This is a genomic window from Pseudomonas sp. SMV7 (genome assembly GCF_052041995.1).
In the GTDB taxonomy this organism is placed as follows: domain Bacteria; phylum Pseudomonadota; class Gammaproteobacteria; order Pseudomonadales; family Pseudomonadaceae; genus Aquipseudomonas.
The window spans coordinates 55,990-167,681 of the sequence record NZ_JBKGGT010000005.1 but is presented as its reverse complement, the minus strand read 5'-3'; the positions used below and the strand labels follow the sequence as shown (position 1 = coordinate 167,681).

General features: G+C 63.9%; 108 protein-coding genes, 4 tRNA genes, 1 pseudogene and 1 riboswitch (2 of these 114 only partly in view). Of the genes and pseudogenes, 30 read left to right on the top strand and 83 right to left on the bottom strand.

Annotation, left to right across the window (positions count from 1 at the left end):
- Positions 1–1,791, bottom strand: the 5' portion of a protein-coding gene (gene nirB, locus ACLEJP_RS08605) for a nitrite reductase large subunit NirB (protein WP_440805538.1). Its footprint begins 762 nt before the window's first position; 1,791 of the gene's 2,553 nt are visible here — the first part of the coding sequence; it begins with the start codon at positions 1,789–1,791; the stop codon falls past the left edge of the window.
- Between the two features lie 303 nt (positions 1,792–2,094).
- Positions 2,095–5,883 (bottom strand): molybdopterin-dependent oxidoreductase, encoded by a 3,789-nt coding sequence (locus tag ACLEJP_RS08600; protein ID WP_440805535.1) that lies wholly within the window; start codon positions 5,881–5,883, stop codon positions 2,095–2,097.
- Positions 5,884–6,287: 404 nt separating this feature from the next.
- Between ACLEJP_RS08600 and ACLEJP_RS08595 the strand changes: the two genes are divergently transcribed.
- A complete protein-coding gene (locus ACLEJP_RS08595; protein WP_440805532.1) occupies positions 6,288–7,268 on the top strand; it encodes an AraC family transcriptional regulator in 981 nt (326 codons plus the stop codon).
- A gap of 82 nt (positions 7,269–7,350) precedes the next feature.
- Here ACLEJP_RS08595 and ACLEJP_RS08590 read toward each other — a convergent pair.
- The 4 genes from ACLEJP_RS08590 to ACLEJP_RS08575 all read right to left on the bottom strand — a co-directional run bounded on the left by ACLEJP_RS08590 (position 7,351) and on the right by ACLEJP_RS08575 (position 7,851).
- A tRNA-Asp gene (locus ACLEJP_RS08590) sits at positions 7,351–7,427 on the bottom strand.
- Positions 7,428–7,440: 13 nt separating this feature from the next.
- A tRNA-Val gene (locus tag ACLEJP_RS08585) sits at positions 7,441–7,516 on the bottom strand.
- 169 nt (positions 7,517–7,685) lie between these two features.
- Positions 7,686–7,762: transfer RNA gene (locus tag ACLEJP_RS08580), tRNA-Asp, on the bottom strand.
- 13 nt (positions 7,763–7,775) lie between these two features.
- Positions 7,776–7,851, bottom strand: a tRNA-Val gene (locus ACLEJP_RS08575).
- Positions 7,852–8,067: 216 nt separating this feature from the next.
- Here ACLEJP_RS08575 and rdgC point away from each other — a divergent pair.
- The 3 genes from rdgC (at position 8,068) to sugE (ending at position 10,512) form a co-directional block, all read left to right on the top strand.
- Positions 8,068–8,988, top strand: a complete 921-nt coding sequence (gene rdgC / locus ACLEJP_RS08570; protein WP_440805530.1) for a recombination-associated protein RdgC — start codon at positions 8,068–8,070, stop codon at positions 8,986–8,988.
- Positions 8,989–9,088: 100 nt separating this feature from the next.
- Positions 9,089–10,054, top strand: a complete 966-nt coding sequence (locus tag ACLEJP_RS08565; protein ID WP_440805528.1) for a bile acid:sodium symporter family protein — start codon at positions 9,089–9,091, stop codon at positions 10,052–10,054.
- A gap of 140 nt (positions 10,055–10,194) precedes the next feature.
- Positions 10,195–10,512 carry a quaternary ammonium compound efflux SMR transporter SugE gene (gene sugE / locus ACLEJP_RS08560; protein WP_085675375.1) on the top strand — a complete coding sequence of 106 codons (318 nt, stop codon included), beginning with the start codon at positions 10,195–10,197 and terminating at the stop codon, positions 10,510–10,512.
- Positions 10,513–10,521: 9 nt separating this feature from the next.
- Here sugE and ACLEJP_RS08555 read toward each other — a convergent pair whose 3' ends face one another.
- Positions 10,522–12,399 (bottom strand): MFS transporter, encoded by a 1,878-nt coding sequence (locus tag ACLEJP_RS08555; RefSeq protein WP_440805527.1) that lies wholly within the window; start codon positions 12,397–12,399, stop codon positions 10,522–10,524.
- Positions 12,400–12,536: 137 nt separating this feature from the next.
- Here ACLEJP_RS08555 and ACLEJP_RS08550 point away from each other — a divergent pair, with 137 nt between their 5' ends.
- Both ACLEJP_RS08550 and ACLEJP_RS08545 read left to right on the top strand, forming a co-directional pair.
- Entirely contained in the window at positions 12,537–13,715 is a 1,179-nt protein-coding gene (locus tag ACLEJP_RS08550; protein ID WP_440805524.1) for an MFS transporter, read from the top strand.
- A gap of 113 nt (positions 13,716–13,828) precedes the next feature.
- A complete protein-coding gene (locus ACLEJP_RS08545) occupies positions 13,829–17,305 on the top strand; it encodes a hybrid sensor histidine kinase/response regulator (RefSeq protein WP_440805523.1) in 3,477 nt (1,158 codons plus the stop codon).
- Here ACLEJP_RS08545 and rmuC read toward each other — a convergent pair.
- A complete protein-coding gene (rmuC, locus tag ACLEJP_RS08540) occupies positions 17,277–18,650 on the bottom strand; it encodes a DNA recombination protein RmuC (protein ID WP_440805720.1) in 1,374 nt (457 codons plus the stop codon). The genes ACLEJP_RS08545 and rmuC overlap by 29 nt on opposite strands.
- A gap of 1,115 nt (positions 18,651–19,765) precedes the next feature.
- On the opposite strand from rmuC, the gene ACLEJP_RS08535 reads away from it, so the two are divergent.
- The 3 genes from ACLEJP_RS08535 to ACLEJP_RS08525 all read left to right on the top strand — a co-directional run bounded on the left by ACLEJP_RS08535 (position 19,766) and on the right by ACLEJP_RS08525 (position 22,150).
- Entirely contained in the window at positions 19,766–19,990 is a 225-nt protein-coding gene (locus ACLEJP_RS08535) for a hypothetical protein (RefSeq protein ID WP_225776701.1), read from the top strand.
- Between the two features lie 249 nt (positions 19,991–20,239).
- Positions 20,240–20,722, top strand: coding sequence for a hypothetical protein (locus ACLEJP_RS08530; RefSeq protein WP_440805520.1), 483 nt, complete (start codon positions 20,240–20,242; stop codon positions 20,720–20,722).
- A 147-nt stretch (positions 20,723–20,869) separates the two neighbouring features.
- A complete protein-coding gene (locus ACLEJP_RS08525; RefSeq protein WP_440805518.1) occupies positions 20,870–22,150 on the top strand; it encodes an OmpP1/FadL family transporter in 1,281 nt (426 codons plus the stop codon).
- Positions 22,151–22,192: 42 nt separating this feature from the next.
- Here ACLEJP_RS08525 and ACLEJP_RS08520 read toward each other — a convergent pair whose 3' ends face one another.
- Positions 22,193–23,122: a LysR family transcriptional regulator gene (locus ACLEJP_RS08520; RefSeq protein ID WP_440805517.1), complete on the bottom strand. Its 930-nt coding sequence runs from the start codon at positions 23,120–23,122 to the stop codon at positions 22,193–22,195.
- A gap of 116 nt (positions 23,123–23,238) precedes the next feature.
- On the opposite strand from ACLEJP_RS08520, the gene ACLEJP_RS08515 reads away from it, so the two are divergent.
- Positions 23,239–23,499: a DUF2798 domain-containing protein gene (locus ACLEJP_RS08515; RefSeq protein WP_296233738.1), complete on the top strand. Its 261-nt coding sequence runs from the start codon at positions 23,239–23,241 to the stop codon at positions 23,497–23,499.
- A 413-nt stretch (positions 23,500–23,912) separates the two neighbouring features.
- On the opposite strand, the gene ACLEJP_RS08510 is transcribed toward ACLEJP_RS08515, so the two are convergent.
- The 21 genes from ACLEJP_RS08510 to ACLEJP_RS08410 form a co-directional block, all read right to left on the bottom strand.
- Positions 23,913–24,464 carry a glutathione peroxidase gene (locus tag ACLEJP_RS08510; protein WP_440805515.1) on the bottom strand — a complete coding sequence of 184 codons (552 nt, stop codon included), beginning with the start codon at positions 24,462–24,464 and terminating at the stop codon, positions 23,913–23,915.
- A 46-nt stretch (positions 24,465–24,510) separates the two neighbouring features.
- Positions 24,511–24,633, bottom strand: coding sequence for a hypothetical protein (locus ACLEJP_RS08505; RefSeq protein WP_440805513.1), 123 nt, complete (start codon positions 24,631–24,633; stop codon positions 24,511–24,513).
- Entirely contained in the window at positions 24,630–25,832 is a 1,203-nt protein-coding gene (locus ACLEJP_RS08500) for an MFS transporter (RefSeq protein ID WP_440805511.1), read from the bottom strand. Before ACLEJP_RS08500 ends, ACLEJP_RS08505 begins: the two co-directional genes overlap by 4 nt.
- Positions 25,833–25,896: 64 nt before the next feature.
- Positions 25,897–26,301, bottom strand: a complete 405-nt coding sequence (locus ACLEJP_RS08495) for a MarR family winged helix-turn-helix transcriptional regulator (RefSeq protein WP_440805509.1) — start codon at positions 26,299–26,301, stop codon at positions 25,897–25,899.
- Between the two features lie 61 nt (positions 26,302–26,362).
- Positions 26,363–27,478 (bottom strand): glycoside hydrolase family 5 protein, encoded by a 1,116-nt coding sequence (locus ACLEJP_RS08490; protein WP_440805718.1) that lies wholly within the window; start codon positions 27,476–27,478, stop codon positions 26,363–26,365.
- A gap of 201 nt (positions 27,479–27,679) precedes the next feature.
- Positions 27,680–28,402, bottom strand: a complete 723-nt coding sequence (locus ACLEJP_RS08485) for an adenosylcobinamide-GDP ribazoletransferase (protein WP_440805507.1) — start codon at positions 28,400–28,402, stop codon at positions 27,680–27,682.
- Between the two features lies 1 nt (position 28,403).
- Complete coding sequence (gene cobC / locus ACLEJP_RS08480; RefSeq protein WP_440805505.1) at positions 28,404–28,970, bottom strand: alpha-ribazole phosphatase family protein; 567 nt, start codon at positions 28,968–28,970, stop codon at positions 28,404–28,406.
- Complete coding sequence (gene cobT, locus ACLEJP_RS08475) at positions 28,967–30,022, bottom strand: nicotinate-nucleotide--dimethylbenzimidazole phosphoribosyltransferase (protein WP_440805504.1); 1,056 nt, start codon at positions 30,020–30,022, stop codon at positions 28,967–28,969. Before cobT ends, cobC begins: the two co-directional genes overlap by 4 nt.
- A complete protein-coding gene (gene cobU / locus ACLEJP_RS08470; RefSeq protein ID WP_440805502.1) occupies positions 30,019–30,540 on the bottom strand; it encodes a bifunctional adenosylcobinamide kinase/adenosylcobinamide-phosphate guanylyltransferase in 522 nt (173 codons plus the stop codon). The genes cobT and cobU overlap by 4 nt, the downstream gene beginning before the upstream one ends.
- A gap of 1 nt (position 30,541) precedes the next feature.
- Entirely contained in the window at positions 30,542–31,996 is a 1,455-nt protein-coding gene (locus ACLEJP_RS08465; protein WP_440805500.1) for a cobyric acid synthase, read from the bottom strand.
- Positions 31,993–32,985 (bottom strand): threonine-phosphate decarboxylase CobD, encoded by a 993-nt coding sequence (cobD, locus tag ACLEJP_RS08460; protein ID WP_440805497.1) that lies wholly within the window; start codon positions 32,983–32,985, stop codon positions 31,993–31,995. The genes ACLEJP_RS08465 and cobD overlap by 4 nt, the downstream gene beginning before the upstream one ends.
- Positions 32,978–33,886 carry an adenosylcobinamide-phosphate synthase CbiB gene (cbiB, locus tag ACLEJP_RS08455; RefSeq protein ID WP_225776688.1) on the bottom strand — a complete coding sequence of 303 codons (909 nt, stop codon included), beginning with the start codon at positions 33,884–33,886 and terminating at the stop codon, positions 32,978–32,980. The genes cobD and cbiB overlap by 8 nt, the downstream gene beginning before the upstream one ends.
- Positions 33,883–34,533, bottom strand: coding sequence for a 5,6-dimethylbenzimidazole synthase (bluB, locus tag ACLEJP_RS08450; protein ID WP_440805494.1), 651 nt, complete (start codon positions 34,531–34,533; stop codon positions 33,883–33,885). Before bluB ends, cbiB begins: the two co-directional genes overlap by 4 nt.
- On the bottom strand, positions 34,530–35,825 hold the full coding sequence (locus ACLEJP_RS08445; protein ID WP_440805491.1) for a cobyrinate a,c-diamide synthase: 1,296 nt from the start codon (positions 35,823–35,825) through the stop codon (positions 34,530–34,532). The genes bluB and ACLEJP_RS08445 overlap by 4 nt, the downstream gene beginning before the upstream one ends.
- The gene (cobO, locus tag ACLEJP_RS08440) at positions 35,822–36,433 is read right to left on the bottom strand and encodes a cob(I)yrinic acid a,c-diamide adenosyltransferase (protein ID WP_186679068.1); all 612 of its coding nucleotides are present in this window, start codon (positions 36,431–36,433) and stop codon (positions 35,822–35,824) included. The genes ACLEJP_RS08445 and cobO overlap by 4 nt, the downstream gene beginning before the upstream one ends.
- A gap of 120 nt (positions 36,434–36,553) precedes the next feature.
- A riboswitch (cobalamin riboswitch) is annotated at positions 36,554–36,773 on the bottom strand.
- Positions 36,774–36,979: 206 nt separating this feature from the next.
- Positions 36,980–39,526 carry a dermonecrotic toxin domain-containing protein gene (locus tag ACLEJP_RS08435; RefSeq protein ID WP_440805488.1) on the bottom strand — a complete coding sequence of 849 codons (2,547 nt, stop codon included), beginning with the start codon at positions 39,524–39,526 and terminating at the stop codon, positions 36,980–36,982.
- Between the two features lie 413 nt (positions 39,527–39,939).
- A complete protein-coding gene (locus ACLEJP_RS08430; protein ID WP_225776684.1) occupies positions 39,940–40,473 on the bottom strand; it encodes a C40 family peptidase in 534 nt (177 codons plus the stop codon).
- A gap of 139 nt (positions 40,474–40,612) precedes the next feature.
- Complete coding sequence (locus ACLEJP_RS08425) at positions 40,613–41,263, bottom strand: C40 family peptidase (protein ID WP_440805485.1); 651 nt, start codon at positions 41,261–41,263, stop codon at positions 40,613–40,615.
- 126 nt (positions 41,264–41,389) lie between these two features.
- Positions 41,390–42,097 (bottom strand): DnaA regulatory inactivator Hda, encoded by a 708-nt coding sequence (gene hda / locus ACLEJP_RS08420; RefSeq protein ID WP_003252443.1) that lies wholly within the window; start codon positions 42,095–42,097, stop codon positions 41,390–41,392.
- Between the two features lie 160 nt (positions 42,098–42,257).
- A complete protein-coding gene (locus tag ACLEJP_RS08415; protein WP_440805483.1) occupies positions 42,258–43,331 on the bottom strand; it encodes an AI-2E family transporter in 1,074 nt (357 codons plus the stop codon).
- A 15-nt stretch (positions 43,332–43,346) separates the two neighbouring features.
- Complete coding sequence (locus ACLEJP_RS08410) at positions 43,347–44,414, bottom strand: DUF2066 domain-containing protein (RefSeq protein WP_440805480.1); 1,068 nt, start codon at positions 44,412–44,414, stop codon at positions 43,347–43,349.
- A 321-nt stretch (positions 44,415–44,735) separates the two neighbouring features.
- Here ACLEJP_RS08410 and purM point away from each other — a divergent pair, with 321 nt between their 5' ends.
- From purM to ACLEJP_RS08390, 4 genes are all read left to right on the top strand, one after another.
- Positions 44,736–45,794 carry a phosphoribosylformylglycinamidine cyclo-ligase gene (gene purM, locus ACLEJP_RS08405; protein ID WP_186689768.1) on the top strand — a complete coding sequence of 353 codons (1,059 nt, stop codon included), beginning with the start codon at positions 44,736–44,738 and terminating at the stop codon, positions 45,792–45,794.
- Positions 45,794–46,447: a phosphoribosylglycinamide formyltransferase gene (gene purN, locus ACLEJP_RS08400; RefSeq protein ID WP_289134499.1), complete on the top strand. Its 654-nt coding sequence runs from the start codon at positions 45,794–45,796 to the stop codon at positions 46,445–46,447. The genes purM and purN overlap by 1 nt, the downstream gene beginning before the upstream one ends.
- Positions 46,448–46,455: 8 nt before the next feature.
- Positions 46,456–47,166 carry a DUF3108 domain-containing protein gene (locus ACLEJP_RS08395; RefSeq protein WP_170028715.1) on the top strand — a complete coding sequence of 237 codons (711 nt, stop codon included), beginning with the start codon at positions 46,456–46,458 and terminating at the stop codon, positions 47,164–47,166.
- Between the two features lie 321 nt (positions 47,167–47,487).
- A complete protein-coding gene (locus ACLEJP_RS08390; RefSeq protein ID WP_144171563.1) occupies positions 47,488–47,670 on the top strand; it encodes a hypothetical protein in 183 nt (60 codons plus the stop codon).
- Positions 47,671–47,715: 45 nt separating this feature from the next.
- On the opposite strand, the gene ACLEJP_RS08385 is transcribed toward ACLEJP_RS08390, so the two are convergent.
- The 7 genes from ACLEJP_RS08385 to ACLEJP_RS08355 form a co-directional block, all read right to left on the bottom strand.
- Positions 47,716–48,255, bottom strand: a complete 540-nt coding sequence (locus tag ACLEJP_RS08385; protein ID WP_225776678.1) for a DUF2058 domain-containing protein — start codon at positions 48,253–48,255, stop codon at positions 47,716–47,718.
- Positions 48,256–48,281: 26 nt separating this feature from the next.
- The gene (mazG, locus tag ACLEJP_RS08380) at positions 48,282–49,115 is read right to left on the bottom strand and encodes a nucleoside triphosphate pyrophosphohydrolase (protein WP_289134503.1); all 834 of its coding nucleotides are present in this window, start codon (positions 49,113–49,115) and stop codon (positions 48,282–48,284) included.
- Positions 49,116–49,181: 66 nt separating this feature from the next.
- Positions 49,182–51,422, bottom strand: coding sequence for a GTP diphosphokinase (gene relA, locus ACLEJP_RS08375; protein WP_225776676.1), 2,241 nt, complete (start codon positions 51,420–51,422; stop codon positions 49,182–49,184).
- Positions 51,423–51,518: 96 nt separating this feature from the next.
- Positions 51,519–52,877 carry a 23S rRNA (uracil(1939)-C(5))-methyltransferase RlmD gene (gene rlmD, locus ACLEJP_RS08370; RefSeq protein ID WP_440805475.1) on the bottom strand — a complete coding sequence of 453 codons (1,359 nt, stop codon included), beginning with the start codon at positions 52,875–52,877 and terminating at the stop codon, positions 51,519–51,521.
- Positions 52,878–53,777: a cysteine synthase CysM gene (cysM, locus tag ACLEJP_RS08365; protein ID WP_225776674.1), complete on the bottom strand. Its 900-nt coding sequence runs from the start codon at positions 53,775–53,777 to the stop codon at positions 52,878–52,880.
- 87 nt (positions 53,778–53,864) lie between these two features.
- Entirely contained in the window at positions 53,865–55,268 is a 1,404-nt protein-coding gene (locus ACLEJP_RS08360) for a histidine kinase sensor domain-containing protein (RefSeq protein ID WP_440805473.1), read from the bottom strand.
- Between the two features lie 3 nt (positions 55,269–55,271).
- Positions 55,272–55,991: a response regulator transcription factor gene (locus ACLEJP_RS08355; protein WP_440805471.1), complete on the bottom strand. Its 720-nt coding sequence runs from the start codon at positions 55,989–55,991 to the stop codon at positions 55,272–55,274.
- 193 nt (positions 55,992–56,184) lie between these two features.
- Here ACLEJP_RS08355 and ACLEJP_RS08350 point away from each other — a divergent pair, with 193 nt between their 5' ends.
- From ACLEJP_RS08350 to ACLEJP_RS08335, 4 genes are all read left to right on the top strand, one after another.
- Positions 56,185–58,941: a response regulator gene (locus tag ACLEJP_RS08350; protein ID WP_440805469.1), complete on the top strand. Its 2,757-nt coding sequence runs from the start codon at positions 56,185–56,187 to the stop codon at positions 58,939–58,941.
- Positions 58,942–59,004: 63 nt separating this feature from the next.
- On the top strand, positions 59,005–59,994 hold the full coding sequence (locus ACLEJP_RS08345; RefSeq protein ID WP_440805468.1) for a 2-hydroxyacid dehydrogenase: 990 nt from the start codon (positions 59,005–59,007) through the stop codon (positions 59,992–59,994).
- 31 nt (positions 59,995–60,025) lie between these two features.
- Entirely contained in the window at positions 60,026–60,463 is a 438-nt protein-coding gene (locus tag ACLEJP_RS08340) for a hypothetical protein (RefSeq protein ID WP_440805465.1), read from the top strand.
- Positions 60,460–60,864 carry an META domain-containing protein gene (locus ACLEJP_RS08335; RefSeq protein WP_440805464.1) on the top strand — a complete coding sequence of 135 codons (405 nt, stop codon included), beginning with the start codon at positions 60,460–60,462 and terminating at the stop codon, positions 60,862–60,864. Before ACLEJP_RS08340 ends, ACLEJP_RS08335 begins: the two co-directional genes overlap by 4 nt.
- A gap of 34 nt (positions 60,865–60,898) precedes the next feature.
- On the opposite strand, the gene ACLEJP_RS08330 is transcribed toward ACLEJP_RS08335, so the two are convergent.
- Positions 60,899–61,363 carry a TlpA disulfide reductase family protein gene (locus tag ACLEJP_RS08330; RefSeq protein ID WP_440805461.1) on the bottom strand — a complete coding sequence of 155 codons (465 nt, stop codon included), beginning with the start codon at positions 61,361–61,363 and terminating at the stop codon, positions 60,899–60,901.
- A gap of 85 nt (positions 61,364–61,448) precedes the next feature.
- Between ACLEJP_RS08330 and arsC the strand changes: the two genes are divergently transcribed.
- From arsC to ACLEJP_RS08315, 3 genes are read left to right on the top strand one after another with little or no spacing between them, the layout of a single operon-like run.
- On the top strand, positions 61,449–61,802 hold the full coding sequence (arsC, locus tag ACLEJP_RS08325; RefSeq protein ID WP_440805459.1) for an arsenate reductase (glutaredoxin): 354 nt from the start codon (positions 61,449–61,451) through the stop codon (positions 61,800–61,802).
- The gene (wrbA, locus tag ACLEJP_RS08320) at positions 61,799–62,404 is read left to right on the top strand and encodes an NAD(P)H:quinone oxidoreductase (RefSeq protein WP_440805458.1); all 606 of its coding nucleotides are present in this window, start codon (positions 61,799–61,801) and stop codon (positions 62,402–62,404) included. The genes arsC and wrbA overlap by 4 nt, the downstream gene beginning before the upstream one ends.
- Positions 62,397–62,810, top strand: a complete 414-nt coding sequence (locus ACLEJP_RS08315) for a DUF2069 domain-containing protein (RefSeq protein WP_440805455.1) — start codon at positions 62,397–62,399, stop codon at positions 62,808–62,810. Before wrbA ends, ACLEJP_RS08315 begins: the two co-directional genes overlap by 8 nt.
- A 29-nt stretch (positions 62,811–62,839) precedes the next feature.
- On the opposite strand, the gene ACLEJP_RS08310 is transcribed toward ACLEJP_RS08315, so the two are convergent.
- Together ACLEJP_RS08310 and ttcA are read right to left on the bottom strand one after the other, a co-directional pair.
- Positions 62,840–63,511: a DNA-3-methyladenine glycosylase I gene (locus ACLEJP_RS08310; protein WP_440805453.1), complete on the bottom strand. Its 672-nt coding sequence runs from the start codon at positions 63,509–63,511 to the stop codon at positions 62,840–62,842.
- 4 nt (positions 63,512–63,515) lie between these two features.
- On the bottom strand, positions 63,516–64,340 hold the full coding sequence (ttcA, locus tag ACLEJP_RS08305; protein ID WP_012270926.1) for a tRNA 2-thiocytidine(32) synthetase TtcA: 825 nt from the start codon (positions 64,338–64,340) through the stop codon (positions 63,516–63,518).
- Positions 64,341–64,601: 261 nt separating this feature from the next.
- Between ttcA and ACLEJP_RS08300 the strand changes: the two genes are divergently transcribed.
- Together ACLEJP_RS08300 and ACLEJP_RS08295 are read left to right on the top strand one after the other, a co-directional pair.
- Entirely contained in the window at positions 64,602–65,201 is a 600-nt protein-coding gene (locus ACLEJP_RS08300) for a Yip1 family protein (protein ID WP_225776662.1), read from the top strand.
- A 126-nt stretch (positions 65,202–65,327) separates the two neighbouring features.
- Positions 65,328–65,822 carry a SprT family zinc-dependent metalloprotease gene (locus ACLEJP_RS08295; protein WP_440805449.1) on the top strand — a complete coding sequence of 165 codons (495 nt, stop codon included), beginning with the start codon at positions 65,328–65,330 and terminating at the stop codon, positions 65,820–65,822.
- 95 nt (positions 65,823–65,917) lie between these two features.
- Here the strand turns inward: ACLEJP_RS08295 and fpr are convergent, their stop codons facing one another.
- A complete protein-coding gene (fpr, locus tag ACLEJP_RS08290; RefSeq protein ID WP_225776659.1) occupies positions 65,918–66,697 on the bottom strand; it encodes a ferredoxin-NADP reductase in 780 nt (259 codons plus the stop codon).
- Positions 66,698–66,818: 121 nt separating this feature from the next.
- Here fpr and finR point away from each other — a divergent pair, with 121 nt between their 5' ends.
- Positions 66,819–67,745: a LysR family transcriptional regulator FinR gene (gene finR / locus ACLEJP_RS08285; RefSeq protein WP_440805447.1), complete on the top strand. Its 927-nt coding sequence runs from the start codon at positions 66,819–66,821 to the stop codon at positions 67,743–67,745.
- Here the strand turns inward: finR and ACLEJP_RS08280 are convergent.
- The 3 genes from ACLEJP_RS08280 to ACLEJP_RS08270 form a co-directional block, all read right to left on the bottom strand.
- Positions 67,742–68,107: a diacylglycerol kinase gene (locus ACLEJP_RS08280; RefSeq protein ID WP_010952700.1), complete on the bottom strand. Its 366-nt coding sequence runs from the start codon at positions 68,105–68,107 to the stop codon at positions 67,742–67,744. The two genes, finR and ACLEJP_RS08280, sit on opposite strands and share 4 nt — an antisense overlap.
- A 73-nt stretch (positions 68,108–68,180) precedes the next feature.
- Positions 68,181–68,831 carry a response regulator transcription factor ErdR gene (gene erdR / locus ACLEJP_RS08275; protein WP_440805444.1) on the bottom strand — a complete coding sequence of 217 codons (651 nt, stop codon included), beginning with the start codon at positions 68,829–68,831 and terminating at the stop codon, positions 68,181–68,183.
- Between the two features lie 77 nt (positions 68,832–68,908).
- Entirely contained in the window at positions 68,909–69,619 is a 711-nt protein-coding gene (locus tag ACLEJP_RS08270; protein WP_289134533.1) for a tRNA-uridine aminocarboxypropyltransferase, read from the bottom strand.
- 219 nt (positions 69,620–69,838) lie between these two features.
- Between ACLEJP_RS08270 and ACLEJP_RS08265 the strand changes: the two genes are divergently transcribed.
- Complete coding sequence (locus ACLEJP_RS08265) at positions 69,839–70,258, top strand: quorum-sensing-regulated virulence factor family protein (RefSeq protein WP_440805440.1); 420 nt, start codon at positions 69,839–69,841, stop codon at positions 70,256–70,258.
- A 16-nt stretch (positions 70,259–70,274) separates the two neighbouring features.
- Here the strand turns inward: ACLEJP_RS08265 and ACLEJP_RS08260 are convergent, their stop codons facing one another.
- Complete coding sequence (locus ACLEJP_RS08260; protein WP_440805437.1) at positions 70,275–70,484, bottom strand: hypothetical protein; 210 nt, start codon at positions 70,482–70,484, stop codon at positions 70,275–70,277.
- A gap of 160 nt (positions 70,485–70,644) precedes the next feature.
- On the opposite strand from ACLEJP_RS08260, the gene ACLEJP_RS08255 reads away from it, so the two are divergent.
- Positions 70,645–71,763, top strand: coding sequence for an LOG family protein (locus tag ACLEJP_RS08255; RefSeq protein WP_440805435.1), 1,119 nt, complete (start codon positions 70,645–70,647; stop codon positions 71,761–71,763).
- Positions 71,764–71,808: 45 nt separating this feature from the next.
- On the opposite strand, the gene recX is transcribed toward ACLEJP_RS08255, so the two are convergent.
- From recX to ACLEJP_RS08145, 22 genes and pseudogenes are all read right to left on the bottom strand, one after another.
- Positions 71,809–72,279, bottom strand: a complete 471-nt coding sequence (gene recX / locus ACLEJP_RS08250) for a recombination regulator RecX (protein ID WP_440805431.1) — start codon at positions 72,277–72,279, stop codon at positions 71,809–71,811.
- An 18-nt stretch (positions 72,280–72,297) separates the two neighbouring features.
- Positions 72,298–73,365: a recombinase RecA gene (gene recA / locus ACLEJP_RS08245; protein ID WP_170028690.1), complete on the bottom strand. Its 1,068-nt coding sequence runs from the start codon at positions 73,363–73,365 to the stop codon at positions 72,298–72,300.
- 103 nt (positions 73,366–73,468) lie between these two features.
- Positions 73,469–73,951, bottom strand: a complete 483-nt coding sequence (locus tag ACLEJP_RS08240) for a CinA family protein (RefSeq protein WP_440805428.1) — start codon at positions 73,949–73,951, stop codon at positions 73,469–73,471.
- Between the two features lie 89 nt (positions 73,952–74,040).
- Positions 74,041–74,484 (bottom strand): lysis protein, encoded by a 444-nt coding sequence (locus ACLEJP_RS08235; protein ID WP_440805716.1) that lies wholly within the window; start codon positions 74,482–74,484, stop codon positions 74,041–74,043.
- 35 nt (positions 74,485–74,519) lie between these two features.
- Entirely contained in the window at positions 74,520–75,068 is a 549-nt protein-coding gene (locus ACLEJP_RS08230) for a glycoside hydrolase family 19 protein (protein ID WP_440805425.1), read from the bottom strand.
- Positions 75,069–75,095: 27 nt separating this feature from the next.
- Complete coding sequence (locus ACLEJP_RS08225; RefSeq protein ID WP_440805423.1) at positions 75,096–76,130, bottom strand: phage late control D family protein; 1,035 nt, start codon at positions 76,128–76,130, stop codon at positions 75,096–75,098.
- Positions 76,131–76,134: 4 nt separating this feature from the next.
- The gene (locus tag ACLEJP_RS08220; protein WP_440805421.1) at positions 76,135–76,341 is read right to left on the bottom strand and encodes a tail protein X; all 207 of its coding nucleotides are present in this window, start codon (positions 76,339–76,341) and stop codon (positions 76,135–76,137) included.
- Complete coding sequence (locus ACLEJP_RS08215; RefSeq protein WP_440805419.1) at positions 76,316–77,161, bottom strand: phage tail protein; 846 nt, start codon at positions 77,159–77,161, stop codon at positions 76,316–76,318. Before ACLEJP_RS08215 ends, ACLEJP_RS08220 begins: the two co-directional genes overlap by 26 nt.
- A gap of 10 nt (positions 77,162–77,171) precedes the next feature.
- Positions 77,172–79,220 (bottom strand): hypothetical protein, encoded by a 2,049-nt coding sequence (locus ACLEJP_RS08210; protein WP_440805417.1) that lies wholly within the window; start codon positions 79,218–79,220, stop codon positions 77,172–77,174.
- 125 nt (positions 79,221–79,345) lie between these two features.
- Positions 79,346–79,648 carry a phage tail assembly protein gene (locus ACLEJP_RS08205; RefSeq protein ID WP_440805414.1) on the bottom strand — a complete coding sequence of 101 codons (303 nt, stop codon included), beginning with the start codon at positions 79,646–79,648 and terminating at the stop codon, positions 79,346–79,348.
- 10 nt (positions 79,649–79,658) lie between these two features.
- The gene (locus tag ACLEJP_RS08200; RefSeq protein ID WP_440805411.1) at positions 79,659–80,168 is read right to left on the bottom strand and encodes a phage major tail tube protein; all 510 of its coding nucleotides are present in this window, start codon (positions 80,166–80,168) and stop codon (positions 79,659–79,661) included.
- 13 nt (positions 80,169–80,181) lie between these two features.
- Complete coding sequence (locus ACLEJP_RS08195) at positions 80,182–81,348, bottom strand: phage tail sheath subtilisin-like domain-containing protein (RefSeq protein ID WP_440805408.1); 1,167 nt, start codon at positions 81,346–81,348, stop codon at positions 80,182–80,184.
- 85 nt (positions 81,349–81,433) lie between these two features.
- Positions 81,434–81,874: a phage tail protein gene (locus tag ACLEJP_RS08190; protein ID WP_440805405.1), complete on the bottom strand. Its 441-nt coding sequence runs from the start codon at positions 81,872–81,874 to the stop codon at positions 81,434–81,436.
- A gap of 8 nt (positions 81,875–81,882) precedes the next feature.
- Positions 81,883–82,242, bottom strand: a complete 360-nt coding sequence (locus tag ACLEJP_RS08185; RefSeq protein WP_440805714.1) for a gp53-like domain-containing protein — start codon at positions 82,240–82,242, stop codon at positions 81,883–81,885.
- 930 nt (positions 82,243–83,172) lie between these two features.
- A pseudogene (locus tag ACLEJP_RS08180) lies at positions 83,173–84,300 on the bottom strand (phage tail protein); the annotation flags it as partial.
- The gene (locus ACLEJP_RS08175; protein ID WP_440805402.1) at positions 84,293–84,901 is read right to left on the bottom strand and encodes a phage tail protein I; all 609 of its coding nucleotides are present in this window, start codon (positions 84,899–84,901) and stop codon (positions 84,293–84,295) included. The pseudogene ACLEJP_RS08180 and the gene ACLEJP_RS08175, both read right to left, overlap by 8 nt.
- Before the next feature lies 1 nt (position 84,902).
- Positions 84,903–85,784, bottom strand: a complete 882-nt coding sequence (locus tag ACLEJP_RS08170; protein WP_440805400.1) for a baseplate assembly protein — start codon at positions 85,782–85,784, stop codon at positions 84,903–84,905.
- A complete protein-coding gene (locus ACLEJP_RS08165) occupies positions 85,781–86,107 on the bottom strand; it encodes a GPW/gp25 family protein (RefSeq protein WP_289134563.1) in 327 nt (108 codons plus the stop codon). The genes ACLEJP_RS08170 and ACLEJP_RS08165 overlap by 4 nt, the downstream gene beginning before the upstream one ends.
- A gap of 72 nt (positions 86,108–86,179) precedes the next feature.
- Positions 86,180–86,740, bottom strand: coding sequence for a phage baseplate assembly protein V (locus ACLEJP_RS08160; protein WP_440805397.1), 561 nt, complete (start codon positions 86,738–86,740; stop codon positions 86,180–86,182).
- Complete coding sequence (locus tag ACLEJP_RS08155) at positions 86,737–87,234, bottom strand: hypothetical protein (RefSeq protein WP_440805394.1); 498 nt, start codon at positions 87,232–87,234, stop codon at positions 86,737–86,739. Before ACLEJP_RS08155 ends, ACLEJP_RS08160 begins: the two co-directional genes overlap by 4 nt.
- 12 nt (positions 87,235–87,246) lie before the next feature.
- A complete protein-coding gene (locus ACLEJP_RS08150) occupies positions 87,247–87,585 on the bottom strand; it encodes a phage holin family protein (RefSeq protein ID WP_170028673.1) in 339 nt (112 codons plus the stop codon).
- 476 nt (positions 87,586–88,061) lie between these two features.
- Positions 88,062–88,799 carry a LexA family transcriptional regulator gene (locus tag ACLEJP_RS08145; protein ID WP_225776635.1) on the bottom strand — a complete coding sequence of 246 codons (738 nt, stop codon included), beginning with the start codon at positions 88,797–88,799 and terminating at the stop codon, positions 88,062–88,064.
- An 18-nt stretch (positions 88,800–88,817) separates the two neighbouring features.
- On the opposite strand from ACLEJP_RS08145, the gene ACLEJP_RS08140 reads away from it, so the two are divergent.
- The 3 genes from ACLEJP_RS08140 (at position 88,818) to fdxA (ending at position 91,985) form a co-directional block, all read left to right on the top strand.
- On the top strand, positions 88,818–88,955 hold the full coding sequence (locus ACLEJP_RS08140) for a hypothetical protein (protein WP_440805391.1): 138 nt from the start codon (positions 88,818–88,820) through the stop codon (positions 88,953–88,955).
- Positions 88,948–91,521 (top strand): DNA mismatch repair protein MutS, encoded by a 2,574-nt coding sequence (gene mutS, locus ACLEJP_RS08135; RefSeq protein ID WP_440805389.1) that lies wholly within the window; start codon positions 88,948–88,950, stop codon positions 91,519–91,521. The genes ACLEJP_RS08140 and mutS overlap by 8 nt, the downstream gene beginning before the upstream one ends.
- A 140-nt stretch (positions 91,522–91,661) precedes the next feature.
- Positions 91,662–91,985, top strand: coding sequence for a ferredoxin FdxA (fdxA, locus tag ACLEJP_RS08130; RefSeq protein ID WP_085626452.1), 324 nt, complete (start codon positions 91,662–91,664; stop codon positions 91,983–91,985).
- 513 nt (positions 91,986–92,498) lie between these two features.
- On the opposite strand, the gene rpoS is transcribed toward fdxA, so the two are convergent.
- From rpoS to ACLEJP_RS08090, 8 genes are all read right to left on the bottom strand, one after another.
- Positions 92,499–93,506 carry an RNA polymerase sigma factor RpoS gene (gene rpoS / locus ACLEJP_RS08125; protein WP_170028669.1) on the bottom strand — a complete coding sequence of 336 codons (1,008 nt, stop codon included), beginning with the start codon at positions 93,504–93,506 and terminating at the stop codon, positions 92,499–92,501.
- 108 nt (positions 93,507–93,614) lie between these two features.
- Complete coding sequence (locus ACLEJP_RS08120) at positions 93,615–94,472, bottom strand: peptidoglycan DD-metalloendopeptidase family protein (protein WP_440805385.1); 858 nt, start codon at positions 94,470–94,472, stop codon at positions 93,615–93,617.
- A gap of 217 nt (positions 94,473–94,689) precedes the next feature.
- Positions 94,690–95,328: a protein-L-isoaspartate(D-aspartate) O-methyltransferase gene (locus ACLEJP_RS08115; protein WP_170034070.1), complete on the bottom strand. Its 639-nt coding sequence runs from the start codon at positions 95,326–95,328 to the stop codon at positions 94,690–94,692.
- Positions 95,329–95,363: 35 nt separating this feature from the next.
- On the bottom strand, positions 95,364–96,113 hold the full coding sequence (gene surE, locus ACLEJP_RS08110) for a 5'/3'-nucleotidase SurE (RefSeq protein WP_225776632.1): 750 nt from the start codon (positions 96,111–96,113) through the stop codon (positions 95,364–95,366).
- Positions 96,101–97,159 carry a tRNA pseudouridine(13) synthase TruD gene (gene truD / locus ACLEJP_RS08105; protein WP_440805382.1) on the bottom strand — a complete coding sequence of 353 codons (1,059 nt, stop codon included), beginning with the start codon at positions 97,157–97,159 and terminating at the stop codon, positions 96,101–96,103. Before truD ends, surE begins: the two co-directional genes overlap by 13 nt.
- Positions 97,156–97,629 (bottom strand): 2-C-methyl-D-erythritol 2,4-cyclodiphosphate synthase, encoded by a 474-nt coding sequence (gene ispF, locus ACLEJP_RS08100; protein WP_186679178.1) that lies wholly within the window; start codon positions 97,627–97,629, stop codon positions 97,156–97,158. Before ispF ends, truD begins: the two co-directional genes overlap by 4 nt.
- 87 nt (positions 97,630–97,716) lie before the next feature.
- On the bottom strand, positions 97,717–98,571 hold the full coding sequence (fghA, locus tag ACLEJP_RS08095) for an S-formylglutathione hydrolase (RefSeq protein WP_225776629.1): 855 nt from the start codon (positions 98,569–98,571) through the stop codon (positions 97,717–97,719).
- Positions 98,572–98,579: 8 nt separating this feature from the next.
- Positions 98,580–99,692, bottom strand: coding sequence for an S-(hydroxymethyl)glutathione dehydrogenase/class III alcohol dehydrogenase (locus ACLEJP_RS08090; protein ID WP_440805377.1), 1,113 nt, complete (start codon positions 99,690–99,692; stop codon positions 98,580–98,582).
- Between the two features lie 107 nt (positions 99,693–99,799).
- On the opposite strand from ACLEJP_RS08090, the gene ACLEJP_RS08085 reads away from it, so the two are divergent.
- A complete protein-coding gene (locus ACLEJP_RS08085; protein ID WP_170028664.1) occupies positions 99,800–100,696 on the top strand; it encodes a LysR substrate-binding domain-containing protein in 897 nt (298 codons plus the stop codon).
- Between the two features lie 131 nt (positions 100,697–100,827).
- Here ACLEJP_RS08085 and ispD read toward each other — a convergent pair whose 3' ends face one another.
- The 8 genes from ispD to dnaE all read right to left on the bottom strand — a co-directional run.
- Positions 100,828–101,535: a 2-C-methyl-D-erythritol 4-phosphate cytidylyltransferase gene (gene ispD, locus ACLEJP_RS08080; protein ID WP_440805375.1), complete on the bottom strand. Its 708-nt coding sequence runs from the start codon at positions 101,533–101,535 to the stop codon at positions 100,828–100,830.
- Complete coding sequence (gene ftsB, locus ACLEJP_RS08075) at positions 101,532–101,813, bottom strand: cell division protein FtsB (protein WP_004375443.1); 282 nt, start codon at positions 101,811–101,813, stop codon at positions 101,532–101,534. Before ftsB ends, ispD begins: the two co-directional genes overlap by 4 nt.
- A 169-nt stretch (positions 101,814–101,982) precedes the next feature.
- Entirely contained in the window at positions 101,983–103,272 is a 1,290-nt protein-coding gene (gene eno / locus ACLEJP_RS08070) for a phosphopyruvate hydratase (RefSeq protein ID WP_170028662.1), read from the bottom strand.
- Positions 103,273–103,424: 152 nt separating this feature from the next.
- Positions 103,425–104,270 carry a 3-deoxy-8-phosphooctulonate synthase gene (gene kdsA / locus ACLEJP_RS08065; RefSeq protein WP_440805372.1) on the bottom strand — a complete coding sequence of 282 codons (846 nt, stop codon included), beginning with the start codon at positions 104,268–104,270 and terminating at the stop codon, positions 103,425–103,427.
- Between the two features lie 3 nt (positions 104,271–104,273).
- Positions 104,274–105,902 carry a CTP synthase gene (locus ACLEJP_RS08060; RefSeq protein WP_225776626.1) on the bottom strand — a complete coding sequence of 543 codons (1,629 nt, stop codon included), beginning with the start codon at positions 105,900–105,902 and terminating at the stop codon, positions 104,274–104,276.
- Between the two features lie 269 nt (positions 105,903–106,171).
- Entirely contained in the window at positions 106,172–107,455 is a 1,284-nt protein-coding gene (gene tilS / locus ACLEJP_RS08055; RefSeq protein WP_440805369.1) for a tRNA lysidine(34) synthetase TilS, read from the bottom strand.
- Positions 107,456–107,596: 141 nt separating this feature from the next.
- The gene (gene accA / locus ACLEJP_RS08050; protein ID WP_289134586.1) at positions 107,597–108,544 is read right to left on the bottom strand and encodes an acetyl-CoA carboxylase carboxyl transferase subunit alpha; all 948 of its coding nucleotides are present in this window, start codon (positions 108,542–108,544) and stop codon (positions 107,597–107,599) included.
- A 107-nt stretch (positions 108,545–108,651) separates the two neighbouring features.
- Positions 108,652–111,692, bottom strand: the 3' portion of a protein-coding gene (dnaE, locus tag ACLEJP_RS08045) for a DNA polymerase III subunit alpha (protein WP_440805368.1). It continues 484 nt past the right edge of the window; only the last 3,041 of its 3,525 coding nucleotides appear in the window; its start codon lies off the right edge, out of view; it ends in the stop codon at positions 108,652–108,654.

Genomic DNA, 111,692 nt, shown 5'->3' with positions numbered 1-111,692 from the left:
GTCGTACTTCTTCGCCACCTGGCCGATCACGATGAGCTTGTCCGGGGTGATTTCCCCACCGGGAATGCGCGGCACCACCGAGTAGGTGCCGTTCTTCTGCATGTTGGCCATGAAAGTGTCGTTGGTGTCCTGCAGCGGCACCAGCGCCGGGTCCATGATCGGCTGGTTCCAGCACGAGGCGAGGATGTTGCCCACTGCGGGCTTGCAGATGTCGCAGCCAAGCTGCCCTTTGCCATGGCGCTGGAGCAGTTCGCTGAACGTACGGATCCCCTCCACCCGCACCAGCCCGTAGAGCTCCTGGCGGGTATAGGCAAAGTGCTCGCACAGGCTTTTGTCCACCGCCACGCCGCGGGCGCCAAGCTCATGCTCGACCACCTGCTTGAGCAGCGCTGCGCAACCACCACAGCCAGTCGCGGCCTTGGTGCAGCCCTTGACCGCGGCCAGGTCGCCACAGCCGCTGTCGATGGCGGCACAGACCGCGCCCTTGCTGACGTTGTGGCAGGAGCAGAGGGTGGCGCTGTCGGGCAGCGCATCGGCGCCCAAGGCTGGTGCTGCCCCCCCTTGCGGCAGGATCAGCATCGCCGGGTCGGCCGGCAGGGCGATGCCGTTCTGGGCGTATTGCAGCAGGGTATCGTAGTAACGGTTGTCGCCAACCAGCACCGCGCCGAGCACGCGCTTGCCGCTGGCGTCCACCACCAGCCGGCGGTAGGCGCTGTTGGCTTCGTCGATGAAGCGGTAGCTGCGCGCGCCTGGGGTGGCGCCGTGGGCATCGCCGATCGAGCCGACATCCACACCCAGCAGCTTGAGCTTGGTCGACATGTCGGCACCAGTGAATTCGCCAGCAGTTTCCCCCACCAGCAACGCGGCCAGGTTGCGTGCCATGCTGTAGCCCGGGGCGACCAGGCCGAATACGCTGCCGTTCCACGAGGCGCATTCGCCGATGGCAAAGATGCGTGGGTCGCTGCTGCGGCAGTGGTTATCGATCACCACCCCGCCACGCGCCGCGATCTCCAGGCCGCAGGCTCGGCCCAAGGCATCCTGCGGGCGGATACCGGCAGAAAACACGATCAGGTCGGTTTCCAGGTGCTCGCCGCCAGCGAAGTTCATGCGGTAGCGGTAATCTTCGCCGGCACTGATCGACTGGGTGGCGCGCGACAGGTGCACGCCTACCCCCAGGGCTTCGATCCGCGCCTTGAGCGCGGCACCGCCCTCACCGTCCAGTTGCACCGGCATCAGCCGTGGGGCAAATTCCACCACGTGGGCTTCCAGGCCCAGCGACTTGAGGGCGTTGGCCGCTTCCAGGCCGAGCAGGCCACCGCCCACCACCACGCCACGGCGGGCACTGGCGGCGGCAGCGCGAATGGCGTCGAGATCATCGAGGGTGCGGTAGACCAGACGAGCATCGCCGCTGGAGCCTTCGATCGGCGGCACGAAGGGGTACGAGCCGGTGGCCAGCACCAGCTGGTCATAGCCGTAGCGGCCCTCGGCGGTGACCACTTCGCTGCGCTCCCGGTCGATTTCCAGCACCGCTTCACCGAGGTGCAGGTGCACGCCGCTGGCGCTGTAGAAGTCCTGCCCGCACAGGGCGAGGGTTTCGGCGCAGCTGCCGCCGAAGTACTCGGACAGGTGCACACGGTCGTAGGCGCGTTGCCGCTCTTCGCCGAACACATGCAGCTCGAAGCGCTGCAGGGCGCCGCGGCTGACCAGTTGTTCGACACAGTGATGGCCGACCATGCCGTTGCCGACGATGATCAGTCGCTCTCGTTGCCCGCTGCTCGCTGTTGCCTTCATAAGCCGATCCTCGATCAAAAAAAAGGCGCCTGGAGCCGAAGCTCCAGGCGCCTTTGCCTGTATCCATCACGGTAGGGGGCCCGGTTGATCGCCGTTGATCAGTGGGCATTGTTGTAATGGGTGTGAAGCAGAGAGTGTGCCAACCGGGCGGCCCTGTACCGGCCTTGTCCCGAGTAAGCCCGCTGCTCAGGGCTTTCCGGCGTTTTCAGGCCTGCGCCCCACCTGTGCGAGCGGGTTTACCCACCAAGAGGCCGCAACAGGCCATGCCCACTCACAGTGCACACCACCCCATCGCGGTGCACTTCAATACACATCCCGCCGATATCGCCTGGCCTTGCCCAGCGCCTCGACATACGCCGCAGCTGCCGTCGCCTCCATGCCTCCATGCTCGGCCACGATCACCTGCAATGCCGCATCCACATCCCTGGCCATGCGCTGCGCATCACCGCACACATAGAAGTAAGCCCCTGCCTGTAACCACTGCCACAGCTCCGCCCCGCGCTCCAGCATGCGCTGCTGCACGTAGATTTTCTGCGCCTGGTCCCGCGAGAAGGCAGTGTCCAGACGCAAGTGGCCTGCGGCCTGCCACGCCTGCAACTGCTCCCGGTAGTAAAAATCGGTGGCCGCGTACTGCTCGCCGAAGAACAGCCAGTTGGCGCCTTTGGCCCCGCGTGCCTCACGCTCCTCGAGAAAGGCGCGGAAGGGTGCAATGCCGGTACCGGGGCCGACCATGATCAGTGGCACGTTGTCGTCCTCGGGCAGCCGGAAGTGCTTCGATACCTGCGGGAAAATCGCCACCTTCAAGGACTGCGCGCGATCGGCGAGGAAGCTTGAGCACACGCCTTTGCGCGCGCCATAGCGCAGCGTGGAAACGGTCAGGTGCACTTGCCCCGGGTGTGCCAGCAGGCTGGAGCTGATCGAGTACAGCCGCGGCTGCAACGGCTTGAGCAGCGCAAGCCAGCTGGCCAGCGACAGTTGCTGGGGGAAGGCGTGCAGCACATCGACCAGTTGCCGGCCCCACAGCCAGTGCTGCAACTCGGCCTTGCATTCGGGCTGCAGCAGGCGCTGCAGGTCCGGGGCATTGGCGGCAAACGCCTGCAGTTGCTGCGGGTTGACCCTGGCGATTTCCAGGTGCGCTTGCAGGGCCTCAACCAGCGGCATGGGCGGCTGGTTTTTCAGCTCGACCCTGGTCTGGCCATCCAGTTGCATCAGCACCAGCAGTTCATCGACCAGCGCCGGGCAGTTGCGCGGCCACACGCCAAGGGCATCACCGGGGGCATAGGTCAAACTGCTACCGCCCAGGTCGAAGACCAGCTGCCGGGTTTCCTTGCCGGCACCCGGCCCGTTCAGCAGGCGGTTCTCCAGCAGGCTGGCAGCCCAGGGTTGATGCTTGCTGCAGACAGCAGCCTCGCGACGCGGCTGCGGCGCAGCGGCACCGCCCAGGGTTGGCAGCAGCGCATCGAGCCAGGCAGTGAAGGCATCGTCGAAATCGGGCTCGCAATCAACCCGCTGCAGCAGGCGTCGCCCACCCAGCTCGGCCAGGCGCTGGTCGAGCTTGCGGCCAAAACCGCAGAACTGGGCGTAGCTGGAATCGCCCAGCGCCAGCACGGCATAGGGCAGTGCGGCACAATGGGCGCCCTCCGCACCTTGCAAGGCACGCCAGAATGCCGCTGCACCATCCGGCGCATCGCCATCGCCGAAGGTACTGGCAATCAGCACCACGCTGGCGGCGCCCTGCAGTTGATGCGGGCTGACCGCGTCCATGCAATCGAGCTGCACAGCGAGGCCAGCATCCCGCAGGCGCTCGGCACAGCGCTCGGCCAGACGCTCGCCGTTACCGGTCTGCGAGGCCCACAGCACCTGGTGCCGTGGGGCGGCGAGCGCCCTGCGGGCTGGTTGCGCAATGGCGCTGGTCAGTTCAAGGGCCTCAATGCGTTCACCGGCGACCCGCTCGATGGCCACGGCACACTGCTTGAACGCCGGTTGCAACGACAGCGGGTCGACCGCATCGCAGGTGACGGCATTGAGCGCCAGTTGCGGGCCGGCCAGGTCGTTCCAGTGGAAAGGCGCAAAGCAGTTGCCCGGCAGCACCCGGTCGCTGATGCGTGCGGGCAGCACGGCCTGCCCCCGGCGCGAGCGGATGGCCACCTGGTCTTTTTCCGCGATACCCAGCCGCGCGGCATCTTCGGGGTGGAGTTCGACGAAGGGGCCTGGCGCCAGCTTGTTCAGTGCCGGCACCTTGCCGGTCTTGGTCAGGGTGTGCCACTGGTGCTGCACACGGCCGGTATTCAGCAGCATGGGGTAATCAGTATCCGGCAGCTCGGCCGCCGGCAGCCAGGGCCGGGCGAAGAAGCGCGCCTTGCCGCTACTGGTGGCGAAGGCCAATGCCGGGCGCTCGCCGCGGGCATCGTGCAGCAGCGCCTGGCTGCTGCCATCGTTGTGGTAACGCAGCGGGCTGCGCGGGTTGTCGCGCCCTGGCGGGCAAGGCCACTGGCGCGGTTGCTGGCGCAGGTCGGCATAACCGATGCCACGCAGGTCGTAGCCGGTGGCGGGGTTGTGAAAGCGGCGAATCTCCTCGTACACCGCTTCGGCATCGGGGTAGTCGAAGGCATCGGCGTAGCCCAGGGCGCAGGCGACCCGGGCAATGATCTGCCAATCCGCCAGGCTCTGCCCGGGCGGCGCGACGGCGCGCGGCATCAGGGTCAGGTTGCGTTCACTGTTGACCATCACGCCCTCGCCTTCGGCCCACAGCGCGGCAGGCAGGAGAATGTCGGCGTAGCGATTGGTTTCAGTGTCGAGAAAGGCATCCTGGGCGATCACCAGCTCGGCCTGGCGCAGGCCATCCAGCACTTGCTGGCGATTGGCGACGCTGGCCACCGGGTTGCTGCAGATGATCCAGCAGGCTTTGACTTGACCCGCTTTCATCTGCTGGAACAGGGCAATGGTGCCCTCGCCTTCTTCTGCCCGCAGGCTGCCAGGCGGCAGGCCCCACTGCCGTTCGACGAAGGCGCGGTCCGCCGCCACCAGCGCCGAGCGCTGGCCCGGCAGACCGGCCCCCATGTAGCCCATCTCGCGGCCACCCATGGCATTGGGCTGGCCAGTCAGCGAGAACGGCCCGCTGCCGGGACGGCAGATGGCACCGGTGGCCAGGTGCAGGTTGCACAGCGCATTACTGTGCCAGGTGCCGTGGATACTCTGGTTCAGGCCCATGGTCCAGCAACTCATCCAGTTGCTGGCGGTGCCGATCCATTCGGCGGCCTTGATCAGGTCGGCCTCGGCCAGGCCGGTGATGGCGGCCACACATTCGGGCGTGTAATCGTCAAGAAAAGCCGGTAGTTCGTCCCAGCCCTCGGTATGACGGTTGATGAAGCCGGCGTTGGTATGACCGTTACGTTGCACCAAATGCAGCAGCCCGTTGAGCAAGGCCATGTCGGTACCAGGGCGCACCTGCAGGAACAGGTCGGCCTTGTCGGCGGTGGCACTGCGCCGCGGGTCGACGACGATCAGCTTGGCCCCCGCCTTGAGCCGGTCGAGCAGGCGCAGGAACAGGATCGGGTGGCAGTCGGCCATGTTGGCGCCGATCAGCAGGAACACATCAGCGTGGTCGAAGTCCTGATAGCTGCCGGGCGGGCCATCGGCACCGAGCGAGAGCTTGTAGCCACTGCTGGCGCTGGCCATGCACAGGCGCGAGTTGGACTCGATGTGACGGGTGCGAATGAAGCCCTTGGCCAGCTTGTTGGCCAGGTACTGGGCTTCCAGCGACATCTGCCCGGACACGTACAGCGCCACGGCGTCGGCGCCGTGCTGGTCGATGATGCAGCGCAGGCGTGCGGCGGCATCGGCAATGGCCTGGTCGATACCGGTGCGCGCCGGCTGCTGGCTGCGCTGCTGGCGTACGTAGGCGTCTGCCATGCGTCCGGGGGCACCCAGCGGCAGGTGCGCGGTGAGGCCTTTGGTGCACAGGCGGCCGAAGTTGCTGGGATGCTGCTTGTCGCCGCTGATCTTGCTGACCTTGCCATCGACGACGCTCATGACGATGCCGCAACCGACGCCGCAATAGGGGCAGACGCTGCGCACTTCGCTGTTGGCCATGGGGCGGGCTCCTGTGGGAACGCAAAAAGGCGCCGGCTGCCCGGCTTGCTTGGCAAGCGGGGCAACACGGCGCCTTTGTCGTGAAAGGATGCGGGCTGTCGACGTTGATAGCCCTCGATGGCGATAAGAGAGCAATTTGTGGGCCAGCTGTACCGGCCCTGCGCGGGCAAGCCGGCTCCCACAACGATTTCACAAGGTCTGAAGGCGGCACTGCACTGCGCGCACGGGCTCGACCGCGAACAAGCCGGCCCAGGTAGCGCACCATGCGATGGCACACGCGGGCATCCTGGCGCCACGCTGGGGCACATTTGCGACTCATGACGGCTGGAGCACTAGCGTTCCCGCAGGTGGAAGAGGTTTACTCAGCGCTCCCCGACGAGCCACTGCCTTGATCCGAGAGCTTGATGACCACCGAACCTACCGCTCAGGCATCACGCGCTGAATACACACGGCGCATGAATCGCGTACTCAACTACATCGATGCTCACCTGGAGCAACCTCTGGATGGCGCAGCATTGGCCGACATCGCCAATTTTTCGCGCTTTCATTTTCATCGGATCTTCGCTGCCTGGATGGGCGAGACCCTGGGCAACTACATCCGGCGCCGACGCCTGGAAAAAGCAGCACTGCGTCTTTCCGTCAGCCGCCACGCGACAGTGCTGGAGACCGCCCTGGCGACCGGCTTCAATTCGGCCGAGGCATTCGCACGGGCCTTCAAGCTCAGGTTTGGCTGTACGCCATCGGACTGGCGGGCCGCTGCTCCGCAGCGAGCGGCAGCACTGGTTGAAGCCATCCACCAGCGCCCCGCTGATGGAGAAAGCAATCCTGATCAGGTCTTGAGCAATGTGGATCAGGCACACGAACGCGCATTCGCTGATGCTGGCGTCTCCTGTCCATCGGCAAAGGATCCCGCCATGAATGTACGTATCACCGACTTGCCCGCAACGCGCGTTGCCTACCAGCGTCTGATCGGCCCCTATGGCCCCGCCATTGGCGAATTCTGGCGCAACAAGATGACGCCATGGATGTACTCGCACGGCTTCAGCGACGGCATTTGCTACGGTATCGGTCATGACGACCCGTCCATCACGCCCGCCGCCAAGTGCCGTTATGACGCTTGTGTCGAGGTGCCTGCCGATTTTGTCACCAGCGCTCAGGCAGACATCCAGACCCTGCCGGGAGGGCGCTATGCGCTGTTTGGCTTCAAAGGCAGGGTGGAGAACATTGCTGAGGCCTGGACGCGGCTGCTTCGCGAGTGGATGCCGTCCAACGGCCTGCAATGTGACGAGCGGCCGTGTTTTGAAAGGTTTCACGCCGCAACGGCCTTCAACCCGCAAACGGGGGAGTTCAGCTGCGACATCTGTATTCCGGTAAAGGCACTGTAGTCGTCGCAGAAACAAAAAAAGCGACCCTAGGGTCGCTTTCTCTGTGACTTCCGGGTGTTCAGTAGGCCCTGGAAGTGAAATATGGCGCAGCGGACGGGACTCGAACCCGCGACCCCCGGCGTGACAGGCCGGTATTCTAACCGACTGAACTACCGCTGCGCTAAACATCGAGTGGTGGGTGATGACGGGATCGAACCGCCGACCCTCTGCTTGTAAGGCAGATGCTCTCCCGGCTGAGCTAATCACCCATGTGTCTCGGTGTGGCGCGCATTCTACGGACGACTTCGCAAGCTGGCAAGCATTTCTCGAAGTTTTTGCAAATTCCGCGAAACACCAAAAAGCAGACACAAAAAAAGCGACCCTAAGGTCGCTTTCTCTGTTGCTTCCGGGTGTTCAGTGGGCCCTGGAAGCTGAATATGGCGCAGCGGACGGGACTCGAACCCGCGACCCCCGGCGTGACAGGCCGGTATTCTAACCGACTGAACTACCGCTGCGCTAAACATCGAGTGGTGGGTGATGACGGGATCGAACCGCCGACCCTCTGCTTGTAAGGCAGATGCTCTCCCGGCTGAGCTAATCACCCTTCGTCTCGGTGTGGCGCGCATTCTACGGACGGCCTGCTGCCCTGGCAAGCGTTTTTTCAACTTTTTCCAAAAAAAATTCCAGATCTTTCAAAGACCTAGCGCTGCCGGGCGTTTTCCTGGCATCCAGATGGCTGCTGGCCCTCTGACAGGGTTGGCCTCGGAGCACTGCTCGGAGAATAATGCCCGCCTTATGCATTAAGGAGAGATTGCCCCTCATGTGGTTCAAGAACCTGCTGACCTACCGCCTGACCCAGGAAGTCCCGTTCGAGCCTGAAGCGCTGGAAGCGGCCCTGGCCAGCAAGCCGGCCCGCCCCTGCGCCAGCCAGGAGCTGACCACCTATGGTTTCGTCGCGCCCTTCGGCAAGGGCGAAGACGCTCCCCTGGTGCACGTCAGCGGCGAGTACCTGCTGATTGCCGCGCGCAAGGAAGAACGCATCCTGCCCAGCAGCGTGGTCAACGACGCGGTCAAGGAAAAGGTCGAAGAGATCGAGACCGAGCAGATGCGCAAGGTCTATAAAAAGGAACGCGACCAGATCAAGGACGAGATCATCCAGGCCTTCCTGCCGCGCGCGTTCATCCGCCGCTCGATGATCTTCGCTGCCATCGCCCCGCGCCTTGGGGTGATCCTGGTCAACTCGGCCAGCGCCAAGCGTGCCGAAGACCTGCTTTCCACCTTGCGCGAAGTGATGGGCTCGCTGCCGGTGCGCCCGGCGACGGTGAAGATCGCGCCAACCGCCACCCTGACCGACTGGGTCAAGTCGCAGCAGGCCGCCGAAGGCTTCTACGTGCTGGACGAATGCGAACTGCGCGACACCGCCGAAGACGGTGGCATCGTGCGCTGCAAGCGCCAGGACCTGACCAGCGAGGAAATCCAGCTGCACCTGAGCACCGGCAAGGTGGTCACCCAGCTGGCCCTGGCCTGGCAGGACAAGCTGTCGTTCGTGCTGGACGACAAGATGGTGATCAAGCGCGTGAAATTCGAGGAGCTGCTGCAAGAGCAGGCCGAACAGGATGGCGGCGATGAAGCTGCGCAACAGTTCGACGCCAGCTTCCAGCTGATGATGATGACCTTTGCCGAGTTCCTGCCGGCGCTGTTCGAGGCGCTGGGTGGCGAGGAGATTCCGCAAGGGGTCTGACAGCCATGGAATGCCGGTGCTGGCATGGGAGATATTCTCGGACAGCGCCGGCGATCGGGCCCTTGATAATGACCCCGCCACAAGAAAAAGGACTTGCCCCATGCCTGCCCTCGCCGCCCTCAGCCGCTTTGTCGGCAACACCTTCGCCCTGTGGGTGCTGCTGTTCGCCGTGTTGGCCTTCCTGCAACCGCAATGGTTCATCGCCCTGAAGGTAGCCATCGTGCCGCTGCTGGGCCTGGTGATGTTCGGCATGGGCCTTACCCTCAAGCTCGACGACTTCGCCGCCCTCGCCCGCCAGCCGTGGCGGGTGATGCTGGGCGTGGTTGCGCACTTCGTGATCATGCCGGGCATGGCCTGGCTGCTCTGCCAGTTGTTCCAGCTGCCAGCGGAAATCGCCGTGGGCGTGATCCTGGTCGGCTGTTGCCCGAGCGGCACGGCATCGAACGTGATGGTCTGGCTGTCGCGCGGCGACCTGGCGCTGGCGGTGGCGATCGCCGCCGTGACCACCTTGCTCGCCCCGCTGCTGACCCCGGCGCTGATCTGGTTCCTCGCCTCGGCCTGGCTGCCGGTGTCCTTCATGGACATGTTCTGGTCGATCCTGCAGCTGGTGATGCTGCCGATCGTGCTTGGCGTATTGGCCCAGCGCCTGCTCGGCAGCAAGGTGCAGGCGGCGGTACAGGTGCTGCCGCTGGTGTCGGTGGTCAGCATCGTGATGATCGTCTGCGCAGTGGTGGCGGCCAGCCAGGCGAAAATCGCCGAGTCAGGGCTGCTGATCATGGCCGTGGTCGTGTTGCACAACAGCTTCGGCTATCTGCTCGGCTACCTGACCGGCAAGTTGTGCAAGCTGCCGCTGGCCCAACGCAAGTCGCTGGCGCTGGAGGTGGGCATGCAGAACTCTGGGCTGGGCGCGGCCCTGGCAGCGGCGCATTTCTCGCCGCTGGCGGCGGTGCCGAGTGCGCTGTTCAGCGTCTGGCACAATATTTCCGGGGCGTTACTGTCAACCTGGTTCCGGCGCTTGGGGGAACCTGTGGCAGAAGCTGCAGACGGGGAGCCGGCCAGCCATTGATGCTGCCCGCCAGGAGGCGGTACAGGCTTGCCCGGAGCGCTGCAAGTGTGCACCATGGGTTCACGGTGAGGACGACCTCACGACGCAGCGCGTGACCATTCCGGGGACGGCCCCATCATTTGCCACGATGGAGACGCACCATGTCCTGGATCATCCTGTTCTTCGCCGGCCTGTTCGAGGTCGGTTGGGCCGTCGGCCTGAAATACACCGACGGCTTCAGCAAGCCGCTGCCCACCGCACTGACCGTCGCCGCCATGGCCATCAGCCTGGGCCTGCTGGGCCTGGCCATGAAAGAGCTGCCGCTGGGCACCGCCTATGCCATCTGGACCGGGGTCGGCGCCGTTGGCACGGTGATCGCCGGCATCATTCTGTTCGGCGAATCCATGGCCCTGGTGCGCCTGGTCAGCGTGGCGCTGATCGTTACCGGCCTGGTCGGCCTGAAGGTCAGCGCCAGCTGACGTTTGCCCCTAGCGCAGGTCGCCGCGCAGGCGGCTGACCTGCTCACGCAGTGCTTCCGGCTGCGCGGCCTCCACCGGGATGGCGGCGCCTGCCACGATGGTTACCCGTGACCACAGGCGCTTGAAAAAGCCCTTGGCCGGGTCACGGCTGAAGAAACTGCCCCACAGCCCCTGCAAGGCCAGCGGAATCACCGGCACCGGGGTTTCCGCGAGGATGCGGTTGACGCCGCCCTTGAACACATCGATTTCACCATCCCCGGTCAGCTTGCCTTCCGGAAAGATGCACACCAGCTCGCCATCGGCCAGGTATTCGGCAATCCGGGTGAAAGCGCGCTCGTAGGTGGCCAGGTCTTCATTGCGCCCGGCAATCGGAATCGCACCCGCCGTGCGGAACACGAAATTGAGCACCGGCAGGTTGTAGATCTTGTAATACATGACAAAGCGGATCGGCCGGCGGATCGCCCCACCGAGCAGCAGCGCGTCGACGAACGACACGTGGTTGCACACCAGCAATGCCGCACCCTGATCGGGAATGCGCTCGAGGTCGCGGTGCTGCACGCGGTACATCGAATGGCTGAGCAGCCAGATCAGGAAGCGCATGGTGAACTCGGGCACGATCCTGAAGATATACACGTTCACCGCGATATTGAGCAGCGACACCACCAGGAACAGCTGCGGGATAGTCAGCTTGGCCAGGCCCAGCAGGACAATGGTGAGCAGCGCCGATACCACCATGAACAAGGCATTGAGAATATTGTTGGCGGCGATCACCCGGGCGCGCTGGTCTTCAGCCGTGCGTGCCTGGATCAGCGCATACAGTGGCACGATATAGAAGCCACCGAACACGCCAAGGCCGACGATCGACAGCAGGATCCACCAGGCCTGGCCCATGCCCAGCAGCGCCAGCCAGTCGTGCGGGGCGGCGGCAGCCGGCACATCGCCGGAGTGCCACCACCACAGCAGGCCGAACAGGCTCAGGCCGAAGGAGCCGAACGGCACCAGGCCGATTTCCACCTTGCGCCCGCTCAGCCGTTCGCACAGCAGCGAGCCCAGGGCGATACCGACCGAGAACAGGGTCAATACCAGGGTCACCACCGTACCGTCACCGTGCAGCCAGTCCTTAGCATAGGCCGGGATCTGCGTGAGGTAGATGGCCCCGACGAACCAGAACCACGAGTTGCCGACGATCGAACGCGACACCGCTGGCGGCTGGCCCAGGCCCATGCGCAGGATCGCCCAGGACTGCCTGAAGATATTCCAGTCCAGTGGCATGTGCGGCGACGCGGCGGCGGCGCGCGGGATCCAGCGACTGGCCAGGTAGCCCAGCAGCGCCGTGCCGACCACGCCGCCAGCGACCACCGTGGCATAGCTGTCGGCCGACATCATCACCCCGGCGCCGATAGTGCCGGCGAGGATGGCCAGGAAGGTGCCGGTTTCCACCAGCCCGTTGCCGCCGACCAGTTCTTCTTCGCGTAGCGCCTGCGGCAGGATGGAGTACTTCACCGGGCCGAACAGCGCCGAATGCGTGCCCATGCCGAACAGTGCCACCAGCATCAGCGCCAGGTGGTTGGTGACGAAGCCGAGCGCGCCGACTGCCATGATCGCGATCTCGGCCAGCTTGATCGCCCGGATCAACGCATCCTTGGCGAACTTCTCGCCAAACTGCCCGCCCAGCGCCGAGAACAGGAAGAACGGCAGGATGAACAGCAAGGCGCACAGGTTGACCCAGATCGAACGGTCACCGTCGCCCAGGCTGAGCTTGAACAGGATCGCCAGGATCAGCGACTGCTTGAACAGGTTGTCGTTGAACGCACCCAGCGACTGGGTGATGAAAAACGGCAGGAAACGCCGCTTGCCGAGCAAGGTGAATTGCGAGGAATGACTCATCGTCCTTGGTCCTGGGGGCTTTTAGCATTGGAGGCGCGCCGGGCGCGACAAGCCACAAATCTGCATGGTAAATGCGCGACCTGGCAAGCGCTGGCTTATGCTGGTGCCTGGCAACTCAAGACAACAAGGACGTGGCAATGCTCGCCGCCATCAAACGCTACCCACACACCGTTCGCCTGCTGCTGCTCACCACCTTCACGCTCACTGTCGCCCGCGCCCTTACCCTGCCCTACCTGGTGGTGTATCTGGCCGACAACTTCCAGCTGCCAATCAGCCAGATCGGCCTGCTGATCGGCGGTGCGCTGATTGTCGCCTCGCTGTTGAGCCTCTATGGCGGCCACCTGGTCGATACCTGGCGCAACCACACGCTGGTCAGCGCTTGCACGCTGCTGTTCGCGCTGGCATTCGTAGGTGCCGTTGCCAGCCGCGCAGCGATGCCGTTCTTCATCTGCCTGGTGCTGATCAACCTGGCCCTGGCAGTGGTCGACATCGCCGCCAAGGCGGGCTTCTGCGCGTTGCTGCCAGTGGAAGAACGGGCCGAGGTGTTCGCCATCAAGTACACCCTCAGCAACGTCGGCTATGCCGCCGGGCCGTTGCTGGGCGTGGCCATGCTGGAGCTGGACGGCCACCTGCCGTTCATCGCCTCTGCCCTGCTTGGGCTGGCCATGAGCCTGGCCTACTGGCGCCTTGGCGACCGCAGCCTGCGCGCCAGCGCGCCGAGCAAGCCCGCTGCCGGCTTTGGCCAGGTGGCGCTGGGGTTGGCCGCTGACCGTCGGCTGGTGTGCTTCACCCTCGGCGGGGTGCTGAGCGCGGTGGTGTTCGGCCAGTTCACCGCCTACCTGTCGCAGTACCTGGTGGTGACCAGCAGCCCGAGCGAGGCAGCGCGCCTGGTCGGCTACCTGGTGACCACCAACGCGGTGACGGTAATTGCCTTGCAGTACCTGATCGGCCGACGTATCAGCCGCCAGCGCCTGATGCCCTGGCTGCTGGCCGGAATGGGCCTGTTCATCGCCGGGCTGCTGGGCTTTGCCCTGGCCGGGTCGACGCTGCTGTGGTGCCTGGCAATGCTGGTATTCACCCTGGGCGAAATCATCGTCATCCCCGCCGAGTACATGTTCATCGACCTGATTGCACCGGAACACTTGCGCGGGGTGTATTACGGTGCGCAGAACCTGTCCAACCTGGGTGCGGCGCTGGGGCCGGTGATGGTGGGGTTTGCCCTGGCGCATCTGTGGCCGGAGGCGATCTTCTACCTGCTGGTGTTGTCGGTGATACTGGCAGGGGTGTTCTATCGGCTGGGTACCCACACAGGTTGAAATGCACCCTGCGACCACCTGCCACTGCGACCATGGTCTGCGCTGACGAAGCGACACCTGCGTGCCAGACTGATTGATCGGGACCGCGTTATCTTTTTTGCTTCGGAGTCTTCATGTCGTTGTCCAGCGGGCTGATCGCCGTGGTCGCCCTGGCCTATATGGCCATCATGTTCGCCATCGCCTTCTACGGCGACCGCCGCAGCACGCCGTTGCCGCCGAAGCTGCGCGCCTGGGTCTACAGCCTGTCGCTGGCGGTGTACTGCACCAGCTGGACCTTCTTCGGCGCGGTCGGCCAGGCCGCCGAACAGCTCTGGGCGTTCCTGCCGATCTACCTGGGCCCGGTGCTGCTGCTGATCTTCGCACCATGGGTGCTGCAGAAGATGGTGCTGATCAGCAAGCAGCAGAACATCACCTCGATCGCCGACTTCATCGCCGCACGCTACGGCAAGTCGCAGACCCTGGCAGTCGTGGTGGCATTGATCTGCCTGGTCGGGGTGCTGCCCTACATCGCCTTGCAACTGAAGGGCATCGTGCTCGGTGTCAACCTGCTGATCGGCGCCAGTGCCGACGCCACCGGCACGCGGGTGCAGGACACCGCGCTGGTGGTGTCGCTGGTGCTGGCACTGTTCGCCATCGTTTTCGGCACCCGCAGCCTGGACGTGACCGAACACCACCGTGGCATGGTCCTGGCAATCGCCTTCGAATCGCTGATCAAGCTGCTGGCCTTCCTGGCCGTGGGCATCTTCGTCGTCTTCAACCTGTATGACGGCTTCGACGACCTGTTCAGCCAGGCGCGCCAGTCGGTCCACTTGCAGGACTACTGGCAAGAGACCATCAACTGGCCGTCGATGGTGGTGCAGACCGCCGTGGCGATGATGGCAATCATCTGCCTGCCACGGCAGTTCCACGTCACCGTGGTGGAGAACATCGAACCCCAGGACATGCGCCTGGCGCGCTGGGTGTTCCCGATGTACCTGGCGCTGGCCGCGCTGTTCGTGGTGCCCATCGCCCTGGCCGGGCAGATGCTGCTGCCGGGCACGGTGATTTCCGACTCGTTCGTCATCAGCCTGCCACTGGCCGAGGCTCACCCGAGCCTGGCCCTGCTGGCGTTCATCGGCGGCGCCTCGGCGGCTACCGGCATGGTCATCGTCGAGGCCGTGGCGCTGTCGACCATGGTTTCCAACGACATGCTGCTGCCCTGGCTGCTGCGCCGGACCAACGCCGAGCGACCGTTCGAGGCGTTCCGCCACTGGATGCTGTCGGTACGCCGGGTGACCATCGTGGTGATCCTGCTGCTGGCCTACGTCAGCTACCGCCTGCTCGGCTCCACCGCCAGCCTGGCGACCATCGGCCAGATCGCCTTCGCCGCCGTGACCCAGCTGACCCCGGCCATGCTCGGCGCACTGTACTGGAAGCAGGCCAACCGCCGCGGCGTGTTCGCCGGCCTGGCGGCGGGCATCTTCCTCTGGTTCTACACCCTGGTGCTGCCGATTGCCGCGCACAGTGTTGGCTGGTCGCTGCAATTGTTTCCGGGGCTGGCGTGGCTGCACGGCAACCCGTTGCACCTGCCGATCAGCCCGCTGACCCAAGGCGTGGTGCTGTCGCTGGCGGGCAACTTCACCCTGTTCGCTTGGGTCTCGGTGCTGTCGCGCACGCGGGTTTCCGAGCATTGGCAGGCCGGCCGCTTCATCGGCCAGCAGACCAGTGCCCGCCCCAGCAGCAAACCGCTGCTGGCGGTGCAGATCGATGACCTGCTGACCCTGGCCTCGCGCTTTGTCGGCGAAGAGCGCGCGCGGCAAAGCTTCATCCGCTTCGCCTACCGCCAGGGCAAGGGCTTCAACCCTAACCAGAACGCCGACGGTGACTGGATCGAACACACCGAACGCCTGCTGGCCGGGGTGCTCGGCACCTCATCAACCCGCGCCGTGGTCAAGGCCGCCATCGAAGGCCGCGACATGCAGCTGGAAGACGTGGTGCGCATCGCCGACGAAGCCAGCGAGGTGCTGCAGTTCAACCGCGCCCTGCTGCAAGGCGCCATCGAGAACATCAACCAGGGCATCAGCGTGGTAGACCAGAACCTGCACCTGGTGGCCTGGAACCGTCGCTACCTGGAGCTGTTCAACTACCCCGACGGCTTGATCAGCGTCGGCCGGCCGATTGCCGATATCATCCGCTACAACGCCGAACGCGGCCTGTGCGGCCCGGGCGAAGCGCAAGTGCACGTGGCGCGCCGGCTGCACTGGATGCGCCAGGGCCGTGCGCATTCCTCGGAGCGTTTGTTCCCCAACGGCCGGGTGATCGAGCTGATCGGCAACCCGATGCCTGGCGGCGGTTTCGTCATGAGCTTCACCGACATCACACCGTTCCGCGAGGCCGAGCAGGCCCTGCGTGACGCCAACGAAAGCCTGGAACAACGGGTTGCCGAACGCACCCACGAACTGTCGCAACTGAACCAGGCATTGTCCGAAGCCAAGAGCCATGCCGAAGCCGTGAGCCAGTCGAAGACCCGCTTCCTGGCCGCGGTCAGCCATGACCTGATGCAACCGCTGAACGCGGCGCGGCTGTTCTCCGCGGCCCTGTCGCAGCAGGCCGAAGGCATGAATGAAGAGGCCCGACAGCTGGTGCAGCATATGGACAGCTCGCTGCGCTCGGCGGAAGAGCTGATCAGCGACCTGCTGGACATCTCGCGCCTGGAAAACGGCAAGATCACCCCGGACCCCAAGCCCTTCGCCCTCAACGAACTGTTCGACACCCTGGGCGCCGAGTTCAAGCTGCTGGCCGCCGAAAAAGGCCTGGAATTCCGCCTGCGCGGCAGTCGCCTGCGGGTGGAGAGCGACATGAAGCTGCTGCGCCGGGTGCTGCAGAATTTCCTGACCAACGCCCTGCGCTATGGCAAGAGCCCGATCCTGCTGGGGGTACGACGCCAGGGCGAGCGGCTGTGGCTGGAAGTGTGGGACCGTGGCCCAGGTATCGCTGACGACAAGTTGCAGGTGATCTTCCAGGAGTTCAAGCGCCTGGACAGCCACCAGACCCGAGCCGAGAAAGGCCTGGGCCTTGGCCTGGCGATCGCCGACGGGCTGTGCCGGGTGCTGGGCCACACGCTGGAAGTACGCTCGTGGCCGGGCCAGGGTACGGTGTTCCGCGTCAGCGTACCGATTGCCCGTCAGGCCGCGCCGGCGGCCAGCGCCCCGGTGGAACAGGCCGGTCAGCCATTGGCAGGGCTGCAGGTGCTGTGCGTGGACAACGAAGACAGCATCCTGATCGGCATGAACAGCCTGCTCAGCCGCTGGGGCTGCCAGGTGTGGACCGCGCGCAACCAGGCCGAATGCGAGGCCCTGCTGGCCAAGGGCATGCGCCCGCACCTGGCGCTGGTGGACTACCACCTGGACGACGGCGAGACCGGCATCGGACTGATGGGCTGGCTACGCGCGCGCCTGGGCGAGCCAGTGCCGGGCGTGGTGATCAGCGCCGACGGCAGCAAGGAAACCCTCGCCATGGTGCATGCTTCGGGCCTGGACTACCTGGCCAAGCCGGTCAAGCCGGCGGCCCTGCGCGCCATGCTCAATCGCCATCTGAGCCTGGTTCAGTAAGCACTTCCTCGGGCATCGCTTCGTCGGACAGCGCCCGCTCCAGCAAGTCGGCCGGCAGGCTCTTGCTGGCGCGGGCACCCAGCAACTTCAGCTGTTCGCTGCGGCTGACCAGGTTGCCGCGCCCTTCGCACAGTTTGTTGCGCGCGGCGGCATAGGCCTTGTCCACCTGCTGCAGGCGGCTACCCAGCTCGTCCAGGTCCTGAATGAACAACACGAACTTGTCGTACAGCCAGCCGGCGCGTTCGGCAATTTCGCGGGCGTTCTGGCCTTGGCGTTCCTGCTTCCACAGGCTGTCGATCACCCGCAGGGTGGCGAGCAAGGTGGTCGGGCTGACGATCACGATATGCCGGTCGAAGGCTTCCTGGAACAGGTTCGGCTCGGCCTGCAAGGCCGCCGAGAAGGCCGCCTCGATCGGCACGAACAGCAACACGAAATCCAGGCTGTGCAGGCCTTCGAGGCGCTTGTAATCCTTGCTCGACAGGCCTTTGACGTGGCTGCGCAGCGACTGCACATGCTGTTTGAGCGCAGCGTCGTCATTGCCGGCCACGTACTGCTGGTAGGCCGTGAGGCTGACCTTGGCATCCACCACCACCTGCTTGTCGCCGGGCAGCATGATCAGCACATCGGGCTGGAAGCGCTCGCCATCGGCGCTCTTCAGGCTGACCTGGGTCTGGTATTCGCGGCCCTTTTCCAGGCCGGCATGCTCCAGCACCCGCTCGAGAATGAGCTCACCCCAGTTGCCCTGGGTCTTCTGGCCCTTCAGCGCCTGGGTCAGGTTGGTGGCTTCATCGGACAGGCGCATGTTCAGCTGCTGCAGGCGCTCCAGCTCCTTGCCCAGCGAGAAGCGTTCGCGGGCTTCCTGCTGGTAGCTTTCCTCCACGCGTTTTTCGAAAGCCTGGATACGCTCCTTGAGTGGGTCGAGCAACTGGCCCAGGTGCTGCTGGCTGGTCTGGGCGAAGCGCTGCTCGCGCTCGTCGAAGATTTTGGTGGCCATGTCGGCGAACTGGGCACGCAAGGTGTCGCGTGCTTCCTGCAAGTCTTCCAGGCGCTGCTGGTGGCTTTCCTGCTGTTCGCGCAATTCGGCGTCCAGGCGCGCCGTCTGGGCCTCCAGACGGCGCAGTTCGGCTTCGCGGCTGGCGCGCTCGAGGCTCCACGCGTGGGCAGCATCGCGGGCGTTGTCGCGGTCGATCTGGAGCAATTCCAGCTCGCGACGCTGAGCGGCCAGCTGGGCCTGCTTGACCGAGTTGGCTTCACTCAGGTCGCTGATCTCGTCGCGGCTGGCTTCCAGCTGCGCCTGCAGGCCAGCCTGGGCCAACCGGGCGGCGCCGAGGCGTTCCTCGAGCAAGGCCTGCTCGGCCTGCCGCGCCGCCTGGCGGCGCTGTAGCTGCATGATCCACCCCAGACAGGGCAACGCCCCCGCCACCAAGCCCAGCAGAATGCTGGCCAGATCCACTGCCATGCTTACCCCGAATGATCCTGGATGATTGTCGCGCAGCTTATCAGCAAACGCTGAAGGCGCGGATTGTGGAGCAGCAGAGGGTCGCAGCGCCCTTTGCTGCGTCCCGGTGGGGCATTTTTTGCCAGACTGCAAAAAGTTTTCAGCGATCTTTTCTTGACGTTTTCAAGTGAATGGATCGAGGGCCCATTGGAGCCTGTCGATTGTCGAACAGTTCATTACGTTGCTGGCACGCCCGTCCTAGAGCAAGCGCTTCGGACAATCCACAGTTCCTGTGGATAACTCGGTGGACAACCCCCTCCCACACCCCGCAAACCCCCGTGAATCGTGGCTTTCGGTCAAACTGACGATTTTTTCACCAGCTGAAAATAGTGTTTTTTTTCATTGACTTAACCGCCCAGTCAAGGCATTGGCGAGTGCGTCGCAGCCTGTTGCCAAGTTGTTACAAGCGCGGCCTCGAGTGTGAACAAGTTCACCCTGGAACCCTCATTTGAGTGCTGTGTTACGGGACATCATGTCGGTTTCGGCTTATCTGTCCCCCTTCCCAGCACGGTAATTAAGCGCCATACTGCGCGGCTACCCTGAAGAAACCTATGGTGCTTGCCAAACGCATGTATTTCCGGTATGGTGCGCCTCGTTAGTACCAAGCTGAAAGTCAATTCTGGCCTCAAGCGTCCTTGCAGACCCACACCGCCCAAGTGTGACCTGCTGAAACCTGGACCGGCCCATTCGATGATTCACTCGCCAGCCCTGCGCTGCCCAAGCACGAATCACGTGACAGATTGATCAGGATCCCACCCCGACGGCCTAGAACCTTGGCCCCGGTGTGCTGCCTGCCCTCTGAAGTACCTACCAGTCAGCCCAAGCGCCCACCTTTTGATTGCGCCCCCTCTGGCTGCCCTGTTCCAGTCAGGTTCGTTCGTCCCTTAATAAAGGCGTCACTGGAACGTTTCTATCATGCACGGATCATAATCCCCGTGTTTAAAGCAGGAACCTCCAACAATATGCAAACTCATCATCAGATTCAGGCTGCCATTGGCACCCTTTCCCAGGCCTTCTCGCCGCTGAAGTGCCTGATCGTTGCCCCACGCAAGGGCAGCTTCAGCTTTACCTTGGTGGACGAACACGGCGTCGCCTGCCACACCGAGCGCCTGTACCCCGAGCAGTACAGCCGCAGTGAACCGCTGCAAGCGGTGATCGACCGCACGCGTCAGTCGCTCACCGCGTGAACGATGAATACGGCGGTATTCAAGCGCTGAATCATCCCATCGCAAGCCTGCCTGAACGATGCCGGCGTAATTGCCATAAGGCATATGGCCCGGTACGTCAGGCAGCAATCGATTTAAAAACAGCCTTTTACACGACCATTATCACACTACACTTCAACTCGAGCGGTGCTTGCCGCTTCCGGCGGGCCTGACCATTCACCAGCTGCCAAGCTCCAGCGCCCGTCCGGCCCTTAACTGCTCGAGGGCATCATGGGTATCGCGGCGAATGAATTGTGTCAGTATGTGATCCGACCCACCCTGGTCTACCTGAATCGTCACAGCGCCAGCGCCGAAGCGTTGTTGCTGGGCATCGCCGCCAGCCAGTCGGCCTTGGGCTCGGCCTTGCATGACCGGCGCGGGCATGGCCTGTATCGCATCGGCGAACATCGTCATCAAGCGCTCTGGGACGAATACCTGGCCCGCGATCCCGACCTGGCCAGCCTGGTCCGCGGCCTCGCCAGCCAGCACGCCTTCCTCGGCGGCCCGCACCTGGAACTTGCGGTCAACCTGCGTTACTCCACCGCCATTGCCTGGATGCTGGTCGAAGAGCAAGCCGCCCCCTTGCCCGCAGCCGATGACCTGCTGGCCCAGGCGCGAATCTGGCGCCAGGTTTTCAACCCGCAAGGCCGCCTGCGCGACTTCGCCCACGCCTGGCATACCTGCATAAACCAGAAATTGCCGCAGGCATCTTAAGACTCCTCCTACAAGACACCCGGAAAAAAAGGGATTTTGGTCGGATTGTCCTACAAAAGCTCCCTATCTCCGTCGATCGCGGCTATGGCGCGACGCGTGATTTGTTGGTAGCGTTTCGCCCCGGAGATCCCAAGGAGTTTTCTAATAATGAAAAAAGTAATGCTCAAAACCTCCCTCGGCATTGCCGTTGCTCTTGCTTCCAGCCAGTTGCTCGCCGCCGGGTTCGCGCTGAACGAACAAAGCATCAGCGGCATGGGAACCGGTTTCGCAGGGCGTTCTTCTTCTGCCGAAGATGCCAGCACGGTGTACGGCAACCCTGCCGGCATGTCGCGCCTGAAGCGCGAACAGGTCACCGTGGGTGGCGCAGCCGTCATTGCCAAGACTGATATTTCGGGCCGTGGGAGCAATTTCGGGGGGGAAACCGATGGCGACATGGTCCCGGTCGTGGGCGTACCCATGGGCTTCTACGTCAAGCCGCTTGATGATCACTGGAGCGTTGGCTTCGGCGTTTATGTGCCATATGGCTTGATCACCGACTACGGCAGCGATGACGCAGCACGTTACTGGGGCAAGAAGAGCAAGGTCGAGGTCGTCACTTTCCAGCCAACCATCAGCTACGCCTTCAACGACAAAGTGTCGATCGGTTTTGGCCCGACCATCAACCGCATCAAGGGTGAGCTCGGCTCGAACCTGAGCAGCAAAGCGCTCCTGGGGCCCGGTGGCCCGGATGGCGAAATCAAGATCAAGGGCGACGACACCGCCATCGGTTACAACGTCGGTGTTCTGGTACAAGCTACAGACCGTACTCGCCTGGGTCTGACCTATCACTCGATGGTCGACTACAAGCTTGAAGGCGATACGCGTGTTTCCTATCCGATCCCTCAGCTTGGCCTGAACGGCAAGTTCGACGCCAGCCTGAAGATCAAGACGCCGGAGTCGGTGGACTTCTCGATCACTCATGAGCTGGATGACCACTGGACACTGTACGCAGGCAGCACCTGGACGCGCTGGAGCCGCCTGGAAAGCATCGTTGTGAAGAACGAAGCACCGGCGGGTTACCCGCTGCAGACCATCACCGAAGAGCAGAACTGGCATGACACCTGGGCCCACGCCATTGGCGCGGCGTACAAGGTCAACAAGGAGTGGACCTTGCGTGCAGGCTTCTCGGTCGACCAGTCGCCCACCAACAACCACGATCGCTCGCCACGCATTCCGACTGGCGATCGTAAAGCGGTCAGCTTTGGTGCCGGTTGGAGCCCGAACGATGACATGACCATCGATGTGGCCTACTCGTACCTGTGGGAAGAGGATACCAAGGTCAACAACGTGTCGGGTTCGCCGTCCCAACAGCTGTTGAAAGGTACCTACCAGGCCAAGTACGAGAACAGCGCCCACGGTATTGGTGCTTCCCTCACCTACCGCTTCTGATTCATACGCGATGCATGAAAAACCGCCCGCGTGGCGGTTTTTTCATGCCTGCGATTGCCAGCTATCACCCAGGCATTCGCGCAGGTAGTCCATGAACACGCGGACTTTCGCGGTCACGGCAAACCGGTCGGCCAGGCACAGGTAGATATCCATCGGCTCGGTCTGGGCATAGGCCTGGCCGCCGTCGCGGTATTCGAACAACGGTACCAGCGCGCCAGAGGCCAGGTGCGGCCGTACGATGAACTCGGCCAAGCGGGTGATGCCACCGTCGTGCAGTGCCATCTGGGTCAGGGCATCGATGTCATCGCTGATCAATACGCTACCGAACTCAGCCTCGAAACGCAGCCCGTCACGCATGAAACCCCAGCGCAGGAATCGCCCGTCCACGGGGTAGCGGAACACCAGGCAACGGTGATCACGCAAGGCTTCGGGTGTGGCCGGCACGCCGGCGCTACGCAGGTAACCGGGCGAGGCACAACAAATGAACGGTATACGGGCAATGTGCCGGGCCAGCAGTTGGTCTTCCAGCTGTGGAGCAATGCGCAAGCTTACATCCACGTCTTCCCGCGCATGGTTGACTCGGCGATCAGTCGTTACCAGTTCTATCGACAGCAACGGATAACGGGCACTGAACGCGGGTATCAGCGGCGCCAGCACGTGGCGGCCGAAGGCAGAAGTCGAGGCAATGCACAAACGTCCCTGGGGCTCACTGTCGGGGGTAGTAATGGCTTGCTCGGCCAGGGCCAGATCGCGTTCGACGTGCCGGACACGCTCGTAATATTGAGCTCCGGCGGGGGTAAGCGCCATGCTACGGGTAGTACGGCTGAGCAGGCGCACCTGAAGGTGGCTTTCCAGGCGTGCCAGGTTCTGGCTGACCGCGGCCGGGCTCAGGCCCAGGTTGCGGGCGCCAGCGGCGATGCTGCCGGCTTCGACCACCTTGATGAAGCTGCGGATGGCGTTGAGCAGGTCCATGCTTGGCCCTTGGATTCGTAAGAATCTCTTTATAAAGAACTCACTACGGCTGGTCTACAGTCGCTGCCAGGTGCGTTGCTAACCTGCGCCTTTCCCCCAACCTTTCAGGAGTCCGCATGAGCAACCTGTCGCAGGCGCGCAGCCGACGCAAATTGCACCCAGGTGCCACGCCTTACGTTTTCGCCTTCTACATGTCGTCGATCATGGCGCTGTTGATGTGCTTCGTGATTACCGCGGCGAATGCCGGAATAACCCCGGATTACCTGAGTAACGTATTGAAGGCCTATCAATTGGCAATGCCGGTGGCGTTCGTTTGCGTATTGATGGTCAGGCCGTTGGTGGTGCGATTGGTGGCGATTACGGTGCATGCAAAGTGAAGCCCCCAAACCCACCACGGACCTTGCTCTTGCTCTTGATCTTGATCTTGATCTTGATCTTGATCTTCGCGACTTCAGGAGGCCGAACGCAGGTCTTGCGGAGGGAGGTGACGGGCATGGATGCCCGTCAAGCGCTGAGGCCCCATGGATGGGGCCTGCAGCGCGTCCTCCCGGGAGCAAGGCCGGAGTGAGGGAACCCCGGAGCGCAGCGTAGGGGCCGGATGATAGGAGCGCAGCGTTTTTTGGTTACTTTTTGTCGCGTCTGACAAAAAGTGACTCGCCGTAAGGGCGAAAAGGTGACTCAGCGTCGACATCGCCAATGGACTATGCACGCTATAAAAACCAGCGCTTTTGGCTTTTGGCTTTTGGCTTTTCGCTTTCAATCAGAGGCAAGCAAAAGCCCAAGTAATCGCTTACTGCTGCGAGGCGATCGCCTTCTCAATGGCCGCCCGGAATTCCGGATCATCCGGCTTGGTCAGGCTGGAGAAATTGCCGATCACCTTGCCCTTGCGGTCGACAACATACTTGTAGAAATTCCACTTCGGCGCACTGCTCTGGCTGGCCAGTTCGGCGAACAGCGGAATCGCATCCTTGCCCCGCACCGGCTGCGCCTTGGTCATGGTGAAGGTGACACCATAGTTGGCATAACAGACCTTGGCCGTCTTCTCGCTATCGGCATCTTCCTGCTTGAAGTCGTTGGAGGGCACGCCAAGCATTTCCAGGCCTTGCTGGTGATACGCCTTGTACGTCGCCTCCAGGCCTTCGAACTGCGGCGCGAAGCCGCAATAGCTGGCCGTATTGACCACTACCAGCGGCTTGCCGGCAAAACGCTGGCACAGGTCGACCTGCCCCTTGCCCCGCAGCTCTGGCAGGCTGCCCTGCAGCAACGCCGGGCAATCGGCAGCCCAACTCGAAGCGCTGCCAAGCAGGGCCAGTAACAGTACCGTCAAGCAACGTGCACGCATGGTTCGTTTCTCCTGCAAAACAGTCCTTGAGCTTGCAGGGTAGCGCTTAACAAACACTCATGCCCAGTTGCATCAACGCCATCCCGCCCTCGTGCCAGCCCCACCAGATCAACGCCAGCAGCAGCAACGCGGCAACGGCCAACAGCCCACGGGCCAAATAGCGGTTCATGCGGCCCGGGCCTGCAGGCGGGCGACCGGGCGCTCGCGCACGGGCCAGCTGAGGGCGGCGGCGAGCAGGCTGAGCAGGATGGAAATCTGCCAGACCAGGTCGTAGCTGCCGGTGCGGTCATACACCACCCCGCCCAGCCAGCCCCCGAGAAACGCACCCAGCTGGTGGAACAGGAAGACGATACCGCCAAGCATGGACAGGTTGCGTACACCGAAAAGCGTGGCCACGGTGCCGTTGGTAAGCGGCACCGTGGAAAGCCACAACAGGCCCATGGCGATGCCGAACAGATAGGCGCTGAACGCGCTTACCGGCGCCCACAGGAACAGCACGATGACCACCGCACGCAGCAGGTACAGCCCGGTCAGCAGGCGCGGTTTGGACATGCGCCCGCCGAGCCAGCCTGCGGTGAAAGTACCGACGATGTTGAACAGGCCGACCAGCGCCAGTACCGTGGTCCCGGTGCTTGCGGGCAGATGCTGGTCTACCAGGTAGGCCGGCAGGTGCACACCTATGAACACCACCTGGAAACCGCAGACGAAGAAGCCCAGGGCCAGCAGCCAGAAGCCGGTATGCGAACACGCTTCGTGCAAGGCCTGGCCCAGGGTCTGTTCGGTGCCATGGCTGGGCAACGGGCGGTCGCGCAGCAAGCCGACGAAGGGCACGATCAGTGCAACCAGCAGGCCCAGCACCAGCAGTGCCGCAGACCAGCCCAGCCACTGGATCAGGCCAAGGGTACCCGGCAGCATGGCGAACTGGCCGAACGAGCCGGCGGCACTGGCAATACCCATGGCCATGCTGCGCTTGTCTGCCGGCACGGCGCGCCCGACGACACCGAGAATGACCGAGAACGAGGTGCCGGACAGGCCGATGCCGATCAGCAGGCCGGCACTCAGCGACAGCGACCAGGCCGAGTCGGCCAGGCCCATCAGGATCAGGCCGGCGGCGTAGAGAATGCCACCGATGATCACCACCCGCGCCGCGCCGAGGCGGTCGGCCAGCGCACCGGCAAAGGGCTGTGCCAAGCCCCAGATCAGGTTCTGCAGAGCAATGGCAAAGGCGAACACCCCACGCCCCCAGCCGAAGTCGGCGCTCATCGGCCCCAGGAACAGGCCGAAGCCATGCCGCACACCCAGGGACAGCGCCAGGATCAACGCCGCACCCAACAACACCCACCCGCTGGTTCGCCACACCGAAGTCATTGTCGTAATCTCCAGCACATCGCAAGGTTTTTGCGGGTATATACCCGCTTATAGCCGCATCAATTCAAGCCAGCAGGCCCAGCAGCCGCACCAGTTCATCCCGCTGCCCTGCCCCCAGGCGCTCCACCAGTTCGGCCTGGGCCCGTTCCCAGGCCGGATGGGCCGCGTGTAGTAGTTGCTTGGCGGCATCGGTCAACAACACAACGCGGTTGCGCTGGTCATCGCCGTCAGCCAGGGCTACCAGCCCTTCGGCCTCCAGCACCCGCAGGTTGCGGCCCAGGGTACTGCGCTCCAGGCCCATGGCCTCGGCCAAGGTGGTGATACTGGGACGGTCGAGCCGTTGCAGGTGGCGCAACAGGGAAAACTGCGCAACATTGACGCCGAAGCCGGCGAGGGCTTCGTCGTAATGTCGGCTCACCCCGCGGGCGGCGCGACGCAGATGGGTACAGATACATTCACTGGTCAGCATGGATACGTGTATATACCCGCATAATGAGCGTTGCAAGATATTTCGTGGAGTACCGATGCACTCAATCCGGGTTCAAACGCTTGCGGATCGGTTCGAATTCTGCGGTGGCCTTGCGCGGCAGCGGGTCCGCTGCCCCCTGTTCGATCGCCTGCCAGTAGCGCCATGGCACCTTGGCTGAACCCAGTTCGTAGTCCATGCCATCCCAGTTGTCTTCCCGAAAACTGTAGAACGCCCAGTGCAAGCGGTTGCGCTCCAGCACGCCGAGCACGTCTTCCAGGTATTGCCGGCACCCCGGCAACCTGCGCATGCAGCCAAACTCAGCCACCACCAGGCGCTCGCGCGGCACCTTCATGGCTTCGGCCCAATCGAGCGGTTGGCGCAGGTAGCGTGCCACCCGCTGGCCATCCCACTGCTGGGTTCGCCCTGCGAACGGAGCCAGCCCGGGGTAAGCCAAGGGGAGCTTGCGCGTCATGTTCGGCGCACTGGTGACTGCGTAGGGCTCGTACATGTGCACGCTGTACAGCACCCGCTGGTCGTCCAACGGGGCTGGCCAGTAGGCAAAGGCGTCGGCGGCAGCAAACCAACCGGCATCGAGCATGACTGGCGTCTCGGCGTCTTCCTCACGAATGGCCGCTATCAATTGTCGATACAGCGCCGGCAAATCACGCGCGGTACCCTGCGCCCGCGCGTACCACTGCTGCATTTGCCCGGCGTCGGCATGCTCGGCCAGGCCACCGTGCTTCTCCGGCGCGGGTTCATTGATCAGGTTGTAGGCTGCGATGGCGGGATGGCCCTTCAGCTCGCGGGCCAGGTCCCGCCAGAAGGCGGCAGCCTGCAACCAGTAGCGCTTGTCCTGCCAGAGACGGTCGTCGAACCGGCCCTGGTTGTTTTGCGACCAGCGCATGCCGGGTAGCGAGAGCGGTGCGATGACCACCTTGAGCCCGGCCTGGTGGGCGCGGTCGAGCGTGGCGCGCAGGGTGGCCAGGTCAGCCGCCGGCAGGCCTTGATAGGCATCGGCATCGCCAAGCAGGAAGTCTCGTCTTGCCGGTTGCCACTTGTCGTAGGACAGCCGCACCCAGGTCGCACCATAGCCGCGCAAGGCATCGAAGTAAGCTTGGTCAGGGGGCAGCCGGTTGAAGCTGTTGCCACCGTGGCGCGGGGTGTTCCAGAACGCAATGAGATCCGCTGCGGGGGCAACAGACCCGGCGAGCAACAGCACAATCCCAAGAATGACGTGACGCATGCGACCACTCCTTGCATGGTTGGCGGAGGGTCGAGCATACGCCAGCGAACGATAGCGGCGTTTGCCAAGCTTTTTCAGGAGGTTACCGCCACATTCGCCGCAGAAATGGCCCTACGGAAAGGTCTTACAGGCTAACTAAAGGCCCAACGCCAGTCCCAGCACTACGGCCAGTTCGAGCAGCTCCAGCAGCGCCCCTGCGGTATCGCCGGTGGTTCCACCGAGGCGCCGACACATCAGTCGCCGCAACCAGCCGAACACGGCCAGCGCCAGCACCACGACCCACCCACCCAGGGCCAGGCAGAACAGCGCACAAGCCAGCAGCACCCAGCCGGCCGCAGCACGGGGCAGATGCTCGGCCAGCGCCTGTCCCAGACCGCCCGGGCGCACGTAGGGTGTACTCAGGAACAGCCCGAGCATCGCCGCCCGCCCGATCAGTGGTGCCAGCAGCAACTGCGCCCCGGCACCCTGCCCGACCAGCACCCACAAGGCACAGAACTTCAGCAACAGCACTAGGATCAAGGTGACCACGGCAATCGGCCCGCTGCGCGGATCTTTCATGATCTGCAGGGTGCGCTCGCGGTCGCCGAAACCGCCCAGCCAAGCGTCGGCACTGTCCGCCAGCCCATCCAGGTGCAAGGCACCGCTGAGCAGCACCCACAACGCCAGCAGCAACGCTGCATGCAGTGGCGCCGGGGTCCCCTGCAGGCAATGGCTGGCCAGCCATAGCAACAGGCCGAACAGCAACCCCACCAGCGGGTAGCACAGCAACGAGCGCCCCATCTCGCGTGGTGCCGGCATGCCCGGCAGGCGCACCGGCAAGCTGCTGAGAAACTGCAAGGCAATCCAGAACGGCAACATTTCAGCGCCCTTCGATCCAGTGGCCGTCATCACCCGGCAGCAGCCGCATCAATGCAGCGTGGCCAACCTCTACCTGCAGCAGCTGGGCCCTTGGCAAGCCACGGGCACGGGCCAGCAACAGCCGCATCACGCCGCCATGGGTGATGAGCAACACACGCTTGCTGGCATGCTGGTGGCTCAGCCGCTCGACAGCCGCCAAGACACGCTCGGCAAATGCCGCGACCGGCTCGCCATTGGGCGGGGTAAACCCGTACGGGTCTGCCCAGAAGCGCCCCAGTGCATCCGCCTGGTGTTCCATGATCTGCGCCGCGCTGCGGCCTTCCCAGTCACCGAAATGCAGCTCCTGCAGGGCCGGTTCAAGCTGCACCGGCAGGTTCAAGCGTGCACCCAGCTCATCGGCAAAACGCGCACAACGGTGCAGCGGCGAACTGACCAGCACCTGCCACGGGCCGGCTTCGGCCACGGCACTGCGCATCTGCGCCCAGCCCTTGTCGGTCAGGGCATCGTCGAGGCTGCCACGCAAGCCGCCGTGTTCTGTTTCACCATGGCGCAGCAGGTCGAGGATCATGCCGGGCGGTCTGCCACGGCGGCTTCGGCAAAGGTCGCCATCTGCCCGTGCAGGGCACAGGCCAGGCGCAACAACGGCACCGCCAGGGCCGCACCACTGCCTTCGCCCAGGCGCAGGCCCAGAGCCAGCAACGGTTCGGCCTGCAAGGCCGCCAGCACCGCCTTGTGCCCAGGCTCCGCACCCTGGTGGGCGAACAGCAGCCAGGCCCGGCACTGCGGGTTCAGGCGCACCGCCAGCAGCGCGGCGACGCTGCAGATGAAACCGTCCACCAGCACCGCGATACCCGCCTGCGCACAGCCCAGGTAGGCCCCCGCCAACGCGGCGATCTCGAAGCCGCCTACACAACCCAGCGCCTGCAATGGCGCTTCGGCGCGCAGGCCGTGCAGGCGCAGCGCCCGCTCGATGACCTCGGCCTTGTGCCGCACCCCGGCGTCATCCAGGCCGGTGCCCGGCCCGCTCAGCTCGATCGCCGGGCAGCCCAGCAGCACGCTGGCCAGGGCTGCGGCGGCGGTGGTGTTGCCAATGCCCATCTCGCCACCAATGAACAGTCGTGCGCCCTGTTCGGCAGCGCGCAGGGCGCTGTCGCGACCGGCCTGCAGTGCCGCGTGCAACTGCTCATCGGTCATCGCCGGCTGGCGGGCGAAGTTGGCCGTGCCGGCGCCCAGGCGCAGATGGCGCACGCCAGGCAGCTGCAGATGCGGGTCGATGGTACCCAGGTCGACCACCTCCAGGCTGGCCTGAAGCTGGCGCGCCAGCACGCTGATTGCCGCGCCGCCGTTGACGAAGTTGCGCAGCATCTGCCCGGTCACCGCTTGCGGGTAGGCCGAGATGCCCTCTTCGACTACGCCGTGGTCGCCGGCAAACAGGCTGATGGCAAGCTGGTCCAGGCTTGGCTTCTCACGCCCCTGCAGGCCAGCCAGCTGGATGGCCAGGCCTTCCAGCTGGCCGAGTGAACCGGCGGGTTTGGTCAACTGCTGCTGACGGGCGCGGGCCTGCTCCATGGCGGCATTGTCGAGGGGTTGGCAGGCGTCACGCCACCAGGCTTGAGTCATAGTGCAGGTCCTTTGAGCATTAGGGGCAGGCCGGCCACGGTCAGCACCACGCGCTGGCAGCGTTCGGCGACGGCCTGGTGCAACCCGCCGGCCAGGTCGACATAGCGCCGGGTCAGCTCGCCCATGGGCACGACGCCCAGGCCGGTCTCGTTACTGACCAGGATCACCGTACCCGGCAATTGCTCCAGGCAGGCCAGTAGCGCATCACGCTCCTCGGCCAGGCGCTGGTCGTCTTCGAGCAGCAGCAGGTTGGTCAGCCACAGCGTCAGGCAATCCACCAGCAGGCAGCGCCCTTCGGCCGCTTCAGCGCGCAGCACGGCGGCCAAAGCCAGGGGCTCTTCGATCAGGCCCCAGTCGGCCGGGCGACGCTGACGGTGCAACTGCACGCGGGCATTCATTTCACCGTCCAGCGGCTGGCTGGTGGCGATGTAGGTCACCGGCAGGCCACTGGCGCTGGCCAGCTGTTCGGCCAGGCGGCTCTTGCCGGAGCGGGCACCGCCGAGGATCAGGTTGTGCATGTCAGGCGACCCCACAAAGCTGGCGCAGGCGCGCGGTGTCCAGGTGCTTGTCCACCAGGTCGGCGAGGCGCTCGATGTCGCGTTCGCGCAGGGCCTGGTAATCGATGCTCTGCACGTCCTCCAGGCCAGCCCAGCGCAGCAGCGCAGCGCACGATTGACTGCTTTCGAACAGCCCGTGCAGGTAGGTGGCAAGCACTTGGCCATCGGCACTGAGTGCACCATCGCAACGGCCATCGGCAAGCGCCACGGCAGGCCGCTCCAGTGCCGGCCCGCTGGTGACGCCGGCGTGAATTTCATAACCGGCAACCGGGACGGCTTCAAGCGTCAGCGTGCCGGTAACGTTGCGCAGCTGCTTGTCGGCTTCGAGCACCGTGGCGTAGTCGAACAGGCCAAGCCCGGGGCTCGAGCCGGCAGCGCCTTCGAGACCGAGCGGGTCATGCACTTCGCGGCCAAGCATCTGCAGGCCGCCGCAGATTCCGATCAGCTTGCCTCCATAGCGCAGGTGCCGCGCGATGGCCTTGTCCCAGCCGCGTTCACGCAGCTGCGCCAGGTCGCCGCGCACGCTTTTCGAGCCCGGCAGGATGATCAGGTCGGCAGCCGGGATCGGCTGGCCCGGGCCGATGAACTGCAGGTCGACCTGCGGGTGCAGGCGCAGCGGGTCGAAGTCGGTGTGGTTGCTGATGCGTGGCAGTACCGGGACGATTACCTTGAGCACGCGCCCGGCCTTGGCTCCCTGGCGTGCATCGATGCCGTCCTCGGCTTCCAGGTGCAGGTCGCTGACATAGGGCAGTACACCCAACACCGGTTTGCCGGTGCGCTGTTCCAGCCAGTCCAGCCCGGGCTGCAGCAAGGCGATGTCGCCCCGGAAGCGGTTGATGACGAAGCCCTTGACCCGCGCCTGCTCGCTGGGCGACAGCAACTCCAGCGTGCCCACCAGGTGGGCGAACACGCCGCCGCGGTTGATGTCGGCGACCAGGATCACCGGGCAGTCCACCGCTTCGGCAAAGCCCATGTTGGCAATGTCGCCGGCACGCAGGTTGATTTCCGCCGGCGAACCCGCGCCCTCGACCATCACCACCGGCCAGGCAGCGCTCAGGCGTTGGTGCGACGCCAGCACCGCCTGCATGGCGATGGCCTTGTAGTCGTGATAGGCCACCGCGTTCATGCTGGTGACCGCGCGACCGTGAATGATCACCTGGGCGCCGGTATCGCTGTTGGGCTTGAGCAGCACCGGGTTCATGTCGGTGTGCGGTTCCAGCCGGCAGGCCTGGGCCTGTACCGCCTGGGCCCGGCCGATTTCGCCGCCATCGGCAGTCACCGCGCTGTTCAGCGCCATGTTCTGCGGCTTGAACGGCACCACGCCGACACCCTGGCGCAACAGCCAGCGGCACAGCGCAGTCACCAGCGTGCTCTTGCCCGCGTCGGAGGTGGTGCCTTGCACCATGAGGGTGGTCATGCCGTTTCCTTCTGATAGGCGGCCAGGGCCTGGGCCAGGCGCAGTTCATCTGCTTCACAGGCAGGCAGCCCCAGGCGTAGCGCCGGCGGCTGTTCGAACAGGCGTACCAGGATGCCACGGCGGGCGAGAAAATCATGCAGTTGCGCAGCATGCTCGCAGCGCACGTACTGGAACAGCTCGCAACCGCCGCTGGGCGTCAGGCCGGCGCGGTCCAGCAGCACGGCCAGCCGCTGGCTGGCAGCGGCGCAGCGCTCAGCCTGCATGCGTTGGCGGGCAGGGTCGGCCAGGCTGGCCTGGGCCAGTACCCGGGTCGGGCCGTTGACGGTCCACGGGCCGAGCAACTCGGCCAGGCGCAGCAGCAGGCTGCGCTCGGCAGCGACGAAGCCCAGGCGCACGCCGGCCAGGCCGAAGAACTTGCCGAACGAGCGCAGCACGACAAGGCCCGGGCGCTCGGCATGGCCGATCACGCTGTCGGCCGGGGTGTTGTCCATGAACGCTTCGTCGACCAGCAGCCAGCCACCGCGGGCGGCCAGGCGCGCGTGCCACGCCAGCAGGCGTTCAGGCGACACCCGGTGGCCGGTTGGGTTGTTCGGGTTGACCAGCAGCAGCACGTCGAGGCTGTCCAGCGTCGCCTCGACCATGGTTTCGTCCAGCTCCAGCAACTGGTGCCCAGCCCGCTGCCAGGCGTACGGGTGCTCGGCATAGCACGGTGCGAGCACGCCCACACGGCACGCTGTGCGGAGCAACGGCAGGGCCTGGATCGCGGCCTGCGAACCGGCCACCGGCAGCAATTGGCGGGCACCGTAATATGTGCGTGCAGCCTGCTCCAGGCCGTCCTCGGTTTCCGGCAGGCGAGCCCAGGCCTCCAGCGGAATCGGCGGAATCGGAAAAGACCACGGCGCAATGCCGCTGGACAGGTCCAGCCACTGTTCCCGGGCGATACCATATTGCTGCACCGCACGCAGCAGGCGGCCCCCATGTTCAAGCATCAATATAAGCCCCCAGGCAGATCACCAGCAGCCACAGCCACACACCGCGCTGCACCAGGCCCCAGCCACGCTCGATGGCCTCGGCATCGGCCATTGGCCCTTGCCCCAGGCGCGGTCGCTCATGCAGCTCACCGTGGTACACCGCCGCGCCCCCCAGTTCCACCCCCAGCGCGCCCGCACCGGCGGCCATCACCGGGCCGGCGTTGGGGCTGTCCCACAGCGGGCCTTGCTGGCGCCAGCAGGCCAGGGCCAGGCGGGTCTTGCCCAGCAATGCATAGGTCAGCGCCACCAGTCTGGCGGGGATATAGTTGAGCACGTCGTCGACACGCGCCGCGCACCAGCCGAAGCGTTCGAAACGTTCGTTGCGATAGCCCCACATGGCGTCGAGCGTGTTGCTCAGGCGATACAGCACCACGCCCGGCGCGCCGGCCACGACGAACCAGAACAGTGCGGCGAACACTGCATCACTGCCGTTTTCCAGCACCGATTCGGTGGCCGCGCGGGCCACGGCGGGCTCGTCCAGCTCGCGGGTCTCGCGGCTGACCAGGAAACCCACGCGACGTCGCGCTTCCTCCAGATCGCCCTGGCGCAAGGCATTGGCGACCGGCAGCACGTGCTCGCCCAGGCTGCGCAGGCCGACGGCGCAGTACAGCGCCAGCACGTCGACCAGCCAGCCGATGTACGGCAACCAGGACAGGACAAGGGCCACCAGGGTCAACGGGACCACCGCCAGGAACCACGCGCTTACACCGTGGCTGCGCCAGCCGCGCCCGCCGGCATTCAGGCGGCGCTCCAGGTTGCCGGCCATGTTGCCAAACGCCACCAGCGGGTGACGCCGCTGCGGTTCGCCCAGCAAGGCATCCAGGGCCACCCCGGCCACGGTCAGCAAGGCCACGCTCATTGGCGCTCTCCCCATTGGTTCTCGAACAGCATTTCGCTCAAGGGCCGTTCCTCAGCCCAGTTTTCCAGCACCAGCATCGGTGCCGGGTAGAACTCGGTCACCGGGCCCAGGCACAGTACCGCCACCGGCTTGGCTCCGGCCGGCATGCCCAGCAGCGTAGCCAAGGCCTGCGGGTCGAACAGCGACACCCAGCCCATGCCCAGCCCTTCGCCACGGGCCGCCAGCCACAGGTTCTGGATAGCGCAGGCCAGCGAGGCCAGGTCCATTTCCGGCAGGGTGCGGCGGCCGAAGATATGGGCTTCGCGGTTGTCCATCAGCGCGGCCACCAGCAATTCGGCGCAGTCGTTGATTCCTTCCACCTTCAGTTTCATGAAGGCATCGGAGCGTTCGCCCAGGGCCTCGGCGGTTCGCACCCGTTCGCTTTCCACCAACGCCTGGATTTGCGCGCGCAGGTCACGCCGGCTGATACGGATGAATCGCCAAGGTTGCATCAGGCCTACGCTGGGGGCCTGGTGCGCAGCGGCCAGCAGGCGGCCGAGCAGCTCCGGCGCCACCTCGCCAGCAGCGAAATGGCGCATGTCCCGGCGCTCGCCGATGGCGCGGTAGATCGCGGCGCGCTCGGCGTCGCTGTATGCATGTTCGCTCATGGTCGCAACAACGCCGCCACAGCATCCGGGTTGGAAGGAAAGTAGAAGTGCACGTAGGAAGCCGTCAGCCGCCCCAGGCGGTACACCGCTTCGTTGCCACGCCCGCCGTTGGGGCTCAGGCCCCGGGCGATCGGCTCCAGCGCGGTGGTGGTCAGCGAATGGTGATAGGTGTGCCCGCGCAAGGTACCTTCCGGCAACTCCACGGCCTGCAACGCCAGGGCTGCCAGGCGCTTTTGCATGGTCGCCTCGCCTGGCAGCAGGCCGAGCAGCTCGGCCCGCGCGCCCGCCACGTCGGTCAAGGCATCGAGCAGGTACAGCATGCCGCCGCACTCGGCCAGCAACGGCTTGCCCTGGGCGTAATGAGCCCGGATCGCTTCGTTCATCGGCGCATTGGCGGCGAGCGCGTGGTGGTGCAGCTCAGGATAGCCACCCGGCAGGTACAGGCTATCCACCGCTGGCAATGCGCGGTCGTGCAATGGCGAGAAGAACTCCAGGTGCGCACCAAGCGTGCGCAACAGGTCAAGGTTGGCGCCATAGATGAAGGCGAACGCCTCGTCCCGCGCCACGCCGATACGCACACCGGCCAGCGACGTGGCGCAGGTTTCCGGTACAGGCTCGGCAAACGCCACCGGCGGTGGCAAGGCAGCGTCGCAGCTCGCACCGAGTGCCTCGGCGGCGGCGTCCAGGCGTGCATCCAGGTCGTTCAGTTCGCTGGCCTGCACCAGCCCCAGGTGGCGGCTGGGCAGCTCGATGCCGCGCTCGCGGGACAAACCGCCATACCAGCGCAGGCCTTCGGTCAGGCTACCTTCCAGCAGTTGCGCATGGCGCAGGCTGCCCACCCGGTTGGCCAGCACGCCGGCGAACGGCAGGTCGGGCTGGTAGCGCGCCAGGCCCAGGGCCAGGGCACCGAAGGTCTGCGCCATGGCCGTGCCATCGATCACCGCCAGCACCGGTACGCCGAAATGGCGGGCCAGGTCGGCGCTGGACGGGGTACCGTCGAACAGCCCCATCACCCCTTCGATCAGGATCAGGTCGGCCTCGCCGGCAGCGTCCCAGAGCAACCGGCGGCTTTCCTCGGCGCCGATCATCCACAAGTCGAGCTGGTACACCGGCGCACCACTGGCCCGTTCGAGGATCATCGGGTCTAGAAAGTCAGGCCCGCACTTGAACACCCGCACTTTGCGCCCGAGGTTGCGGTGCAGGCGGGCCAGGGCGGCGGTAACGGTGGTCTTGCCCTGGCCGGAGGCCGGTGCCGCAATCAATACGGCAGGGCAATGACGCGGCTGGCTCACAGTTCGACGCCCTTCTGTGCACGGATACCGGCCTGGAACGCATGCTTGAGCATGCCCATCTCGGTCACGGTGTCGGCCAGCTCGATCATTTCAGGCTTGGCGGCGCGGCCAGTGACGATCACATGCTGCATCGGCGGGCGCGCCTGGATATCGGCCAGCACCTGGTCAAGGTCGAGGTAGCCATGCTTGAGGGCGATGTTCAGCTCATCCAGGACCACGAACTGTACGCCAGGGTCCTGCAGCAACTGGCGCGACACGGCCCAGGCCGCTTCGGCGGCGGCAATGTCGCGCTGGCGGTCCTGGGTTTCCCAGGTAAAGCCCTCGCCCATCACGTGGTAGCGCACCTGCTCCGGGAAGCGACGGAAGAACAGCTCTTCGCCGGTACTGTTGCGGCCCTTGATGAACTGCACCACACCGCACTGCATGCCATGCCCCAGGGCGCGCGCGAGCATGCCAAAGGCCGAGCTGCTCTTGCCCTTGCCATTGCCGGTCAGCACCAGCAGCAGGCCGCACTCGTTGGGGGAATTGGCGATACGTTCGTCGATGATCGCTTTCTTGCGCTGCATGCGCGCCAGGTGGCGTTCGTCGCGTTCGGTGGACTCGCTCATCAGGGTTCTCCGCTGGCTGGCGCCGCGGCAACGCGCGACGCCAGGTAATAGGCAGGCAAACGGAGAACGCGCAGGGGCCATGGCCGCGAGCCACGGTGCACCGCGCATCACCCTCCGTGATGCCGTTGGCAGTATCAGGCCGGTCTCCGGGCTTGTGAGCGGGCCTTTGCCCGAGCCTGCGCGCCTTCCCGGGTGCCGGCACCCAGTGGCCCTGCGCGGCCGCGTCTCACCTACCGTTGCGGGGGCAGCGCCGGAATCGCACCTTGCTGGCGCCCACCGGCTTCCCAGTTTCACCCTGCCCAGACAGCGCTGGCAGGACACCTGAAACACGCGCGAAGGTTAGAGGGTTGCACCGGGAGCGTCAATCGAAGCGGGGCGCTTTGCCGCCGCACAGGCTGGACATGGCGGCCGCCCTGCAGCAAACAACCGCCCTCGCCCATCAGGTGGCCTACCCCAGCCAGCTGAAGGCCGGGGCGCTGCTCATCAGCTCATGGAAGGCCGGTCAGCACCCCAGCTCCAAAGAACTGCAATCGGACCGGCCTGCCGTCAAGCTGGGAAGAAACGTTCGACCAACGCAGGCGTACGAAACTGCGTCCGGTAGGCAACCTCATTGAACGGCAGCCCCGTGCGCAGGTCGTACACCGCCCCGGAGGCAGGCTTGCTGGTCTGCCCAAGCATCACCTTGATAAAGCGGTAATGCTCGCCATACACCTGCTCCACCCCTTCGATACGAAAATAGTTGCCCGGCAGGAACAGCGTCTCCCCCTCCTTCCAATAAATGGAAAACGCGCTGATCGGCGTTGCCCCTTGATAACGCCCAGCCGTCAACTCGAACACCACCGAACTGTCATCGAACAGCCCAGGCAAACCGCCCGGCGCCTGGGCGAAAGGCAGGCAGGCAAACTCGGTGACTTTGTAGGGGTTCTCGGTAAACGAAGTGAGGTCAGTATTGACCAACACATCACCGACTCGCACGTGGCCGTTTCGGTAGTATTCGCCACCCGTGCCACGCGAGCGATGCCCGCCGCGGTACAAGGTGACCTCGTTACTTTTCGGCAAAAGGCCCAGGCTATCGGCCAGATCGTTGAGATAGTTGTCTTCATCGCCGTATTCATAACGCCCGGCACGAAATACATCATTTACAGTCGACTCGTTGCTGGTGTACCACTCGACCAGCGCATTGAAGTACTCGTGGCCGTAGCGATAGGAATAATGAGTCCGGTCGCCAACCTTAACGCAATCGAGCCCGCGTTCGTCCACCTCCGGCGCCGTCCCGCGCGGCAGCTCGGCCACCGGCCATTTCTCCAGCAATGCTTTCTGGCGTTCCAGGGCTCGCTCGGCCAGCTGTGTACTGGACCTGTCATCCAAGGCCGTGTAAGTATCCCAGAACGGCGAGGAGGTAGTGGCCATTCCCTCCACGGCCGGCGGACTTCCGCCGAGCAACTGCGGAGGCACCAACAGTTCCCATTCGCCAGCCGCGCTCAAACGCACGGGACTGAGGGGGCCGAACGCATAGGGGTTTTCAGCGGGCACCACCAGCCACACAGCGAGCTCATTGCTGTAACGGACCCGGTAGTTGAGGCCGTTCATGGTAATCCAGTATTTGCCATCATCTGTGATGCGTATGCCACGCAGGCGCCCATTCAAGCCCACCTCACCGTCAAGCAGCGCGTTGGTCTCCCGCCCTTCCACAGAAAGCATGGCACTGGCACTCACCTGCCAATCCTGCAGTGCCACGTCCGCCTCATGGGGCAGCGCCTGGCGTGTCATGGACACCAGGTTGGACTGGATAGCCACATCCAACAAGTTGAGGCTTGCAAACAGGCTCTCCAGAACCGCGGAGCGCAATGCGCTCTTGCGCGTTCGCTCATCGGTCGCATGCAGCGCCACATCGACATCCAGTGCCACCTTGGCAACACTTGCTCCCAGCATCATCAGCGACAGCGGCCAACCCAGAACGACTAAACCTCCGAAGCCCCCCAGAAAGGCCGATAGATAGCCGCTGAGCATGCCTTTGCGCAGGCTGGCATTGTCACGCATCAGTTGCGCATTGCGGTGCATCTCGGCACGCGCCTGCTCGGTCAGGTGGGTAACGAGGTCGACATTGAGCCGGCGTTCAAACAATTTGAGCGCGACCAGTGCCGCATCATCCGAGCGGCTGTCGGCAATACCTTTCAGATGCACCCTGGCAAGACGATGTCCGGCAACATCGTGCGGGTTGCTGTGTGCCGCGGTAACGAAGCTGTCCAGCGCCTGTGGCGTTTGCAATTGTGCGACGAACCAGCGGGCCATGGCCAACTCGGAGTCGAATGCCCTGAGCGCCTCACTGTACCAAGGCAGGTAGGCCAATACTCGACCTCCCTGCGCTTGCAGCGTGAACAGGCAGCCACTGCCTCCTGCGCCGAAGGCGTAGCGGTTGACCGTGAATGGATGGCTGCCACTATCCTGACGAAACCTGTCGAGTGAGAGCAGGACATCATCCGCCACGGCACCGACAATCAGGTCGCGCAAGCGTTGCCAATCAGCATGCGAGATACGCCCTTCGTCCAGGGCGCGCCTTCCTTCACCAAGCAGGCTGGCTTTGGACAGTACGCGAAAGTTTGCTGCATGGGCCTGCCAGAAGCGCTCTACCTCTTCGCGATAGAGCGTGGCGAAATTCAACTCCCACAAGTCCTGCTGCACTGCGCTGCCAAGCATGCGAATTTCATTGTGCTCGTCGTAGACAGGGGCGTGCGGACCTTGCCAATAAAAACCGCCGCGCATGTCCAGTTCGTCAACGGCATCCTGATAGTAGGCATCGAAGCGCTCGACAACCAGTTCGGTAAGCAACAGCGACTTCTGTGGCGGCCCGCTGTGCTGCCAGCCCGTAAAACTGCGGTGGCTGGTGCTCTCGCTGTTGAACTGATGCCACCAGACGAACCTCGGGTCGATACGTCTGCCGGTGTGCTTGAAAACGATTTGCTCGGCGTGTCTGCTTGCCAGCAGATACGGATCAGGGTAATCGCGCAGCACTTCATCGGCCAGTCGCACCAGGGGAGTTGCGGTGCTCACTACCTCGAGGCTGTGACGGGCTTTAGCTTCGATTTCGTTCATAGTCCACTCCAGACGGCATTCCAATGGCCGGCATTCTGGCTTGGCAATGGCTTCGGACAGTGGTACATGAGTAAGCCACCGGATGAACAATCCCGGCAAAACCACAGGTGCCTTGTCGCATGCGCAATTGGGCTATCCACGCTGCCTGGACCAGCGCGCTCAGAAATAATGCATGGCAATAGCTGCTAGAAGGGTGCCGGAAACCCGGCGAGCTTCATTGACCTCTCGAGGCTGGCGTGAAAACGCCAAGCCCAAGGCAGCAACCGGCACTCAGGTGAACGAATTCACCAGCGGGCTGGACCATCCTCGCTGGCTGTATCTATGATCTGGCGGATAAGCCCGATGAGCCCTGCCAGGTGTGAACCAGCGCCGGCACCTGGCGCGCCCCCACAGGGTCCGCGCCAGGCTGGCATTCACGGATTCTGCGCCAGGTGCCCTGAAGGGATCACCCGCTTGGCCTGCAGGTAGGCCTTGGCCCAGTAGCTGTTGGACAGGTAGTCCAGGCGCACCGTGCCGCCTGTGGAAGGTGCATGCACGAAGCGCCCTTCCCCGACATAGATGCCGGCATGGCTGACCTGCGAACCACCGCCGGTGGCAAAGAACACCAGGTCACCGGACTGCAGCGACCCGGCATCGACGGTCGGCGCCCGCATGACAATCATCTCCCGCGTCGAACGCGGCAAGCTGATGCCAGCCGCATCCCGGTAGACATACTTGATCAAGCCACTGCAGTCGAAGCCGGAATCCGGGGTATTGCCGCCCCAGCGATAAGGCGTGCCCACCAGGCCGATGGCACGCATCAACACGTCGTCGGCGATTGGCGATGGGCTGGGCTGGCTGTAGGTGACCTGTGGCTGTACCACAGGGGCCGGCGCAGGCGCGCGGCTGGAGCAGGCAGCCAGCAAGGCTGCCAGGGAGATCAATGCGAAGCGCGCCATTCTTACCATGGCCAGAACATCCTGTCTGAGGTCGCGGGGCCGCAGCCGAAAAGAGTTGAGAATTTAGATTAGACGCTTTCTATAAATGCGCACGGCGGCGAGCTTTTTTCAAAGCATCGCCGCCGCGGCAGGGTACATCATTTTGCCATCAGTTGCGCGCGATATTGGTCGGCGCCATGGCCAAGGCACGCTTGGCTTCGATGAAGGTCTTGCTCCAGTAGCTGTCACCGAGGCTGTCGATGCGCACGCCACCGCTGCGGCGGCTGCTGGAGTGGATGAACTGGTTGTCACCCAGGTAGATGCCGGCGTGGCTGACGCGGCCGCGGCCGTTGGTGCTGAAGAACAGCAGGTCGCCCGGCTTGAGCTTGTTGCGGGCCACTTTCGGGGCATCGACGTTGATCATTTCACGCGTCGAACGCGGCAGGGTCACGCCCGCCTCTTCGCGGAACAGGTAGCCGATGAAACCACTGCAGTCGAAGCCGGACTTCTCCGAGGTGCCGCCGAAGCGGTAGCGGGTGCCGATCAGCGACATGCCACGCTCGAGAATGCTGTCAGCCAAGGCTGGCAACTGGTAAGGCTTGCTGCTGGAGAAAGCAGCCAGGTCATCTTCTGTGGCCAGTTCTTCCGGCTCGCCGAATACCGACGAGGATGAGGCTTTGGCCTTGAACGCCGATTCTGCGGCGATCGGGCTGTGATCCTGGGGCTGTTGCTCGGAATGGGAAGCCGGGCCATGGGCCGCGCAGCCAATCAGCAGGGTCACGAGTGCGAGTGGCACGAGGGGTGCGAAGCGCTTCAGCATGGGCACGACCGTGTCTGTAATCCTTTAGAAGGGTGAAACTATGCCCTCTATCATGGCCATTTGCAAATTTTATCGAAAAAGATGTGACTTTTTTGTTTTGCCGCTCTGGCCCAGCGTTTTCGGCACTTACCAGCCGAGGGTTTCCTTGAGGAACGGGATGGTCAGCTTGCGCTGTGCCTGCAACGAGGCCTGGTCGAGGCGTTCGAGCAAGTCGAACAGGGCACTCATGCTGCGTGCACCGCGGGTAAGGATGAAATGACCGACTTCGTCAGTCAGATGCAGACCACGGCGCGAAGCACGCAATTGCAGGGCGCGCAGCTTGTCTTCGTCGGACAGGCCACGCATCTGGAACACCAGGGCCAGGGTCAGCCGCGATTTCAGGTCCGGCAGCTTGATCGGCAGCTCGCGCGGCGACGCCGAGGCCGCCAGCAACAGCCGCCGGCCACTGTCACGCAGGCGGTTGAACAGGTGGAACATGGCCTCTTCCCAGTCGGCCTTGCCGGCAATCACGTGCAGGTCGTCGATGCACACCAGCTCGTACTGGGCCAGGTAATCCAGCAGTTCGACGCCACGGTCGAGCAATTGCGCCAGCGGCAGGTACACGGCAGGCTCGCCGCGCTGCTGGAAACGGTGGGTGGCAGCCTGCAGCAAGTGGCTACGGCCAACACCCTGCTTGCCCCACAGGTAGATAAGGCTTTCGGTCCAGCCGGCGTCGGCTTCGCATAGCCGCTCGACGTAGCCCAATGCCGCAGCATTGGCGCCCGGATAGTAGTTGATGAAGGTGGCGTCATCGCGCAGGCGCACACCCAGGGGCAACTGGATCGGTGGTTTCATGCTCGCGGGCGGTCGCAGGACCGCAGGGGGGCCTTTGGTGAACAATCTGCAAAGTCTATACCCGCAGCGCGGGGCGCACAATCACGGCTGCGGATAGCACAAGCAAAATCAATGAGTTGCGTGCAAGCAAGGCGTGCACGCCGTGCAGCAGCGGCCTGCATCAAAGCTCCGGGTCGACGCCCCCGGCATACATGTCCGATTCCTTGTACAGGTCGTGCACATGCCGCAGCAGCACCATGATCACCGCCGCCACCGGCAGCGCCAGCAACACGCCGGTAAAGCCGAACAGCTCGCCGCCGGCCAGGATGGCGAAGATCACCGCCACCGGGTGCAGGCCGATGCGGTCCCCCACCAGCAACGGCGTCAGCACCATGCCTTCCAGCGCCTGGCCGACCATGAACACCGCAACGATGCCCAGCATCGGGTACAAGTCGCCACCGAACTGGAACAGGCCAGCCACCAGGGCCGCACCGATACCGATGACAAACCCCATGTACGGCACGATGGCCGCCAGCCCGGCGAGCATGCCGATCAGCAGCCCCAGCTCCAGCCCCACCAGCATCAGCCCGGCCGAATAGATGACGCCCAGGGCGACCATCACCATCAACTGCCCGCGGACGAAAGCACCCAGCACTTCGTGGCATTCCCCGGCCAGGCCCATCACTTGCGGCTCGCGCTGGCGCGGCAGCAGGCTACGCAGCTTGGCCATCATCAGGTCCCAGTCACGCAACAGATAGAAGCCCACCACCGGGATCAGCACCATGTTGGCCAACCAGGCCATCAGCGCCAGGCCCGAGGCGGTGGCATGCGACAGCAGCATGCCGACCATGTCGGTGGTCTGGCCCATGTGGCTGCCGATGGCGGCCTTGATCCGGTCGAATTTCCAGAAGCCGTCAGCCAGGCCCAGGCGGCTCTGCACCCAGGGCAACGCCACGTGCTCAAGCCAGTCGAGCATCTGTGGCGCCAGCTCGTAGAGGCGCAACAGCTGCTTGGCCAGCAGCGGCACCAGCACCAGCAGCAGGGCCAGCAGCAGCAGGGTGAACAAGCCGAACACCACGACCACGCCCCAGGTGCGCGACAGCCCCAGGCGCTCGAGGCGATCGACCAGCGGGTCGGCCAGGTAAGCCAGCAGAATGCCGACCAGAAACGGGGTGAGAATGTTGTGCAGGCTATAAAGCAGCACGGCGACCAGCAAGGCAGCGCCCAGCCAGATCCAACGGCGTACGTCGGTCATGCGGTGTGCCTCCCCTTACCAGCGAAAACGCAGGCCGTCGAACGGCGTGGCCGCAGGCTGGGCCGGCGTGGCCGGCGGCCCGCCCGCTGCCCCGGCCGCAACTGGCGGAGGCGGCAACGCCGGCGCCTGCTCGGCCGGTACTTCCTGCAGCCTGGCCAGGCCAAGCTGGGCCCGCAGCTGTTCACGGCTGCCAGTCACCGCGTAGGTCAGGGTGCTGCCCTCGACCATCTGCAGGCGCGGGCCGTAAGGTTCGAGCACGCGGGCCAGTTCGGCGTAGCGCTGCAGGTTCATGCCCTGCACTTGCACCTGCAACTGGCTGCTGGCGCCTGGGCGGGTGACGTAGCGCGGCGCCAGACGGACGCTGACCGCCTGCATCACGGCGTCAGCCAAGGCCGCCGGGTCGCTCCCCTCGGCAGTGCCTTGCTCACGCTGGTCACCCAGCCACAGCTGCCACTTGCCTTGCCACTTGCCGTCGGCTTCGCGGGCGTGCACGGCCAGCAGCGCATCGGCACCGTAGCGTTCGGAGGCTTCACGCAACGGCGCCGGGTCGCTGCCTTCGATCTGCCCGGCGTTGGCCACCAGTTGCTCCTGCAGGTCGGCCAGCGGCAGGCGCAGCGGCAGCCCACGGTGCTGGGCGGCGCGGCGCAGCGGTTGGGCGCTGGCCTGGCCGTCACCGACCAGGCTGCTGCCTTCGGCGCTGTCGTTCAGCCACCAGCCGAGGATCGACGGGCGGTTGCTGCCCCACAAGGCCAGGCCGGCCTTGCGCAGGGCCCGCTCGGTGCTGCCGGGGTCGAATTCGACCAGCACCGACTCGGGTGGCCCGGCTTCGCTGCCCACCTGGTTGATGATTTGCTGCGGGTCCTTGCGCAGCTCGGCCAGTGCCGGGTTCTGCGCCGCCTTGGGGTCGCCGGTCAGGCGCAACACCAGGGTATCGAGGGCCTTGGCGGTAGCCGCTGCGCGGGCTTCGGCGCCCGGCCCGGTCACCGCTTCGCGTACCTGGTAAAGGCCGGAGACATTTTCAGCCTGGACGGTGGCCGAGATCAGGGCCAGGCAACCGGCCGCCAGAATATTCAACAAACGCATGGAGGATTCCTGTCCAGTCGAGCTTCAAGCCGTAAGCTTCAAGCGGCAAGAAAAAGCAGGCCGAGCGCCAGGCTGCCTTGCGAAGCAGCTTGCAACTCGTTGCTTGCAGCTTATACACATGCAACCGCATCAACCACCCTAAGGCTTTTTTCAACAATTACCGCCCTGCCCGTCGACCTGAGGATGGCCGCTGCACGGCAACCCTGATAAAATCGCGCGCCTTCACAGACCACTGACGTTTCAGGCAGCCGCCGCTTACCCGCCGGCCTTGGCCGTCATGGTCGTTTTTTTAGAATCCCTCCCTCCTAAAGGCCTGGATCAATGAGCAAGCAACCCTCCCTGAGCTACAAGGACGCCGGTGTAGACATCGACGCCGGCGAAGCACTGGTCGAACGCATCAAGGGCGTGGCAAAACGCACCGCACGCCCTGAAGTCATGGGTGGCCTGGGCGGCTTCGGCGCCCTCTGCGAGATCCCGGCCGGCTACAAGCAACCGGTGCTGGTCTCCGGCACCGACGGCGTCGGCACCAAGCTGCGCCTGGCGCTGAACCTGAACAAGCACGACAGCATCGGCCAGGACCTGGTCGCCATGTGCGTCAATGACCTGGTGGTGTGCGGCGCCGAGCCGCTGTTCTTCCTCGACTACTACGCCACCGGCAAGCTCAACGTCGATGTGGCGGCCACCGTGGTCACCGGCATCGGCGCCGGTTGCGAACTGGCCGGCTGCTCGCTGGTCGGTGGTGAAACCGCCGAGATGCCAGGCATGTACGAAGGCGAAGACTACGACCTGGCCGGCTTCTGCGTCGGCGTGGTGGAAAAGGCCGAGATCATCGACGGTTCCAAGGTCGCCACCGGCGACGCGCTGATCGCCCTGCCCTCCTCGGGCCCGCATTCCAACGGCTATTCGCTGATCCGCAAGATCCTCGAAGTGTCGGCTACCGACATCGAAAACACCCAGCTGGACGGCAAGCCGCTGGCTGACCTGCTGATGGCGCCGACCCGCATCTACGTCAAGCCGCTGCTGCAACTGATCAAGAACACCGGCGCGGTCAAGGCCATGGCGCACATCACCGGTGGCGGCCTGCTGGACAACATTCCGCGCGTACTGCCGGCCAACGCCCAGGCGGTGATCGACGTGGCCAGCTGGCAGCGCCCGGCGGTGTTCGACTTCCTCCAGGAAAAAGGCAACGTCGACGAGCATGAAATGCACCGCGTGCTGAACTGCGGCGTCGGCATGGTCATCTGCGTGGCCCAGGACCAGGTAGAAGCCGCCCTGAACGAACTGCGCGCCGCCGGTGAGCAGCCATGGGTGATCGGCCACATCGCCGAAGCCGCCGAGGGCGCTGCCCAGGTCGAGCTGCAGAACCTCAAGGCACACTGATGCCAAGCAAGACCTGCAATGTAGTGGTACTGCTGTCGGGCTCCGGCAGCAACCTGCAAGCGCTGATCGACAGCTGTCAAGGCGCGGACAGCCCGGTGTGCATCCGCGCAGTGGTTTCCAACCGCGCCGACGCCTACGGCCTGCAACGCGCCGCGGCGGCCGGCATCGACAGCGTGGTGCTCGAGCACACCCAGTTCGACAGCCGTGAAGCCTTCGATGCCGCGCTGATGGCGCGCATCGACGGTTTTGCCCCGGACCTGGTGGTGCTGGCCGGCTTCATGCGTATCCTCAGTGGCGACTTCGTACGCCACTACCAGGGCCGCCTGCTCAACATCCACCCGTCGCTGCTGCCCAAGTACAAAGGCCTGCATACCCACCGACGGGCACTGGAGGCAGGCGACGCCGAGCATGGCTGCAGCGTACACTTCGTGACTGAGGAACTCGATGGCGGCCCATTGGTCGTACAGGCTGTAGTGCCGGTGGCGTCTGACGACACCGTCGAAAGCCTGGCCCAGCGGGTACACCGTCAGGAACACCTGATCTACCCGCTGGCGGTGCGCTGGTACGCTGAGGGGCGCTTGCGCCTCGGCGAACAGGGCGCATTACTGGATGGCCAACCCCTGGCGGCCAGCGGTCACCTGATTCGATCCTAGGAGAATTTATGCGTCGCGCCCTGCTCTTGGCTCTCGCCGTGCTCGCCCTGCCCCTCCAGGCAGCTGATCTGAAGCCTTTCTCGGCCAGCTACACCGCCGACTGGAAGCAGCTGCCCATGAGCGGCACCGCCGAGCGCAGCCTGGTCAAGAATGCCAACGGTACCTGGGACCTTAACTTCAAGGCCTCCATGATGATCGCCAGCCTGACCGAGCAAAGCACCCTGCGCATGGACAACGATACCCTGCTGCCGCAGCAGTATCACTTCGAGCGCGGTGGCCTGGGCAAGGCCAAGAAAGTCGACCTGAACTTCGACTGGAACGCCAAGAAAGTCACCGGCAGCGACCGTGGCGATGCCATCAACCTGCCGCTGAACCGTGGTGTGCTGGACAAGTCATCCTACCAGCTGGCCCTGCAGCATGACGTGGCCGCCGGCAAGAAGAGCATGACCTACCAGGTGGTCGACGGCGACGAGATCGACACCTACGACTTCCGCGTGCTGGGTACCGAAAAGGTCACCACCAAGACCGGCCAGGTGGATGCGGTGAAGGTCGAGCGTGTGCGTGACCCTAGCCAGAGCAAGCGCATCACCGAGCTGTGGTTTGCCAAGAACTGGGATTACCTGCTGGTGCAACTGCGCCAGGTCGAGACCGACGGCAAGGAGTACGTGATCGTGCTGCAGGATGGCACGGTCGATGGCAAGCCGGTGAAGGGCAACTGATCCGCGCTGCCCGCAGTACCCGAAGCCCCGCCTTGTGCGGGGCTTTTTTTTGCGTGCTTTTCACCGACTTCTACAGGAGCGGCCTTGTGTCGCGATGGGCCGCAGAGCGGCCCCGGCAATCTTGCGTCAAGGCAAAGATCCTGGGGCCGCTGCGCGCCCCATCGCGACACAAGGCCGCTCCTACAAAAGCGCACCAATAGGCCCAGGGGCTGTTGATGAAACTTGTTTCATGGCTATTTTATTTACTTAGCCTGCTAACAAACTCTATAAAGAGGGCGTGCGACAGAGTGTCGCAGCCAACTCAAGCAGTGGAGTTTAGCGATGACAGTCCAAGTAACCGAACGCGACGAATCGAAAATGTCCCACGAAGGCCTGGCCGCTGGCGTGCGGATCTGGGATGTGCACCAACAAGGCCAACTGGTAGGCATGTTCCACAATGAACACGAAGCACACCAGTACCGGGCCGAGCTGGAAGACCTGGAAAACCAGCGCGCCACACAGTGAATCCGCTACCCATGAAAAACCCCGCCAAGGCGGGGTTTTTGCTGTTTACCACATCAGGTCGTCCGGGATCTTGTACGCCGCATACGGGTCATCCTCGTCCGCTTCCTCGACATGGGTGTTGAGCAGCAGGACACGGCTGGGGTCGCGCTCCTGGATCTTCACCGCCGCTTCGCGGGGGATGACCTCGTAGCCACCGGCAAACGACACCACGGCCAGCGCACCGTTGCTCAGCTTGGTACGCATCAGGGCGTTGACGGCAATACGCTTGACCTTCTTGTCGTCGACGAAGTTGTAGTAGTCCTCGGTGTTCAGCTTGGGCAGGCGGGTGGCTTCGATCAGTTGCTTGATCTGCGCGGCCCGGGCCTTCTGCTCGGCTTTTTCCTGCTGCTGGCGGTTCAGTTCCTGGTCACGCTTGGCCTTCTCGGCCATGGCTTCCTTGGCCAAGCGCTGCTGGCTGTCGTCCACCTCGACCTGGCCTTTGTGCTCCAGGCGTTTCTGTTTCTTCTCGGCCTTGTTGGCCTGGGAAACCTGTTTCTGGTTGACCAGACCGGCTTTGAGCAATTGGTCGCGAAGGGAAAGGCTCATGAATGTTCACTCACTTATGCAACAGCTCAGCCGCAGCTGGGCAGGTTCTTTTCCTGACGTTTGGCCTCGCCCCAAAGGGCGTCCAGTTCGTCAAGGCTACAATCTTCGATGGGGCGCCCACTGTCGCGCAATGCCTGTTCGATGAAGCGAAAACGCCGCTCGAACTTGCGGTTGGCGCGACGCAGGGCATGTTCCGGGTCGTGCTTGAGGTGGCGGGCCAGGTTGACGGTGGCGAACAGCAGGTCGCCGATTTCATCCTCGAGCGCATCGCTATCGCCGTCGGCCATGGCCTGCAGCACTTCGTCCAGTTCCTCGCGGACCTTGTCCAGCACGGGCAGTGCCGCGGGCCAGTCGAAACCGACGGTGGCCGCGCGCTTTTGCAGTTTGGCGGCACGCGACAAGGCCGGCAATGCCGCCGGTACGTCATCAAGCAGCGACAACTGCTCGGGCTGGCTCTTTTCCGCGCGCTCCTCGGCCTTGATTTCTTCCCAGCGTGACTTGACCTGGGCCTCGCTCAGGCTTGGGGTGTCTACCGGCGCATACAACTCACCCGTGGGGAACACATGCGGGTGGCGGCGAATGAGCTTGCGGGTGATGCTGTCGACCACGCCATCGAACTCGAAGCGCCCTTCCTCGCGGGCCAGCTGGCTGTAGTAGACCACCTGGAACAGCAGGTCGCCCAGTTCGCCTTGCAGGTGCTCGAAATCGCCGCGCTCGATGGTGTCGGCGACCTCGTAGGCCTCCTCGATGGTGTGCGGGACGATACTCGCGTAGTTCTGCTGCAGGTCCCATGGGCAGCCGTATTGCGGGTCGCGCAGGCGGGCCATGAGGTGCAGCAGGTCGTCAAGGGTATAGGTCATCCAGGCAAGTCCTTCGGGGGTGGCTGCTTCGCGGATCAACCGCCCCGCGAAGCAGGCGCCGCGGTATCAAGGCGTCCGATTACGCCGCGTCTCGATGATGTTCGGCAACTGCGAGATCCGCCCCAGCAGACGCCCCAGTGCGTCCAGGCCAGGAATCTCGATGGTCAAGGACATCAAAGCGGTGTTGTCTTCCTTGTTCGAGCGGGTATTCACCGCCAGCACGTTGATTTTCTCGTTCAGCAGCACCTGCGACACGTCGCGCAACAGGCCCGGGCGGTCGTAGGCACGGATGACGATGTCGACCGGGTAGGTCTGCACCGGGATCGGCCCCCAGCTGACCTGGATCATGCGCTCGGGCTCCTTGCCTGCCAGCTGCAGCACCGAGGCGCAGTCCTGGCGGTGGATGCTCACGCCACGACCCTGGGTGATGTAGCCGACGATGGCGTCGCCCGGCAACGGCTGGCAGCAGCCGGCCATCTGCGTCAGCAGGTTGCCGACACCCTGGATCTGAATGTCGCCACGCTTGCCGCTCCGCGGCCCGGTTGGCTTGCGCGGCACCAGTTCGATCTGTTCGATGCGCTCGGGCTCCAGCAGTTGCTGGGCCGCGTTGACCAGATGAGCCAGGCGCAGGTCGCCGGCGCCAAGCGAGGCGAACATGTCCTCGGCGGTCTTGACGTTGGTCTTCTCGGCCAGGCGCTCGAAGTCCACCTGAGGCAGGCCCAGGCGGCTGAGCTCGCGCTCGAGCAAGGTCTTGCCGGCAGCGACGTTCTGGTCGCGTGCCTGCAGCTTGAACCAGTGCACGATCTTGGCCCGGGCGCGCGAGGTGGTGACATAGCCCAGGTTGGAGTTCAACCAGTCACGGCTGGGGTTGCCGTGCTTGCTGGTGATGATCTCGACCTGCTCGCCGGTCTGCAGGCTGTAGTTGAGCGGTACGATGCGCCCGTTGATCTTGGCGCCGCGGCAGTTGTGACCGATTTCGGTGTGCACGCGGTAGGCGAAGTCCAGCGGGGTGGCGCCCTTGGGCAGGTCGATGGCGTGGCCGTCCGGGGTGAACACATAGACCCGGTCCGGCTCGATATCGACCCGCAACTGCTCGGCCAGGCCACCGATGTCGCCCAGTTCTTCGTGCCATTCCAGCACCTGGCGCAGCCAGGAGATCTTTTCTTCGTAGTGGTTGGAGCTGGACTTGACGTCGGTGCCCTTGTAGCGCCAGTGGGCGCAGACCCCGAGTTCGGCTTCCTCGTGCATGCCGTGGGTACGGATCTGCACCTCCAGCACCTTGCCCTCGGGGCCGATCACCGCGGTGTGCAGCGAGCGGTAGCCGTTTTCCTTGGGGTTGGCGATGTAGTCGTCGAACTCCTTGGGAATGTGCCGCCACAACGTGTGCACGATACCCAGTGCGGTGTAGCAGTCGCGGATTTCCGGCACCAGCACGCGCACCGCGCGCACGTCGTAGATCTGGCTGAACTCCAGGCCCTTGCGCTGCATCTTGCGCCAGATCGAATAGATATGTTTTGCCCGGCCGCTGATGTCGGCCTTGACGCCGGTGGCCAGCAGTTCGTTCTGCAACTGGTTCATCACGTCGCTGATGAAGCGCTCGCGGTCCAGCCGCCGCTCGTGCAGCAGCTTGGCAATCTGCTTGTACTGGTCGGGTTCAAGGTAGCGGAAGGACAGGTCTTCCAGCTCCCACTTGATGTGGCCGATGCCCAGGCGGTGGGCCAGCGGCGCATAGATATCGAACACCTCGCGGGCGACACGCAGGCGTTTCTCGTCATCGGCGGCCTTGACCGCACGGATCGCGCAGGTGCGCTCGGCCAGCTTGATCAGCGCCACGCGCACGTCATCGACCATGGCCACGAGCATCTTGCGCAGGTTCTCGACCTGCGCCTGCGAACCCAGCACCAGCGATTGCCGCGGGCTGAGGCTGGCGCTGATCGCCGCCATGCGCAGCACGCCGTCGATCAGCTTGGCCACCACCGGGCCGAAACGCTGGCTGACCTCGGCCAGGGTCACCTTGCCCTCACGCACCGAGCGGTAGATGACGGCTGCTACCAGGGAATCCTGGTCGAGCTTGAGGTCTGCGAGGATCTCGGCGATTTCCAGGCCCGCCTGGAAGCTGGACGTCCCGTCCGCCCAGGAATGCTTGGCCGGGTTGCCTTTTTTCTCGACCTCATGGGCGAACTCGCAGGCCTCCTTCAGCGCTGCGCGATCCAGTGCCGAATCGACGCTCACCACATGGTCCAACCATGCATCGAGATTGATACTGCCGTCAGTGTTGACCGGCTGGTGCACTCTCACCTGTACCATCTTTGTTTTACCTTTCCATACAGCGCACCACGCGGGTGCGCTGGCGATCACCGTGCGGCTGCCATTCCGTGAAAGCCGCACCAAGGGGCCAGTCAGCTAGCCCGCTTCGAATAACGCCATGGCCTCGACATGCGCCGTCTGAGGAAACATGTCGAGAATCCCGGCCCTTTTTAACCGGTACCCCTGGCCGACCAGCACCTGGGCGTCTCGCGCCAGCGTGGCCGGGTTGCACGATACATAGACCAGCCTTCTGGCCTTGAGGCGGGCGATGCCTTGCACCACCTCGAAAGCACCGTCGCGCGGTGGATCCAAGAGTACCGCAGAAAAGCCCTCGGCGGCCCATCCGGTGCCTGCCAAAGGCTGCGATAAATCGGCCTGAAAAAACCGTGCGTTATGCACATTGTTGTTCCGGGCATTGGCTGCGGCCCGGTCGACCATGGCCTGCACGCCTTCCACTGCCACCACCTCGCGCGCCTGGCGTGCCAGCGGCAGGGCGAAGTTGCCCAGGCCGCAGAACAGGTCCAGCACACGCTCGTCGGCCTGCGGTGCAAGCCAGGCCAGGGCCTGCTCGATCATTGCCGTGTTGACCTGGGCATTCACCTGCACGAAGTCCCCCGGGCGCCAGGCCAGCTCCAGTTGCCAGGGCGCCAGGGCGAAGCCCAGTTGCGCTGTCGGCTCCACCGCTGCCGGCTCGCCTTCGCCTTGCAGCCACAATTGCGCCCTGGCCTGCACGCAGAACGCCTGCAGCCTGGCCAGGTCTTCTGCCGGCAGCGGCGCGACATGACGCACCAGCAGCGCCTCAGCGCTGCCGCTGAACAATTCGACATGGCCCAGCGCCTGCGGCTTGCTCAATGAACGCAGCACGGTCGGCAAGTGGCGCAGGATCGCCTGCAAGGGCTGTACCAGCACTGCGCAATCATCGATGGCAATGATGTCCTGGCTGGCTTCGGCGCGGAAGCCTACCTGCAGTTGGCGTGCCTTGGCATCCCAACGCACCGCCACGCGGGCCCGGCGCCGGTAGCCGAATTCAGGCCCGCTCAGCGGCGCAGCCCATTCCTCGGGCTGCACGCCGGCCACCCGCTGCAACTGCTCGGCCAGGGTACGCTGCTTGAGCGCCAGCTGTGCCTCGAGGGGCAGGTGCTGCAGGTTGCAGCCACCGCAACGGCCGTAATACCGGCAGGGCGCCTCGCGGCGCTCGGGGCTGGCCTGCAGCAGCCGCTCCAGGCGGGCCTCGACCACTTTGCCACGAGCGTTGAGCACCCGCGCCTCCACGGCCTCACCGGCCAGGGCGCCGCTGACGAACCAGGTGCGCCCCTCGAAGAAGGCGATACCGCGGCCGTCACCGGCCAGGCGCTCGATATCCAGCCGCTGTTTCTTGCCCACGGGCACCTGGGCGGTACGGTTGCCGCCGGCCGGCTGGAAACGCAGGCCGCTGTTGCTTTTCTTCTTGGACATTTAGCTCAGGTCGAACAGGCCGGTGGACAGGTAACGGTCGCCACGGTCGCAGATGATCGCGACCATCGTGGCGTTTTCCACCTCGCGGGACAGGCGCAGCATGGCCGCGACCGCACCACCGGAAGACACGCCGCAGAAAATACCCTCTTCACGGGCAAGACGGCGCGTGGTGTCTTCGGCTTCCTGCTGCGACATGTCGACCACGCGGTCGACGCGGGTGGCGTCGAAGATCTTCGGCAGGTACTCCTCGGGCCAGCGGCGGATGCCGGGGATGGCCGAGCCTTCCATCGGTTGCAGGCCGATGATCTGCACCGCCGGGTTCTGTTCCTTGAGGTACTGCGAGCAGCCCATGATGGTACCGGTGGTGCCCATGGAGCTGATGAAATGGGTGATGGTGCCCTGGGTCTGCTGCCAGATCTCCGGGCCGGTGCTGGTGTAATGGGCGATCGGGTTGTCGCCGTTGGCGAACTGGTCCAGCACCAGGCCACGGCCTTCGGCTTGCAGCTTCTCGGCCAGGTCACGGGCACCTTCCATGCCCTCTTCCTTGGTCACCAGGATCAGCTCGGCACCGTAGGCGGTCATGGCGGCCTTGCGTTCGGCGGTAGAGTTGTCGGGCATGATCAGGATCATCTTGTAGCCCTTGATCGCCGCCGCCATCGCCAGGGCGATGCCGGTGTTGCCGGAGGTGGCTTCGATCAGGGTGTCGCCGGGCTTGATCTGGCCGCGCAGTTCGGCGCGGGTGATCATCGACAGTGCCGGGCGGTCCTTCACCGAGCCGGCAGGATTGTTACCTTCGAGCTTGAGCAGGAGGGTATTGCTGGTTTCGCCAGCGATGCGCTGCAGGCGAACCAGAGGCGTATTGCCGACGCAATCGGCGATGGTTGGGTACTGCAAGGTCATGGCGTATTTCACAATCCGGACGGCAGGGGCGCCTATCATACCGGCAAACCCTTCGCGGCCATATCACGCAATCTGTGATGGATATAGCTACAAGCTATATGTACCTGTTGTGCTTGCCCTGAGGGGCCGCGCTGGCTGCTGGGTGACCGGCGCATGTAACGGCAAGCGCAGCCACAACCGCAACCCGCGTTTGCCGTTTTCCGCCCACAGGGTCCCGCCCTGGCGCTGGATGGCACTGCGGGCGATGCTCAACCCCAGGCCGAAGCCCCCGTCCCCGGGCCGTGAGCCGTCCAGCCGCGAGAACGGCGCAAAAATCCGCTCCAGGTCCGCGTCACCTACGCCGCCACCTTCATCCTCCAGCCACAGCCGCCAATAGCTGCCGTCACGCTGCCCGCCCAAGCGCACCACACCCTCGGCCGGTGAATGCCGAATGGCATTGCGCAACAGGTTCTCCAGCGCCTGGGCAAGATGATTGAGGTTGCCCTGCACCCAGCAGTCGGCCGGCACTTCACAGCGCAACCGCGCCAGCGGCCAGCCGCTCTCGTAGCTGGCGTTCTCGGCCAGCAACTCCCACAAGGCGTGGATTTCGATCGGTTCCAGGTTCATCGGCCCACGTTCGGCGTCTTGCCAGGCCAGTTGCAAGGTGTCCTCGACCAGTTGCTGCATGCAGGCCAATTCTCGCGACAGGCGTTCGCGCAGGCGCGGCAGGTCGGTTTCACCATCGCAGGCCACGCGCAGCCGGCTGAGCGGCGTGCGCATTTCATGGGACAGGTCGCGCAGCAATTGCTGCTGCATGGCCACGGTGCCCTGCAAGCGCTCGGCCATCTGGTCGAAGGCGCGGGCCAGTTCGCCCAGTTCGTCGTGGCGGGCGATGGTACGTGAGTCGAGTCGCGCCGACAGCTGGTCGGCGCGCCAGGCGTTGGCCTGCTCGCGCAACTGGTTCAACGGCACGATCAGCATGCGGTAGAGACCCACGCACAGCAGCAGGGTGAACAGCCCAGGGATGATGCCGTTGGTGACGACCCGCCATAACAGGCGGTGCTGGCCAGGGTTGAAGCGCTGCGGCAGTTCGATCACCAGCAGGCCCTGCTCCGCTGCCCCCGGAAACGGTATGCGCAGCCATGGCTGACCCACGGTGCGCTGACTCATCGGCCAGTCGACACCGCGCAGGCGGGTCAGGCGTTGCATGGTCTGCGGGTCGAGGCTGGCGCTGTCGAGTGGCCGCAGGTTGAGGTCGAAAACACCAACCCAGCCGCGTTCGCGCTGGCGCATGCTTGCTACCCAGCGGTCCAGCCCCGCACGCCCGCCGCTGCGCCAGGCCTGCTCGGCCTCGCTGGCATAACCACGCAACACCTGCTGTGCCCGTGCCGAAAGAAAGGCGTCCTGGGTTTCCATGTGCCGCCCCCAGGTGTAGCTGAGGCCGATCATCAGCAGGCAGAAGCCCACCAGCAGGATGGCCAGTTTCCAGAACAACGAGTGGCGGTCGAGCATGGGTCACTCCACCTCGCTGGCGCTGAGCACGTAGCCCTTGCCCCACACGGTACGGACCTGGCGTGCGTGATAACCGAGGGCCTTGAGCTTGCGGCGGATCTGGCTGACATGCATGTCCAGGCTGCGATCATGCCGCGAATAGCTTCGTTGCAGTACCTGCTGGTACAGGAACGGCTTGCTCAACACCTCGTCGGGGTTGCGGTTGAGGATATCGAGCAGACGATATTCGCTGGGGGTGAGGCCGGCCAGGCGGCCGTCCAGGCGTACATCGCACAAGCCCTCGTCGTAGTGCAATTCACCACTGGCGGGCTGCGCCTGCGGGGCGCGGTGGCGACGTTCGAGGGCGACCCGGCGCAGGATTGCCTCGATGCGCACCTGCAGTTCGGCCATGCTGAACGGCTTGGGCAGGTAGTCATCGGCGCCGCGCTGGAAACCGTTGATGCGGTCGGCCTCGGCACCCAGTGCCGACATCAGGATTACCGGCGTGGCGCTGCGTTTGCGCAATTGCGCCAGGGCCTCCAGGCCATTGAGCCCGGGCAGCAGGATGTCCAGCAGCACCACATCGAAGGCGTGACGCCCTGCTGTTTCCAGCCCCTCCAGGCCATTGCGGCACCAGGTCACGTGGAAACCGCCGCGTTGCAGCATTTCGTGCAGGTAGGCGCCCAGCACCGGGTCATCCTCGATCGCGAGGATATTGCAGTTGTGAACAGCTTCGGGATTCATTGGCAACTGCCATGCATTCTCAATTGCGCGATTATCGAGTATCCACCGCCCGCCGGGCAACCGCGCTGCGACCAATGCACGGCAACCGGCATGAAACACCGACTAAACAGGTGCAATGCTGCCGCAGGCGGAGTAACTTCCCGCCTTGGCCGTCATCGCTTGACGGCGTCCAGGCACATGACAGGAGGCGAGTGTGCTCGATCGCTTGGGAATACGCAGCCGGGTCCTGCTGCTGGCCCTGCTGCCGGCCGGCCTGATGGCGCTGGTGCTGGGCGGCTACTTCACCTGGCTGCAGCAAAACGACCTGCGCACCCAGTTGCTGCAACGCGGCAAGATGATTGCCGAACAACTGGCACCGCTGGCCGCACCCGCCATGGCCAGGCTGGCACCGGCGCAGCTGGAGCGCATCGCCGCACAGACCCTGGAACAGGCCGATGTGCGCGCCGTCGCCTTCCTGGCCCCGGACCGCACACGCCTGGCCCACGCCGGCCCGAGCATGCTCAACCAGCCGCCAAGCGGCGGCACCGGCATGCAATTACTGCAGCGCAGCGGCAATGATGCCACGCGCTACCTGATGCCGGTGTTCGGCCACCACCGCGACCTGGCCACCGATGCCGTGCCGGCCGAAGCCGAACGCCTGCTGGGCTGGGTCGAGATCGAACTGTCCCACGACGGCACGCTGCTGCGCGGCTACCGCAACCTGTTCACCAGCCTGTTGCTGATCCTCGCCTGCCTGGTGCTCAGCGGCCTGCTGGCGCTGCGCATGAGCCGTACCATCAACGACCCCATCGAGCGCATCAAGCACGCGGTCAACCAGCTCAAGGACGGCCATCTGGAAGAACGCCTGCCGACCATGGGCAGCCATGAACTGGACGAACTGGCGCGCGGCATCAACCGCATGGCCGAAACCCTGCACAACGCCCATGAGGAACTGCAGCACAGCATCGACCAGGCCACCGAGGACGTGCGCCAGAACCTCGAAACCATCGAGATCCAGAACATCGAGCTGGACATGGCGCGCAAGGAAGCGCTGGAGGCCAGCCGCATCAAGTCGGAATTCCTGGCCAACATGAGCCATGAAATCCGCACCCCGCTCAACGGCATCCTCGGCTTCACCCACCTGCTGCAGAAAAGCGAACTGACCCCGCGGCAGCTGGACTACCTGGGCACCATCGAGAAATCCGCCGACAACCTGCTGGGAATCATCAACGAGATCCTCGACTTCTCCAAGATCGAGGCCGGCAAGCTGGTGCTCGACAGTATTCCGTTCAACCTGCGGGACCTGGTCCAGGATACCCTGACCATCCTCGCCCCGGCTGCCCATGCCAAGCAACTGGAGCTGCTCAGCCTGATCTACCGCGACACCCCGTCGTCGCTGATCGGCGACCCGCTGCGGCTCAAGCAGATCCTCACCAACCTGGTCAGCAACGCCATCAAGTTCACCCGCGAGGGCACCATCGTCGTGCGCGCCATGCTCGAAGACGAGCACGAAGACAGCGCACAGTTGCGCATCAGCGTGCAGGATACGGGTATCGGCCTGTCGCCCCAGGATGTGCGCACGCTGTTCCAGGCGTTCAGCCAGGCCGACAACTCGTTGGCACGCCAGCCCGGCGGTACCGGCCTGGGCCTGGTGATCTCCAAGCGTCTGATCGAGCAGATGGGCGGCGAGATCGGCGTCGACAGCACCCCGGGCGAAGGTTCGCAGTTCTGGATCAGCCTCAACCTGCCCAAGGCCCACGACGATCTCCAGGAGCCACCACTGCAACCGCTGCTGGGCCGCCGCGCGGCCATTGTCGATGGTCACGAACTGGCCCGCCAGGCGCTGGAACACCAGCTGGAAGATTGCGGGCTCAGCGTCAGCCTGTTCACCTCCTATGCCCAGTTGCTGCAGGGTGTACAGGCCGCCAGCCAGGCCGGCCAGCCATTCGAGTTCGCCGTGCTCGGGGCCAACCTGGGCAACCTGTCGCCCGAACAGCTGGGCCATTACCACCAGCAGCTGGAACGTTACCATTGCCAGTGCGTGGTGCTGTGCCCGACTACCGAGCAGGCGCTGTATCATCCCTACCTGCCCAATGGCCATGGCCAACTGCTGTCCAAGCCGACTTGCACCCGCAAACTGCGGCGCCTGTTGCTGGAGCTGGTGCAACCGCGCCGTCCCCAGGGCGAGGCGAACAGTGCCAACGGCCAACGCCAGCCGAAGATCCTCTGTGTCGACGACAATGCCGCCAACCTGCTGCTAGTGCAGACCCTGCTTGAAGACCTGGGGGCCGAGGTGCTCGCCGTCGACAACGGCTATGCTGCGGTGCACGCGGTGCAGAACGAGCCCTTCGACCTGGTGCTGATGGACGTGCAGATGCCCGGCATGGACGGCCGTGCCTGCACCGAGCAGATCCGCCTGTGGGAAAACACCCAGAGCGGCAACCCGCTGCCGATCGTCGCCCTCACCGCCCACGCCATGGCCAACGAGAAACGTGCGTTGCTGCACGGCGGCATGGACGACTACCTGACCAAACCGATCAGCGAACGGCAACTGGCCCAGGTGGTGATGAAATGGACCGGGCTCAGCCTGGGCACGCCACAGCAGGAGCGCCTGGCCGAACAACAGGCCAGCGGCGATGAACTGCAGGTACTCGACCCCGAAGAAGGCCTGCGCCTGGCTGCCGGCAAGGCGGACCTGGCGGCCGACATGCTGAACATGCTGCTGGCCTCGCTGGAGGCCGACCGCGAAGCCATACGCGCCGCCCGCGAGGCCGACGACCGCACCACGCTGATCGAGCAGGTGCACCGCCTGAACGGCGCCTCGCGCTACTGCGGTGTCCCGCAGCTGCGCGCCGCGTGCCAACGCAGCGAGACCTTGCTCAAGCAGGAACACCCGCAGGCGCAACAGGCGCTGGATGAGCTGGATGCTGCCATCGACCGCCTGGCTGTCCAGGCCAGGTTGAGCGCCTGAGCAGAGCGGCCTTTGCAACAGCGGCTTGGTGCCGCAGCCCAGTGAATCTTGAGGAGCATTAGCATGCGCGCCCTGTTGTTCAGCAGCCAGCACTACGACCAGGAAAGCTTCAGCCAGGCCGCCAGCGGCAGCAGCGTGGACCTGCATTTCCAGCCTGCCCGCCTGACCCTCGACACCGCTGCCCTGGCCTACGGCTACGAGGTGGTCTGCGCCTTCATCAATGACGAACTCGACGCCCCGGTGCTGCAGCGCCTGGCCGCCGGCGGCACGCGCCTGATCGCCTTGCGCTCGGCCGGCTACAACCATGTCGACCTGGCCACCGCCCGGCGTCTGGGCCTGACCGTGGTGCGCGTGCCCGCCTACTCGCCGCATGCCGTGGCGGAACATGCCGTTGCGCTGATCCTGGCCCTCAACCGGCGCCTGCACCGGGCCTACAACCGCACCCGCGAAGGTGATTTCACCTTGCACGGGCTGACCGGCTTCGACCTGCACGGCAAGACCGTCGGCGTGGTCGGCACCGGCCAGATCGGCGCCGCCTTCGCCCGCATCATGGCCGGTTTCGGCTGCCAGCTGCTGGCCTACGACCCCCACCCCAACCCAGAGCTGCTAGCGCTGGGCGCGCGCTACCTGCCGTTGCCCGAGCTGCTGCGCGAAGCCGGTATCATCAGCCTGCACTGCCCGCTGAACGAGCACACCCGCCACCTGATCAATGCGCAAAGCCTGGCCCGGCTGCAACCCGGCGCCATGCTGATCAACACCGGCCGCGGCGCGCTGGTCGACACCCCGGCACTGATCGACGCACTCAAGAGCGGCCAGCTCGGCTACCTGGGCCTGGACGTCTATGAGGAAGAAGCCCAGCTGTTCTTCGAGGACCGCTCCGACCTGCCACTGCAGGACGACGTACTGGCCCGCCTGCTGACCTTCCCCAACGTGATCGTCACGGCTCACCAGGCCTTCCTGACCCGTGAAGCCCTGGCTGCCATCGCTGCGACCACACTGGACAACATCAACCGCTGGGCGGCAGGCAAACCACAGAATCTGGTGATGGGTTAGTGCTAGGATACGCGGCATTTCTGGAGGACCCATGGTCGAGCACGATTTCCGTTACACCCTTTTCAACCCGCAACACACCCTGATCGAGTGCCGCGCCCTGGTACCGGGCCGTTACCAGGTCACCGGCAACGGTGGTTCGATGCACAAAGGCGATACCCTGCTGGTCACCCTCAAGGGCAGCAAGGACCTGTCGATGCGACTCACCGTGGACAGCGTGCGCCACCTGATCAACCCGCGCGGCCAGTGGGTCGCCGTGGCCAGTGGCCCGGTATTCAACGAGCTGGAAATCCTCGCCTGGCAGGTCGCCTGCGACAGCTGCGACGCCGTGCTCGACTTCGAGTTTGCAGTGGATGCCAAGCTGGGCAAGAAAGCCCGCCAACCTGCCGCCAGCGCACGGATTGCCGAGCTGGGTTGGGCCAGCCGTGGCGAGAAACACCTGTGCCCGCGTTGCCAGGAGAGCGCCGAGTGAAGAATCTGCTGACCGGCGTGCTGATTGCCTCCGGCCTGCTGGGCTGCGCCGCCGAACCTGCCAGGCTGCAGCAGGAGCGCAGCTATATCCTGGAGTGGATTGGCGAACGGCCGCTGATCGATTACAGCCACCTGACCCTGACCCTGGCCAGCGATGGCCGCGCCTATGGCAACGCGGGCTGCAACCATTGGTTTGCGCCATACACGCTGGAGGGCGAACACCTGAGCTTCGGCAAGGTCGGCAAGACCCGCAAACTGTGCGCGCCGGCCTTGATGGAGCAGGAACGACGCTTCCTGCAGGCGCTGGAAACCGTGCAACGCTGGGACGTGTCGCCGATCGAGCAGATGCGTTTCTGGCCGGCCGAGGGCAAGCCGTTGCGCTTCTGGCCTGAGGAAGGCTGAATATTGCCGGGGCCGCTTTGCGGCCCCGGGTACATCAGGCGCCCTTCAGGGCCTTGATCCTGGCCAGCAGCCCTTCAAGCGTCTGCTCACCCAACAACTGCTCACGCACCTTGCCCTTGTCATCGATGATGTAGGTGACCGGCAGCGCCTCGCTGCGCGGCAGGTCATAGCGCTCGGCCGGGTCCTGGGCCAGTACGGTGAAATCGATGCCCAGGGTTTCGCTCGCCTGCTTCAGGTCCTGCCCCTGCAAGCCGTCGAAATTCACCCCCACCACCTTGATGCCGTCGCCCGCCCATTGCTTGGCCGCCGCATTCAGTTGCGGGATTTCGGTACGGCACGGCCCGCACCATTCGGCCCAGTAGTTGAGCACCAGCCAGTGCCCGTCGATCTGTTCGGCCTTAACCGTATTACCGTGCTGGTCCACGCCATAATCGGCACCGCAACCACCGAGCAACAGGCTCGCGGTGATGGCCAGTACTGCTGCCAGACGCCTTGCCATGGGTCAATCCTTCTCGAGTTTTCAAGCAAAATGGTCAGTCGCTGCGGTTAGAATAGCCGCCACACCCTGCTGGAAGCGACCCGACATGACCGACCTGACGCTCTATCATAACCCGCGCTGCTCGAAATCCCGCGGCGCGCTGGAACTGCTCGAAGCCCGCGGCCTGGCACCGACCATCGTGCGCTACCTCGACACCCCGCCCGACGTCGCCACCCTCGCCGCCCTGCTCGGCAAGCTGGGCATCGGCCCGCGCCAGTTGCTGCGTAGCGGCGAAGACGAATACAAGGAGCTGAACCTGGCCGACCCGGCGCTGACCGACGCGCAACTGATCGAGGCCATGGCCCGCCACCCCAAGCTGATCGAGCGGCCGATCCTGGTCGTTGGTGACAAGGCCGTGGTCGGCCGCCCGCCGGAGAAAGTGCTGGAGATCCTGCCGTGACCGCGCCCTATATCCTGGTGCTGTATTACAGCCGCCATGGTTCGACCAGCGAAATGGCCAGGCACATCGCCCGCGGCATCGAGCTGGCCGGCCTCGAGGCTCGCCTGCGCACGGTGCCGGCGATTTCCACCGAATGCGAAGCGGTAGCCCCGGACATCCCACCCAGTGGCGCCCTGTACGCCACCCTGGACGACCTGCGCCACTGCGCCGGGCTGGCACTGGGTAGCCCGACCCGCTTCGGCAACATGGCGGCGCCACTCAAGTATTTCCTGGACGGCACCAGCAGCCTGTGGCTGGGCGGTGAGCTGGTCGGCAAGCCGGCGGGCGTGTTCACCTCCACCGCCAGCCTGCATGGCGGCCAGGAAACTACCCTGCTGTCGATGATGCTGCCGCTGATGCACCACGGCATGCTGGTCATGGGCCTGCCATACAGCGAATCGGCACTGCTCGAAACCCGCGGCGGCGGCACGCCCTATGGTGCCAGTCATCATGCCGGGGCCGATGGCAAGCGCGAACTGGACCCGCACGAAATCGCCCTGTGCCGCGCCTTGGGTCAACGCCTGGCGACTACCGCCAAGGCCCTGGAGGCCGCACGTGGCTAGAAAGCCCAAGGTATTGCCGCCGCTGGAATGGCTGGCCCCGCGCCTGCGCCTGACGCGGGCATTGAGCCTGGCATTTTTCTTTGGCCTGGTCGCCCTGCTGCTGGTGAACAACCTGGGCTTCGCCAACCTGCATGGGGCTCGGGTCGAGGTCATTCTGGCGATCGAGCTGGTGCCACTGCTGCTGTTGCTGCCGGGCATGCTGGCAGGCAGCGCCCGCGCGCATGCGTGGACCTGCTTCGTGGTGAATATCTACTTCATCAAGGGCGTGCTGGCAGCGTTCGACCCGGCGCGGGCGGTGTTTGGCTGGCTTGAGGTGCTGGTAAGCCTGGGGCTGTTCATCGCCGGCTTGCTGTATGTGCGCTGGAAGTTCCAGCACGAGCGGCGTCTGGCAGGCGAAGGCAGCTGAATCCGGGGCCGCTTTGCGGCCCCCGGATCTCAATGGTTGACGGTATGCGCCAGCATTACTGACAACTGGCACAGCGGCCGGCCACTCTCGGCATGCCACTGGTTGAACGCCTGTTGTACCAGGGCCAGGTCACGCTGGCTGGTCGGCGGCTTGTCGATCACCTTCTGCGCAATCAGTGCCGCCGCCATGTCATCGGTAGGGATGAAGGTATCCTTGCCGACCATGCGCAGGAAGCGCGGCGCCGATAGCCCGCCCAGCTGGTTGCCGTGCTTGGCCAGGTACTTCCACAGCCCGACGATATCGGTCCCCGGCCAGTCGGCGATGAACGCGCCAAAGCTGCCGTGCGCTTTGGTGATATCAAGGACCATCTGTGCATTGCGCGGCACGCTCTTGAGCTTGCCCAGGTGACGAATGATGCGCTCGTCGTGCATCAGCCGCTCCAGGTGTTCGGCGCCCATCAATACCACCTTCTCCGGGTCGAAGCCGAAGAACACCTGCTCGAACGCCGGCCACTTGGCATCCACCAGGCTGTGCTTGAGCCCGGCGCGGAATACGCGCAGGGCCAGGGTCGACAGGTAGCGGTCATCGCTGATGTCGCGCAGTTGCGCCGGCGTGCGCGGCTGCGGCAGGAAAGCCTCCAGGGCCTGGGCCGAGCCGAAGCGGTTCAGGCAGTACTCGTGCAGCCACTGATAGTCGCGCATGGGCTCAGATATTCAGCACGTCAAGGAAACGCGGCGTGGCGTTTTCGTCGATCTTCAGGCTGGTGAAGTCGAACAGGTTGCGGTCGGCCAGCTGCGACGGTGCCACGTTCTGCAGGGCGCGGAAGATGCTCTCGGTACGGCCCGGGTGCTTGCGTTCCCACTCCACCAGCATGTCCTTGACCACCTGGCGCTGCAGGTTTTCCTGCGAGCCGCACAGGTTGCACGGGATGATCGGGAACTCCTTCATGTCCGAATAGGCCTGGATGTCCTTCTCGCTGCAGTAGGCCAGCGGGCGGATCACCACGTTGCGGCCATCGTCGGCACGCAGCTTCGGCGGCATGCCCTTGAGCGCGCCGTTGAAGAACATGTTGAGGAAGAAGGTTTCGACGATGTCGTCGCGGTGGTGCCCCAGCGCCATCTTGGTCGCGCCGATTTCGTCGGCGAAGGTGTACAGGGTGCCACGACGCAGGCGCGAGCACAGCGAGCAGGTGGTCTTGCCCTCGGGTACCAGCTCCTTGACCACCGAGTAGGTGTCCTTCTCGACGATGTGGTACTCGACGCCCAGTTCCTTGAGGTAGGCCGGCAGCACATGCTCGGGGAAGCCCGGCTGCTTCTGGTCCATGTTTACTGCGACGATCTCGAACTTGATCGGTGCCACCTTCTGCAGGTGCAACAGAACGTCGAGCATGGTGTAGCTGTCCTTGCCGCCGGACAGGCAGACCATGACCTTGTCGCCATCCTCGATCATGTTGTAGTCGGTGATGGCTTCGCCGGCGAGACGACGCAGGCGTTTTTGCAGTTTGTTCTGGTTGACCGAGAGGGTGCCCATAGCGCTTGGATCCGCGAGGTGTGACAAAAGCCGGCTATTTTACGCACAAACACGCCGCTGCTGTAGGCATTCCGACAAAGACTTCAATGTAATCAAGACCCGCACTTACAGCGCGATTTGCTCTAAAAAGCACGGTTTATGTAGGTAACGGCTTCCTATACTGCGACATAAGGCCACATTACCGCTTGCATCGGTGTTCGGGCCTCGGGCCGCTGCGCTCCATCTGGGGGGCGTCTGGCAACATTGAGAGGAGTGATCGGCATGATTCATCACGTTGTGGGGCTGTTTACCCATCCCGACCAGGAATGGCGGGAAATTCGTGGCGAAGAAGAAACCATCAGCCACATGTACCTGACGCACACCCTGATCCTGGCTGCGATTCCCGCCGTTTCGGCGTTCATCGGTACCACCCAGGTCGGCTGGGTGATCGGCGACCGGCCAGCGGTGATGCTGACCATGGAGAGCGCCATCTGGATGAGCATCATGTCGTACCTGGCAATGCTTGCCGGGGTGGCGGTGATGGGCGCATTCATCCACTGGATGGCCCGCACCTACGATGCCAACCCGTCCATGGCACAGTGCGTCGCCTTTGCCACCTACACTGCCACGCCATTGTTCATCGGCGGCCTGGCGGCGCTGTACCCGCACCTGTGGCTGGGCATGCTGATAGGCACCGCAGCGATCTGCTACACGGTGTATCTGCTGTACGTCGGTTTGCCGACGTTCATGAACATCCCCTCCGACGAGGGCTTCCTGTTCTCCAGCTCGGTGCTGGCGGTGGGCCTTGTGGTACTGGTGGCGATCATGGCTGCCACGGTGATCATCTGGGGCCTGGGCGTGGGGCCGGTGTACACCAACTAGAACGTTGGAAACACTGGGTATCTGCCAGGGGCCGCCGCAAGGCGGCCTCTACCTGTGCGCTGACCGGTGGCTCGGCAGGCTGCCCAGGGTTGCGGCATAATGCTCGGCCAGGAGAACCATCCCGCCATGCCCGAGCTGCTCTTACAACGCGTCGAAACCTGTTACCAGCAAGCCGAAACCTTCTTCAAACGTACCTTCCCGCGCCCGGAAGTCAGCTTCAAGCTGCGCGGGCAGAAAGCCGGCGTCGCCCACTTGCACCAAAACCTGCTGCGCTTCAACCTGCAACTGTATCGGGAGAACCAGGAAGACTTCCTGCGCCAGACCGTGGCTCACGAAGTGGCGCACCTGGTGGCCCATCAGCTGTTTGGCGACCGCATCCAGGCCCATGGCGAGGAATGGCAACTGATCATGCGCGGCGTCTATGAACTGCCGCCCAACCGATGCCACAACTACGCAGTGCAGCGTCGCGTGGCCACCCGCTATATCTACCGCTGCCCCTGCCCGCAAAGCGATTTCCCGTTTACCGCGCAGCGGCACAAGCTGGTGCGTCAGGGCCGGCGCTACCTGTGCAAGCGCTGTCGGGAGATATTGGTGTACAGCGGCGAAATGCGCGTCGAGTAGGGTGTGTTTGCTGTTTTGACCGGCACAGACAATGCACTAATTTCAGGCATAAGAAAGGCGACCCGTAGGTCGCCCTCTTTGCACCAGCCTACGCCTTACTTCTCGACGAAAGCCCGCTCGATCAGGTAATCGCCCGGCTCGCGCATGCGCGGGGAGATCTTCAGGCCGAAGCTGTCCAGCACTTCGCTGGTCTCGTCGAGCATGCTCGGGCTGCCGCAGATCATCGCACGGTCGTCCTGCGGGTTGATCGGTGGCAGGCCGATGTCGCTGAACAGCTTGCCGCTGCGCATCAGGTCGGTCAGACGGCCCTGGTTCTCGAACGGCTCACGGGTCACGGTCGGGTAATAGATCAGCTTCTCGCGTACCGCTTCACCGAAGAACTCGTTCTGTGGCAGGTGCTCGGTGATGAATTCACGGTAGGCCACTTCGTTCACGTAGCGCACGCCGTGTACCAGGATCACTTTTTCGAAGCGCTCGTAGGTTTCCGGGTCCTGGATGACGCTCATGAACGGCGCCAGGCCAGTGCCGGTGCTCAGCAGGTACAGGTGCTTGCCCGGGTTCAGGTCGTCGAGCACCAGGGTGCCGGTAGGCTTCTTGCTGATGATGATCTCGTCGCCTTCCTTCAGGTGCTGCAGCTGGGAGGTCAGCGGGCCGTCCGGCACCTTGATGCTGAAGAACTCCAGGTGCTCTTCCCAGTTCGGCGAAGCGATGGAATAGGCGCGCATGAGGGGACGGCCGTTGTCCTGCTGCAGGCCAATCATCACGAACTGACCGTTCTCGAAGCGCAGGCCCGGGTCGCGGGTGCACTTGAAGCTGAACAGGGTGTCGTTCCAGTGGTGCACACTGAGGACACGTTCGTGGTTCATGTTGCTCATCTAATGGGGCTCCTGAAGAAAGACGCGGCGCGCGCAAGACGCGCAGTTGCGCGATAGTTTAGGGGCAGCGACAATATCTGTTAACTGGATTATCAAGATATGTGTTATCGGTTATATCGATATGCGATTCACACTTCGTCAACTGCAGGTCTTCGTTGCCGTGGCCCAGCACCAGAGCGTCTCCCGCGCTGCCAGTGTGCTGGCGCTGTCGCAATCGGCTGCCAGCACCTCGATCACCGAACTTGAACGCCAGTCCAGCTGCCAGCTGTTCGACCGTGCCGGCAAGCGCCTGAGCCTCAACGCCCTGGGCCAGCAGCTGTTGCCGCAGGCCGTGGCCCTGCTCGACCAGGCCAAGGAAATCGAAGACCTGCTCAATGGCAAGTCCGGTTTCGGCTCGCTGGCGGTCGGCGCCACGCTGACCATCGGCAACTACCTGGCCACCCTGCTGATTGGCAGCTTCATGCAGGTGCACCCGGAAAGCCAGGTGAAGCTGCATGTGCAGAACACCGCACATATCGTGCAACAGGTTGCGCACTACGAAATTGACCTGGGTCTGATCGAAGGCGACTGCAACCACCCGGACCTGGAAGTCCGCCCCTGGGTAGAGGATGAACTGGTGGTGTTCTGCGCGCCGCAGCATCCACTGGCCAGACTGGGCCGCGCCGATGTGCAGACCTTGTCCCAGGAAGCCTGGATACTGCGCGAACAGGGCTCCGGCACACGCCTGACCTTCGACCAGGCCATGCGCCACCAGCGCACCAACCTCAACATCCGCCTGGAGCTGGAGCACACCGAAGCCATCAAGCGCGCCGTGGAGTCAGGCCTGGGTATCGGCTGCATTTCGCGCCTGGCCCTGCGCGACGCCTTCCGCCGCGGCAGCCTGGTCGCGGTCGAAACCCCGGAGCTGGACTTGAGGCGCCAGTTCTACTTCATCTGGCACAAACAGAAGTACCAGACCTCGGCCATGCGCGAATTTCTAGAGCTGTGCCGCAACTTCACCGCGGGCTTTACCCGCAGTGACGAGATCGTGTTGCCGCCAATCGCTTAGAGCAGGATCACGCCCCACACCAGCGCCACCATGGTCAACGCCACCAGTTGCGCGGCGCTGCCCATGTCCTTGGCGTTTTTCGACAGCGGGTGGCGCTCCAGCGAGATGCGGTCGATGGCCGCCTCCACCGCCGAGTTGAACAGTTCGACGATCAGGCCCAGCAGGCACACGGCAATCATGATCGCCCGCTCCGCGCGGCTGACCGGTAGCCAGAAGGCGATCGGGATCAGCAGTACATTGAGCAGGACCAACTGACGGAACGCGGCCTCGCCCTTGAAGGCGGCGCGCAGGCCGTCCAGCGAATAGCCGGCGGCGTTGAAGATGCGTTTGAGGCCGGTCTGGCCCTTGAATGGCGATGTCATGTGCGTCACTTAACAACCGAAAGGCCAGCAGCCTAGAGCGGCAAGGGTCAAAAAAGCGTGAATGCACGCACAATCAGCTGCTGGCAACCGATTCAAGTTGTTGCAGCAGCAGCGCGGCCTGGGTGCGGGTACGCACGCCGAGCTTGCGGAAGATCGCGGTGACGTGGGCCTTGATGGTCGCTTCCGAGACATTCAGCTCATAGGCGATCTGCTTGTTCAGCAAGCCTTCGCAGACCATGGTCAGTACCCGGAACTGCTGCGGCGTGAGGCTGGCCAGGCCTTCGCTGGCAGCCTTGGCCTCGGCCGAGACGTCCACTTTTTCAAATGCCTGCGGCGGCCACCAGACTTCGCCTTCGAGCACCTTGCGCACCGCATCCTGGATCACTTCCAGGGTGCTGGACTTGGGAATGAAACCACTGGCGCCGAATTCGCGGGACTTGACCACCACGGCGGCCTCCTCCTGCGCCGAAACCATCACCACCGGAATCTGCGGATATTGCCCGCGCAACAGCACCAGCCCGGAAAAACCGTAGGCGCCTGGCATGTTCAGGTCCAGCAGCACCAGGTCCCAGTCGGCTTTCTCGCTCAGGCGGGTTTCCAGTTCGGCGATGCTGGCAACCTCCACCAGGCGCACATCCGGGCCCAGGCCGAGGGTAACGGCCTGGCGCAGGGCGCCGCGGAACAGCGGGTGGTCATCGGCAATCAGGATTTCATAAGTGGCCATCGATCTGGGGATCCTGTTCTGTGTCGGGCACTCGGGTAGGGTCATTATGAACCAAAGCAGGGGTTGTGCCCCTTGGACTATAGGAAGGTATGCAAACGCTGATGGGTGTCATCCTGCTCATCCAGTGGCAGGCGCCGCTTGCCGCTCAGGTAATGCAGGCTGAACACATCCAGGTAGGCATCCAGTGCTTGCGAGGCCTGGGTATCGCCAGCCAGGTCGAGGCACATGGCAGCCACTTCCGCCGTACAGAAGTGATCATCGCGCCGCGAGCGACGCAGGCGGTAGCGCGACATCTGCTCGGCCGCCAGGCTCAGCACCGGGAAGCGATCAAGGTACGGGCTCTTGCGAAACATCTTGCGCGCTTCGGTCCAGGTGGCGTCCAGCAGGATGAACAACGGGCGCTTGCCCGGTTCACGCCGCACTTCGCTGACCACCCGTTGCTGGGCAACGAATTCGCCAGGGAAGACGATGTAGGGCTGCCAGCGCGGGTCGTCCAGCAATGCCAGCAAGCGTTCGTCGACCGACGTGCGCAGCCAGCCGAAGGCGGAGGTGTCTTCGATCAGGTCGGCGATCAGCCATCCGGTATTGGTCGGTTTCAGCGGCTCGGTGTCATGCATCAGCAGGCACATGCCGGATTCGGCCTGCACCCGCGGCTTCCAGGCGCACAGGCAATGACTGGCGATGACCCGGCAATCCGGGCAACGTTCGGCACGCGAACCCCGGGCGATGAAAGGCTTGTTGCTACGCGCCAGGCGTTCGGCGCGCAGGCGCGCTACCGCATGGCTCATGCCGGCAGGCCTCTGGACAGGTTGGGAATGGACACAAGGATTGCTCGGTGAAAACAAGGCCGCCAGTCTACCAGAACAGGGCGCAATTGCTGTGCAGCCGGCAGGGCGGTCCTTATAATCGGCGTTTTAGCGTGCCTGGACCTCGCGCCTTCGCGATAGTCACGGAACGCTGTCGACCCGCGCATGTCAAAGCGCCAGTCATCGAACCAGGAGAGATCCATGCTGCGCCGTATCGCCCCCGTCCTGAGCCTGACGCTCGCCCTGCCCCTGGCAGCCCAGGCGGCTTCCAAGCAGGACTACGACCTGAACAACATGCTGCAGAAGGTCGCCAAAGAGAGCAGTGTCGGCACCCCGCGGGCCATCAACGAGGATATCCTCGACCAGGGTTACACCGTGGAAGGCAAGGCACTGATCAACCACCTGAGCGTGCGCCAGAGCCATGCCGAGCGCATGCAGGCCAACCCGGAACAGGTCCGCAGCCAGCTGGGTGACAGCGTCTGCCGCAACAGCGGGTTCCGCAACCTGATGTCCAAGGGCGCGGTCATGGTCTACCGTTTCACGGTGTACAAGACCAACCAGCCGATCATGGACCAGGCTTTCGACAATGCCAGCTGCGTGGCCGGCAACAAGAAGAAGTAACGACAACCTGCAATTGCTACGCCTTTTCGTCTTCCCGGGCGCGCCAACGTCCTTCAGCGGCATCGGCGCGCATCTCTGCCAGCAGCGCCTGCAGGTAGCGTGACTGGCATTCCAGCCCCAACAGCCTGCGTCGGCATTCGGCCTCAAGGCTCAGGTGATGCGACCGGGCCGCATTTTCCAGCTGCAGGTACAGCTGCCGGTCCACCTCGATGATCAAGCGATGCATACCGCCACCTCCTGCATCGACACGTTTCGCATTTCCAGTTAACCAAAACCGCATCGCCAGTGGCTGCATGCCGACGAGCGGACAGGCCAAACACCCCGGCACGATCGGACGCAAGGGTCTAGATTGAGGTCAGAGGTATTGGTGCAGAAGGAGACGTTGCATGCCTTACCAATCGAATGAACTGCTGTTCAGCCACTTCCGCGACCACAACATCGACTTGAGCAACATCGACGCACAACTGCAACTGGTGGCACCGGACAGCCCCAACCTGCCGCTGTACCGCGACATGATACTGACCATCCTGCGCATGGCCCACGACGACACCGACCGCTGGAGCGCCAAGATCACCCTGCAGGCCCTGCGCGAACTTGACCACTCGTTTCGCGCCCTGGAACGCTACAAGGGCCGGCGCAAGGTAACCGTGTTCGGCTCGGCGCGCACCCCAATGGAACACCCGATGTACGCCCTGGCCCGCGAACTGGGCGCGACCTTGGCGCGTTCGGACCTGATGGTCATCACCGGTGCCGGCGGCGGTATCATGGCGGCAGCCCACGAAGGCGCGGGTAGCGACCACAGCCTGGGGTTCAATATCACCCTGCCCTTCGAGCAACACGCCAACCCCACGGTGGACGGCACCGACAAGCTGCTGCCCTTCCACTTTTTCTTCATCCGCAAACTGTTCTTCGTCAAGGAAGCCGATGCCCTGGTGCTGTGCCCAGGCGGTTTCGGCACCCTGGATGAAGCGCTGGAGGTGCTGACCCTGATCCAGACCGGCAAAAGCCCGCTGGTGCCAGTGGTGCTGCTGGATTCGCCGGGCGGCAGCTTCTGGCGCGACTGCCTGGACTTCATCAGCCGCCAACTGGAGGAAAACCGCTACATCCTGCCCAGCGACCTGAAGCTGTTGCGCCTGGTGCATAGCGCCGACGAGGCGGTCGAGGAAATCAACCAGTTCTACAGCAACTACCACTCCAGCCGCTGGCTGAAGAGCCAGTTCGTGATCCGCATGCACCACCCGCTCAGCGAGGCGGCGCTGTATGACATTCAGGAAGGCTTCGCCGACTTGCGCCTCAGCGGCAAGTATCACCAGCAACCTGACAGCAGTGCCGAGCACGAGGTGGGCAACTTCAGCCACCTGACCCGTTTGTCATTTGCCTTCAATGGACGGGATCAGGGCCGGCTGCGCGAACTGGTGGACTTCATCAACCTGCCGGAGAACTGGGCCAAGCCGCAACCCATGCATACCACCCAGCGGGCTCGAGAGGCGTTGAAAGCCAGTTGATACCGTGTTGCTTATTTTGGGGAGGGGCGTTCTGCGCCCCTGCCTTCAGTAGTCGTCGAGATCACGTCCACTGAGCAGGCGGCCGATCATGTCCATGGAAAATCCACGGTAAGCAAGAAACCGCGTCTGCTGGGCACGGCTACGCGGGTCATGGGGGCGCTGGCCGGCAAACTTGCGCTGCCACACCTCACGCATGCGTTCACCCCACTCCACCCCGCTCTCGCGCAAGGCCTGCTCGATATCAGCCCGTGCCAAACCACGTTGGCTAAGCTCTTCGCGAATGCGCGCAGGCCCATAGCCGGAACCGGAACGATAACGGATGAAGCTTTCGAGATAGCGGGCTTCGCTGAGCAGCCCTTCTTCGGCAAGCCGATCGAGTTCGGGCCCTATCAGCTCATCCGAAGCGCCGCGCTGACGCAATTTGCGCGTCAGCTCGACGCGACCGTGCTCACGTCGCGCGAGCAGGTCCATGGCTGTCCGCCGGATAGCGACGGGGGTGTCGAGTTCGGCGGACATGTTCGGCTATCCGTGCAATCAATAACCGGCGTCAGCGTCGGCCATGTCATCGGCATCAGCTTCGGCAGCCGCAGCCTTTCCGGCAGCCGCAACAGCGCCAGCGGTCAGCAGCTTCTCGCGGATCTGCTTCTCGATCTCGGCGCCGATGGCCGGGTTCTCAGCCAGGTACTTGGCAGCGTTTGCCTTGCCTTGACCGATTTTGTTGCCCTGGTAGGCATACCAGGCGCCAGACTTCTCGACCAGGCCTTGGGCAACCCCCAGGTCGATGATTTCGCCGTTCCGGTAGATGCCTTTGCCGTAGAGGATCTGGAACTCGGCCTGGCGGAACGGTGGCGACACCTTGTTCTTGACGATCTTGACGCGGGTTTCGCTACCGACCACCTCGTCGCCTTCCTTGACTGCACCGGTACGGCGGATGTCCAGACGCACCGAGGCGTAGAACTTCAGGGCGTTACCACCGGTGGTGGTTTCCGGGCTGCCGAACATCACGCCGATCTTCATACGGATCTGGTTGATGAAGATGACCAGGCAGTTGGCGTTCTTGATGTTACCGGTGATCTTGCGCAGTGCCTGGGACATCAGGCGAGCCTGCAGGCCCACGTGCATGTCGCCCATCTCGCCTTCGATTTCAGCCTTGGGTACCAGGGCCGCCACGGAGTCGACGATGATCACGTCAACGGCGTTGGAGCGCACCAGCATGTCGGTGATTTCCAGGGCCTGTTCGCCGGTGTCCGGCTGGGAAACCAGCAGGTCGTCGACGTTGACACCCAGCTTGCCGGCATACTCGGGGTCGAGGGCGTGCTCGGCGTCGACGAAGGCACAGGTGGCGCCATTCTTCTGGGCTTCGGCGATGACCGACAGGGTCAGCGTGGTCTTACCCGACGACTCCGGGCCGTAGATTTCGACGATACGGCCTTTCGGCAGACCGCCGATGCCGAGGGCGATATCCAGGCCCAGAGAGCCGGTGGAGATGGCCGGAATCGCTTGGCGCTCGTGGTCGCCCATGCGCATGACCGCGCCTTTACCGAATTGGCGTTCGATTTGACCCAGGGCCGCAGCCAAGGCGCGCTTCTTGTTGTCGTCCATTGCAATCCTCACGTGTTCGACTTGGCCCTGATGGCCGGAATACCTGTATAAGTAGCCAGTATTATTCCACAGGCGAGCGCGCGAGCAAACCCCTGTTGTCGATTTACTCGGCACCAAGCTGTAACAAGCCGTCTAACGCGGCGATCACCGTCTGTCGCCGCACCGCTTCGCGGTCACCCTCGAAGTGCCTGCGTTCGCTGCTGACATGGCTGCCATCGGCCCAGGCGAGCCACACGGTGCCCACCGGTTTGGCTGGCGAACCACCGTCGGGCCCGGCCACACCGCTGACCGCCACGGCAAAACGCGCACCGCTGGCAGCCTGGGCACCACGGGCCATGGCCTCGACCACCTCCTGGCTGACTGCGCCCACTTCGGCGAACAACGCCGCCGGTACGTTCAGCTGACGGGTTTTCTGCGTATTGGAGTAGGTCACGTAGCCGGCCTCGAACCAGGCAGAGCTGCCGGGTACCCGGGTGATGGCTTCGGCGATACCGCCGCCGGTACAGGATTCAGCGGTGGTGACCTGAGCGTTGAAGCGACGCAGGTGTTCGCCGAGACGGGTGGCGAGGACGGTGATCGGGTCCATGACGGGTTCCTTGAAGGGGGTGGAGACACCGTAGCATTTTGCGCCTTTCCAGTGCATGCCTCACAGGCCCGGACACGTCCGGGCCTGCCCTACAGCCCACCACGCAGCTCCCGCACATAAGCCTGACAAGCCTGTAACGCAATCAGCCCCCGGTCGCCTTCATCGGTGATGGCGATAATTCGTCGAGCATGCGCCGGCTCAAGTCCGGCACGTACGGTTGCATGATCCAGGCTGCCGGTGCGGGCGGTGGCAGGCACTGCGGCAGGGAGGGTGTCGCGTTCGACCAGGACCGACAGGCGCAGATCGGCAGTAGCAAGGCGATCACGCAGGCGAGCCTGAGACTGCTGAACATCGGCAAGTTCCTTGAAATAACGGGATTCATTTTCTTCCAGGCGTCGTTCGAGCACCTGGCGCCGTTCACGTTCAGCCAGCACTCGGGCAGCCTCGGCGTCGGCCTGGGCTTGCGCCAGCTGTGCCAGCTGTCGACCATAGCGCCAGCCCTGAACCTGCCAGGCCAGCGCTACCGCCAGCATCAGCAGGCAGCCGCACAGCGCCTGTTGCCATCGGCTCAACACAACACCTCGCGCGCCCGCGCCCAGAGTTTGAGACGCTCCTCCAGCCCATTGAGCCCACCGTTGATATGGCGTGTGATGCGGTTGAACTCGCCCCGGTCAGCCAGGGCATTGAGCCCGCGCGAATGCCAGAACCACGCCGCCGATTCACAGGCCCAGCGTGGTTGTTCGAGCAGTTGCGGTTGCGCCAGCAAGCGCTCGTCGCCGAACAATGCGCGGCTGCAGGCCTGGTAATTGTTGCGCCCGGTCACCTGGATCAGGCCACGCCCGCAGTACAGCTGGCCATCGCCATCGGCCTGGGCCGTATTGCCCAGGCGCAGGGCCAGGCTGCCGGTGTCGTAGCGGGCCAGGTAGCGGTGGTTGCCCAGCTCCTTCACATGACGGAACTGGCCGGACTCATGGCCGACCTGGGCGATGAACGCCGCCACGCGTCTGGGGTTGTCGATTTCCCAACGGGGCAGGCTGACGTTCAGTGCAGAAACAAAAACGCCCGCTACGGGGCGGGCGTTCGGCAAAATCTGTAGCAGTTGTGTTTCAGTGAGCATGGGTAACCTCCCTCCCTGTATCGCTCCTCACGCCTTGGTCGCGGCCTGGCGGCGCGGCGCCGCACCCTTGGCCTGTAGCTTGCCCGCCTTGCCACCATTGCCCTGCACGGTGGTGCGCCAGCCCGAGCTGGTGAACACTTGCTCCACCGAGTCGATCTGGTATTGCCCGTCGAGGCCGTCGACAAAACCGTGCAGCTCGATGCTGCGCTCGGCGAACAGGTCGGTGCGCCCCGGCAAGTCCAGGCGCACATGCGCGGTAGCGCGGTTGAAGCTGGCCAGGCGGGCCTTGGCGGCCTGCTCGGCGGCAACGCGGTTGGGGTAGAGATGACGGTCGGTATGCACCGGCCGCTGCCCCTCGGTGGCCTCATCGTTGACCAGCTCGATGACCTTGGCCTCGCCAGTGGCGGCGTCGAGGTGACGGGTGCGCACGGCCTTGCGCGCGGCCTGGTCATCGAGGCGAAAGTGCCATTGGCTGACGTCGCCACGGGCAATCCCGACCACGCCCAGGGGTTTGCCGCTGGCGCTCTGCCCGCCCTGGCGCGGTAACACCAGCAACTGGCCATTGGCAAGTTTGGCGGTGCTGTCGTACTGGCGCGCCAGGCGGGTAATGAAGTTGAAGTCCGATTCGTTGACCTGGTCGACCCGAGGTACCCGTGTCAGCACCGGGCAGATTGCCTGCCAGCCATTGCGCGCAGCGATTTCGGCAACGATACGTTGCAAGGGCACGGCTTCCCAGCTGCCGCTGCGGACGGTCCGGCCTGTGCCGCGCAGGTCGCTGGCCTTGCCCCGGATCACCAGGGTATCCGGCGGGCCGGACACCTCGACTTCATCGACGGTGTAACGCCCCAGCCGGGTCAGCGGCTGGCCGGCGTAACCCAGATGCAGCTCGATCAGCGCACCGCGGGCGGGCACGGCTATGGTGCCGTCCCGGGCATCGATGCGCAGCTCGAAGTCATCCGCTTCCATGCCCGGTTTATCGGTGGTACGCAGCAGCAACAGGCGATCGTTGATCAGCGCAGTGATGTCCTTGCCGTCGGCCTGGATACGAAATTGTGGCTGCATGGCGTCAGTCCCACAGCTGCACGACGTCGGCCACTGCCCGCACCAGCGTCGGCAAGCGGAACGTCACGCCGTTGCGAAATGGCTGAGGCTCGTCTGCCAGCCCCTGGTTGGCTTGCAACACCGCCTCGACGCTACCGTCGAGGTGCCCGTAATAATGCTGGCAAAGGGTGTCGAGCAGGTCGCCCTCAGACGTTTTGCAAATCTTGTCCATAACTGACGAACTCCAGTGAGAAACCTTGTTTGCGCGGTATGCCGCCTGGCAGCAAAGCGCCCTGCTCTTCCTCGATGCGGGTCAGGCACCAGGTGCCAAGCACTTCGCCATAGCCGGTGGTCAACGACAGCGGCAGCAGCTGGCGGCCGATGCCACGCAGGGCCTGCAGCTGGCCCAAGCCACCTTTGAAGCCCGGGAAGATCGCGCCACGGATGTTGATGGTCTCTTCACCCAGGCTCACCGCCTGCTGGGCATTCTCGCGGCGCAAACGCTCCTGCCCGGCCCAGCGAAAGCGCGTTTGCCGGCGCAGTTGATCGAAGGCGGCGCTGTCGAGGTTGAAGTAATACGGCACGCTGTTGGCCTTCAGCGGCTGCAGTACCAGCAGGTGCGGGAACGGTTTGATCGCTTGTGCGGCCGGTGTCGTGTCGGGCGCGAAGCCGAAGGCCGACAACACACCATTGGCGACCGCGCGCGCATCACCGATCACCCGCCGCACAGCCGTGCCGGCCTTGCCCAGCTGTTCGTTGAAGGCGCCGACGCGGTCGCGCACCTTGCGCACCACGTCGAGGGTCTGGTCGTACCTGGCAATCACCTGGTCGACGCGCTGCCTGGCCGCGTCGATGGCGCGCAGGGTGCGTTGCAGGCGCTTGCCGATTTCCGGGCCGATCCATGGCAGGGCTTCGAGCGCGGCGGCCGCCTCCCTGGCGTGGCCGACCGCCTGGTTCATCGGGTCGAGCATGGCGTCGGCACGCCGACGCCCCGCCTCGCCCGCCCTGACCAGCGCATGCAAGCCGCCTTGCAACTGTTCCAGGTAGGTCATGCGGTCCTCCTCATGGCTGTGGTTGATCGACCATCTGCACCGAACGCGCCTGACGCATCAGGTCATCAAGCATGCGGCGGGCGATGGTTTCCAGTTGTTGCTGGGTGGTCGGGTCATCGAGGCTGTTGTTGAGGGTCACCGGCATATTGGCGGTGAAAGTGAACTGCTGGTTGATGGCGGGTGGCGACACAGCCGATGACGGCGGTATCGAAACAGCAGGCGACGGCGTAGGCGGGCCGACGTTTCTCGGCGATCGGGTCGCCTGCTCGGAGAGACGGGTAACCTCGAGGCTCGCCCCCGGCGCATCGGAGCCGGCGACAGACTGCACGGCCTTGCCCGACGCTTCGCCAATGAGCTTGGCGCCCAGGCCGCCGAGATGGCTGCCACCCAGGCTGCCCAGCAGGCCACCGACCGCGGCGCCAATCACGGTTCCTATACCCGGTACCACCGAGCCGATCATGGCGCCGGCTGCCGCACCACCGAGCCCCCCGACCGATGAACCGGCCAGGCTGCCAACCAACTGCGCTGTCGCAGTGGCAGGCAACGGTGCAGGTGTGCTGACGCCTTTCTGCAAGCGGCTTGGTTGTTCCGCGGAAGCGGCAGTATCCTGGCTCGCCGCTGGCGCATCGGAGCCGACGACGGATGCCACGGCCTTGCCCAACGCGCCCCCGACCCATTCACCGCCGATGCCGCCCAGATAACCGCCACCCAGGCTGCCCAGCAGGCCACCGACCGCGCCGCCGATCACGGTACCTATACCCGGTACCACCGAGCCAAGCATGGCACCTGCCGCCGCGCCACCGAGCCATCCGGCCGAAGTGCCGGCCAGGTTGCCCCCCAACCCGCCGAACACCTCGCCATAGCCTTCCAGCTTCTCCGCCGGAGTGCCGTTACCCTGGTAGATGTCGGCCACCTGCAGCGAGGTATCCAGCACTGCCGTCAGTGGCATGCGCTTGAACAGTTTCCCTGCCAATGGCAGCTGTTTTGCTGTGCCGAGCGAAGGCAGGGAAGCGACGCCCTGGGCAATGGTTTGCACCGGCTCCGGCACAGGCGCCCCGCTGCTTTGCGGCGCCGGCTCTTCCTCCTCGGTGATCCAGTTGAACAACGCAGCGCCGGCCTCACCACCCGCAGCCTCGCCCACCTGGCCGCCAAATTTGGCCCATTGTTCCTGCGTGGCGTCCTCCTGCGTCCTATCTGCGTCCTTTTGCACCGCCTGCTTGCTGGCCCGCTGGCCTTGGCGCCGGCGCTTACGTTTACCGCTGCTCATGCCCGTGCTCGAGGCTTTGCCTATCGCTTTGCCCTTGCCTTTGAACAGCAGAGGTGCCATGGCACCCAGCATGCGACCGCCAATTTCGCCGACAGCAGCGCCGACGCCGCGCGCCCTTTCTTCGCCGTCCTCAGCAGTGATCATCGCCTTGGCGACCTTGCCAAAGGTTTCGACGCGGTTGTCCCGCCATTCCTTCGAAGCACGCTCGCGTATCGCGCGCTGTCTTTCCGGTGGCAGTTTGCGTACAACGTCTGCGATAGCAGCGCCACTGCCTCCAGCCAGCAGCGCGAGCCCGCCGGCAAGGATGCCGGTGTCGCCACCGGCATCGGCGCCGGGGGCCGGCCTGGCAGCCTGCGCAGGGGCCTGCACAGGCCCTTGCACCTTGCCAGGTGTGTCGGCGCCTTGCCCCTGCACCAGCGTATGCCACTGCTGAAAGACGTTGACTGTCATCTGGCCCGGCAATGGCTTGAGCTGCGCCAGCCCGGCAATGACCCGGTCCAGCATCAGGTAATGCTGGCGCAAACGCTCAAGGGCTTCGGCTTCATCCCTCAGCCCGACAGTCGGGTCTTCGCCTTGCGCTGCCTGGTCCGGCGCCATCTCGCCTTCGACCTGGCGTAGCTTGCCAAGCTCCAACCCCAGCCGGATCACTTCGCCGACGAGCCGGCCAAGCCGGGTGCCGTCAGCCTGCCTGCGCAGGCGTTCGACATCCCGGCGCAGCAGCTCGATGGCCTGGCCCAAGGGGTTGATGGCGGTGACGCCGAGCCCGAGCGGGAACAGCTGTGTGTTCGCCATAGGTTCCTCCTTGTCACGGGGCGAGCCACCAGACCATGTCGCTGTACGACATGGTCATGATCTCGCTCGCGGAAAAATTCAGCTCCCTGGCCAGCCGCCGAGCGGCGGCCTTTTGCCGGGCCGGGTCAAAGTTCGTCGTCCTGCACCAGGCGAAAATAACCACTTTGCAGGCGGCTATAGTCCTTCAGGGTCAGGCCTTCGAGGTCCTTGATGCCGACTTCGGCCAGCGACGCGAACAGGTTCAGTTCGCGCTGCTGGTCATCGTCGACGCCGCCGGCCTGGGCGTTGCGGATATCGCGCACGGTCGGTGCCCGCAGCGACAGGCTGTCAACCTGAACGCCGTTGGCTTCGCTGGGGCGTGACAGGCGCACGGTGACGCGGTCGGCGCTCAGGGTCAGCCACTGGGGCTGCTTTTTCGCATGAGCCATGGTCGCCTCCTTACAAGCCGAGCGCGGCGCGCTGGGTGGCCAGTTGGTCGACGCCATCGATCACGCGCTTCATGCCCAGCGCGTCGATCTCGTAAATCAGGCGGCCATCGACTTCCAGCTTGTAGTAGGTCAGGCCGACGCTGTGCTTGATCTCGGCCTTGTCACCGGACTTCCAGTCGCCCATGTCGATTTCCTTGAGCGTGCCACGCAGGGTGACCACAACCGGGTTGATCTTGCCCTTGAGGCCCTTGAAGGCACCGCGGAACGTGCCGTTGAAGCCGCTGCCGTCGGCCAGGCCGAAAAACTTCAGCGCTTCGCGGCGCACACCGGTGGTAGTGAAGGCCGCTTCCTGCTTCTCCATGCCCAGGTCCATCTCGACCGGCATGTCCATGCCGCCAGGGCGGTGCTCTTCCATCTTCAGGGTGAGTTTGGGCAGGGTCAGGCTGGGTACATCGCCCTGGAAACTGACGCCATCGACGAACAGGTTCAGGTTGGCCAGGGTTTCGGGAATCATTGCCATGTGGATACGCTCCTTAAGCGGCGGAATCGAGGACTTCGGTCAGCCACTGGTTGGTGACTTCGACGCGGAAATTGGGGTTTTCGGCAGGTGGCACATCGGTGAAGCGGATGTTCCAGTACACCTTGCCCTGCTCGAGCTGGCTGGCGGTGTTCAGCTCCGGGTCGGCGAAGACCTCGAAGTTGATGATCGCGCCCTGGTTCTTCAGGTCGCGCATGAAGGCCTGCAGGCCTTCGGTGACGTCCTTGACGTAGGTGGCGGTGATGGCGCGGTCGACGGCCCACTTGTGGCCGTAGAGGATCGCGTCCATGACGATGTCCATGGTTCGCACGCGGGTGACGAACGCCCATTTCGGGTCGCTCGACAAGGTGCGGTTGCCCCACAGGCGGAAGCCGTCGTCGCGGATGATGGTGGCGATGTTGGCGTTGTTCAGCAGGTTGGCGCGGCAGCTGTCATCGCCATCGAGGAACTCCACCGGGCGGGTGGTACCGGTGATGCCGACGAATTCCTTGTTCGAAGGCGAGGCCCAGAAACCGTATTCGCGGTCGGTCCAGGCGAACAGGCCGGCGACCCAGGCCGAACCAGGGGCATCGAGGGTGGCTTCCTCGCCGTTGTCCCAGTACTGCACGCCCGGGTCGACCAGGAAGGCGCGTTTGGCGCCGAAGTTCTTCGCGTAGTCGATGGCCGCCTGGTCGGTGCTGTTGGGGCCATCGATGATGGCGATGCCGCGCAGCTTGTCGGCCAGGGCCACCAGTGCCGTGCCCACCGCCTGGGTGGCGCTGTGACGCGGCGCTGCCAGCAGGCGTGGCTGGGCGTTGAAACGGCTCTTGCCGTCGAGCAGCGCCTGCAGGCCGGTGCGTTTGCCGTCGGCCTGCACCGCGCCGATGATCGCGGCGGTCTGCTCCGCTGCATCGTCCAGCTTGGCCACGCCACAGGCGACGATGACCGCCTTGGCGCGGGTGTAGATGGCGCGGCAGGCCTTGGTGATGGCGGCGTTTTCGCCAAAGGCGGCAACCGCTTCACGCTCGCTGGTGATCAGCACCAGGTCGTTGGCCTTGGCCGTGGCGCCAGCGCCCTCGGTGAAGGTGTCGACCAGGCCGATGATCGAGGAAGAAGGCAGCGCGATGCTGCGGGCGCCGGTGTCGACGTTTGTTACGGTGACGCCGTGGAAGAATCCACTCATGAAGGTTTACTCCGGGTTCAGGTATGAAAAGGCCCTGCGGGTGCAGGGCCTGGAGGGGTGACAAAAAGCCCCTAGCTGCAGGGCATTACTTGGTGAGTGAAGAGATCCAAAGCGGTTCTGCAGGACGAAATCTGCTATCCGGAAACAGATTCGATTGCGGCCAGTCACGTAGCGCTTTTCGATAATTCATTAGCGTCATGAATTCGGAACTGGTCAGGGTCGTTGATCCTCCCATTTCGCGTTCGTCTCGATGCCGCGCGACAAGATCGTCAGTGCAACGTAACCGACTGTCTCGCCATCCCTCTTCTAACGATGCCAGCCTTTCGTGCGTGGGCTCTGGAATATCTACCAGTACAGGTGGACTAAATGTAAAATCAATCATTTTTGCCTGACCGCTGACGCCATCCAGCAATGACCGATGAAGGTCCTTGCTTATTTCTGTCGCATCTGTGGGCAACTGATCTTCTGTGTGAATTGCACTATCATAGAAAGCCTTATTGGCTGCGCTTACATAAATTTTATTCATGGCTACTCCTAGAAACCTTCTGCGTACCATAGGCACGCTGCATTGACTGGAGCATTCAAGACCGGAGGTGAACCGGCGGTTATCGAGCATAAATTAAGGGCTTCAAAGCTGCTGTTACCCTGATTCCTGAACTGCCAGAACGAGCGGGTTACCCCCGCTATACCCGCCGCATCGTGCTCATTCAAGTGCGTACAGCGATTGGGGAAGGTAATGGGAAATGTCACTGTCACTACGGGTGACGCGGGGGTAGCGATGGCGGAGCTTCCCCACTGAATAATTAAACCACTAGGGAATTTATGGTACCCATTGGTACTAACTCCATTAAAAAGCCAAGGAAGCCTACTCCCTTCGACCCCCGTGCCGTCCATAATCCACGTTTCTTCCCCGTAATACCTTGCATCTACAAACGTATCAGGTGGGATGGCAATCACTTTTACCTGACCAACATTGAGCCCGGTTTGAATTTTATCAGTACCTTGAACACCAATCGAAAGGCTATAGGGACTCCAGTTCTGGACACGTACAACAGCACCAACTGGGAGATTCAAGGTCGCACTATTAGGCAGTGTATACCCCATAGAATAGGCACCCCAGAAATGGACTATCCCTCCCACATGTGTCACCACCCCGGCCAGCGTGCCTGAAACCGAACGCGTCGTGATACTGGAGTACTGCACCCCCCGCCCCTGCACCCAATCAGTGGTTGCCAACTGCTTCGTGCTGGTAAAGCTGGCCGCAGTCGGTGCGGTTGGAGTTCCTGTAAGTGCAGGACTGGACAAAGGTGCTCTGAGCGTGAGCGCGCTATCTACTTGTACCTTGGTATAGCAATCGACAATCCCGTAACCCGCTAGCGTTGTCGACTTTGCAGCTTTCGTCGCCAGTGTATTGGTCATAGTAGCGGCAAAATTCGGATCATTACCTAGCGCTGCAGCGAGTTCGTTCAGTGTATCAAGCGCCGCAGGCGCCGAATCCACCAGACCGGCAACCGCGTCCTGGACGAATTCGGTAGTCGCAAGTTGCTTGGTACTGTTTCCCTTCACAGCCGTTGGCGCGGTGGGCACGCCACGCAGTGCCGGAGAATCGGTCACGCAAAGTTCCGACCACTTGGACCAGGTATTAGCGTAGCATGAACGACTGAACACCTGCCCCGTGTTATAGATGCAATAAACCTGAGTTATGATCAACGTATTTGCAGCTTGAACCAACAGTGTTCCTGCTGACGTTGCGGGATAATTCAATGCTAGCGTTGCGTTGGCATTTGCTGTCTGGCCGTAGGAGCCAGGTATGACCATACTGTTAAGGTCCGTGCCTGCCAGTATATTGCTCGTCGATACACCATAACTCCCCCAGCCCAGCGAGCCGATCACCCGCTGAACAAAGTTTGTGGTAGCCACAGTCGTATCGTCACTCGTTAACACAGGGGTCGGCGCTTTGGCGGCCCCGGTAAAGGTTGGATTTGCCAGCGGAGCCTTCAACGACAGAGCTGCATCTACTTGCGCTTTGGTGTATACATCCGTCAAGCCATAGCCGGCAACAGTGCTCGGGCTGCTTGCAGCAGTTACTCTTCCGTATTTATCCACAGTCACACTGCGATAAATGCCCGCGGCCACACCGGTGCGACCAAAAGCCATTTCATAAACTTGCGCAGTGACGCCCAGCGAAATTGAATCATCAGCGATCAACTGCCAGGCACTACCGCCGTTGATCGAGCCCTTTTCCACCAACACCAGCAACCCTGGTGTCACCTTGGCATCAGTATCGGCATCGCTACTGCGACTCCAAGCTCCGGCAGCAACCTTGTAGATCCCATTATCCTTGGCTGCGGTCTGGTTCTTCACCAACACGCGCGCCCCGGCAGCAAGCGCCACCCCATCAACCGTCTGCAACCCGGTCAGGGCAATGTTCGCCGTGGTCGCCGCCAGCACCGAATGCTTGAAATCCTGCCTGGCCAGCTCCTCGGTAACCCACTCCCGAGTCGCCAGCACCACCGCCGGGTCGATCTTCAGTTGCACATTGCTGGCGCTGCTGACCACCAGGTTCATCCGCACCACCTGGGTCCGTCCCGAACCCTGGCTCAACAACGGCTTGTAGGTGGGCGCGCAATTGGCCACGGCAACCATGTCGCCATCGGCATCGTACAGCGCGATCTCGCGAATCCACTTGCCGCCGACGTCAGCCGGGATGACCTGCTCGGCAATGATGATCGCGCTGTTCTTGTCATCCACCTTCAGTTGATTCAACGGCGCGCGGCGCCATTCGTTGATCAGGCGGGTCTGGGTGGCATTCGGGGTAGGGTCGCTGCCGTTGGCATCGCCGACACCCATCTGGGTGATTTTCCAGGCAATGCCCAAGGCATCGGCATTGGCCTGTTTCGCCGCGCCCACGTTGGTGAGGATGGCGTAGAACTGAGAAGTCTGGTCAACCATGTGCAATGTCCAAGGTATCGATTGTGTGTTCACGGCCGCCTCGCCCCACCACGCCGATGACCTCGATGTCACGGGGCGTCAGCGGATAGACGTCGAGTTCGTCGCCGTCCTGGATCGCGCAGCCGAAATGAAGGGCGCCACGGCTTTCGAGGCTGATCACCAGGCCGGTCAGGTGGCGGCTGACCGGGCGGGCGTCGTCGATCAGCGCAGTCAGTTCCTGGTAGGTGCTTTCGCTGATGCCAGCATCGGATACGCCGATCTTCAGTGCGAAAGTGCCGGCCGGGGCCGGCGGTGTGGCCTGCCACCATTCCTCCACCTCGATCAGGTAGCCGAACGGTTCCACTACCCGCCGCAGTGCACCCAAGGTGCCTTTGTGGGCATGGACGAAGAATGCCGAGCGGATCACCGAGCGTTTGATTTCATCGCTCCAGCTGTCCTCCCAGCGGTCCACCGACCAGGCCCAGGCCAGTTGGTACAGAAGGTGCGCCGGGCAGGTCTCGGGGTTGTAGAGTTGGCGCAGGCTGACCTTGAGGTCCTCGTCGGCAGCCACTTCGATGGCCCGCTCCAGCGCGGTGCGGTTGAGCGGCAACAGGCTGTGCATGTCAGTTCCCCCGCTTCAGGGTGAAACCGCTGCACCACGCCGCCTGCGCCTTGCTCGGGCGAATGTCGGCCCAGCCATTCAACTCGACCCGGCTGACGCCATCGATGTGCAGTTGCGCATCGATGCCTGAGCGTGCCACTTCCACCCCCAGGCGTCGGCGGGGGTTGATCCAGGCCTGCAGCCGGCGTTGGCACTCGGCCAGTATCGCTTCGTACTCGGGGCCGCTGTCGGCCAGATGCAGCACGGCATCGATGCGGTAAGGCAGCACTTCGGCGCTACGTACGTTGACCCGGTCGGCAACCGGGCGGATATCGTCGTCGTTGAGGTAGGCCGCTACCTGCGCCAGCAGTTCAGCACTGGCTTCGCCGTCGCCTTCCAGGCTCAGCACGGTGACATCCACCACGGCCGGCGACGGGCTTTCGGCGGTGGCGTCAGCCACCTGTCCCGAAGCATTGCGGGCGTGCAGGATGTAGCTGTTGCGCGGGCCGGCCGTGGTCAGGCCTTCATAAACCAGTTGCACCCGCTCGCGCAGGGCATCGTCCGCTTCCAGCAACGCCTCGACCGGCGGGACGCTGGCCAGGTCCTCGGCCTGGATCACCAGGCGCTGCAGGCCGACATTGGCCGCCAGCTGGTCAAGGTCAGTGCCCTGGGCGTAGGCCAGCAGCAACGCCTTGGCGGCATCGTTGATACGCGCCCGGTTGAGCAGCTTGCGGTACGCGCCGACCTCAAGCAGCTTGGTGACCGGGTCGCTTTCCAGATTGGCGGTCCAGGCTTCGCCCAGGTAATCCCGGAAGGTGTCCAGATCGGCCTGGTAAAGAGCTTCGTAATCGAGGTCCTCCAGTAGTTGCGGCGCTGGCAGTTTCGACAGGTCGACCTGGCTCATACGCTGATCTCCAGCAGCGCTTCGTCGCCCAGGTAGCGGCCACTGAGTGCCAGGCTGACCTGGCCGTCGAGCACCGCGACTACCTTGACCCGCTGTAACTGCAGGCGCGGCTCCCAGCGGCCCAGCGCCCGTGCCACTTCGGCCTGCACGGCGCTCTTCCAGCCCTCGTTGACCGGCAGGTCGACGAACCGCCGCAGCTGGCTGCCGTATTCCGGGCGCATGCGCCGGCTGCCCAGCGGTGTGCTGAGGATGTCTTCGATGGATTGGCGCAGATGATCGATGCCGGGCAGTGGCTGGCCGGTACGGCGGTCCATGCCGATCATGGTGCACCGCCCTGTTCATGGCTATGCATGGCATTCTCCTGGTATGAAAAAGCCCGCATGGGCGGGCTTGGTTCAGTGTTTGTGGTTGGCCGTGTTGCCGGCGGTGTCGATGATCCGCCCGCCGCCGTTGATATCGCCGCTGACCTGCAGCGGGCCATCAACCGTGACGTTGCCGGAAAGCTTGATCGCGGCGGCCTGCAGGCTGATCACACCGTCACTGACCTGCAGCGTGGCGGCGCCGACCTTGATGGTCGCGCTGCCAGCCGGTAGCTGAATGTCGTAGTGGCTGGCCTGCCAGTCGTAGCTGACCGAACCGCCATCGGCGAAACGCCAGACCTCGGTGTGCCCGCGGTTGTCCGCTGCGCCACCGGCATCGCCATACAGGCCGGGCAGGAAGGTGCCCTGGGCCGGCTCGCCACTGGGGCTCAGCAGCACGCCCTGCTCGCCCAGGCTGGGCGCCCGCCAGTGCCTGGCCTGGCCGGCCGCCTGGGCGTGCCAGCGCAGCCAGGCGCTGGTCCAGCCGCTGCCGTCGGAGACCCGGACCCGGGCGGCGGCAAGGTCCAGTGCAACCACCCGACAGGGAATGACCATGCACGCCAGCATACGGTCATGCATGGCGCTGACGTAGCTCATGACAGCTCCTCCGGGGCGACATAATGCGCTTCGTTACCCTGGCCGATATCCGGGGCGAAGCCCAGGACCAGGCTGCCGGGCGGCTGGTCCGGCCAGTTCCAGCGTGGTTCGCCGAACAGCACCGGCTGGTCCCAGCGCACGGTCCAGGCGTTGCCCAGGAACTGCGCCTGCACATTGCGGCTGGCTTCGACGAAATCCAGCGCCCAATGCTGCTGGCGCAGCAGGTCCATCAGTTGCGCGGCCAGCAGGCTGCCCTGAAGCCGCGCCTCCGGATTGGCACTGTCAGCGGTGATATCCGCCTCGAAGGTGGCAATCAACACCGAGCGGCCATCCCGCGGTGCGGCATCGGTCGTCATGCGGACGATGCCGTGGCGCAGCGAAGGCCGTTCTGGAACATTTCCTACGGCGGTATAGGCATCTACCGATATCAACTCCGGCATCGCCTCACGAATGGTTGCCGTCACTGCGCCATGTAGAGTGGCCAGTTCGCTCATGCCTATTCCTCCTTAACGCTCGTCGCGCTGTGTGCTGTCGCGCAGGCCCAGACGCCGGGTCGCCCAGCGTTCGTAAAGCCGCATGGCAACATCGGCGCCGCCTACCGCTGTCATGCAGCCCAATGCACTGGCCGCCCAGATCGACAGGCCGCCGGCATACAACAGCATCACCGTCGACACACCACAGGCCATGCAGGCCCCGGAGCGCAACAACAGCCGTCGCAGCAGCGACCAGCCCGTGGCGCCGGCCTTGTCGGCCCGCCACATTTCGCCGCTCAGACCGCCCAGCAATGCCAGGACGATTACCAGCCAGAGCGGCATCTCGAGTAACGCCTGTTGCTCGTTCGTCACTGTCCTGTCTCCTGTGTAAATGCCTGTTGGCGCAGGCCAACAGGTCGGTTATGGATGCTTTGCCTTGAACACCTCGGCATTCCAAAAAGCCCGGCTCGCCAGGCTTTTCAGTAATGCGTTGGCGAACCGCCGGCCACGACTGGTGACACCGTGCGGTTCCGCTGCTGATTGATGACTCCGACCGCGGCCACCTGCCCGCCGGATAACTGATCGTGGTGCTTTACGCTGCACACCCGGGCCAGTTGCCAACCCTCTGGACAGTTGAGGCCTGTCCATCGCTGCCTGTGTAACAACCGGTTTACATCCGGCTTGAGACACAGGCTATGCATTTACGCATATGCAGTCAATGCATTTCCGAAAATTTCTATGCGTAAGCTTTTGCGGAAATGCATGCAGGCCATGCGCGTCCTGGCTTGTAGGGCTTTTCCAAAGGCGAAAAAAAACCCGCCGAAGCGGGTTTTGACAAAGCGGGGCTGTCAGCGAGCGTACATGCCCCACCAGAACACATGCCCGAGCAAGCTGATCTGCTCGTCCTGCATCTGCTGGAAGCTGTAGTCCTCGTCCGGGTGTTCGTCGCGGTTGAAACTGCGCAGGCGGATACCGGTAGGCAGGCGATAGACCTGCTTCACCCGCAACTGGCCGTTGTGATTGATTGCATAGAGGTCGCCATCGATGATGTCGCCGATCGAGCACTTGCCGGTATTCACCCCGACCGTCGCGCCATCACGCAGTACCGGCAACATGCTGTTGCCGCGCACGGTCACACACTTGGCCTGGTCGAACTGCACACCGTTGTGGCGCAGGCTGCGCTTGCCGAAGCGCAGGCGCGCGTGCTCGCTTTCTTCAATGACGAATCTTCCTGATCCTGCTGCCAATTCGACCTCGCGAAGGAAAGGTACCGACACCTCGTCATCCTCGACGGGGGTTTCATCGTCCCACAGGCTGATGTCGCTGAGACCCGCATGACCGTGCGCCGGCAGCGCCGCCTCGCGAGACTCGCCAAGCGCGGCGCGGCCACGCAGCTGCTCGGTGCTTACGCCGAAGTACTCGGCGATCTTCGACACATGTTTGTCGGAGGGGTCGACGATCTTGCCGCCGAGAATCCGCGACAAGGTGGATTGAGGAACACCCGTGCGCCGGTACAGCTCCGTCGGGGACAGGCCGTGGCGGTCGAGCAGTTCTCTGAGTACGGAGGCTACGTTGCGTTTTTGCATAGCGTGCATAATGCAGGCATGCGCGAGGAAATGCAACGCACAGGCAGCGCGATGATGCCTGCAGCGGCGCGCCTGCATCTGCTCGAAAAAGCCTGTACCATTGCCGGTTTCACAAACGCCAACCAGATTACCCGCTGTAAGGCCCTGAATGTCTGATCTTTCCGCACACACCCCGATGATGCAGCAGTACTGGAAGCTGAAAAACCAGCACCCGGACCAGCTGATGTTCTACCGCATGGGCGACTTCTACGAAATCTTCTACGAAGATGCGAAAAAGGCCGCCAAACTGCTGGACATCACCCTGACCGCGCGCGGTCAGTCGGCCGGCCAGTCGATCCCCATGTGCGGCATTCCGTTCCATTCGCTGGAGGGCTACCTGGCCAAGCTGGTCAAGCTCGGCGAATCGGTGGTGATCTGCGAGCAGATTGGCGACCCGGCCACCAGCAAGGGCCCGGTGGAGCGCCAGGTGGTGCGTATCATCACCCCCGGCACGGTCAGCGACGAGGCCCTGCTCGACGAGCGCCGCGACAACCTGATTGCCGCGCTGCTGGGTGACGAACGCCTGTTCGGCCTGGCAGTGCTGGATATCACCAGCGGCAACTTCAGCGTCCAGGAAATCAAGGGCTGGGAAAACCTGCTGGCCGAGCTCGAGCGCCTCAACCCGGTCGAGCTGCTGATCCCCGACGACTGGCCACGCGACCTGCCGGCGGAAAAGCGCCCTGGCGCCCGGCGCCGGGCGCCGTGGGACTTCGACCGCGACTCGGCGCGCAAGGCCCTGTGCCAGCAGTTCGCGACCAAGGACCTCAAGGGCTTTGGCTGCGACAAGCTGACCCTGGCCATCGGCGCCGCCGGCTGCCTGCTGATCTACGCCAAGGAAACCCAGCGCACTGCCCTGCCGCACCTGCGCAGCCTGCGCCACGAACGGCTGGACGACACGGTCATCCTCGACGGCGCCAGCCGCCGCAACCTGGAGCTGGACATCAACCTCGCCGGCGGGCGTGACAACACCTTGCAGTCGGTCATCGACCGCTGCCAGACCGCGATGGCCAGCCGCCTGCTGAGCCGCTGGCTGAACCGCCCGTTGCGCGACCTCAAGGTGCTGCAGGCCCGCCAGGACTCGATCCGCTGCCTGCTCGACAGCTACCGCTTCGAGAAGCTGCAGCCGCAGCTCAAGGAAATAGGCGATATCGAGCGGATCCTCGCCCGTATCGGCCTGCGCAACGCCCGCCCACGCGACCTGGCACGCCTGCGCGATGCGCTGGCAGCGTTGCCCGAACTGCAGAACGCCATGGCCGAGCTGGAGGCGCCGCACCTGGCACGCCTGGCCGCCATTACCGGTACCTACCCGGAGCTGGCCAGCCTGCTGGAGCGGGCGATCATCGACAACCCGCCGGCGGTGATCCGCGACGGCGGCGTGCTCAAGCCTGGCTATGACAGCGAGCTGGACGAGTTGCTGGCGATCAGCGAGAACGCCGGCCAGTTCCTCATCGACCTGGAAGCGCGCGAAAAGGCCCGCACCGGGCTGGCCAACCTCAAGGTCGGCTACAACCGTGTGCACGGCTATTACATCGAGCTGCCGACCAAGCAGGCGGAGCAGGCGCCGGGCGACTATATCCGCCGCCAGACCCTCAAGGGCGCCGAGCGCTTCATCACCCCGGAGCTGAAGGCGTTCGAGGACAAGGCGCTGTCGGCCAAAAGCCGCGCGCTGGCCCGCGAGAAGCTGCTCTACGACGGCCTGCTGGAAACCCTGATCAGCCACCTGGCGCCGCTGCAGGACAGCGCCGCCGCACTGGCGGAACTGGACGTGCTCAGCAACCTGGCCGAACGTGCGCTGAATTTGGACCTGAACTGCCCGCGCTTCGTCGACGAGCCATGCCTGCGTATCGAGCAAGGCCGCCACCCGGTGGTGGAACAGGTACTGACCACGCCGTTCGTGGCCAACGACCTGGGCCTGGACGACAACACGCGCATGCTGATCATCACCGGCCCGAACATGGGCGGTAAGTCCACCTACATGCGCCAGACCGCTTTGATCGTGCTGTTGGCACATATCGGCAGCTTCGTGCCGGCGGCCAGTTGCGAACTGTCGCTGGTCGACCGCATCTTCACCCGTATCGGTTCCAGCGACGACCTGGCCGGCGGGCGCTCGACCTTCATGGTCGAGATGAGCGAAACCGCCAACATCCTGCACAACGCCACCGACCGCAGCCTGGTGCTGATGGACGAAGTGGGCCGCGGCACCAGTACCTTCGACGGCCTGTCGCTGGCCTGGGCTGCCGCCGAGCGGCTGGCCCAGCTGCGCGCCTACACGCTGTTCGCCACGCACTACTTCGAGCTCACCGTGCTGGCCGAAAGCGAGCCGCTGGTGGCCAACGTGCACCTGAATGCCACCGAGCACAATGAACGCATCGTGTTCCTGCACCATGTGCTGCCTGGCCCTGCCAGCCAGAGCTACGGCCTGGCCGTGGCCCAGCTGGCGGGCGTACCGACGGCAGTCATCCAGCGTGCCCGCGAACACCTGGCCCGCCTGGAGACCACCAGCCTGCCGCATGAACAACCGCCGGCCCAGAAGGCCAAGGATGTGCCCCAGGTCCCGCACCAGAGCGACCTGTTCGCCAGCCTGCCACACCCCGCCATCGAGAAGCTGGGCAAGCTGCAGCTGGACGACATGACCCCGCGTCAAGCTATCGAAACGCTATATCAACTAAAGAACCTGTTATAACGGCGCCCACTACAAGCTGGTAGAATCCGCCGCGGTTTGCTGGTGCTGCAGGTTATTAGCCTGGCCTGCAGCCACATGCCTGTAAACCGCGCGGCCCTGAGAGGAAGGGCCGCCGCCGTCGCCTGAGGAGAGAACTAGAAATGACCTTCGTCGTCACCGACAACTGCATCAAATGCAAATACACCGACTGCGTGGAAGTCTGTCCGGTGGACTGCTTCTACGAAGGCCCGAACTTCCTGGTCATCCACCCGGACGAGTGCATCGACTGCGCCCTGTGCGAGCCGGAATGCCCGGCACAAGCCATCTTCTCGGAAGACGAAGTGCCTGCCGGCATGGAGAACTTCATCGAGCTGAACGCCGAACTGGCGGAAATCTGGCCTAACATCACCGAGCGTAAGGACGCCCTGCCAGACGCTGAAGAGTGGGATGGCAAGACCGGCAAGATCGAACACCTGGAGCGCTGAAAGCGCCCGATACGAAAAAGGCCCTTCAGGGCCTTTTTGTTTTCTGCGGGCAAAAAAAAAGGGGCGGTTTGACCCGCCCACATTTTTTTCCGTAGTCCCTGCTTTGTCCCTGTCATCATCCTGATGAAATCGCTTCTTGCGATGTCCCTGGCCTTCGTCCTGAAAGCCTGTGCATGTCCCTGTGCACAGTTCGAATACTAGCGCCTTGCGCCCGGCAGGCAACCGCAAAACCTCACAGGGTGTTGCCGGAGACACATTTCCTCACGTCTAAATAATTGATATTTTTCAATAGCTTGAGGAATATCGGGCTCTTGGAGCGCCATTGATTTACCGGCTGCTACATAGAAGGCTTACAGAACAAGTAAGAAAAGGCTTACACGCAATGCTAACAGGGTAGCGCTGTACATAATGTTTCGAGCCCGGCCCCAGGCTGCCTATAGGCTCCTGACCCCACACACAAGACAAACAAAAACGCCCCGAGGTCATCGGGGCGTTTGCTGGTGCAGGCCTTCGCTACTGGAATAGCGACTCGCTGGACAGCCCGTTCTTCTCGAGGATCTCACGCAGGCGCTTGAGGCCTTCTACCTGGATCTGCCGCACCCGCTCACGGGTCAGGCCGATTTCCAGGCCGACATCTTCGAGCGTACTGCTTTCATGCCCGCGCAGGCCGAAGCGACGCACCACCACCTCACGCTGCTTGTCGGTCAGCTCGCCCAGCCACTGGTCGATGCTCTGCGACAGGTCGTCGTCCTGCAACAGCTCGCAGGGGTCGGTCGGCCGGTCGTCGGTCAGGGTATCGAGCAGGGTCTTGTCCGAGTCCGGGCCCAGCGAAACGTCCACGGAAGATACCCGCTCGTTCAGGCCCAGCATGCGCTTGACCTCGCCGACCGGTTTCTCCAGCAACGTGGCGATTTCCTCTGGCGACGGCTCGTGGTCGAGTTTCTGCGTCAGTTCGCGTGCCGCCCGCAGGTAAACGTTCAGTTCCTTGACTACATGGATCGGCAGGCGAATGGTGCGGGTCTGGTTCATGATCGCCCGCTCGATGGTCTGACGAATCCACCAGGTCGCGTAGGTCGAGAAACGGAAACCACGCTCCGGGTCGAACTTCTCGACCGCACGGATCAGCCCCAGGTTGCCCTCCTCGATCAGGTCGAGCAGCGACAGGCCGCGGTTCACGTAACGACGGGCAATTTTCACAACCAGGCGCAGGTTGCTTTCGATCATGCGCTTGCGGCCGGCAGGGTCGCCCTTTTGCGACAGACGCGCAAAATGCACTTCTTCTTCCGGCGAAAGCAGAGGCGAGAATCCGATCTCGTTGAGATACAGCTGGGTGGCATCGAGCGCCCGGCTGTAATCGATGTACTTGTGTTGCTTGAGCGAAGAGCCCGATTTGGCCCTCGTCCGAACCGAAGATACAGCAGGTTCGTCTGACACCACATCCGTTTCCAAAACGATGCCCGTCTCCATCAGGAGGACGTCATCGTCGATGTCAAACTCCGGCACTTCTTTACTGAGAGCCATTGTTATAGTCCTTTGCTGAGTTCGAACTCAGACTCGAGCGGCACCTTTCTCCCTGGCAGCGCTGGAGCCTGTCCCCTCTACATCAGCGGAACAGGCCAGGTACAACAGTCAACGACGTGGCAGGAACTGGAGCGGATCGACGGGTTTGCCCTGGCGGCGAATCTCGAAATGCAGCTTCACCCGATCTGTGCCCGTGGACCCCATTTCAGCAATCGACTGCCCTGCCTTGACCTGCTGCCCCTCCCGAACCAACAGCCTGCGGTTATGACCGTAGGCACTGACGTAGGTGTCGCTGTGCTTGATGATGATCAGCTCGCCGTAGCCCCGCAGCCCACTCCCGGCGTAGACCACTGCACCATCAGACGCAGCAAAAACAGGCTGTCCCAAATCACCGGCGATATCAATGCCTTTATTCAAACTACCGTTTGAAGCGAATTTTCCAATCAGCACACCATTGGCTGGCCAGGTCCAGCCACCCACCGCACGCTCCGCGGCGGGCACCGTTGCGACCACCGGGGCGCTGCTGGAAGCTGCCGGCGCGGCCGCTTTGCCAGGGCTGGCAGGGGTTGTCGCCGGACTGCCGGCAGGCCGGCGGATGACCGTGGTCTTGCTCGACGATGAGGGGCTGGACACCACCGTGGTGCTGCCGGACGAACCACTGCTGAAACGAATCGCCTGCCCCGGCCGGATGGTATAAGGCGCCGCGATGCCGTTACGCGCGGCCAGTTCCTTGTAGTCCCAACCATAACGGAAGGCGATGGAGAACAGCGTATCGCCAGGCTTGACGATGTACTGCCCGGAGGTCACCGCCGGGCGCTTGGGTACGCTGTTGTTACGGTCGACCACCCGCGCGCTGTTGCTGCTGGTGCTTGAGCAACCCACCAGTAGCGTACTCATGGCCAGTGCAATCACCAGAAGCGTGAAACCCGACCCGTCCTTGCGCTGCCGAATGACTGTGTGACCCACCCGCGCTCCCCTCATGGTGCCGAAAACGATATGAAGACAAGAAATGCAATAATGTTGCGATTATAACCAAGCCGGCCATTCCTGGCAGGCAGGTTCGATGACTGATGCAAAGCCATGGCGATTTGTGCGCCAGCGCTTCACCCCGCCAGATAGACAGGGCGAAGCAACAGGAATTCGCCACCCGCGCAAAAATAGCGCTGGCGCGTACCCGCAGCGCTCAGGCCAGCGGACCGTTGAGCAGTGGCACGAAGCGCACAGCGCCGAGCACACGGCGGGAGAACCCATGTTCTTCACGCACGATCAGCATCAGCTGCTGCGTTTCTCCGGCCGGCCCCACCGGGATCACCATACGGCCGCCAGGCGCCAGCTGGTCGAGCAGCGCCTGTGGCACTTCCGGCGCCACGGCAGTGACGATGATGCCGTTGTACGGCGCCAGCGCCGGCCAACCCTCGCAACCGTCGCCCCAGCGAAACACCACGTTGCGCAGGTTCAGCTCCACCAGGCGCTCCTTGGCCCGGTCCTGCAGGACCTTGATGCGCTCCACCGAGAACACCCGCTCGACCAGCTGCGCCAGGATCGCCGTCTGGTAGCCCGAACCGGTGCCGATCTCCAGCACCTTGTCCAGCGGCCCGGCTTCCAGCAGCAGCTCGCTCATGTGGGCAACCATGAATGGCTGGGAAATGGTCTGGTTGTGGCCGATCGGCAGCGCGGTGTCTTCGTAGGCACGATGCGCCAGCGCCTCATCGACGAACAGGTGGCGCGGGGTACGACGGATCACGTCGAGTACCTTGCTGTTCGACACCCCCTCTTCGCACAGGCGCTGGATCAGCCGCTCCCGGGTACGCTGGGAAGTCATGCCGATGCCACGCCGCAGCATATCGTCCTCGCGCATCAGAGCAGGCCCTCCAGCCAACCGTCGAGCTGCTCGAAGGCATCATTGAAGGTGCGGTCGAGCTGCAGCGGCGTGATCGACACGTAGCCTTGCATCACGGCGTGGAAATCGGTGCCCGGCCCGCCGTCCTCGGCATCCCCGGCCACGGCGATCCAGTAGCCTTCCTTGCCGCGCGGGTTGACCACCTTGGTCGGTGCTGCCGCCCGCGCCCGGTGACCGAGGCGGGTGAGCTGGATACCGCGGATGTGTTCCAGCGGCAGGTTGGGGATGTTGACGTTGAGTACGGTGCGTGGCGGCAAGGTCAGGCGTGACTGCGCCTCGACCAGGCGGCGGGCGATATGCGCTGCCGTCGGCAGGTTGTCCGGCTGGCGTGACAACAGCGAGAACGCCAGCGAGGTCCCGCCGAGGAAACGGCCCTCCAGCGCGGCGGCGACCGTGCCCGAATAGAGCACGTCGTCGCCCAGGTTGGCACCGAGGTTGATCCCCGACACGACCATGTCCGGCGTCTGCGGCAACAGCCCATTGAGCCCCAGGTGCACGCAGTCGGTCGGCGTGCCGTTGAGGCTGATGAAGCCATTGGCCAGGGTCTGCGGGTGCAGTGGCCGGTCCAGCGTCAGCGAACTGCTGGCGCCGCTCTTGTCTTGATCCGGGGCGATCACCACGCACTCGGCGTAATCCGCCAGCGCAGCGTGCAGCGCGGCGATGCCGGGTGCGGTAACACCGTCGTCGTTCGAAATCAGAATACGCATGGGCTGTCCGTCTGCCCTGCCGACACCAGATCCACGACTTCGCGCACCACCACGGTGGCGAAGCATCCGGCCGGAAGGACGAATTCCAGTTGCAGGATATCAGGCTCGGGATAATGCCACGTCAGGCCGCCAATAGGGAGCCGCAGAATACGCCGTTCGTGATCCATGCCCGCCTGGGCCAACCATTGGCAAAGGGCTGGCTGGCGTGCGCCGATGGCGTTTTCCAGCTGCCCGGTGGCAGCGCCGGCGGGCGAATCGCCCGCGCCCCACAGCGGGCCGGTCGGGTGCAGGTCCAGGATCGCCAGGCGCGGGTCGGCGCATTCGGCCTCCCCCGCCGGGAAGAAACTGCGGCTGTCGGTGAACGCCAGCAGGTCGCCCACTTGCGCCCGCGACCAGCTGCCATCGGCGACACGGGCGGCCAACAACTGGTTGAACAGGTAGCTGCGCCCGGCCGACAGCAGCCGCGAACGTACGTTGCGCTGCTCGGGCAGGGCCTTGCGCGCGGCCCAGTCGAGGGCGTCATGGACATTGCCGCCGGCGTGGCCGAAGCGCTGGCTGCCGAAATAGTTGGGCACCCCGTGCTGCTTGAGCTGTTCCAGGCGCGCGTTCAGCGCCTGGTGGTCAGCGACCAGGGCAGTCAGGCGCAGGGTGAAGCCGTTGGCCGAATGCGCACCGCGCTGCAGCTTGCGCTGGTGGCGTACCTGCCTGAGTACGCGCAGGCTGGCATCCTCGGCACGCGACAGGTCCGGGTCGGCCTTGCCCGGCAGGTGCAGGCTGAACCATTGCCGGGTCAGTGCCTGGCGGTCCTTGAGCCCGGCGTAGCTGATGCTGCGCACCGGCACGCCGGCAGCGCGCGCCAGGCGGCGGGCGGCCTCTTCGGTGTTGAGGTCACGCTTTTCGACCCACAACCACAAGTGCTCACCCTGCCCCGACAACGGAATGTCCAGCACTTCGTCGACCTGGAAGTCTTCGGCCACCGCCTTGAGTACCGCAGTGCCCAAGGGTTCGCCCGATGCGCGCGGGCCCAGCAGTTCCAGTTCGGTCATGCTGGCAGCAGCAGGGCAACCGCATGCACGGCGATACCCTCCTCGCGACCGGTGAAGCCCAGTTTTTCAGTGGTGGTGGCCTTGACGTTGACCTGGTCGAGTTCGACCTGCAGGTCTTCGGCGATGCGCTGGCGCATGGTCTCGATGTGTGGGGCCATCTTTGGCGCCTGGGCGACGATGGTGGCGTCGATATTGCCGACCTTCCAGCCTTTGGCCAGTACGATACCGACCACGTGGCGCAGCAGCACGCGGCTATCGGCGCCCTTGAACTGCGGGTCGGTGTCGGGGAAATGTTTGCCGATATCGCCCAGCGCCGCCGCGCCCAGCAAGGCATCGCTCAGGGCGTGCAGCAGCACGTCGCCATCGGAGTGAGCCAGGAGGCCATATTTATGGGGGATACGCACCCCGCCCAGGGTAATGAAATCACCGTCGCAGAAACGGTGCACATCGTAGCCGTGGCCAATACGCATAGAAAAACGCCCTGAATGAGTCAGGGCGTGATTCTACCTGCTTTAGCCGCTATTGGGGCCGCCATGTAGGCGCGGCCGCAGCCACGGCTACACCCGCCCCAGCGCCACCGCATGATGGCGCAGGTGCTCCTCGATGAAGCTGGCGATGAAGTAGTAGCTATGGTCATAACCCGGTTGCAGGCGCAGGGTCAGCGCATGCCCGCCTTTGCGTGCCGCCTGCTCCAGCGCTTCGGGCTTGAGCTGCTTCTCGAGAAAGTCGTCCCGGTCACCCTGGTCGACCAGCAGCGGCGGGCACTCGCCCGCCGGCGTCTCGGCCAACAGCACGCTGGCATCCCATTCGCGCCAGCGCGCGCGGTCTTCACCCAGGTAGCGGCTGAAGGCCTTCTCGCCCCATGGGCAATCCATCGGGTTGCTGATTGGCGAGAACGCCGACACCGAGCGGTAGCGCCCAGGGTTACGCAAGGCACACACCAGCGCACCGTGGCCGCCCATGGAATGACCGCTGATGCTGCGCTCCGCCGATGCCGGGAAATGCGCCTCGATCAGCGCCGGCAACTCTTCCACCACGTAGTCGTGCATGCGGTAGTGTTGTGCCCAGGGTTGCTGGGTGGCGTTGAGGTAGAAGCCCGCACCCAGGCCGAAATCCCAGGCCCCGTCAGGGTCACCCGGCACCTGCTCGCCACGCGGGCTGGTATCCGGCGCGACGATGATCAGCCCCAGCTCGGCGGCCAGGCGCTGGGCGCCGGCCTTCTGCATGAAGTTCTCGTCGGTACAGGTGAGGCCGCTGAGCCAGTACAGCACCGGCAGCTTCTCGCCCTGCTCGGCCTGCGGTGGCAGGTACACGGCGAACACCATGTCACAGCCCAGCACCCTGGAGTGATGCCGGTAACGCTTGTGCCAGCCGCCGAAGCTCTTCTGGCAGGAGATGTTATCCAGGCTCATGGCATACCTCAGAAGTGGATCACGCTGCGGATGCTCTTGCCTTCGTGCATCAGGTCGAAGGCCTTGTTGATGTCTTCCAGGCCCATGGTGTGGGTGATGAAGGTGTCCAGCGGGATCTCGCCCTTTTCCGACATTTCCACGTAGCTTGGCAGTTCGCTGCGGCCACGCACGCCGCCGAACGCCGAACCACGCCAGACGCGCCCGGTGACCAGCTGGAACGGACGGGTGGCGATTTCCTGGCCGGCACCGGCCACACCGATGATGACCGACTCTCCCCAACCCTTGTGGCAGCATTCCAGCGCGGCACGCATCAGTTGCACGTTGCCGATGCACTCGAAGGAGAAGTCCACGCCGCCGTCGGTGAGGTCGACAATCACTTCCTGGATCGGGCGGTCGTAGTCTTTCGGGTTGATGCAGTCGGTGGCACCCAGCTGGCGGGCGATCTCGAACTTGGCCGGGTTGATGTCGATGGCGATGATCCGCGAGGCCTTGGCCTTCACCGCGCCGATCACCGCCGACAGGCCGATGCCGCCGAGGCCGAAGATGGCCACGGTATCACCCGGCTTGACCTTGGCGGTATTGAGCACCGCGCCGATACCGGTGGTGACGCCACAACCCAGCAGGCAGACCTTTTCCAGTGGTGCTTCTTTCTGGATCCTGGCCACGGAAATTTCCGGCAGCACGGTGTATTCGGAGAAGGTCGAGGTGCCCATGTAATGGAACAGCTGCTGGCCCTTGTAGGAGAAACGCGTGGTGCCATCCGGCATCAGGCCCTTGCCCTGGGTGGCGCGAATGGCCTGGCACAGGTTGGTCTTGCCCGACAGGCAGAATTTGCACTTGCCGCATTCGGGGGTGTACAGCGGGATGACGTGGTCACCGACGGCGACCGAGGTCACGCCTTCGCCCACCGCCTCGACGATGGCGCCGCCTTCGTGGCCCAGGATCGCCGGGAAGATACCTTCTGGGTCAGCGCCGGACAGGGTATAGGCATCGGTGTGGCAGACACCGCTGGCGACTACGCGCAGCAGCACTTCACCGGCCTTGGGCATGGCTACGTCGACTTCGACGATTTCCAGCGGTTTCTTGGCTTCGAAGGCTACGGCAGCACGGGACTTGATCATCAAAGGTCTCCAGACAGAGGGTCGATTCAGTCTGGCAGTGTAATTCACCGCCATTTGAGGAATAATCCGGGCAAAGACAAAACATTATTGCCATGCAGGGATAATCCATGAGCAGCCGCTGGGAAGGCATCGACGAATTCGTCGCCGTGGCAGAAACCGGCCAGTTCACAGCGGCCGCCGAACGCCTGGGGGTTTCTTCGTCGCATGTCAGCCGGCAGATTGCCCGCCTGGAAGAACGCCTGCAGACCCGCTTGCTGTACCGCAGCACCCGGCGAGTGACCCTGAGCGAAGCCGGGCAGACCTTCCTGCAGCACTGCCAGCGCCTGCAGGATGGCCGCGAGGAAGCCCTGCGCGCCATGGGTGACTTGGCCAGCGAGCCCAAGGGCTTGTTGCGCATGACCTGCGCGGTGGCCTATGGCGAGCGCTTCATCGTGCCGCTGGTGACCCGGTTCATGGCGCAATACCCGCAACTGCGGGTGGACGTGGAACTGAGCAACCACACCCTCGACCTGGTACACGAAGGCATGGACCTGGCCATCCGCCTGGGCCGGCTGGCCGATTCACGGCTGGTGGCCACCCGCCTGGCGCCACGGCGCATGTACCTGTGCGCCTCGCCGGCCTACCTGGAACGTTATGGGCGGCCGCACAGCCTGTCGGAGCTGGCACGGCACAACTGCCTGGTAGGCAGTTCGGACCTGTGGGCGCTGCAGCAGGACGGTCGCGAGATCAGCCAGCGGGTGCAGGGCAACTGGCGCTGCAACAGCGGGCAGGCCGTGCTGGATGCGGCGTTGCAGGGCATGGGCTTGTGTCAGCTCCCGGATTATTACGTGCTGGAGCACCTGAACAGTGGTGCCCTGGTGTCATTGCTGGAAGCGCACCAGCCGCCGAACACGGCAGTGTGGGCGCTGTATCCGCAGCAGCGGCACCTGTCGCCGAAGGTGCGGCGGTTGGTGGATTACCTGAAGGAAGGGTTGGCGGGGTTGCCGGAGTATCGTCTCGGCTGAAGGAATGCGCTGCCTGTACTGGCCTCTTCGCGGGCTTGCCCGCTCCCACAGGTACTGCGCATACCTTCAGGCTGGCGCTGTACCTGTGGGAGCGGGCAAGCCCGCGAAGAGGCCGGTGCTGGATTAAAGCTTCAGCGCCGCACGGTCCAGCGCTGGCGCAACCATTCGAGGTCTTCCGGGCGGGTCACCTTGATGTTGTCACTGCGCCCTTCCACCAGCTTTGGCGCCTGGCCGGACCATTCGATGGCCGAGGCCTCGTCAGTCACCAGCACATCCGCCACCTGGCACTCGGCCAGCGCCCGGTGCAGCGCCCCCAGGCGGAACATCTGTGGTGTGTAGGCCTGCCAGATGGTGCTGCGGTCAACCGTGGCGCTGACCCGCCCGCCAGCGTCGGCCCGCTTGAGGGTATCGCGCGCCGGCACCGCCAGCAGCCCGCCCACCGGGTCGTCCGCCAGTTCCGACAGCAGCTTGTCCAGGTCACTGCGCGCCAGGTTCGGGCGCGCAGCATCGTGCACCAGCACCCAGTCGCTGTCCGCGGCCCCTTCGGCATGCAGCATCAACAAGGCGTTGAGTACCGAGTCGGCACGCTCACGGCCACCCGCCGCGCGGCGGATGCGCGGGTCGCTGGCGCAGCGCAAGGTCGGCCAGTAGGGGTCGTGTTCGGCAACACTGACCACCACGCCGTTAAGCGTCGGGTGGCCAAGAAAACAGTCGAGGCTGTGCTCGAGAATGGTCTGCCCGGCCAGCTCCAGGTATTGCTTGGGGCGGTCAGCAGCCATGCGGGCACCAACGCCCGCAGCAGGAATCACGGCCCAGAAGGCCGGTAACGTATCGATCATTTCTGTGGCAACTGGAAGAGGGTTTCGCCCTCTTTGACCATTCCCAATTCGTGGCGAGCCCGTTCTTCAACGGTCTCCATGCCTTTTTTCAGCTCCAGCACTTCGGCGTCGAGCACGCGGTTTCGCTCAAGCAGGCGCTCGTTCTCGGCATGCTGCTCGGCGATCTGCTGCTTCAGCTCGGTCACTTGCGCCAGGCTGCCATTACCCACCCACAGGCGGTATTGCAGACCACCCAGCAGCAGGAGCAGGACAAGGAACAACCAATAAGGACTGCGCATCTAGGTATCCAGGTTAAAAAAGACCGTCGCAGAATGTTCGATTCGGGGTCTCGAATAGCACGAAGCCTGGCCGAGGCCAGGCTTCGTCGACAGAAACCCGTTGGAAGGTAGGAAATTTCAGTATGAAAGCCCCTACAACTCCGGCTGCTGTCTTTTTACCATCTCTTGCTTAGCCGCGAAACTCGGCACGACCACGGTAAACCGCCTTGGCACCCAGTTGCTCTTCGATACGCAGCAGCTGGTTGTACTTGGAAACGCGGTCGGAACGGCACAGCGAGCCGGTCTTGATCTGGCCAGCAGCGGTACCTACCGCCAGGTCGGCGATGGTCGAGTCTTCGGTTTCACCGGAACGGTGCGAAATCACCGCGGTGTAGCCGGCAGCCTTGGCCATCTGGATGGCTTCCAGGGTTTCGGTCAGCGAGCCGATCTGGTTGAACTTGATCAGGATCGAGTTACCGATGCCCTTCTCGATGCCTTCCTTGAGGATCTTGGTGTTGGTCACGAACAGGTCGTCGCCCACCAGCTGTACCTTGGCGCCGATCTTGTCGGTGAGGATCTTCCAGCCAGCCCAGTCGGACTCGTCCAGGCCGTCTTCGATCGAGATGATCGGGAAGCGCTCGGTCAGGCCTTTGAGGTACTCGGCGAAGCCTTCGGCGTCGAACGACTTGCCTTCGCCGGACAGGTTGTACTTGCCGTCTTCGTAGAATTCCGAAGCCGCGCAGTCCAGGGCCAGGGTCACGTCGGTGCCGAGCTTGTAGCCGGCTTTTTCCACCGCTTCGGCGATGGCGCCCAGGGCGTCTTCGTTGGACGCCAGGTTAGGGGCGAAACCACCTTCGTCACCCACGGCGGTGTTCAGGCCACGGGCCTTCAGCACGGCTTTGAGGTGGTGGAAGATCTCGGTACCCATGCGCAGGCCGTCGGAGAAGGTCTTGGCGCCAACCGGCTGAACCATGAACTCCTGGATGTCGACGTTGTTGTCGGCGTGCTCGCCGCCGTTGATGATGTTCATCATCGGAACCGGCATCGAGTACTGGCCCGGGGTGCCGTTCAGGTTGGCGATGTGCGCGTACAGCGGCAGGTCCAGGTCCTGGGCGGCGGCCTTGGCGGCAGCCAGGGAGACGGCCAGGATGGCGTTGGCGCCCAGCTTGGCCTTGTTCTCGGTACCGTCCAGCTCGATCATGGCGCGGTCCAGGGCCTTCTGGTCGGCAGGGTCCTTGCCCAGCAGCAGGTCACGGATCGGGCCGTTGATGTTGGCGACGGCCTTCAGCACGCCCTTGCCCAGGTAACGGCTCTTGTCGCCATCACGCAGCTCCAGCGCTTCGCGCGAGCCAGTGGAAGCACCGGACGGCGCGCAAGCACTGCCGATGATGCCGTTGTCGAGCAGTACATCGGCTTCCACGGTGGGGTTGCCACGCGAATCGAGAACTTCACGACCTTTGATGTCGACGATTTTTGCCATTGTTGTAAGCACTCCAGAATTGACGAAAACAACTTAGCTTGGGAAATCTTGCCGTTCACCGGGCGGACTTGCAGTGGGCAGGCCCCGTGAAGGGAACCCCTGACCGAGTGGTCAGGGGTGGATCGGACGGTACTTTACCCGAGAATCGAGCTTTACGCGGTTTCTACCGTCGGAAAACTTTTCACCAGGTCATCCAGTTGCTTGAGCTGGGCCAGGAATGGCTCCAGTTTGTCCAGGCGCAGGGCGCATGGGCCATCGCACTTGGCGTTGTCCGGATCGGGGTGGGCTTCGAGGAACAGGCCGGCCAGGCCCTGGCTTATGCCGGCCTTGGCCAGGTCGGTGACCTGCGCGCGGCGGCCACCGGCGGAATCGGCGCGGCCACCGGGCATCTGCAGGGCGTGGGTCACATCGAAGAACACCGGGTACTCGAACTGCTTCATGATGCCGAAGCCGAGCATGTCCACCACCAGGTTGTTGTAGCCGAAGCTCGAACCACGCTCGCAGAGGATCAGCTGGTCGTTACCGGCTTCCTCGCACTTGGTCAGGATGTGTTTCATTTCCTGGGGGGCGAGGAACTGCGCCTTCTTGATGTTGATCACCGCGCCGGTCTTGGCCATGGCCACCACCAGGTCGGTCTGCCGCGACAGGAAGGCCGGCAACTGGATGATGTCGCACACCTTGGCCACCGGTTCGGCCTGGTAGGGCTCGTGCACATCGGTGATGACCGGCACGTTGAAGGTACGCTTGATCTCCTCGAAGATCTTCAACCCTTGTTCCATGCCCGGGCCGCGGTAGGACGTCACCGACGAGCGGTTGGCCTTGTCGAAACTGGCCTTGAACACATACGGGATACCGAGCTTCTCGGTGACCCGCACGTACTCTTCGCAGACCTTCATTGCCAGGTCACGGGACTCCAGGACGTTCATGCCGCCGAACAGGACGAACGGCTTGTCGTTGGCGATCTCGATGTTACCGACGCGAATGATCTTCTGGGTCATTGATCAGGCCTTGTTCTTCTGAGCCAGGGCTGCCTTGACGAAACCGCTGAACAGCGGGTGGCCGTCACGCGGGGTCGAGGTGAATTCCGGGTGGAACTGGCAGGCGACGAACCATGGGTGGTCCTTGGACTCGACCACTTCCACCAGCGCACCGTCTTCCGAGCGGCCGGACACCACCAGGCCGGCGTCGACCAGTTGTGGCAGCAGGTTGTTGTTCACTTCGTAGCGGTGGCGGTGACGCTCGGTGATCACGTCCTTGCCGTAGCAGTCGTGCACCTTGGAACCGGCGATCAGCTGGCAGTCCTGCGCGCCCAGGCGCATGGTGCCACCCAGGTCGGAGGCCTCGCTGCGGGTCTCGACGGCACCAGTGGCATCGGCCCACTCGGTGATCAGGCCGACTACCGGGTGGCCGCTGTTGCGGTCGAACTCGGTGGAGTTGGCGTCTTTCCAGCCCATCACGTTACGGGCGAACTCGATCACGGCCACCTGCATGCCCAGGCAGATACCCAGGTACGGCACCTTGTTCTCACGGGCGTACTGCACCGCAGTGATCTTGCCTTCCACGCCGCGCAGGCCGAAACCGCCCGGCACCAGGATGGCATCGGCGCCTTCGAGCAGGCTGGTGCCCTGGTTCTCGATGTCTTCCGAGTCGATGTAGCGCAGGTTGACCTTGGTGCGGTTGGTGATGCCGGCGTGGCTCATCGCTTCGATCAGCGACTTGTAGGCATCCAGCAGCTCCATGTACTTGCCGACCATGGCGATGGTCACTTCGTGCTCAGGGTTGAGCTTGGCATCGACCACCTTGTCCCACTCGGACAGGTCGGCGCCGTTGCACTGCAGGCCGAAACGCTCGACGACGAAGTCGTCCAGGCCCTGAGCATGCAGCACGCCCGGGATCTTGTAGATGGTGTCGACGTCTTCCAGCGAAATCACCGCACGCTCTTCAACGTTGGTGAACAGCGCGATCTTGCGACGCGACGAGGCATCGACCGGGTGGTCGGAGCGGCAGATCAGCACGTCAGGCTGCAGGCCGATGGAGCGCAGCTCCTTGACCGAGTGCTGGGTCGGCTTGGTCTTGGTCTCGCCAGCGGTGGCGATGTACGGGACCAGGGTCAGGTGCATCAGCATGGCGCGCTTGGAGCCCACTTCGACGCGCAGCTGGCGGATGGCCTCGAGGAACGGTTGCGACTCGATGTCGCCCACGGTACCGCCGATTTCCACCAGGGCCACGTCGGCATCGCCGGCGCCCTTGATGATGCGACGCTTGATTTCGTCGGTGATGTGCGGGATGACCTGGATGGTCGCGCCCAGGTAGTCACCACGGCGTTCCTTGCGCAGCACGTGCTCGTAGATACGGCCGGTGGTGAAGTTGTTGTTCTGGGTCATGGTGGTGCGGATGAACCGCTCGTAGTGGCCCAGGTCGAGGTCGGTCTCGGCGCCATCGTGGGTGACGAACACTTCACCATGCTGGAACGGGCTCATGGTGCCCGGATCGACGTTGATGTACGGATCCAGCTTGAGCATGGTGACCTTCAGGCCCCGCGCTTCCAGGATGGCCGCCAGGGAAGCCGAGGCAATGCCTTTCCCCAATGAAGAAACAACACCGCCCGTGACGAATATGTAGCGCGTCATGAAAAACCCTAGAAGTCTGCGTTAAGGCGGCCAGCGCCGCCGGAGAAAGCGAAGGAAGGCCGAAGCCCCCGATCACCTGCGTCAATCACAGTGCATCTCGAAAAACTGCCGCGTCTGTACAGACCAGGGGTATCCCCGGCATGGAGCTCGCTCGTCATTTTCAGAATCAGCCCAGCAAAAAACTGCTTGGTAATCGGCAACTCCTGTGTTTTCGCGGAACCCACAGAAGCTGTATCAAGAAGGGAGGGTAGTCTACCCGAATGTACCCTTCAGCTCAAACCTTGCGCGTTCGTCGGCAACTGCCAATCCAGCTGGCAATCCGCCTGTACCAGGCCGGGCAGGTTGGCCAGCGCCAGCAGGCGCTCGCCCTGGTACAGCAATGGCAGGCGCGGACGCAGGAAGTGCGGCACCTGCAGCTCGTTGAGCAGGCGCTTGAGTTCGCGTCGGCCACGGCCGGGGATGTCCAGCACTTCGCCCCCCTGGCGGTAGGCAATGCGCAGGCTACCTGCAGGTACTGCGCCAACCAGCCGCACACTACCGTTACCCGGCAGCCGCAAAGGCTCGCCGGGATCGCGCCACGCCAGCCCTGCGCCAGGCTGCTGCAGCCAGTCGCCGCTCAACCACCAGATGCGTCCGTGACTGCGCAGCAATTGCCCATCGCCCAGCCGCCATATCGGCTGGGCATCGGCGGCGGCATCGCGCAGGTCAGCCCAACCCGCCCAGTGCCGGGTGTCGGGCAAACGGGTTCGCCGGCTCAGCCAGTACTGCAAGGCATTGCGCTGACGGGCCGGTGACAGCGCGACCAGGGCCGCCAGGTCGAGCGAATCGAGCCCGGGCCAGGTCAGCGGAGCGCCCTCCTCGGCAAGCGCCAGATCGCCCTGGGCAAGCTCGTCCAGCAGGCCCAGGGCTTCGCCCAGGTGCTCGGCGGCGCGGGCAAGGTTCTGGCTGGCCTGTGGCCAACGCTGCTGCAGGTGCGGGAATACTTCGGCGCGCAGGTAATTGCGGGCGAATCGGCTATCCGCGTTGGACGGGTCCTCGATCCAGGCCAGTTGCTGCGCCTCGGCGTAGTCGCGCAACTGTTGGCGGGACCACCCCAGCAAAGGCCTGGCCAGGTTGCCCTGCCCCAGTCGCCGTTGCTCCGGCATCGCTGCCAGGCCACGCAGGCCGGCACCGCGCAGCAGGCGGAACAGCAAGGTTTCAGCCTGGTCGTCGCGGTGCTGGCCGGTGAACAGGACATCGCCCGGGCCCAGCCTCTGGCTGAAGGCGGCATAGCGGGCGGCACGGGCCGCCTGTTCGAGGCTGGCGCCGGGGCTGACCTGGACGTGGATGACCTGGAGTACGATACCAAGCCGGTCGCAGATGGATTGGCAGTGTGCAGGCCAGGCGTCCGCAGCAGGTTGCAGGCCGTGGTGGATATGGATGGCGCGCAGCGCGGGGCTGGCGTGGTGGCGGGCGTGCTCGGCCAGCAGGTGCAGGAGGACGGTGGAGTCGAGGCCGCCGGAGAAGGCGACGTACCAGGTGCGGGCGTTGAGCCAGGGGGTGAGGTTGATCATCCAGACCTCGCACGATTGAAGAACGCATTCGCGGGCAAGCCCGCTCCCACAGGTTCGGCGCAGGTCCCGAGGACAGCGCAATACCTGTAGGAGCGGGCTCGCTCGCGAACACCGGCAAAGCCGGTGCCATTCAGCGCGTGATCAGACGCCGTAGCTCATCAGGCGCTCGTAACGACGGGCCAGCAGTGCGTCGTGGTCGAGCTTGCCGAGCATGTCCAGCTGCTGCACCAGGTCGGCACGGATGCTTTCCGACATCTTGACCGGGTCACGGTGGGCGCCGCCCAGCGGTTCCTGGATGACCTTGTCGACGATGTTCAGGCTCTTCAGGCGCTCGGCGGTGATGCCCATGGCCTCGGCCGCGTCGGCGGCCTTGTCGGCGGTCTTCCACAGGATCGAGGCACAGCCTTCCGGCGAGATCACCGAGTAGGTGGAGTACTGCAGCATGTTCAGCTGGTCGCACACGCCGATGGCCAGCGCGCCGCCGGAACCGCCCTCACCGATCACGGTGGCGATGATCGGCGTTTTCAGGCGCGCCATCACGCGCAGGTTCCAGGCGATGGCCTCGCTCTGGTTGCGCTCTTCGGCGTCGATGCCCGGGTAGGCGCCTGGGGTGTCGATGAAGGTCAGGATCGGCATCTTGAAGCGCTCGGCCATTTCCATCAGGCGGCAGGCCTTGCGGTAGCCTTCCGGGCGCGGCATGCCGAAGTTGCGGCGCACCTTCTCGCGCACTTCACGGCCCTTCTGGTGACCGATGACCATGACCGGCTTGCCGTCCAGGCGGGCGGTACCACCGACGATGGCGGCGTCGTCGGAGAAGTGGCGGTCGCCGTGCAGCTCTTCGAACTCGGTGAAGATGTGCTCCAGGTAGTCCAGGGTGTAAGGACGACGTGGATGACGGGCCAGGCGGGCGATCTGCCAGCTGGTCAGGTTGCCGAAGATGCTTTCGGTCAGGGTGTTGCTCTTGTCTTGCAGACGGGCAATTTCATCGCTGATGTTCAGCGAGTTGTCGTTGCCCACCAGACGCAGGCCTTCGATCTTGGCTTGCAGGTCGGCAATCGGCTGTTCGAAATCGAGAAAATTCGGGTTCATAGTCATCCGTCTTGGGTCTACGGCCAGGCGGCCGGCCGGTTGATCCGTTTGGCGCCTTACCTTAAGGGATCAGGCGCATTCAGGTCGAGATTAAATTTGTTGTCGGTTCAACGATATTGCAGGAAGACGTTCTCACGTCCGAACTGGTCACGCAGTGCCTGGATCAGCCCATCGGCCGGGTCGATCGCCCACTGCTCGCCAAACTGCACCATGGCCTTGGCGTCGCTGCCGGTGTACTCCAGGGTGATCGGGCAAGCACCACGGTGACGGGTAATCAGCTCGCCCAGCCACTTCAGCCGGTCGCCCTTGAGCGCTTCGTGGGCCACCTTCAGGCGCAGGCTCTCGGCAAGCTTGGTGCGCGCATCTTCCATGGTCATCACCTGCTTCACCCGCAGGCGCAGGCCGCCGGAGAAGTCGTCGTTGCTGACCTCGCCTTCGACCACCACCATGGCGTCGGTCTGCAACAAGGACTGTGCCGCCATGAAGGCATCGGCAAACAGCGATGCCTCGATGCGGCCGGAGCGGTCATCCAGGGTGACGAAGCCCATCTTGTCGCCCTTCTTGTTCTTCATCACCCGCAAGGCGATGATCATGCCGGCGATGGTCTGGGTGTCGCGCGACGGCTTGAGGTCGATGATGCGCTGGCGGGCAAAGCGGCGGATCTCGGCCTCGTATTCGTCGATCGGGTGGCCGGTGAGGTACAGGCCAAGGGTGTCCTTCTCGCCTTTCAGGCGTTCCTTGAGGGTCAGCTCGCGCACCTTGCGGTGGTTGGCGTAGACATCGGTGTCGGCAGCGTCGAACATGCCGCCGAACAGGTCGACGTGGCCACTGTCCGCCGTGTGGGCGGCCTGTTCGGCGGCCTTGATGGCTTCGCCCAGCGCCGACAGCAAGGTGGCCCGGTTGATGTCGATATGGGCGTGATAGGCCTTGATCTCGTCATGGAAGTGCGGGCCCAGACGGTCCAGCGCGCCACTGCGGATCAGCGCGTCGAGGGTGCGCTTGTTGACCCGCTTGAGGTCGATACGCTGGCAGAAATCGAACAGGTCCTTGAACGGGCCGCCCTGGGCACGCGCCTCGACGATCGCCTCCACCGGGCCCTCGCCCACGCCCTTGATGGCACCCAGGCCATAGACGATGCGCCCGTCATCGTTGACGGTGAACTTGAAGTCGGAGAAGTTCACATCCGGGGCGTCGAGGCGCAGCTTCATGCTGCGCACTTCTTCTACCAGCACCACCACCTTGTCGGTGTTGTGCATGTCCGCCGACAGCACCGCCGCCATGAATGGCGCCGGGTAGTGGGTTTTCAGCCAGGCGGTCTGGTAGGACACCAGGCCATAGGCGGCGGAGTGGGATTTGTTGAAGCCGTAACCGGCGAATTTCTCTACCAGGTCGAAGATGTTACCGGCAAGGTCCGCATCGATATTGTTGTTGGCACAACCTTCGATGAAGCCGCCGCGCTGCTTGGCCATTTCCTCGGGCTTTTTCTTACCCATGGCCCGGCGCAGCATGTCGGCGCCGCCAAGGGTGTAGCCGGCCATTACCTGGGCGATCTGCATCACCTGTTCCTGGTACAGGATGATGCCGTAGGTTGGCGCCAGTACCGGCTGCAGGCCTTCGTACTGGTAGTCCGGGTGCGGGTAGGCCAGCTCGGCGCGGCCGTGCTTGCGGTTGATGAAGTCGTCCACCATGCCCGACTGCAGCGGGCCGGGACGGAACAGTGCCACCAGTGCGATCAGGTCTTCCAGGCAGTCGGGCTTGAGCTTCTTGATCAGCTCCTTCATGCCACGCGATTCAAGCTGGAACACCGCCGTGGTTTCGGCCTTCTGCAACAGCTCGTAGGTCTTGCGGTCGTCCAGCGGGATGAAGTCGATGTTGACCTCGGGCAGGTTCTTCTTGGCCTGCTCGCGGTTGATGATCTCCATGGCCCACTTGATGATGGTCAAGGTACGCAGGCCGAGGAAGTCGAACTTCACCAGGCCCGCGGCCTCGACGTCGTCCTTGTCGAACTGGGTTACCAGGCCGCCGCCCTCTTCGTCACAGGCGATCGGCGAGAAGTCGGTGAGCTTGGTCGGGGCGATCACCACGCCACCGGCGTGCTTGCCGGTGCCCCGCGTCACACCCTCGAGTTTCAGGGCCATGTCCCAGATCTCGCGGGCATCTTCGTCGCCCTTGAGGAAGTCGCGGAGGATTTCTTCCTGCTCGTAGGCCTTTTCCAGGGTCATGCCGACTTCGAACGGGATCATCTTCGACAGCCGGTCGGCCAGCCCGTACGACTTGCCCTGCACCCGCGCCACGTCGCGCACCACCGCCTTGGCGGCCATGGTGCCGAAGGTGATGATCTGGCTGACCGCGTTGCGGCCATAGGTTTCGGCCACGTAGTCGATCACCCGGTCGCGGCCATCCATGCAGAAGTCGACGTCGAAGTCGGGCATGGAAATACGTTCAGGGTTGAGGAAGCGCTCGAACAGCAGGTCGTAGGCCAGCGGGTCGAGGTCGGTGATCTTCAGCACGTAGGCCACCAGCGAGCCGGCACCCGAACCCCGGCCCGGGCCGACCGGGACGCCGTTGTTCTTGGCCCACTTGATGAAGTCCATCACGATCAGGAAGTAACCGGGGAAACCCATCTGGATGATGATATCCAGTTCGAACTTCAGGCGGTCCAGATAGACCTGGCGCTTCTCTTCGTAGTTGGGCGTGGTCTCTTTCGGCCACAGCACCGCCAGGCGCTCTTCCAGGCCTTCGTGGGAGACGTGGCGCAGGTAGTCATCGATACCCATGCCATTGGGCGTGGGGAAGTCGGGCAGGAAGTACTTGCCCAGCTGTACCTGGATGTTGCAGCGCTTGGCGATCTCGACCGTGTTGGCGATGGCGTCGGGCATGTCGCTGAACAGTTCGGCCATTTCCTCGGCCGACTTCAGGTACTGCTGGTCGCTGTACATCCGTGGCCGGCGCGGGTCGTCGAGGGTCCAGCCCTCGCCGATGCACACCCGCGTTTCATGGGCGTCGAAGTCGGACTGCTTGATGAAACGCACGTCGTTGGTGGCTACCAGCGGAGCGCCGAACTTGTCCGCCAGGGCTACGGCGGCATGCACGTACTCCTCGTCGCGGGCGCGGTTGGTGCGCTGCACTTCAACGTAGAAGCGCTCCG

Bases quoted from the DNA above. Each gene is read 5' to 3' on its own strand.
- accA (WP_289134586.1), bottom strand. From the start codon at position 108,544: ATGAACCCGAATTTTCTCGATTTCGAACAGCCGATTGCCGACCTGCAA.
- ACLEJP_RS08220 (WP_440805421.1), bottom strand. From the start codon at position 76,341: ATGGACAAGATTTGCAAAACGTCTGAGGGCGACCTGCTCGACACCCTT.
- ACLEJP_RS08060 (WP_225776626.1), bottom strand. From the start codon at position 105,902: ATGACGCGCTACATATTCGTCACGGGCGGTGTTGTTTCTTCATTGGGG.
- sugE (WP_085675375.1), top strand. From the start codon at position 10,195: ATGTCCTGGATCATCCTGTTCTTCGCCGGCCTGTTCGAGGTCGGTTGG.
- purM (WP_186689768.1), top strand. From the start codon at position 44,736: ATGAGCAAGCAACCCTCCCTGAGCTACAAGGACGCCGGTGTAGACATC.
- ACLEJP_RS08300 (WP_225776662.1), top strand. From the start codon at position 64,602: ATGATTCATCACGTTGTGGGGCTGTTTACCCATCCCGACCAGGAATGG.
- ACLEJP_RS08345 (WP_440805468.1), top strand. From the start codon at position 59,005: ATGCGCGCCCTGTTGTTCAGCAGCCAGCACTACGACCAGGAAAGCTTC.
- ACLEJP_RS08140 (WP_440805391.1), top strand. From the start codon at position 88,818: ATGCGCGAGGAAATGCAACGCACAGGCAGCGCGATGATGCCTGCAGCG.
- ACLEJP_RS08435 (WP_440805488.1), bottom strand. From the start codon at position 39,526: ATGAACGAAATCGAAGCTAAAGCCCGTCACAGCCTCGAGGTAGTGAGC.
- bluB (WP_440805494.1), bottom strand. From the start codon at position 34,533: ATGAGCGAACATGCATACAGCGACGCCGAGCGCGCCGCGATCTACCGC.
- ACLEJP_RS08525 (WP_440805518.1), top strand. From the start codon at position 20,870: ATGAAAAAAGTAATGCTCAAAACCTCCCTCGGCATTGCCGTTGCTCTT.
- ispF (WP_186679178.1), bottom strand. From the start codon at position 97,629: ATGCGTATTGGCCACGGCTACGATGTGCACCGTTTCTGCGACGGTGAT.
- ACLEJP_RS08355 (WP_440805471.1), bottom strand. From the start codon at position 55,991: ATGAATCCCGAAGCTGTTCACAACTGCAATATCCTCGCGATCGAGGAT.
- recA (WP_170028690.1), bottom strand. From the start codon at position 73,365: ATGGACGACAACAAGAAGCGCGCCTTGGCTGCGGCCCTGGGTCAAATC.
- ftsB (WP_004375443.1), bottom strand. From the start codon at position 101,813: ATGCGCAGTCCTTATTGGTTGTTCCTTGTCCTGCTCCTGCTGCTGGGT.
- ACLEJP_RS08555 (WP_440805527.1), bottom strand. From the start codon at position 12,399: ATGAGTCATTCCTCGCAATTCACCTTGCTCGGCAAGCGGCGTTTCCTG.
- ACLEJP_RS08195 (WP_440805408.1), bottom strand. From the start codon at position 81,348: ATGAGTGGATTCTTCCACGGCGTCACCGTAACAAACGTCGACACCGGC.
- ACLEJP_RS08115 (WP_170034070.1), bottom strand. From the start codon at position 95,328: ATGACTTCCCAGCGTACCCGGGAGCGGCTGATCCAGCGCCTGTGCGAA.
- ACLEJP_RS08170 (WP_440805400.1), bottom strand. From the start codon at position 85,784: ATGAGCCAGGTCGACCTGTCGAAACTGCCAGCGCCGCAACTACTGGAG.
- ACLEJP_RS08385 (WP_225776678.1), bottom strand. From the start codon at position 48,255: ATGAGCCTTTCCCTTCGCGACCAATTGCTCAAAGCCGGTCTGGTCAAC.
- rpoS (WP_170028669.1), bottom strand. From the start codon at position 93,506: ATGGCTCTCAGTAAAGAAGTGCCGGAGTTTGACATCGACGATGACGTC.
- cobT (WP_440805504.1), bottom strand. From the start codon at position 30,022: ATGACTCAAGCCTGGTGGCGTGACGCCTGCCAACCCCTCGACAATGCC.
- ACLEJP_RS08260 (WP_440805437.1), bottom strand. From the start codon at position 70,484: ATGCATCGCTTGATCATCGAGGTGGACCGGCAGCTGTACCTGCAGCTG.
- hda (WP_003252443.1), bottom strand. From the start codon at position 42,097: ATGAAACCACCGATCCAGTTGCCCCTGGGTGTGCGCCTGCGCGATGAC.
- ACLEJP_RS08215 (WP_440805419.1), bottom strand. From the start codon at position 77,161: ATGACCTACCTGGAACAGTTGCAAGGCGGCTTGCATGCGCTGGTCAGG.
- ACLEJP_RS08330 (WP_440805461.1), bottom strand. From the start codon at position 61,363: ATGGCAAGGCGTCTGGCAGCAGTACTGGCCATCACCGCGAGCCTGTTG.
- tilS (WP_440805369.1), bottom strand. From the start codon at position 107,455: ATGATCAACCTCACCCCCTGGCTCAACGCCCGCACCTGGTACGTCGCC.
- ttcA (WP_012270926.1), bottom strand. From the start codon at position 64,340: ATGGGCACCCTCTCGGTCAACCAGAACAAACTGCAAAAACGCCTGCGT.
- ACLEJP_RS08390 (WP_144171563.1), top strand. From the start codon at position 47,488: ATGACAGTCCAAGTAACCGAACGCGACGAATCGAAAATGTCCCACGAA.
- ispD (WP_440805375.1), bottom strand. From the start codon at position 101,535: ATGATCGATACGTTACCGGCCTTCTGGGCCGTGATTCCTGCTGCGGGC.
- ACLEJP_RS08410 (WP_440805480.1), bottom strand. From the start codon at position 44,414: ATGCGTTTGTTGAATATTCTGGCGGCCGGTTGCCTGGCCCTGATCTCG.
- ACLEJP_RS08545 (WP_440805523.1), top strand. From the start codon at position 13,829: ATGTCGTTGTCCAGCGGGCTGATCGCCGTGGTCGCCCTGGCCTATATG.
- cobC (WP_440805505.1), bottom strand. From the start codon at position 28,970: ATGATCCTCGACCTGCTGCGCCATGGTGAAACAGAACACGGCGGCTTG.
- fdxA (WP_085626452.1), top strand. From the start codon at position 91,662: ATGACCTTCGTCGTCACCGACAACTGCATCAAATGCAAATACACCGAC.
- mutS (WP_440805389.1), top strand. From the start codon at position 88,948: ATGTCTGATCTTTCCGCACACACCCCGATGATGCAGCAGTACTGGAAG.
- ACLEJP_RS08395 (WP_170028715.1), top strand. From the start codon at position 46,456: ATGCGTCGCGCCCTGCTCTTGGCTCTCGCCGTGCTCGCCCTGCCCCTC.
- fpr (WP_225776659.1), bottom strand. From the start codon at position 66,697: ATGAGCAACATGAACCACGAACGTGTCCTCAGTGTGCACCACTGGAAC.
- arsC (WP_440805459.1), top strand. From the start codon at position 61,449: ATGACCGACCTGACGCTCTATCATAACCCGCGCTGCTCGAAATCCCGC.
- ACLEJP_RS08550 (WP_440805524.1), top strand. From the start codon at position 12,537: ATGCTCGCCGCCATCAAACGCTACCCACACACCGTTCGCCTGCTGCTG.
- ACLEJP_RS08200 (WP_440805411.1), bottom strand. From the start codon at position 80,168: ATGGCAATGATTCCCGAAACCCTGGCCAACCTGAACCTGTTCGTCGAT.
- cbiB (WP_225776688.1), bottom strand. From the start codon at position 33,886: ATGAGCGTGGCCTTGCTGACCGTGGCCGGGGTGGCCCTGGATGCCTTG.
- ACLEJP_RS08240 (WP_440805428.1), bottom strand. From the start codon at position 73,951: ATGGACCCGATCACCGTCCTCGCCACCCGTCTCGGCGAACACCTGCGT.
- ACLEJP_RS08265 (WP_440805440.1), top strand. From the start codon at position 69,839: ATGCTGCGCCGTATCGCCCCCGTCCTGAGCCTGACGCTCGCCCTGCCC.
- ACLEJP_RS08495 (WP_440805509.1), bottom strand. From the start codon at position 26,301: ATGCTGACCAGTGAATGTATCTGTACCCATCTGCGTCGCGCCGCCCGC.
- ACLEJP_RS08235 (WP_440805716.1), bottom strand. From the start codon at position 74,484: ATGCTGGCGGTAGCGCTGGCCTGGCAGGTTCAGGGCTGGCGCTATGGT.
- ACLEJP_RS08090 (WP_440805377.1), bottom strand. From the start codon at position 99,692: ATGATCAAGTCCCGTGCTGCCGTAGCCTTCGAAGCCAAGAAACCGCTG.
- erdR (WP_440805444.1), bottom strand. From the start codon at position 68,831: ATGGCCACTTATGAAATCCTGATTGCCGATGACCACCCGCTGTTCCGC.
- ACLEJP_RS08530 (WP_440805520.1), top strand. From the start codon at position 20,240: ATGGGTATCGCGGCGAATGAATTGTGTCAGTATGTGATCCGACCCACC.
- ACLEJP_RS08085 (WP_170028664.1), top strand. From the start codon at position 99,800: ATGAGCAGCCGCTGGGAAGGCATCGACGAATTCGTCGCCGTGGCAGAA.
- ACLEJP_RS08505 (WP_440805513.1), bottom strand. From the start codon at position 24,633: ATGAACCGCTATTTGGCCCGTGGGCTGTTGGCCGTTGCCGCGTTGCTG.
- recX (WP_440805431.1), bottom strand. From the start codon at position 72,279: ATGTCCGCCGAACTCGACACCCCCGTCGCTATCCGGCGGACAGCCATG.
- fghA (WP_225776629.1), bottom strand. From the start codon at position 98,571: ATGAGCCTGGATAACATCTCCTGCCAGAAGAGCTTCGGCGGCTGGCAC.
- ACLEJP_RS08415 (WP_440805483.1), bottom strand. From the start codon at position 43,331: ATGACCGACGTACGCCGTTGGATCTGGCTGGGCGCTGCCTTGCTGGTC.
- ACLEJP_RS08255 (WP_440805435.1), top strand. From the start codon at position 70,645: ATGCCTTACCAATCGAATGAACTGCTGTTCAGCCACTTCCGCGACCAC.
- ACLEJP_RS08485 (WP_440805507.1), bottom strand. From the start codon at position 28,402: ATGTTGCCGTTCTGGATTGCCTTGCAGTTTCTCAGCAGCTTGCCGGTG.
- ACLEJP_RS08155 (WP_440805394.1), bottom strand. From the start codon at position 87,234: ATGAGCGAACTGGCCACTCTACATGGCGCAGTGACGGCAACCATTCGT.
- kdsA (WP_440805372.1), bottom strand. From the start codon at position 104,270: ATGACCCAGAAGATCATTCGCGTCGGTAACATCGAGATCGCCAACGAC.
- cysM (WP_225776674.1), bottom strand. From the start codon at position 53,777: ATGACCTTGCAGTACCCAACCATCGCCGATTGCGTCGGCAATACGCCT.
- surE (WP_225776632.1), bottom strand. From the start codon at position 96,113: ATGCGTATTCTGATTTCGAACGACGACGGTGTTACCGCACCCGGCATC.
- ACLEJP_RS08185 (WP_440805714.1), bottom strand. From the start codon at position 82,242: ATGGACGGCACGGGGGTCGAAGGGAGTAGGCTTCCTTGGCTTTTTAAT.
- ACLEJP_RS08165 (WP_289134563.1), bottom strand. From the start codon at position 86,107: ATGATCGGCATGGACCGCCGTACCGGCCAGCCACTGCCCGGCATCGAT.
- ACLEJP_RS08310 (WP_440805453.1), bottom strand. From the start codon at position 63,511: ATGCGCGACTATCAGTGGCTGCACGAGTACTGCCTGAACCGCTTCGGC.
- ACLEJP_RS08205 (WP_440805414.1), bottom strand. From the start codon at position 79,648: ATGGCTCATGCGAAAAAGCAGCCCCAGTGGCTGACCCTGAGCGCCGAC.
- ACLEJP_RS08515 (WP_296233738.1), top strand. From the start codon at position 23,239: ATGAGCAACCTGTCGCAGGCGCGCAGCCGACGCAAATTGCACCCAGGT.
- relA (WP_225776676.1), bottom strand. From the start codon at position 51,422: ATGGTACAGGTGAGAGTGCACCAGCCGGTCAACACTGACGGCAGTATC.
- ACLEJP_RS08595 (WP_440805532.1), top strand. From the start codon at position 6,288: ATGACCACCGAACCTACCGCTCAGGCATCACGCGCTGAATACACACGG.
- ACLEJP_RS08280 (WP_010952700.1), bottom strand. From the start codon at position 68,107: ATGACATCGCCATTCAAGGGCCAGACCGGCCTCAAACGCATCTTCAAC.
- ACLEJP_RS08270 (WP_289134533.1), bottom strand. From the start codon at position 69,619: ATGAGCCATGCGGTAGCGCGCCTGCGCGCCGAACGCCTGGCGCGTAGC.
- ACLEJP_RS08160 (WP_440805397.1), bottom strand. From the start codon at position 86,740: ATGAGCTACGTCAGCGCCATGCATGACCGTATGCTGGCGTGCATGGTC.
- ACLEJP_RS08295 (WP_440805449.1), top strand. From the start codon at position 65,328: ATGCCCGAGCTGCTCTTACAACGCGTCGAAACCTGTTACCAGCAAGCC.
- ACLEJP_RS08600 (WP_440805535.1), bottom strand. From the start codon at position 5,883: ATGGCCAACAGCGAAGTGCGCAGCGTCTGCCCCTATTGCGGCGTCGGT.
- ACLEJP_RS08225 (WP_440805423.1), bottom strand. From the start codon at position 76,130: ATGCAGCCACAATTTCGTATCCAGGCCGACGGCAAGGACATCACTGCG.
- ACLEJP_RS08565 (WP_440805528.1), top strand. From the start codon at position 9,089: ATGCCTGCCCTCGCCGCCCTCAGCCGCTTTGTCGGCAACACCTTCGCC.
- ACLEJP_RS08360 (WP_440805473.1), bottom strand. From the start codon at position 55,268: ATGCTCGACCGCCACTCGTTGTTCTGGAAACTGGCCATCCTGCTGGTG.
- ACLEJP_RS08340 (WP_440805465.1), top strand. From the start codon at position 60,026: ATGGTCGAGCACGATTTCCGTTACACCCTTTTCAACCCGCAACACACC.
- eno (WP_170028662.1), bottom strand. From the start codon at position 103,272: ATGGCAAAAATCGTCGACATCAAAGGTCGTGAAGTTCTCGATTCGCGT.
- purN (WP_289134499.1), top strand. From the start codon at position 45,794: ATGCCAAGCAAGACCTGCAATGTAGTGGTACTGCTGTCGGGCTCCGGC.
- ACLEJP_RS08230 (WP_440805425.1), bottom strand. From the start codon at position 75,068: ATGCTCACTGAAACACAACTGCTACAGATTTTGCCGAACGCCCGCCCC.
- ACLEJP_RS08145 (WP_225776635.1), bottom strand. From the start codon at position 88,799: ATGCAAAAACGCAACGTAGCCTCCGTACTCAGAGAACTGCTCGACCGC.
- truD (WP_440805382.1), bottom strand. From the start codon at position 97,159: ATGACCGAACTGGAACTGCTGGGCCCGCGCGCATCGGGCGAACCCTTG.
- ACLEJP_RS08500 (WP_440805511.1), bottom strand. From the start codon at position 25,832: ATGACTTCGGTGTGGCGAACCAGCGGGTGGGTGTTGTTGGGTGCGGCG.
- cobU (WP_440805502.1), bottom strand. From the start codon at position 30,540: ATGCACAACCTGATCCTCGGCGGTGCCCGCTCCGGCAAGAGCCGCCTG.
- rdgC (WP_440805530.1), top strand. From the start codon at position 8,068: ATGTGGTTCAAGAACCTGCTGACCTACCGCCTGACCCAGGAAGTCCCG.
- ACLEJP_RS08465 (WP_440805500.1), bottom strand. From the start codon at position 31,996: ATGACCACCCTCATGGTGCAAGGCACCACCTCCGACGCGGGCAAGAGC.
- ACLEJP_RS08510 (WP_440805515.1), bottom strand. From the start codon at position 24,464: ATGCGTGCACGTTGCTTGACGGTACTGTTACTGGCCCTGCTTGGCAGC.
- ACLEJP_RS08520 (WP_440805517.1), bottom strand. From the start codon at position 23,122: ATGGACCTGCTCAACGCCATCCGCAGCTTCATCAAGGTGGTCGAAGCC.
- ACLEJP_RS08535 (WP_225776701.1), top strand. From the start codon at position 19,766: ATGCAAACTCATCATCAGATTCAGGCTGCCATTGGCACCCTTTCCCAG.
- ACLEJP_RS08175 (WP_440805402.1), bottom strand. From the start codon at position 84,901: ATGCACAGCCTGTTGCCGCTCAACCGCACCGCGCTGGAGCGGGCCATC.
- mazG (WP_289134503.1), bottom strand. From the start codon at position 49,115: ATGACCTATACCCTTGACGACCTGCTGCACCTCATGGCCCGCCTGCGC.
- cobO (WP_186679068.1), bottom strand. From the start codon at position 36,433: ATGAGCGAGTCCACCGAACGCGACGAACGCCACCTGGCGCGCATGCAG.
- ACLEJP_RS08430 (WP_225776684.1), bottom strand. From the start codon at position 40,473: ATGGTAAGAATGGCGCGCTTCGCATTGATCTCCCTGGCAGCCTTGCTG.
- rlmD (WP_440805475.1), bottom strand. From the start codon at position 52,877: ATGTCCAAGAAGAAAAGCAACAGCGGCCTGCGTTTCCAGCCGGCCGGC.
- finR (WP_440805447.1), top strand. From the start codon at position 66,819: ATGCGATTCACACTTCGTCAACTGCAGGTCTTCGTTGCCGTGGCCCAG.
- ACLEJP_RS08425 (WP_440805485.1), bottom strand. From the start codon at position 41,263: ATGCTGAAGCGCTTCGCACCCCTCGTGCCACTCGCACTCGTGACCCTG.
- ACLEJP_RS08210 (WP_440805417.1), bottom strand. From the start codon at position 79,220: ATGGCGAACACACAGCTGTTCCCGCTCGGGCTCGGCGTCACCGCCATC.
- ACLEJP_RS08190 (WP_440805405.1), bottom strand. From the start codon at position 81,874: ATGAATAAAATTTATGTAAGCGCAGCCAATAAGGCTTTCTATGATAGT.
- cobD (WP_440805497.1), bottom strand. From the start codon at position 32,985: ATGCTTGAACATGGGGGCCGCCTGCTGCGTGCGGTGCAGCAATATGGT.